71 protein-coding genes, 1 tRNA gene and 1 pseudogene (1 of these 73 only partly in view) are annotated in these 82,032 nt (G+C 63.3%); 30 read left to right on the plus strand and 43 right to left on the minus strand.

Features of this window, described 5'->3' with window-relative positions:
• The 3 genes from kynB to kynA form a co-directional block, all read left to right on the plus strand.
• Positions 1-220: the end of an arylformamidase gene (kynB, locus tag M0D65_RS06815; protein ID WP_266251973.1), read on the plus strand. It extends 428 nt beyond the left edge of the window; the window shows 220 of its 648 coding nt (coding positions 429-648); its start codon lies beyond the left edge, outside the window; its stop codon occupies positions 218-220.
• A 76-nt stretch (positions 221-296) separates the two neighbouring features.
• Entirely contained in the window at positions 297-1,547 is a 1,251-nt protein-coding gene (gene kynU / locus M0D65_RS06820) for a kynureninase (RefSeq protein WP_266251974.1), read from the plus strand.
• A gap of 10 nt (positions 1,548-1,557) precedes the next feature.
• On the plus strand, positions 1,558-2,526 hold the full coding sequence (kynA, locus tag M0D65_RS06825) for a tryptophan 2,3-dioxygenase (protein ID WP_266251975.1): 969 nt from the start codon (positions 1,558-1,560) through the stop codon (positions 2,524-2,526).
• Positions 2,527-2,564: 38 nt separating this feature from the next.
• Here kynA and M0D65_RS06830 read toward each other — a convergent pair whose 3' ends face one another.
• The 7 genes from M0D65_RS06830 to M0D65_RS06860 form a co-directional block, all read right to left on the minus strand.
• On the minus strand, positions 2,565-3,302 hold the full coding sequence (locus tag M0D65_RS06830; protein WP_266251976.1) for an SDR family oxidoreductase: 738 nt from the start codon (positions 3,300-3,302) through the stop codon (positions 2,565-2,567).
• Entirely contained in the window at positions 3,299-4,843 is a 1,545-nt protein-coding gene (locus M0D65_RS06835) for an FGGY-family carbohydrate kinase (protein WP_266251977.1), read from the minus strand. Before M0D65_RS06835 ends, M0D65_RS06830 begins: the two co-directional genes overlap by 4 nt.
• Before the next feature lie 51 nt (positions 4,844-4,894).
• The gene (locus M0D65_RS06840; RefSeq protein WP_266251978.1) at positions 4,895-5,983 is read right to left on the minus strand and encodes an alcohol dehydrogenase catalytic domain-containing protein; all 1,089 of its coding nucleotides are present in this window, start codon (positions 5,981-5,983) and stop codon (positions 4,895-4,897) included.
• A gap of 37 nt (positions 5,984-6,020) precedes the next feature.
• Positions 6,021-7,028, minus strand: coding sequence for an ABC transporter permease (locus M0D65_RS06845; protein WP_266251979.1), 1,008 nt, complete (start codon positions 7,026-7,028; stop codon positions 6,021-6,023).
• Positions 7,015-8,541, minus strand: coding sequence for a sugar ABC transporter ATP-binding protein (locus M0D65_RS06850; protein ID WP_266251980.1), 1,527 nt, complete (start codon positions 8,539-8,541; stop codon positions 7,015-7,017). Before M0D65_RS06850 ends, M0D65_RS06845 begins: the two co-directional genes overlap by 14 nt.
• 52 nt (positions 8,542-8,593) lie before the next feature.
• Entirely contained in the window at positions 8,594-9,550 is a 957-nt protein-coding gene (locus M0D65_RS06855; RefSeq protein WP_266251981.1) for a substrate-binding domain-containing protein, read from the minus strand.
• A gap of 171 nt (positions 9,551-9,721) precedes the next feature.
• The gene (locus tag M0D65_RS06860) at positions 9,722-10,753 is read right to left on the minus strand and encodes an AraC family transcriptional regulator (protein ID WP_266251982.1); all 1,032 of its coding nucleotides are present in this window, start codon (positions 10,751-10,753) and stop codon (positions 9,722-9,724) included.
• A 554-nt stretch (positions 10,754-11,307) separates the two neighbouring features.
• Between M0D65_RS06860 and dalD the strand changes: the two genes are divergently transcribed.
• From dalD to M0D65_RS06875, 3 genes are all read left to right on the plus strand, one after another.
• Positions 11,308-12,723, plus strand: coding sequence for a D-arabinitol 4-dehydrogenase (gene dalD, locus M0D65_RS06865; protein WP_266251983.1), 1,416 nt, complete (start codon positions 11,308-11,310; stop codon positions 12,721-12,723).
• A gap of 129 nt (positions 12,724-12,852) precedes the next feature.
• On the plus strand, positions 12,853-14,334 hold the full coding sequence (gene xylB, locus M0D65_RS06870) for a xylulokinase (protein ID WP_266251984.1): 1,482 nt from the start codon (positions 12,853-12,855) through the stop codon (positions 14,332-14,334).
• 121 nt (positions 14,335-14,455) lie between these two features.
• Positions 14,456-15,403, plus strand: a complete 948-nt coding sequence (locus M0D65_RS06875) for a sugar-binding transcriptional regulator (RefSeq protein WP_091011169.1) — start codon at positions 14,456-14,458, stop codon at positions 15,401-15,403.
• A 114-nt stretch (positions 15,404-15,517) separates the two neighbouring features.
• Here M0D65_RS06875 and M0D65_RS06880 read toward each other — a convergent pair whose 3' ends face one another.
• From M0D65_RS06880 to M0D65_RS06905, 6 genes are all read right to left on the minus strand, one after another.
• The gene (locus tag M0D65_RS06880; RefSeq protein ID WP_091011168.1) at positions 15,518-16,627 is read right to left on the minus strand and encodes an ABC transporter ATP-binding protein; all 1,110 of its coding nucleotides are present in this window, start codon (positions 16,625-16,627) and stop codon (positions 15,518-15,520) included.
• An 84-nt stretch (positions 16,628-16,711) separates the two neighbouring features.
• Entirely contained in the window at positions 16,712-17,413 is a 702-nt protein-coding gene (locus tag M0D65_RS06885; protein WP_266251985.1) for an HAD family phosphatase, read from the minus strand.
• A complete protein-coding gene (locus M0D65_RS06890; RefSeq protein ID WP_091011166.1) occupies positions 17,413-18,291 on the minus strand; it encodes a carbohydrate ABC transporter permease in 879 nt (292 codons plus the stop codon). The genes M0D65_RS06885 and M0D65_RS06890 overlap by 1 nt, the downstream gene beginning before the upstream one ends.
• Entirely contained in the window at positions 18,288-19,199 is a 912-nt protein-coding gene (locus tag M0D65_RS06895; RefSeq protein WP_266251986.1) for a carbohydrate ABC transporter permease, read from the minus strand. Before M0D65_RS06895 ends, M0D65_RS06890 begins: the two co-directional genes overlap by 4 nt.
• Before the next feature lie 188 nt (positions 19,200-19,387).
• A complete protein-coding gene (locus M0D65_RS06900; protein WP_091011164.1) occupies positions 19,388-20,710 on the minus strand; it encodes a sugar ABC transporter substrate-binding protein in 1,323 nt (440 codons plus the stop codon).
• A 62-nt stretch (positions 20,711-20,772) separates the two neighbouring features.
• Entirely contained in the window at positions 20,773-21,555 is a 783-nt protein-coding gene (locus tag M0D65_RS06905; RefSeq protein ID WP_091011163.1) for an L-iditol 2-dehydrogenase, read from the minus strand.
• Positions 21,556-21,843: 288 nt separating this feature from the next.
• On the opposite strand from M0D65_RS06905, the gene M0D65_RS06910 reads away from it, so the two are divergent.
• The 4 genes from M0D65_RS06910 (at position 21,844) to M0D65_RS06925 (ending at position 25,053) form a co-directional block, all read left to right on the plus strand.
• A complete protein-coding gene (locus M0D65_RS06910) occupies positions 21,844-22,329 on the plus strand; it encodes a Fur family transcriptional regulator (RefSeq protein ID WP_266251987.1) in 486 nt (161 codons plus the stop codon).
• A 78-nt stretch (positions 22,330-22,407) separates the two neighbouring features.
• Positions 22,408-23,355: a metal ABC transporter solute-binding protein gene (locus M0D65_RS06915; RefSeq protein ID WP_266251988.1), complete on the plus strand. Its 948-nt coding sequence runs from the start codon at positions 22,408-22,410 to the stop codon at positions 23,353-23,355.
• On the plus strand, positions 23,352-24,272 hold the full coding sequence (locus M0D65_RS06920) for an ABC transporter ATP-binding protein (RefSeq protein WP_091011160.1): 921 nt from the start codon (positions 23,352-23,354) through the stop codon (positions 24,270-24,272). The genes M0D65_RS06915 and M0D65_RS06920 overlap by 4 nt, the downstream gene beginning before the upstream one ends.
• Positions 24,265-25,053 (plus strand): metal ABC transporter permease, encoded by a 789-nt coding sequence (locus M0D65_RS06925; protein ID WP_266251989.1) that lies wholly within the window; start codon positions 24,265-24,267, stop codon positions 25,051-25,053. The genes M0D65_RS06920 and M0D65_RS06925 overlap by 8 nt, the downstream gene beginning before the upstream one ends.
• 23 nt (positions 25,054-25,076) lie before the next feature.
• Here M0D65_RS06925 and fghA read toward each other — a convergent pair whose 3' ends face one another.
• A complete protein-coding gene (fghA, locus tag M0D65_RS06930) occupies positions 25,077-25,928 on the minus strand; it encodes an S-formylglutathione hydrolase (RefSeq protein WP_266251990.1) in 852 nt (283 codons plus the stop codon).
• A 13-nt stretch (positions 25,929-25,941) separates the two neighbouring features.
• A complete protein-coding gene (locus M0D65_RS06935) occupies positions 25,942-27,048 on the minus strand; it encodes an S-(hydroxymethyl)glutathione dehydrogenase/class III alcohol dehydrogenase (RefSeq protein WP_096717978.1) in 1,107 nt (368 codons plus the stop codon).
• 313 nt (positions 27,049-27,361) lie between these two features.
• Here M0D65_RS06935 and M0D65_RS06940 point away from each other — a divergent pair, with 313 nt between their 5' ends.
• Together M0D65_RS06940 and M0D65_RS06945 are read left to right on the plus strand one after the other, a co-directional pair.
• The gene (locus M0D65_RS06940) at positions 27,362-27,961 is read left to right on the plus strand and encodes a thiamine phosphate synthase (protein ID WP_266251991.1); all 600 of its coding nucleotides are present in this window, start codon (positions 27,362-27,364) and stop codon (positions 27,959-27,961) included.
• 320 nt (positions 27,962-28,281) lie between these two features.
• Entirely contained in the window at positions 28,282-29,700 is a 1,419-nt protein-coding gene (locus M0D65_RS06945; protein WP_266251992.1) for a nucleobase:cation symporter-2 family protein, read from the plus strand.
• Between the two features lie 99 nt (positions 29,701-29,799).
• Here M0D65_RS06945 and M0D65_RS06950 read toward each other — a convergent pair whose 3' ends face one another.
• From M0D65_RS06950 to M0D65_RS06960, 3 genes are read right to left on the minus strand one after another with little or no spacing between them, the layout of a single operon-like run.
• Positions 29,800-31,329: an efflux transporter outer membrane subunit gene (locus tag M0D65_RS06950; RefSeq protein WP_266251993.1), complete on the minus strand. Its 1,530-nt coding sequence runs from the start codon at positions 31,327-31,329 to the stop codon at positions 29,800-29,802.
• A 10-nt stretch (positions 31,330-31,339) separates the two neighbouring features.
• Positions 31,340-34,528 carry an efflux RND transporter permease subunit gene (locus M0D65_RS06955; RefSeq protein WP_266251994.1) on the minus strand — a complete coding sequence of 1,063 codons (3,189 nt, stop codon included), beginning with the start codon at positions 34,526-34,528 and terminating at the stop codon, positions 31,340-31,342.
• Positions 34,529-34,546: 18 nt separating this feature from the next.
• The gene (locus tag M0D65_RS06960; protein WP_266251995.1) at positions 34,547-35,803 is read right to left on the minus strand and encodes an efflux RND transporter periplasmic adaptor subunit; all 1,257 of its coding nucleotides are present in this window, start codon (positions 35,801-35,803) and stop codon (positions 34,547-34,549) included.
• Between the two features lie 421 nt (positions 35,804-36,224).
• Between M0D65_RS06960 and M0D65_RS06965 the strand changes: the two genes are divergently transcribed.
• Positions 36,225-36,893, plus strand: coding sequence for a TetR family transcriptional regulator (locus M0D65_RS06965; RefSeq protein WP_266251996.1), 669 nt, complete (start codon positions 36,225-36,227; stop codon positions 36,891-36,893).
• Between the two features lie 28 nt (positions 36,894-36,921).
• On the opposite strand, the gene M0D65_RS06970 is transcribed toward M0D65_RS06965, so the two are convergent.
• A complete protein-coding gene (locus tag M0D65_RS06970; RefSeq protein ID WP_266251997.1) occupies positions 36,922-37,554 on the minus strand; it encodes a cysteine hydrolase family protein in 633 nt (210 codons plus the stop codon).
• A 146-nt stretch (positions 37,555-37,700) separates the two neighbouring features.
• Between M0D65_RS06970 and M0D65_RS06975 the strand changes: the two genes are divergently transcribed.
• Positions 37,701-38,726: a helix-turn-helix domain-containing protein gene (locus M0D65_RS06975; protein ID WP_266251998.1), complete on the plus strand. Its 1,026-nt coding sequence runs from the start codon at positions 37,701-37,703 to the stop codon at positions 38,724-38,726.
• Between the two features lie 50 nt (positions 38,727-38,776).
• On the opposite strand, the gene M0D65_RS06980 is transcribed toward M0D65_RS06975, so the two are convergent.
• From M0D65_RS06980 to M0D65_RS07005, 6 genes are all read right to left on the minus strand, one after another.
• Positions 38,777-39,535, minus strand: coding sequence for a CoxG family protein (locus M0D65_RS06980; RefSeq protein ID WP_266251999.1), 759 nt, complete (start codon positions 39,533-39,535; stop codon positions 38,777-38,779).
• Between the two features lie 32 nt (positions 39,536-39,567).
• Positions 39,568-39,990 carry a DUF427 domain-containing protein gene (locus M0D65_RS06985; protein WP_266252000.1) on the minus strand — a complete coding sequence of 141 codons (423 nt, stop codon included), beginning with the start codon at positions 39,988-39,990 and terminating at the stop codon, positions 39,568-39,570.
• A gap of 167 nt (positions 39,991-40,157) precedes the next feature.
• Positions 40,158-40,655, minus strand: a complete 498-nt coding sequence (locus tag M0D65_RS06990) for a carboxypeptidase-like regulatory domain-containing protein (protein ID WP_266252001.1) — start codon at positions 40,653-40,655, stop codon at positions 40,158-40,160.
• Between the two features lie 344 nt (positions 40,656-40,999).
• A complete protein-coding gene (locus tag M0D65_RS06995) occupies positions 41,000-42,508 on the minus strand; it encodes a DegQ family serine endoprotease (RefSeq protein WP_266252002.1) in 1,509 nt (502 codons plus the stop codon).
• Between the two features lie 181 nt (positions 42,509-42,689).
• Entirely contained in the window at positions 42,690-43,991 is a 1,302-nt protein-coding gene (locus M0D65_RS07000) for an ATP-binding protein (protein ID WP_091011144.1), read from the minus strand.
• Between the two features lie 4 nt (positions 43,992-43,995).
• Positions 43,996-44,658 carry a response regulator gene (locus tag M0D65_RS07005; protein WP_091011143.1) on the minus strand — a complete coding sequence of 221 codons (663 nt, stop codon included), beginning with the start codon at positions 44,656-44,658 and terminating at the stop codon, positions 43,996-43,998.
• 251 nt (positions 44,659-44,909) lie between these two features.
• Here M0D65_RS07005 and dacB point away from each other — a divergent pair, with 251 nt between their 5' ends.
• The 3 genes from dacB (at position 44,910) to M0D65_RS07020 (ending at position 48,225) form a co-directional block, all read left to right on the plus strand.
• Complete coding sequence (gene dacB / locus M0D65_RS07010) at positions 44,910-46,619, plus strand: D-alanyl-D-alanine carboxypeptidase/D-alanyl-D-alanine-endopeptidase (protein ID WP_266252003.1); 1,710 nt, start codon at positions 44,910-44,912, stop codon at positions 46,617-46,619.
• A gap of 197 nt (positions 46,620-46,816) precedes the next feature.
• Positions 46,817-46,981, plus strand: a complete 165-nt coding sequence (locus tag M0D65_RS07015; RefSeq protein ID WP_266252004.1) for a hypothetical protein — start codon at positions 46,817-46,819, stop codon at positions 46,979-46,981.
• 80 nt (positions 46,982-47,061) lie between these two features.
• Positions 47,062-48,225 (plus strand): SGNH/GDSL hydrolase family protein, encoded by a 1,164-nt coding sequence (locus M0D65_RS07020; RefSeq protein ID WP_266252005.1) that lies wholly within the window; start codon positions 47,062-47,064, stop codon positions 48,223-48,225.
• Between the two features lie 110 nt (positions 48,226-48,335).
• Here the strand turns inward: M0D65_RS07020 and M0D65_RS07025 are convergent, their stop codons facing one another.
• The 9 genes from M0D65_RS07025 to M0D65_RS07065 all read right to left on the minus strand — a co-directional run bounded on the left by M0D65_RS07025 (position 48,336) and on the right by M0D65_RS07065 (position 58,085).
• Positions 48,336-49,376: an L-threonylcarbamoyladenylate synthase gene (locus tag M0D65_RS07025; RefSeq protein WP_266252006.1), complete on the minus strand. Its 1,041-nt coding sequence runs from the start codon at positions 49,374-49,376 to the stop codon at positions 48,336-48,338.
• A 19-nt stretch (positions 49,377-49,395) separates the two neighbouring features.
• Entirely contained in the window at positions 49,396-50,625 is a 1,230-nt protein-coding gene (locus M0D65_RS07030) for a 5-(carboxyamino)imidazole ribonucleotide synthase (RefSeq protein WP_266252007.1), read from the minus strand.
• 93 nt (positions 50,626-50,718) lie between these two features.
• Positions 50,719-51,246 (minus strand): 5-(carboxyamino)imidazole ribonucleotide mutase, encoded by a 528-nt coding sequence (gene purE, locus M0D65_RS07035; protein WP_091011138.1) that lies wholly within the window; start codon positions 51,244-51,246, stop codon positions 50,719-50,721.
• 24 nt (positions 51,247-51,270) lie between these two features.
• Entirely contained in the window at positions 51,271-52,161 is an 891-nt protein-coding gene (locus tag M0D65_RS07040) for a phosphoribosylaminoimidazolesuccinocarboxamide synthase (protein WP_096718014.1), read from the minus strand.
• Positions 52,162-52,343: 182 nt separating this feature from the next.
• A complete protein-coding gene (gene fba / locus M0D65_RS07045) occupies positions 52,344-53,408 on the minus strand; it encodes a class II fructose-bisphosphate aldolase (RefSeq protein ID WP_091011136.1) in 1,065 nt (354 codons plus the stop codon).
• A 363-nt stretch (positions 53,409-53,771) separates the two neighbouring features.
• Positions 53,772-55,208 (minus strand): pyruvate kinase, encoded by a 1,437-nt coding sequence (gene pyk, locus M0D65_RS07050; RefSeq protein ID WP_091011135.1) that lies wholly within the window; start codon positions 55,206-55,208, stop codon positions 53,772-53,774.
• A 328-nt stretch (positions 55,209-55,536) separates the two neighbouring features.
• Positions 55,537-56,730: a phosphoglycerate kinase gene (locus M0D65_RS07055; protein ID WP_266252008.1), complete on the minus strand. Its 1,194-nt coding sequence runs from the start codon at positions 56,728-56,730 to the stop codon at positions 55,537-55,539.
• Between the two features lie 279 nt (positions 56,731-57,009).
• On the minus strand, positions 57,010-57,333 hold the full coding sequence (locus tag M0D65_RS07060; RefSeq protein ID WP_266252044.1) for an AzlD domain-containing protein: 324 nt from the start codon (positions 57,331-57,333) through the stop codon (positions 57,010-57,012).
• Positions 57,334-57,338: 5 nt separating this feature from the next.
• Positions 57,339-58,085 (minus strand): AzlC family ABC transporter permease, encoded by a 747-nt coding sequence (locus M0D65_RS07065; RefSeq protein ID WP_091011132.1) that lies wholly within the window; start codon positions 58,083-58,085, stop codon positions 57,339-57,341.
• Positions 58,086-58,417: 332 nt separating this feature from the next.
• Between M0D65_RS07065 and M0D65_RS07070 the strand changes: the two genes are divergently transcribed.
• The 6 genes from M0D65_RS07070 (at position 58,418) to M0D65_RS07095 (ending at position 63,055) form a co-directional block, all read left to right on the plus strand.
• Positions 58,418-59,341, plus strand: a complete 924-nt coding sequence (locus M0D65_RS07070) for a branched-chain amino acid transaminase (protein WP_266252009.1) — start codon at positions 58,418-58,420, stop codon at positions 59,339-59,341.
• Between the two features lie 61 nt (positions 59,342-59,402).
• Positions 59,403-59,597 carry a zinc-finger domain-containing protein gene (locus tag M0D65_RS07075; RefSeq protein ID WP_091011130.1) on the plus strand — a complete coding sequence of 65 codons (195 nt, stop codon included), beginning with the start codon at positions 59,403-59,405 and terminating at the stop codon, positions 59,595-59,597.
• A 181-nt stretch (positions 59,598-59,778) separates the two neighbouring features.
• Positions 59,779-60,804: a lipopolysaccharide heptosyltransferase II gene (gene waaF / locus M0D65_RS07080; protein ID WP_266252010.1), complete on the plus strand. Its 1,026-nt coding sequence runs from the start codon at positions 59,779-59,781 to the stop codon at positions 60,802-60,804.
• Between the two features lie 130 nt (positions 60,805-60,934).
• Complete coding sequence (locus M0D65_RS07085; protein WP_091011128.1) at positions 60,935-61,381, plus strand: nuclear transport factor 2 family protein; 447 nt, start codon at positions 60,935-60,937, stop codon at positions 61,379-61,381.
• 35 nt (positions 61,382-61,416) lie between these two features.
• Positions 61,417-62,466: a hydrolase gene (locus M0D65_RS07090; RefSeq protein WP_266252011.1), complete on the plus strand. Its 1,050-nt coding sequence runs from the start codon at positions 61,417-61,419 to the stop codon at positions 62,464-62,466.
• Entirely contained in the window at positions 62,459-63,055 is a 597-nt protein-coding gene (locus M0D65_RS07095) for a DUF2946 family protein (protein WP_266252012.1), read from the plus strand. Before M0D65_RS07090 ends, M0D65_RS07095 begins: the two co-directional genes overlap by 8 nt.
• 85 nt (positions 63,056-63,140) lie before the next feature.
• Here M0D65_RS07095 and M0D65_RS07100 read toward each other — a convergent pair whose 3' ends face one another.
• Entirely contained in the window at positions 63,141-64,886 is a 1,746-nt protein-coding gene (locus M0D65_RS07100) for a M48 family metalloprotease (protein WP_266252013.1), read from the minus strand.
• 203 nt (positions 64,887-65,089) lie between these two features.
• Between M0D65_RS07100 and moaC (M0D65_RS07105) the strand changes: the two genes are divergently transcribed.
• From moaC (M0D65_RS07105) to moaC (M0D65_RS07115), 3 genes and pseudogenes are all read left to right on the plus strand, one after another.
• Positions 65,090-65,566 carry a cyclic pyranopterin monophosphate synthase MoaC gene (gene moaC / locus M0D65_RS07105; RefSeq protein ID WP_266252014.1) on the plus strand — a complete coding sequence of 159 codons (477 nt, stop codon included), beginning with the start codon at positions 65,090-65,092 and terminating at the stop codon, positions 65,564-65,566.
• 681 nt (positions 65,567-66,247) lie between these two features.
• Entirely contained in the window at positions 66,248-68,131 is a 1,884-nt protein-coding gene (locus M0D65_RS07110; RefSeq protein ID WP_266252015.1) for an ATP-dependent endonuclease, read from the plus strand.
• 177 nt (positions 68,132-68,308) lie between these two features.
• Positions 68,309-68,404, plus strand: a pseudogene (gene moaC / locus M0D65_RS07115) (cyclic pyranopterin monophosphate synthase MoaC); the annotation flags it as partial.
• A gap of 61 nt (positions 68,405-68,465) precedes the next feature.
• On the opposite strand, the gene M0D65_RS07120 reads toward moaC (M0D65_RS07115), so the two are convergent.
• From M0D65_RS07120 to recA, 8 genes are all read right to left on the minus strand, one after another.
• Positions 68,466-70,250, minus strand: a complete 1,785-nt coding sequence (locus M0D65_RS07120; protein ID WP_266252016.1) for a PglL family O-oligosaccharyltransferase — start codon at positions 70,248-70,250, stop codon at positions 68,466-68,468.
• A 119-nt stretch (positions 70,251-70,369) separates the two neighbouring features.
• Complete coding sequence (locus M0D65_RS07125; protein WP_308076591.1) at positions 70,370-70,900, minus strand: pilin; 531 nt, start codon at positions 70,898-70,900, stop codon at positions 70,370-70,372.
• Positions 70,901-71,135: 235 nt separating this feature from the next.
• Positions 71,136-71,864: a TerC family protein gene (locus tag M0D65_RS07130; protein WP_266252017.1), complete on the minus strand. Its 729-nt coding sequence runs from the start codon at positions 71,862-71,864 to the stop codon at positions 71,136-71,138.
• Positions 71,865-72,032: 168 nt separating this feature from the next.
• The gene (gene sucD, locus M0D65_RS07135; protein WP_266252018.1) at positions 72,033-72,914 is read right to left on the minus strand and encodes a succinate--CoA ligase subunit alpha; all 882 of its coding nucleotides are present in this window, start codon (positions 72,912-72,914) and stop codon (positions 72,033-72,035) included.
• Between the two features lie 116 nt (positions 72,915-73,030).
• Positions 73,031-74,200, minus strand: a complete 1,170-nt coding sequence (sucC, locus tag M0D65_RS07140) for an ADP-forming succinate--CoA ligase subunit beta (RefSeq protein ID WP_091011119.1) — start codon at positions 74,198-74,200, stop codon at positions 73,031-73,033.
• Positions 74,197-74,973, minus strand: coding sequence for a DUF2889 domain-containing protein (locus M0D65_RS07145; protein ID WP_266252019.1), 777 nt, complete (start codon positions 74,971-74,973; stop codon positions 74,197-74,199). Before M0D65_RS07145 ends, sucC begins: the two co-directional genes overlap by 4 nt.
• Before the next feature lie 148 nt (positions 74,974-75,121).
• On the minus strand, positions 75,122-75,925 hold the full coding sequence (recX, locus tag M0D65_RS07150; protein ID WP_266252046.1) for a recombination regulator RecX: 804 nt from the start codon (positions 75,923-75,925) through the stop codon (positions 75,122-75,124).
• 7 nt (positions 75,926-75,932) lie between these two features.
• Complete coding sequence (recA, locus tag M0D65_RS07155; RefSeq protein WP_091011117.1) at positions 75,933-77,012, minus strand: recombinase RecA; 1,080 nt, start codon at positions 77,010-77,012, stop codon at positions 75,933-75,935.
• A gap of 256 nt (positions 77,013-77,268) precedes the next feature.
• On the opposite strand from recA, the gene M0D65_RS07160 reads away from it, so the two are divergent.
• The 4 genes from M0D65_RS07160 to M0D65_RS07175 all read left to right on the plus strand — a co-directional run bounded on the left by M0D65_RS07160 (position 77,269) and on the right by M0D65_RS07175 (position 81,669).
• Complete coding sequence (locus M0D65_RS07160; RefSeq protein WP_091011116.1) at positions 77,269-78,045, plus strand: response regulator transcription factor; 777 nt, start codon at positions 77,269-77,271, stop codon at positions 78,043-78,045.
• Positions 78,046-78,059: 14 nt separating this feature from the next.
• Positions 78,060-79,607 (plus strand): sensor histidine kinase N-terminal domain-containing protein, encoded by a 1,548-nt coding sequence (locus tag M0D65_RS07165; protein ID WP_266252020.1) that lies wholly within the window; start codon positions 78,060-78,062, stop codon positions 79,605-79,607.
• A 227-nt stretch (positions 79,608-79,834) separates the two neighbouring features.
• Positions 79,835-81,493, plus strand: coding sequence for an MFS transporter (locus M0D65_RS07170; protein ID WP_091011114.1), 1,659 nt, complete (start codon positions 79,835-79,837; stop codon positions 81,491-81,493).
• Between the two features lie 99 nt (positions 81,494-81,592).
• Positions 81,593-81,669, plus strand: a tRNA-Met gene (locus M0D65_RS07175).
• Positions 81,670-82,032 lie beyond the last annotated feature (363 nt).

An 82,032-nucleotide genomic window follows, 5' to 3' on the forward strand; every position in this document is an offset into this window, starting at 1 on the left:
GCTGATCGGCATCGATACGCCGTCGCTCGATCCGCAGGAATCGAAAACGATGGACGCGCATCACCGGATCCGCGAACACCGGATGGCAATTCTCGAGGGCATCGTGCTCGATGCCGTCGCGCCCGGCGACTACGAACTGATCGCGCTGCCGCTCAAGCTCACGACGCTCGATGCCAGCCCCGTGCGCGCCATACTGCGCGCGCTGCCCGAGCGTACGTGAAGCGTGTGACATCCCGGCATGTGTCGTCCAGGTTCTTTGCCGGCTTATTTCTCCTTTCCCGACTCACTGGAACCTCATGAACAGCCGTGACGAAGCTCTGGCGCTCGACCGCGCCGATCCGCTGGGCGCGTTGCGCGACCAGTTCGCGCTCGCCTCCAACACGATCTATCTGGACGGCAATTCGCTCGGCGTCCCACCGGCCGCGGCCGCCCAGCGCGCGCAAACGGTGATCGCCGCCGAATGGACGCAAGGTCTGATCCGCAGCTGGAATAGCGCCGGCTGGTTCGCGTTGCCGCGCCGCCTCGGCAACAAGCTCGCGCCGCTGATCGGTGCTGCTGAAAACGAAGTCGTCGTTACCGATACGATCTCGATCAACCTGTTCAAGGTGCTTTCCGCGGGTTTGCGGTTGCAGAACGAGCGCGATCCGAAGCGCCGCGTGATCGTCTCCGAGCGCTCGAATTTCCCCACCGATCTTTACATCGCGCAGGGACTGATCGAACAGCTCGATCGTGGCTATGAATTGCGTCTCGTCGACGATCCGGCGGAACTGCCCGATGCGATCGGCGACGACACCGCGCTCGCGATGATCACGCACGTCAACTATCGCACCGGCTATATGCACGACATGGCCGCGCTCACACAGTTGATCCATCGTAAAGGTGCGCTCGCGTTGTGGGACCTCGCGCACTCGGCGGGCGCGGTACCCGTCGATCTGAACGGCGTCGACGCCGATTACGCAGTAGGTTGCACGTACAAGTATCTGAACGGCGGCCCGGGTTCGCCGGCATTCGTGTGGGTGCCGCAGCGGCACCAGAATGCTTTCACGCAGCCGCTCTCCGGCTGGTGGGGACATCGCGCGCCGTTCGAGATGAATCCGCAATATCGCCCCGACGATGGTGTGGGACGCTTTCTGTGCGGTACGCAACCGATGGTGTCGATGGCGCTCGTCGAATGCGGGCTCGATGTGTTTCTGCAGACCGACATGCAGGCGATCCGCAGCAAGTCCCTTGCGCTCACCGATCTGTTCATCGAACTGGTCGAGGCGCGTTGCAGCGAGTTTCCGTTGCAGCTCGTCACGCCGCGCGCGCATGCGCAGCGCGGCTCGCATGCGAGCTTCGAACATCCGCATGGCTACGAAGTGATGCAGGCGCTGATTGCGCGCGGCGTGATCGGCGATTATCGCGAGCCCCGTGTGCTGCGCTTCGGCTTCACGCCGCTCTATACGCGTTACGTCGATGTGTGGGACGCCGTCGAAACACTGCGCGATGTGCTCGCGAGCGAGGCCTGGCGGGCGCCCGAATTCGCCACGCGCGGCGCGGTGACCTGAGGAGCACGCGATGACTGATCCGAAACCGTCCGTGCCGAACGACCGCGAGGCAACTGCAGCGCAAGGCGCAACCAGCGAGTCCGCACAGGGTTGCCCATTCGGCCATGGCGCAAGTGCAGGCGGCGACACGAACGCGCATTCCACCGCCCCTGACGAAGCCACCGGCTGGCACGACGCCCAGCTCGATTTCTCGCAATCGATGAGCTATGGCGACTATCTGTCGCTGGGCTCGATCCTGTCCGCACAGAAGCCGTTGTCGCCCGATCACAACGAGATGCTGTTCATCATCCAGCATCAGACGAGCGAGCTATGGATGAAGCTCGCGCTCTACGAATTGCGCGCCGCGCTCGGCGCCGTGCATCGCGACGAACTGCCACCCGCGTTCAAGATGCTTGCGCGCATCTCGCGCATTCTCGAACAGCTCGTACAGGCATGGAGTGTGATTGCGACGATGACGCCGTCGGAATACACGGCGATGCGGCCTTACCTTGGCGCTTCGTCGGGCTTCCAGTCGTACCAGTACCGGCAGATTGAATTCCTGCTTGGCAACAAGAACGAGCACATGCTCAAACCTCACGCGCATCAGCCAGCAGTGCTCGCCGAAGTGCGCGCGACGCTCGAAGCGCCATCGCTCTACGACGAAGTGGTTTTCCTGCTTGCGCGCAAGGGCTTTGCGATTGCGCCGGCGCGTCTCGCGCGCGACTGGACCCAGCCGACCGTCCACGACGAATCCGTCGAAGCGGCATGGCTCGAGGTGTACCGCAATCCGTCGCAACACTGGGAACTGTACGAGATGGCCGAAGAACTCGTCGATCTCGAAGACGCGTTCCGGCAGTGGCGGTTCCGTCACGTCACCACTGTGGAGCGGATCATCGGCTTCAAGCAGGGAACCGGCGGCACGAGCGGCGCGCCGTATCTGCGCAAGATGCTCGATGTCGTGCTGTTCCCCGAGCTGTGGCATGTGCGGACGGTGCTGTAGTTCGTCCGCACGCGACCGCATCTGCGAACGGGTGACACTTACCGCGCGGTATACCCCCCATCGATCGGCAACGCGATGCCCGAGATCATCGATGCCGCGTCGCTCAGCAGAAACAGGATGGGCTGCACGACTTCCGCTGGTTCCGCGAAGCGGCCCAACGGAATCCCGCGTAACGCCTGTTCGCGCTTCACCGGTTCGCTCCATGCGGCGACAGCCATCGGCGTCAACGTCACCGTCGGGTTCACGCTGTTGACGCGAATGCCGTGCGGGCCGAGTTCGATGCACAGCACGCGTGTGATCGCATCCATCGCCGCCTTCGACGCGCAATAGCTCAGATGATTGTCGAGCGCGACGAGCGACGCCTGGCTCGACACGTTGACGATGCTCCCTTTGCGTTGCGCCGCGATCATTCCGCGCGCGACATGTCGCGCAACGAGCGCCGCCCCGCGCGCGTTGACAGCCATCACACCGTCGAAGCTCGCCGCGGTCGTATCGATCGCGCTCTCGAGCAGCGCGACGCCCGCGCAGTTCACGAGCCCGTCGAACGCCGCGCATGACGCAAATGCCGCGTCGATCGCAGCCGCATCGCCGACATCGAGCACGAGCGGCTCGCAACCTGTTTCGTGCGCGAGGCGAGCCAGTTCGTCCGCATTGCGCGCGGCGGCAACAACACGCGCGCCGCTGGCGCATAGCATCTCGACGGTCGTGCGACCGATGCCGCTCGATGCGCCCGTCACGAGAATCGAACGGCCGGAGAAATCGAATTGTGCGTTCATGTCGGTTGCAACCTGTGCATCAGGGGTTTCAACGCCGGATAGAGATCCGCATAGACGCCGAAGCGCTGCTCGTACAGCTTCTGTCGTTCCGCATCGGGCCGCGCCCGCTCGACAAGCGTAATCCAGCCCCGCTGTGCGGCGTCCCGATCGATCAGCCCCGCACCAAGTGCAGCGAGCAGCGCAGCGCCCATCGCAGCCTCGACGTCCTGTTCGATCGTCAGCACCGGATAGCCGGTAACGTCCGCAATGATCTGCATCCACAGATCCGAGTGCGCAGCACCGCCGACCACGATCAACCGTTCATCGAGCGATTGCGCGCCGCGTTGTCCAGCGACGATGTTGTGCTTCAGCGCGAACGACACACCTTCCAGCACCGCGCGATACAGATGCGCCCGCGTATGAAAAAGACTCAACCCGATAAACGCGCCACTCGCCTTCGCGTCCCACACGGGGCTGCGCTCGCCCATCAGATACGGCAGGAACAACACGCCGTCGGCGCCAGCCGGAATCTGCTGCGCCGCCTGTTCAAGCAGAACGTGTGGATCGCCATTCGGCGTGTCGCGCGCGGCCTCGATTTCGGCGTGGCAAAACTGCTCGCGAAACCACGCCACCGACGCACCGGCAGTAATCGCGCCGCCGAACACATATAGATCCTGCTGCCCGTTGAACACGTGCGGCATGCTGATCAAACCATGCCGAGCATCGACGCTTTGGTTGATGTACCCCCAGCACATGCTGGTGCCGATCATCGCAACATGCTGGCCCGCGCGCGTCGCGCCAGCCGCAAACGTCGCGATTGCTGCATCGACGCCACCCGCGACAATCGGCGTCCCCGCTTCGAGCCCGAGCTGCTCGCCCCACTGCGACAGCAGGCCACCGACAACCTCCGACGATTCGACAAGCCGCTCCGGCATCATCGTCGCGGGAATGCCGAGCATGTCGAGCGCTTCGTCGGACCAGTCGCGCGCGGTAACGTCGTACACGCCGCCGATGTTGCCTGCCGAGCTGTGATCGACCGCGACTTCGCCGGTGAGCAGATAGATCACGTAAGCGTTAGGCGGCAGAAAGTAGCGTGTCTTTGCCCACACGTCCGGTTGGTGTTCGCGCAGCCACAGCATTTTCGTGTAGCCGTAGTAGCTGTCGACGCCGTTACCGGTGATCGCCTGCAGCCGTTCGACGTCGATGTGGCTGCGTACCCATTCCACCTGCTCGGTCGCACGTCGGTCCATCCAGATCAGGCACGGATGCAACGGCCGCATATCGCCATCGACCGGAATGCCCGAGCCGCCATACAGGCTGCTCACACAGACGGCGTTGATCGATGCTGGCGCAATGCCTTCGGCACGCGCTTTCTCGACGCAGCGCGCGATGCACTCCGTCACTGCCTTGAACCACACTGCCGGCTTCTGCTCGGCCCATAACGGCCGCGGCGTGTCCGGCTGATAACTGCTCGCATGCTGCGCGACGATCGTGCCGTGCCGGTCGACGAGCAGCGCTTTCGTGCTTTGCGTGCCGATGTCGACGCCGATGACGTATTCCATAGAGTCTCCGTGTATGCGCCTCGCGCGCTCGCTTATCTGCCAGGCGCCAGCTTAGCGGCCAGGCTTCAGCAGCACCTTGATCGAATCGAGCGAGTTCGCGGTCTTGATCGCTTCATCCCATTCTTCGAGCGAGAAGCCGTGCGTGACGATGCCCTTCGAGGTAACAAGGCCGCGCGCAAGCAGGTCGATGGCGATCGGGTAGCAATAAGGCCCGAGGTGCGCGCCGCGCACGTCGAGTTCCTTGCGGTCGCCAATCACCGACCAGTCCATTGTAGTCTCGCTGCCGAACACCGAAAACTCGACGAAGCGCCCGAGCTTGCGGATCAGATCCATGCCTTGCGTGACGCCGGCAGGCACGCCGGTGGTCTCGATGTAGACGTCGCAGCCGTAACCCTGCGTTAGCGATTGCACGATCGCGAGTGCGTCGTCGGACTTCGGATTGATCGTGATGTCGGCGCCGTATTCGCGCGCAAGTGCAAGTCGTTCTTCGACAAGATCGATTACAACGAGCTTCTTCGGTGTTTTTAGATGTGCGACCTGGGTCATCATCAACCCGAGCGGGCCTGCCCCGGCGATCACCACCACATCGTCGAGCTGGATCTCACCGCGATTGACCGTATGAATTGCGCACGCGAGCGGCTCGATGATCGCGGCGTCTTCGAGCGAGATGCCGTCGGGAATCTTGTGCACGATGGCTGTCGGCGGGATGCGCATGTACTCGGCCATGCCGCCGTCCGCGACTTCGCGCTGGAAGCCGAAGATGTTGTGCACTTCGCACATCCAGTACTGTCCCGAGCGGCAGTAGCGGCATTTGCCGCACGGCACGATCTGCTCGGCGATCACACGGTCGCCGACCTGTACATCGAAATGCTCGGCTGCACCCTCGCCGAGTTCTTCGACGTAGCCGAAGAACTCGTGGCCCGGAATGACCGGGGCTTTCACCCACGGGCTCGGGCCGCCCCAGAACATCTTCGCGCCGGAGTGGCATTTGCAGTCGCTCGCGCAGATGCCGCATGCCGCGATGCTAATGACGAGTTCGTGAGCGCGGGCGCGTGGGCGCGTCACCTGCTCGACGCGATAGTCCTTCGGGGCATGACAGACAATCGCTGTCATCTGTTGCGTCGGGTCTTGAGTGCTCATTGCATGGCCTTACTTCAAGAGAGGGGGAAAGAAACGGTCATTTCCTGCGGTCGCGGCTGATGTAGATCGCGAGCAGGATGATTCCGCCCTTGATCACGTTCTGCACATACGGGTTCACGCCGATCATGTTCAGCCCGTTGTTCAGCACACCGAGCAGCAATGCGCCAACCAGTGTGCCGACGATCGAACCGCGGCCGCCGGAGATCGATGTGCCGCCCATCACGACAGCTGCGATTGCGTCGAGTTCGAAGCCGACACCGGCGTTCGGCTGACCGCTCATCAGGCGGCCGGTCAGCACGATCGCGGCGAATGCCGATGTGAGGCCCGCGATCGAGTACACGAGCAGCTTCACGCGACCGACACGCACCCCCGAAAGCCGGGTTGCCTGTTCGTTGCCGCCGATCGCATAGACATAGCGGCCGAACGGCGTCCGTTCGAGCAGTAGCCATGCAAGTGCATAGATGACGAGCATGATCAGCACCGGCGCCTGGATGCCGAACACCTTGCCGTTGCCGAAGAAACTGATCCAGTCGGGTAACCCGTCGATCGGATAACCGCCCGTATAGATCAGTGCGAGACCGCGTGCGATACCCATCGTCGCGAGCGTGACGATGATCGGCGGCATGCCAGCGAACGCGACGAAGAAACCGTTCGCGACGCCAAAGCCAAGACCGACCGCGATACCGACTGCAAGCGCGGCCACCGCGTTCATGCCGGCCACCATCAACCCCGCGGCGAGCGTGCCTGACAGCGCCATCACCGAGCCGACCGACAGATCGATGCCGCCCGTCAGAATCACACACGTCATGCCGACCGCGATGATCGCGTTGATCGACACCTGACGCAGCACGTTCTCGAGGTTCGCCGTCGACAGAAAACTGTCGCTCGCGAACACCATCACGATGCACACGACGATAAGACCGATGAGTGGATAGAACAGCGTCGAGCGTTTCAACGCGGCCCAGCTCGAACTGATTGACGCGGCGGCGAGCGCCGACGATGTGTCCGTGGTGTCGGGTGAAGAAGAAGGATTAGGCGTGTTCATGAGTTGCTCCACGGGTTCCAGCAGTCGCGTAAGTCATCACGGCGTTCGAATCGATTGCGTCGCCTTCGAGCATCGCTTCGATGCGCCCCTGGCGAAACACGGCGACGCGATCGCACATGCCGACGATCTCCGGCAGTTCCGACGAAATCATGATGATCGAGTAGCCGCGAGCGGTGAGTTCGCGCATCAGCAGGTAGATCTCCGTTTTCGCGCCGACGTCGATGCCGCGCGTCGGTTCGTCGAAGATCAGGATGTTCGTGTGATGGTTGAGCCAGCGTGCGATCACCACCTTCTGCTGATTACCGCCCGAGAGCGTCGCCACCTGCGTATGCATCGTCGGGGCTTTGACGCCGACACGCTTCATGATGTCGGCAGTGGCACGCATCTCGTGGCGCCCGTCGATAAAGAAACGGGCGGTGCGATACTTGCCGAAGTTGTTGATCGAGATATTCTGCTTGATCGAGAAATCGACGATCAGCCCTTCGGTCTTGCGACTCTCGGGCAGCATGCCGACACCCGCGCGCAGCGCATCGGCCGGGTCCGACAGTTTCGCGGCAACGCCGCGAATGCGGACATCCTTCACGTGCGCCCGGTCCGCGCCGATCACGGCGAGCGCGGTCTCGGTGCGGCCCGATCCCACCAGTCCCGCGAAACCGAGAATCTCGCCTTCGCGCAACGCGAAGCGATTCACCGGACCGTCTTTGTGCAACTGCAACGCGTTGACTTCGAGCACCGTAGGCGCGTCGGCGCGCAGCACCGGCTTCGGCGGAAAGCTGCTTTCGATGCGTCGTCCCACCATCATCTCCACCAGATGCCCGACATCGGTGTCGGCAACGTCGGTCGTGCCGACATACTGGCCGTCGCGCAGCACCGTGATGCGATCGCAGACCTCGAAAATCTCTTCGAGGTGATGCGAGATGAAAATCATCGCGACGCCTTGCTGTTTCAGTTCACGCATGATCGCGAACAGATGTTCCGCTTCGGCCGGCGTGAGCGTCGCGGTCGGCTCGTCGAGAATCAGGATGCGTGCGTCGAGCGACAGCGCCTTGGCGATCTCGACGAACTGCTGCTGAGCAACCGATAGTTCGCGGATCGACACCGTCAGGTCGATCGCGACACCGAGTCGCGCGAAGATCGCGGCCGCGGAACGACGCATCGCCGCGCGCTCAAGCAGTCCCAACCGGTTGCGCCGCTCGCGGCCGAGAAGCATGTTCTCCACCGCGTTCAGATACGGAATCAGGCTGAACTCCTGAAATACGATGCCGACGCCGGCTGCGACCGCATCGTGATAATTCGCGAACCGACGCTGCTCGCCGTCGATCACGATGGTGCCTTCGTCCGGCGCGTAGATGCCGCACAGGATCTTCATCAGCGTCGACTTGCCTGCGCCGTTTTCGCCGAGCAGCGCGTGAATCTCGCCGCGTGCGATCTCGAGATGAATATCCTGCAGCGCTTTCACGCCGGGGAAGCCCTTCGTGATGTGTGCGAGCTGAAGAACAGTATTCGTGTCCATCTTCACTCCCCTTCGATGCCGCGCGCGATACTGCTTGCGCGCGGCGTATACCTCACCAGCTGAAACCCTTCGCGTTGTCCTTGTCGATCAGTTTCACGTCGACGGGGATCGCCTTCGGCACATTGGCGCCCCACTTCTTCGCGAGCGCGATACCGATGGCGATGCGCACCTGGTCGCGCGGAAACTGCGCGGACGTTTCGATGAATTTTGAATTTGGCTTCTGGATCGCAGTGATCGCTTCTGGCGCGCCGTCGACGCTCGTGAGCTTGATGTCCTTGCCCGACGATTCGATCGCGGACAGCGCCCCCATCGAGCCACCGTCGTTCACACTGAACACGCCTTTCACGTTCGGATGCGCCTGGATCATGTTCTCGGTGACAGTCAGCGCGGTGGCACGCTCCTGCTTGCCGTTCTGCGTGTCGACGATTTTCACGTTGGGGAATTTCGCGAGCGCCGCCTTGCAACCACGTACGCGTTCGAGAATCGGCACAACCGGAATGCCATCGAGTATCGCCACTTCGCCGCTGCCGCCGATCGCCTTCGCGAGGTACTCGCACGACATCTGCCCCGCATCGAAATTCTTCGAGCCGACGAACGAATCGACAGGTCCGTTCGCGTTTGCATCGACGGCGACGACCACAACGCCTGCCTTCTTCGCCGCCGTTACCGCCGACTGGATGCCGGTCGAATCGGTCGGATTCACGAGCAGGATGTCGATCTTCTTCTGCAACATGTCCTCGACGTCGCTCACCTGTTTGCTCACGTCGTGATGCGCATCGGTGACGACGACCGTCGCGCCGATCGTCGCGGCGGCTTCGTTGAGCGCCTGCTGCATCGTCACGAAGTACGGGTTGTTCAGCTCCTGGAAGGTCATGCCGATTTTCAGCGGTGCGGCCTGCGCTGCGGGCATCGCGGCAAGCGACAGGACGAATGCGGCAAGCGCAAGCGCCGTGCGTACTTGCACTTGCCGCGTGTTCCGCGGGGCGAATGTCGAGGTGGTCTGCGTCATGGTTGTCTCCATTGTTGATGTGGGCACTGAGGTAAACACTGAGCGTGAGCCCGTCCCTCGCGCTGATGGCAGCACGATGAGCTTTGAAACAGTTAGCGATGCGCGTGATGCGCGGGAGGTTCGCGATGCGCTCCAGTCAGCCGCAGGTCGGGCCAACGGGAACGCACCGCGTCAGGTTGGCGGCCAGGCCGACGGCGCAACGAGCGCGCGACCGGGCGGGTGTCCTGCCGGCGCTGTGGCCGGCACGATCGCAGGTGCACCGTCGATGCCAGCACCACGTGCAGCCGCATCTTCCGACGCGACACGGCTGGCATCGTTCAGTTGCTGATAGCGGCGGAACTGCGTCGGCGCCATTCCTTTTGCGGCAAGAAACTGCCGGTTGAAATTCGACAGGTTGTTAAAACCCGCCTTGAAACAGATGTCGGTGACGCTCAGTTCGTAATCCATCAGCAACTGGCACGCGAGATTGATGCGCATGCGGTTCACGTACTGCACGAACGGCAACCCGGTATGACGACGGAAGTAACGCGAGAAAGCGCTGACACTCTGACCGGCAAGCTGCGCGAGATCGCCCTCGCGCAACTCGCCCGACAGATTCTTGCCGATGTACGACAGCGCGTGATTGATGCGCGTCGAGGCGAAGCTCGATGGATCGACCTGATAGGCGGGACTCGCGAGCAGTTCGCGGTCCGATGCGTCGAGCAGACACTCGAGCATCGACATGAACAACACGATACGACGCAGACCGCGAGCTTCGAGCAGTTCCATGAAGAGCGGCTGGATCGCGGCGCTGGTGTGCGGACCAAACGATACGCCACGCTGTGCATCCGCGAGGAGCGTCTCGAGCGAGCGCCACTCCGGAAAACTCTCCACACAGCGCGCGACAAAATCCTGGCCGAACTGCACGACGAGATTGCGTTGCGCGATGGTTTCGCCGGGCGGCACGTCGCTCACCCAGTTGTGCGGCAGGTTCGGCCCCATCAGCACGAGATTGCCGGGCACGAAGCTACCGATATGGTCGCCGACAAATATCTTGCCGGACGTCGCGACGATCAGATGGATTTCGAATTCCGGATGAAAGTGCCAGCGCACCGTGCGGTACGGATAACCGTGCGACCACACCTTGAACGATTCGTCGCGGCGTACGGCCACGAGTTCGAGATCGGGCTGCGTGCTGCCCTCGGAGCGACGGACGCTTTTCATACGACGCACCGCTGCGCACAGCGTGCGCATGCGCGACGCGGGCAGACAGATCCGCACACAGCGGAATGCGGGCCTGGCGTTGCGATCGAATGGCTCATCTCGTCTTCCTCCATGAAGCGACGCTGACAGCGTGTGTCCGGGTGGGTGTTGCACCGGCTCGCTGCGCGTCGTCCGTTTCCAGCCTGTATAGCGAAAGTTAGTCGCCGGACGCGTTCGACACTACTGAAAACAACGCTCCGGACCAATACTTTTTTGCATTCGGGTTAATCCTGGCCTCATCGATGTCAAATTTTGTGCAACGCAGCAGCTTTCTTCACCCCGGTCGGCCAGTCGCAGTGCGATTCGGACAAATCCAGCTGAAAAGCCCGTCACGCCGCACTGCGCCAACGAAACCAGCACGCTCCATCTTGACTTTCAATAGCGCGAATACGATCATTCGTTCATATACGGAGCAAATGCTCAACATTCCGCATCGACTTTCGCATCGACCTCAACGACCCCATTAAAAGCGCACGCGCAGGCTGTGCGCCGAAGACAAGACTCTGGAGACGCACATGAACAGCGTGCAAGGCAGCGGCGCGACCGCAAACGTGATCCTGCATATCGGCGTGGGATCGTTTCACCGCGCCCATCAGGCCTGGTACCTTCATCGTCTGAATGCCACCCGGCAGGATGGCGAGCCGCACTGGTCGCTGGCGGTTGGCAACATCCGCGACGACATGCGCGCGGCACTCGACGCACTGGCAGCCCAGCATGGCGTCTACACGCTCGAAACCGTCACGCCGCATGGCGAGCGCGCCTACGAAACGATCCGCTCGATCGAGCGCGTGCTGCCGTGGTCCGCGAATCTCGATGCACTGGTTGAAGCCGGTTCGGATCCTGCCTGCAAGATCGTGTCGTTTACCGTGACCGAAGGCGGCTATTACCTCGACGAGCATCATCGGCTCGATACCGCGAACCCCGATCTCGCCGCGGATCTCGCCGGCGCACGCACGACGATCTACGGCGCGCTTGCGGCGATTCTCGAAGCGCGCATGCAGCGCAACGCGGGCCCGGTCACGCTGCAGAGCAGCGACAACCTGCGCAGCAACGGCGAGCGTTTTCATGCGGGGATGAGCGAGTTTCTCGAGCGGCGCGGTGCGACTGCGCTGCGGCAATGGTTCGATGCGCACACCACAAGCCCGAACTCGATGGTCGATCGCATCACGCCCCGCCCCACCGACGACGTACGCGAACGCGTCCGTGCCGCGACCGGTTTCGACGACACCTGCCCGGTGATGGGCGAATCGTTTATCCAGTGGGTCATCGAAGATCGCTTCTGTGCGGGCCGTCCCGCATGGGAGCGGGTCGGTGCCGAACTCGTCGAGTCGGTGCTGCCTTACGAGGAAGCCAAGATTCGCATTCTCAACGCGACCCATAGCTGCATCGCGTGGGCCGGTACGCTCGTGGGGCTCAGTTACATTCACGAAGGCACGCTCGACGCGGATATCCGTCAGTTCGCTTACGACTACGTCACGCAGGACGTGATTCCGTGCCTCACGCCAAGCCCGCTCGACCTCGCGCGCTACCGCGACGTGGTGCTCGATCGCTTCAGCAATCCCTACATTCAGGACACCAACCAGCGCGTTGCCGCGGATGGCTTCTCGAAGATCCCCGGCTTCATCGCACCGACGCTTGCCGAATGTTTCGCGCGCGGCGCCGAGCCGGCCGCGACGGCCGTGCTGCCGGCGCTGTTCTTCCGCTTTCTCGATCGCTGGCAGCGCGGCGCGTTGCCTTATGCGTATCAGGACGGAGTAATGGACGAACGCGTTGCACGCGGTTTCTTCGCCGGCGACGACCCGCTGCACGCGTTTTGCGCGGACCGTCTGCTGTGGGGCAGCATGGCTGGAACTGCCGCGCTGGAAGCCGTCGTGCGCGCCGCGCTCAAACGCGTCGACGAATGGATTGCGGTACGCGGCACGCATATCTGACCTGCACACCACCTGTACGATCCGCTCGCCGCACGCATGCGTTGCGGCGCATCCAGGTCTCATGCCGATAGCGCCATGGGGCAGGTGCGGCTAAAGTAGTGCGTCCCCAACGATGATCCTTCCGCGCCCATGTATCTCGGCATCGACCTCGGCACGTCCGAAGTAAAAGTTCTGCTGCTCGCGTCCGACGGCAAGGTGATCGGCACCGCCGGTTCTCCGTTCACAGTCTCACGGCCACATCAGCGCTGGTCCGAACAGAATCCCGCCGACTGGTGGAGCGGCACGCGCACCGCGCTGTCCGCGTTGCACGAGCGCTATCCCGACGAGTTCGCCCAGGTGCGCGGCATCGGCCTGTCCGGCCAGATGCACGGCGCGGTACTGCTCGATGCCGAAGACCGCGTATTGCGCCCGGCCATCCTGTGGAACGACATGCGCAGCGTCGACGAATGCGCGCAGCTCACGGCGCGCGCACCGGACCTGCATCGCATCGCCGGCAATCTCGCGATGCCCGGCTTCACCGCACCGAAGCTGCTATGGGTCGCACGGCACGAACCGGAGATCTTCCGGCGCACGACCTGCGTGCTGCTGCCGAAGGACTATCTGCGGCTGATGCTGACGGGTGGCAAGGTATCCGATCCATCCGATGCCGCGGGCACGATGTGGCTCGATGTCGCGAAGCGCGACTGGTCCGACGAGCTGCTCGCGGCCTGCGACATGCGCCGCTCGCAGATGCCGGCGCTGGCCGAAGGCAGCGCGCCGTCGGGCACGCTGCGCGCCGAGCTCGCGCGCGAACTGGGCCTGCCCGCGGGCGTCGTGGTCGCGGCCGGTGGGGGCGACAACGCGACGAGCGCAGTCGGCATCGGCGCCACCCAGCCCGGCGATGGCTTTGTCTCGCTCGGCACATCAGGTGTGCTGTGCGTGGTCGGCGACCGGTTCCTGCCCAATCCGGCCTCTGCGGTGCACGCGTACTGCCACGCCATTCCGGATCGCTGGCAACAGATGAGCGTCGTGTTGTCGGCAGCGAGTTGCCTGCGCTGGGTCTGCAAGCTCACGTCCACCGACGAACCCACGCTGCTCGGCGAAATCGCTGCGCTCGCACCGGACGCGCTGACCACCGCTCCGCTGTTCCTGCCGTATCTGTCGGGCGAACGTACACCGCATAACGACCCCTACGCGCAAGGCGTGTTCTTCGGCATGACGCACGCAACCGACCGCGCGCTGCTCGGCTACGCGGTTATCGAAGGTGTCACGCTCGCACTGACCGAAGGTCTCGATGCACTGCGCGCAGCGGGCACCGAGGTGAACGCGCTCTCGCTGCTCGGTGGCGGTGCTCGCAGCGATTACTGGGCGCAACTGCTCGCCGATGCACTCGGCACGCATACCCGCAAGCACGGCGGCGGTGAAACCGGTGCCGCGCTCGGGGCGGCACGGCTCGGCTGGCTCGCAGCGGGTGGTAACCCCGCCGAAGTGCTGACCAAGCCACCGGTCGAAAGCGAGTTCACGCCCGACATGCAACGGCATGCGACGCTGCGTGAGCGGCTCGACGGCTTCCGCGCGCTGTACCGGCACGTGCGGCCGCTTTTCGACCCATCGCGCGAACGGCTCGCGTAGCAGTTTCCCGCGGGCCGCATATGCTCCGCGGTGGTCCCGCATTGCGACACGCACAGCCGGCACGAAGCACGCCGGCTGCCATCCCAGGCGCACAGCACGCGCAAGACAGACGGAATCCATCGTGCCCAAGTCCAGCGAAAAACTCGATCTTGCAACCCGCGCGGCGTGGCTCTATTACGTCGCCGGCAACACGCAGAACGAGATTGCCGAAAAGCTCCAGGTGTCACGCCCCGTTGCACAACGACTCGTCGCGTTCGCGGTCGAGAAGAACCTGATCCGTGTACGCGTCGATCACCAGATCGCCGACTGCCTCACGCTCGCCGACCAGTTGTCGAAGCGCTACGGGCTCGCGATGTGCGAGATCGTGCCGATCGACGGCGACACCCATGAGGAAGTCGATCGCAAGCTCGCCGTAGCCGGCGCGCAGGTGATGGAGCGCTACCTCACCGAAGAGCGACCGATGGTCATCGCCTTGAGCAGCGGCCGGACCCTGAAAGCCGCCGTCGATCAGATCACGCAGCTGGAGCGGCCGCAGCACCGGCTCGTATCGATGGTCGGTGCGATCGCTCAGGACGGCTCGTCGAACCGCTATGACGTCGCGTTGCACATCTCGGAGAAGACCGGCGGCAAGCATTTTCTGCTGCCCGCACCGCTGATCGCCGACAACGAAGCCGAACGCGCGCAGTGGTGCAACCACCGGCTCTACCGGATCGTGCAGTCGCTGTCGGCGGAAGCGGATGTGGCGTTCGTCGGCATCGGCGACATCGGACCGAACTGCCCGCTCTATGAAGACGGCTTTCTGACCGTCGACGAAGTGCGCGAACTGATGCGGCTCGGCGCGATCGCCGAAATGCTCGGCCTGCCGATCGACGCCAACGGTGCGCGCATCGAATCGCCGACTGGCCGGCGCGTGACCAGCATCCGCCTCGATTCGCCGCCTAAGCGGCCGACTATCGGCATCGCCGGTGGCACGCGCAAACGGCATGCGGTGATTGCTACGCTGAAGGGTGGCTGGCTGTCGGGTCTCGTCACCGATGAGCTATGTGCGCGCGCGGCGCTTGAGGCATGACAGTGACGATGACGGCGACAGTGCGGTAATGCCGGCGCCGTAAACGAAAAAAAACGCCGCACACAGGGCAACCCTGCGTGCGGCGTTTTTCGTGGAGTGACGCGCCTCGGTCGCTCAGGCCGCAAGCACCTCGACGATCTTCCGTTCGAACGCGATGCCCGCACTGTCGAACAGATGGCAATGCTGAGGCGTGGCGCCCAGCTTCTGCATCTCGCCTCTCGTGTGCCGGTCGAGCGGTGGGATCCGCGCAATGAGACCGTCCGGCGCCACGCCGCATTCCGAGTACAGGTAAGCGGCGTCACCGAGCGATTCGATCGCCATCGTGCGCGCCGACACACCGTATTCCGCTTCGCCGACATGTAGATGCTCGGGCCGGATACCAACCGTCACCTTGTCGCCTTCCTTCGCGTTGCCGGGCACGACGGCGACACGCTGCGTCTCGCCGGTTTCGTAGCGCACCACGACGCCGTCGTGCGACACCGACTGCACCACGCCTTCCATGAAATTCATCTTCGGCGAACCGATAAAGCCCGCGACAAAGCGGTTGGCCGGCGCATGATAAAGCCGCGTCGGACTACCGACCTGCTCGACATTCCCCGCCGACAGCACGACGATCTTGTCGGCCAGCGTCATCGCTTCGACCTGGTCGTGCGTCACGTAGATCATCGTCGTCTTCAATTCGTCGTGCAGACGCGCGAACTCGAGACGCATCTTCACGCGCAGCGCCGCATCGAGATTCGACAACGGCTCGTCGAACAGAAACACCTTCGGCTTGCGCGTAATAGCGCGGCCGATCGCCACGCGCTGACGCTGCCCGCCCGACAGTTGCTTCGGCTTGCGGTCGAGCAGATGGTCGATGTGCAGAATCTTCGCGGCGTTGCGTACGGCCGCATCGATCTCGGGCTTCTTCGTACCCGCTAGCTTCAGGCCGAACGCCATGTTGTCGTACAGCGTCATGTGCGGATAAAGCGCATACGACTGGAACACCATCGCGATGCCGCGCTTCGCGGGCGGCACGTCGTTCATACGCGTTCCGTCGATGTTCAGGTCGCCGCCGCTGATATCTTCGAGGCCGGCGATCATCCGCATCAGCGTCGATTTCCCGCAGCCGCTAGGACCGACGAAGACGACGAACTCGCCGTCCGCGATGTCGAGATTGATGTCGCGCATCACTTCGTTGTCGTCGTAGCGCTTGCTGATACCGCGCAGAGTCAGGCTTGCCATGATGTGTCTCCGTTGTCGACCCGGGTTAGCGCTTGAGCGCCGGCCCGGGTCACATGTAGAACTGTGTTGCCAGTACTATCCATTTCAATGCGAACCGACGGTCACGCGCTGCACCCAGCTTGCCGTAAGCGCCGGCAAGAGCTGCATGTCGTCGAATACGTGCTGCGCGCCCGCAGCACGCAATGCGTCGATCTGCGCCGCACTCGCGTGCCCGCCACCGATAAACCCGAGGACCGTCATGCCCGCCGCGCTTGCCGCCGTCGTGCCGGTAACGCTGTCCTCGACTGCGAGACAGTTCTCCGGTGTCGTGCCGAGGCCGCGTGCCGCCGCGAGATAAACGTCGGGAGCGGGCTTCGGCTGCGCGACCGTGTCGGCGCAAAACACACGCTCGCCGAAGAACCGCGCAAGACCGGTGCGTGCCAGCACGTTCTCGACATACGACCGGTAGCTGTTGCTCGCGCAGGCTTTCGTCAGGTCGATCTGCGACAGCGCTTCTTCGATGCCCGCTACCGTCGGTGCCTGCATCGCCGCTGCTTCCACCGCGCTGCGAATCGCTTCGACGTCGGCGGCGGCGAGCGTCTTGCCGAGTTGCGCCGCCGTGCCTTCGAGTACGCGTTCGATGCGCAAGCCGAGCATCGGCAGCAGCACCGGTTCGACGTCGGCATCGGGCCAGCGCGCTTCGAGCTCGCGCACCAGCATCGCCGCGGCAACCGCTTCGCTGTCGACCAGCACGCCGTCGCAATCGCAAATCAACGCGAGGCTCGACGCTGTCACGACGTGGCTCATTATTTGACCGCCCCGAACGTGAGACCGCGCACCAGTTGCTTCTGCGACAACCAGCCGACGATCAGGATCGGTGCGACCGCCAGCAGCGATGCCGCCGACAGCTTCGCCCAGAACAATCCCTCAGGGCTCGAATACGAAGCGATGAAGACCGTGAGCGGTGCTGCATTCGAACTCGACAGGTTGATGCTCCAGAATGCTTCGTTCCACGACAGGATGACGAGCAGCAGTCCGGTCGATGCAAGACCGGGCAACGCCATCGGCATCAGCAGATAGACGATCTCCTGCCACGTCGCGGCACCGTCGATACGACCCGCTTCGAGAATGTCCTTCGGGATTTCATTGAAGTACGTGAAGGCCATCCAGACGGCGATCGGCAGATTGATCAGCGTGTAGACGATTACGAGCCCCCACACCGTGTCGAGCAGGCCCGCGTTCTTCCACAGCAGATAGATCGGCACCAGCACGCCGACCGACGGCATCATCTTCGTGGACAGCATCCACAGCAGAACCTTCTGCGTGCGCCGGGTCGGAAAGAACGCCATCGCATACGCGGCCGGTACGGCGAGAATCAGGCACAGAAGCGTGACGCCGACCGAGATCAGCACCGAATTCCACGCGAACGAGAAGTAGTTGCTGCGTGCAAACACCTCGCGGAAGCTGTCGAGCGTCGGGGTGAAGAACAGCGACGACGAGTACGCCTGTTGCTCGGTCTTGAACGCCGTGATCGTCATCCAGAAGATCGGGAAGAACAGCAACAACGAGATCAGCCACGCAAGGATGCCAGGGATGCTGCGCCGTACGATCGCGAACGGTGAAGCGGAACGCGGCTTTGACGGCGTCGACGTGGTCGATGCTGGAGTAGCGGCAAGCTGGCTCATTTTTCGTACTCCCCTTTCAGGTTCTTCGACAGCATGCGCACGAGGAAGAACGACACGACGTTTGCCAGCACCACAGCCAGTATCCCGCCCGCGGACGCGAGGCCCACGTCGAACTGCTGCAACCCGAGCGAGTAGATCAGGTACGACAGGTTGGTCGTCGCGGTGCCTGGACCGCCGCCTGTCGTCGTGTAGATCTCGGCGAAGATCGACAGCAGGAAAATTGTTTCCATCATCACGACCACGGCGATCGCGCGCTTCAAGTGCGGCAGCGTGATGAAGAAGAACATCGCGAACGGACCCGCGCCGTCGATGCGCGCCGCTTCCTTCTGTTCCTGGTCAAGCGACTGGATTGCCGTGAACAGGATCAGGAACGCGAACGGCAGCCACTGCCACGCGACGATGATGATCACCGCGGTGAGCGGATACGTGGCGAACCAGTCGATCGGCGTCAGCCCGAGCGCACGCATGCCGTCGGCGACGAGGCCGTACACAGGATGCAGGATCATGTTCTTCCAGATCAGCGCGCTCACCGTCGGCATCACGAAGAACGGCGCGATAGCCAGCAGCCGTGCGATGCCCTGACCGTAGAACTTGCGATCGAACAGCACCGACATCAGGATGCCACCCACTACCGTGATGACGAGCACCGCGACGATCAGTTCGAGCGTGTGCACGATCGACGGAATGAACGAGGGATCGGTGGCGAGGTAATGGTAGTTGTCGAGACCGGCAAAACCTTTCTCGTCGGGGTTCAGCAGGTTATAGCGCGTGAACGAATACCAGATCGTCATCGCGAGCGGAATCGCCATCCACAGCACCAGCGCTGCGACGGACGGCGTGACCAGCCAGCGGGCGGAAGACGCCTTTTGCGACGTGCGTTCAGGTTCGGTTTTGGGGCGGACTTGCATGAGAGGAAGGTGTAGATGACGCATGATCGTGACCACCTTTTGGTAATGCGCGAGCCGGCGGCAGACGTCGGCCCGCTGTGCTGCCTGGCCATGACGCTGACCAGACCCTGGCTGGCTCACGCCAGCCAGGGGACTTACGCTACCGCGAGGTCGTGCGGGGCGGCGTTGCTTCGCGCTTTACTCCTGCGTTACTTCTGATAGCCGGCCTGACGGACCGCGCGGTTCGCGGTCGCATTGCCTGCTTCGAGCGCCTGATCGACTGTCATCTGACCAGCGAGCGCGCCAGCGATGCTCTGGCCAACCACCGTGCCGAACGACTGGAACTCCGGAATACCGACGAACTGCACGCCGGTGTACGGAACCGGTTTTGCAGTCGGATGCTCCGGATCAGCCGTTTCGATTGCCTTCAGCACGAAATCGGAGAACGGTGCAGCCTGCTTGTATTCCGGGCGCGCGTAGGTGGACAGACGCGTACCCGATGGCACCGACGCCCAGCCTTCGTCCTTGCCGACCATCTCGACGTACTGCTTCGACGTTGCCCACGTGATGAACTTCTTCGCTGCGTCCTGTGCCTTCGACGACTTCGGAATCGCGAGCGCCCACGTCCACAGCCAGTGCGAACCGTTCGGCGTGACAGCCGTCGGTGCAGCGGCAAAACCAATCTTGTCCGCAACCTGCGACTGCTGCTTGTTGTACAGCATACCCGCGGCCACCGTCGCGTCGATCCACATCGCGCACTTGCCCGACGACATCAGCGTCAGGTTTTCGTTAAAGCCGTTCGAACTCGCTCCCGGGGGGCCGTTCTTCTTCAGCAGATCGACGTAGAAACCGACCGCCTTCTTCCACTCCGGCGTCGTGAGCTGCGCCTGCCACTTTTCATCGAACCAGCGGCCGCCAAACGTGTTCACCACCGTCGTCACATAGGCCATGTTTTCACCCCAACCGGCCTTGCCGCGCAGGCAGATGCCGTAGGTGCCGTTGGCCTTGTCGGTGAGCTTGTCGGCGAACTGCGCGATCTGGTCATAGGTGGGCTGATCGGGCATCTTCAGGCCCTTCGCCGCGAACAGATCCTTGCGGTAGTAGGTCATCGAGCTTTCGACGTAGAACGGCAGCCCATACAACTGACCGTTCACCGACAGGCCGTCGCGTGCGGTCTTCACAACGTCGTTCAGATCGTAATCGGCGGGCAAGCCGGTGAGCGGCGACAGCCAGCCGCGCTTGCCCCACTGTGGCGTTTCGTATGCACCGATCATCACGACGTCGAACTGGCCGCTGTTGGTGGTGATGTCGGTTGTTGCGCGTTGGCGCAGCACGTTCTCTTCGAGGATCACCCAGTTCAGCTTGATGTCGGGGTTGGCTTTCTCGAAGGCCGGCGAAAGCTTTTTCAGCTCGATCATGTCGGGGTTGTTCAACATCGCGATCGTCACGGTCGCGGCCGATGCGCCCAGTGCCGCGCACGCCAGTGCGCCGGCGGTAATCGCCTTGAGCGCAAATCGGTGAGTTCGTTGCATTGCGTGTCTCCTTTATCGTTTAGTAACTGGCTGCGTTGCTGCGTGGTGTGGTGCGGGGAAATTCAGCTCATCCAGTTGCCGCCGTCGACGTTCAATGTCTGTGCAGTGATGTAATCGGCATCGGCGGAAGCGAGAAACAGCGCGGCGCCGGTGAGGTCGTCGGGTACGCCCATGCGACCGAGCGGTACCGCTTCGCCGACCAGCCGCTTCTTCTCGCCGGGCTGGCGGTTTTCATAGCGCGCAAAGAGCGCATCGACCTGATCCCACATCGGCGTATCGACGACGCCTGGCGCAATGCCGTTGACGTTAATCCGATGCGGCGCGAGTGCCAGCGCCGCCGATTGCGTATAGCTGAGAACCGCGGCCTTGGTTGCACAGTAGTGCGAGACAAGCGCTTCGCCGCGCCGGCCAGCCTGCGACGACATATTGACGATCTTGCCGCCGTGTCCCTGCTCGACCATCTGCCGCGCCACCGCCTGCATCAGGAAGAACATGCCCTTCACATTGACGGCGAACAGCGTGTCGAAGATGTCCCAGGACTCGTCGAGTAACGGCCGCATGTCGAACATCGCCGCATTGTTGAACAGTATGTCGATCTGCCCAAACCGCTTGATCGCACCGGCGACGATGCGCTCGATATCGTCGCGGCGCGTGACGTCCGCGGAAAGTGTCAGCACGCGATCGCCGCAGGAATCCTGCAAGCGCTGTCCGAACGCATCGGCCGGCTTCAGATCAACCAGTACGCAGCGCGCACCTTCGTCGAGATAGCGCTGCGCGACCGCTTCGCCAATACCGCTCGCTGCGCCGGTCAGGATCGCCACCTTGTCTTGCAGTCGTGCCGCCACCGCCTGTCTCCAGTTTCGTCCGCTTACTTCGGCCCACCTTCATCCTTCTGCGAAGAAGTGAGCGAACGCTCGTTGCGCGAACAATTGCTCTAAATGTGGTCGAATGATCGGATACGCGTCGGATCGTGTCAAGACGCGCGGCAAGATTTCGATGGTGCAGCGCGTCAGCGAGTCGCTGCGGAAGAAAAGTGGCGTGGGGTATTGTTGCGCGGCCAGTCACCCTCGATTCACGATACGTTATATCATTCGCGTCTCGCGTCGATTCGACCGATTTCTGGAATGCATGACATGGCCGCCCCTCTCGCAGACCGACTCGCCGCCCAGCTCGCCAAGGCCGATGCCGTGGCAGCTAAGCACGGTCTTGCACTCACTCCGCTGCGACGCCAGGTCTATGCGCTGGTCGCCGCCAGCGAGCGACCGGTTGGCGCATACGATCTGCTCGACGCGCTCGCGCCGCAACGCGGCCGCGTGCCGCCCACTACGGTTTACCGCGCGCTCGACTTTCTCGTCGCGCATGGTTTCGTCCACCGGATCGAATCGAAGAATGCCTTCTTCGCCTGCTGCGAAATCGACCAGCCGCATCAGGGACAGTTTCTGATCTGCGAAGCGTGCGGCGAAACCGTCGAGATTCCCGGCCACGAGCTCGCCGAACAGCTTTCGCACAGCGCACCGGCCAATGGCTTCGAAGTGCATCACCAGGTTGTCGAGCTGAGTGGCCTGTGCTCGGCCTGTCAGGCACAGCGGTCGCCGGGCGATGAACGTGCCGCTTCGTAGCGTTGTCGCACTCCGCGCGCGGCCTCGCTTGTCGCAACCCTTACTCCACCCTTTCGCAACACGAACCAGGAAAGACCAATGAAGAACCTCAATTCGAAATGGAGCCGCGCGCTGGGCCTGTCAAAGTATCTGGCGACCGGCGCCGCTGCGTTTGCGTTTGCCCATGCCGCGTTCGCCCAGGACGCAAAGATCCGCGTCGTAGCCGCGGAGAATTTCTACGGCGACGTCGTGCATCAACTGGGCGGCGATCGTGTCGACGTGAGCAGCATCCTGAGCAATCCGGATCAGGACCCGCACCTGTTCGAAGCGAGCCCGAAAACCGCGCGCGAATTGCAGCAGGCGAGCCTTGTCGTCTATAACGGCGCCGATTACGATCCGTGGATGGCGAAGCTCCTGAACGCATCGAAGAACGCAAAGCGCACGACGATCGTCGCCGCCGATCTGGTCGGCAAGAAGAGCGGCGATAATCCGCACCTGTGGTACGACCCGGCGACGATGCCCGCCGTCGCCCGCGCCGTGAGCGCGGCGCTCGCGTCTGCTGACCCGGCGCACAAAGCGGCGTACGATGCGAACCTCGCGAAGTTTCTCGATTCGCTGAAGCCGATCACCGACAAGGTCGCCGCGTTGCGCGCCCGTTACACCGGGCTGCCGGTCACGGCGACGGAGCCGGTATTCGGCTATATGTCGGACGCGATCGGCCTCGATATGCGCAACCAGCGCTTCCAGCTGGCCGCGATGAACGACACCGAAGCGAGCGCATCGGATATCGCGGCATTCGAGCGCGACCTGCGCGAAAAGCGCGTCCGCGTTCTGATCTATAACAGCCAGGCAACCGAAGCCCTGACCAAACGCATGTTGAAACTGGCCCAGCAATCGCACGTTCCGACCGTTAGCGTCACCGAGACCGAGCCGGCCGGCCACACGTTCCAGCAATGGATGCTGGCGCAGCTCGACGCGCTCGACAAAGCGCTTGCCGCGGGAGACACGGGCTCTGCAGGCGGCGCAGGTAAAGGAAAGACTCAATGATCGACCCAGGCCGCACGCCGTCCGCACCCGTCCTCGCGCTTGAAGGCGTCACGCTCGAACTCGGCGGTCGCACGATTCTGGCCGACACGAGTTTCACTGTGAATCAGGGCGAGTTCATCGGCGTGCTTGGACCGAACGGTGCGGGCAAGACCACCTTGATGCGTGCGGTGCTCGGCCTCGTGCCGGCAGCAAGCGGCGCGATCCGCGTGCTCGGCCGGCCGGTCGAGCGCGGCAATCCGTCGATCGGCTACATGCCGCAGACACGCAGTGCACTCGCGGGCCGCCGCGTGCGCGGCCGCGATTTCGTCGCGATGGCCGCCGATGGTCATCGTTGGGGTCTGCCACACGCCGATGCGAAAACCCGCGCCGATGTCGAGCGCGTGCTGGACCTGGTCGATGGCCGCACGCTGGCTGCGCGGCCGCTCTCCGAACTGTCGGGCGGCGAGCGGCAACGTCTGCTGCTTGCACAGTGCCTGTTAGGCAACCCGCAACTGCTGCTGCTCGACGAACCGCTGATCAGCCTCGACCCGCACCATCAAAAGGGTGTGGTCGAACTGGTGCGGCGCGTACAGCAGGAGCTCGGCATCGCGGTGCTGTTCTCCGCACACGAACTCAATCCGCTGCTGCATGCGCTCGATCGCGTGCTGTACCTAGGCAGCGGTGTAGCGGCGCTCGGTACCGTCGATGAAGTCATCACGAAACCGGTGCTGTCGCGGCTCTACGGTTCGACGATCGACGTGATGCGTGTGAACGGCCGCATCTTCGTGATGTCGGGCGACGTCGAAGTCGAGAAGCACGATCACGCTCACGAAGAAGACGGTCACGATCACGGCGGTGGCGGCGCTGCGCATACGCACGGCGCACACGGTCACGCTCACCCTCACGCGCCACGCGACGGACACACGCACGATGTTTGAATACGATTTCATGATCAACGCATTCGCGGCGTCGGGGATCGTCGCGGTGCTGGCTGGTATTGTTGGCTATTTTCTGGTGATGCGCGGGCAAACGTTCGCCGGTCACGCGCTGTCGCACGTCGGCTTCACCGGCGCGACCGGCGCCGTGCTGATCGGTATTTCACCGATCTGGGGGATGGTTGGCTTTACACTCGCCGCCGGCATCGGCATGGGCGCGCTTGGTGAACGACTCGCGGGCCGCGACGTGGCGATCGGCGTGATCCTGTCGCTGTCGCTCGGTTTCGGTCTGCTGTTCCTGCACTTCTTCACGGCCTACGCCACGCAGGTCACCGCGCTGCTGTTCGGTAACGTGCTCGGCGTCAACGCGTCGACACTCGCGATCCTCGCGGGGCTCGCTATCGTGAGCCTGATCGCACTCGCAGCGATCATGCGGCCGTTGCTGTTCGCCTCGCTGCAACCGGAACTCGCGGAAGCCAAGGGCGTGTCGCTGCGTCTGATGTCGATGCTGTTTCTCGCGATCACCGCGATCGCGGTCGCTGCATGCACGCAGATCGTCGGTGTGTTGCTGGTGTTCACGCTGATGGTTGGGCCAGCCGCTGCCGCGCAGAACCTCACGACGCGGTTGTCCGCCGGTCTCGCGGTCGCCGCGTTGCTTGCGCTCGCGCAGGCGTGGCTCGGCCTGACACTCGCCTACTACACCGACTGGCCGACGAGCTTCTGGATCACCGCGCTCGCCGCGTTGTTCTACGGCGCAAGTTTGCTTGGACGACGCGGAACGTAGCGTAGCAGCCCGCGACGCGACGCTCACGCTCCTGCAAGCAATACGCTCGCGTGATGCGCGAGGTGATCTTCGATAAACGTCGAGATGAAGTAATAGCCATGGTCGTAGCCGTCGTGACGACGTAACGTCAACGGCTGCCCGGCGTCACGGCACGCCGCCTCGAACACGTCGGGATTAAGCTGCTCCGCGAGAAACTGGTCCGCGAGCCCCTGATCGATCAGGATGCCTTGCGCGAAGCGCTGCGACGCATGCGCCACCAGTTCGCTCGCGTCGTACTGTTTCCATGCTTCGCGATCATCGCCGAGATAGCCGTCGAACGCCTTCTCGCCCCACGGGCAACGCGATGGCGCCGCGATCGGTGCAAACGCCGACACCGAGCGATAGATCTCCGGGTTACGCAGCGCCAGCATCAGCGCACCGTGACCGCCCATCGAATGCCCGAAGATCCCGAGCCGCGTTCCATCGACAGGTAAATTCGCCAGCACCGTCTCGCGCAACTCGTCGCGCACGTACGAGTACATCCGGTAATGCTTCGACCACGGCTCGCGTGTCGCATCGACATAGAAGCCCGCACCGACACCGAAATCCCATGCATCGCTTTCCCCCGGCACACCGGCGCCGCGCGGGCTCGTATCGGGAGAAATCAGCGCGATGCCATGCTGCGCGGCAAAGCGCTGCGCGCCGGCCTTGATCGGAAAGGTTTCTTCCGTGCAGGTCAGACCGGCCAGATAGAAGAGCGCCGGCACGCGCCCATGCGCAGCTTGTGGCGGCAGATAGGCCGCGAAACGCATCGGCAGGCCGATGGTCTGCGACTCGTGGCGAAAGAAGCGCTGCACGCCACCGTGGCACGCATGCGAAGCGAGAGTCTCGAGCATGGCGGTGCGCTCCTTAGTACAGCACGACCGAGCGGATCGATTCGCCCTTCTTCATCAGATCGAAACCCTCGTTGATACGCTCGAGCGGTAGACGGTGCGTGATCAGGTCATCGATGTTGATCTTGCCTTCCATATACCAGTCGACGATCTTCGGCACATCGGTACGCCCGCGCGCGCCGCCGAACGCCGAACCTTTCCATTGACGCCCGGTAACAAGCTGGAACGGCCGCGTGCTGATTTCCTCGCCCGCCGCCGCCACGCCGATGATGAACGACTGTCCCCAGCCCTTATGCGTGCATTCGAGCGCCTGGCGCATCACCTTCGTGTTGCCGATACATTCGAACGAGTAGTCGGCGCCGCCGTCGGTGAGCTGCACGATGTGATCGACGACGTTCTCGACTTCGTTCGGGTTGATGAAATGCGTCATGCCGAATTTCTTCGCGAGTTCGATACGCCCCGGGTTCAGATCGACACCGATGATCTTGTCCGCTCCCACCATCTTCGCGCCCTGAATCACATTGAGCCCGATCCCGCCGAGCCCGAACACGACAACGTTCGCGCCCGCTTCGACCTTCGCCGAATACACGACAGCCCCAACACCAGTCGTCACGCCGCAGCCGATGTAGCAGATCTTGTCGAACGGCGCGTCCTCGCGCACCTTCGCAACGGCGATCTCCGGCACGACGATGTAGTTCGAGAACGTCGAGGTCCCCATGTAGTGAAACAGCGGTTTGCCGTCGAGCGAGAAACGCGAGCTCGCATCTGGCATCAGGCCGCGACCTTGCGTCGAGCGGATCGCCTGACACAGGTTCGTTTTGCGCGACAGGCAGAACTTGCACTGGCGACATTCGGGTGTGTAAAGCGGGATCACGTGATCGCCCTTCTTCAGCGTACCGACGCCCGCACCGACGTCGACCACGATGCCAGCGCCTTCATGACCGAGGATTGCCGGGAAGATACCTTCTGGGTCCGCGCCCGAGAGCGTGTAGTAATCGGTGTGACAGATGCCGGTTGCCTTCACCTCGATCAGCACCTCGCCCGCGCGCGGCCCTTCGAGATCGACTTCCTCGATCGTCAACGGTGCGCCGGCCTTCCATGCGATAGCTGCTTTTGTCTTCATCGTGAATGCTCCTGTATCTGTTGATTCGAAATCCGCTTGCGCGCTGCGCCGGCCGGACTGCGGGTCGCGTCATGATCGCAAAAAATTGTGTATGCCGCGTTGGCGCGCCCGTCATCGCGTTAACTGCAAGCGACATCGGCACGCTTGCTGCGATGGCGCATCGACCTCCGACGGCTTTCGACAATAGGGGCACCAAAGATTGGCCACGCTTTCATACCTGAAGCATAGTCGGTTGATCGTAGTCGCCGCAGTAATGTAACCTGCCACTCCGTTGCACCCTCCTCGCCTTGCTAACGCTGATTGCCGAACGTCGATGACCGACCCCGCCCGTTTGCCACCGACTTATCTGGTCACTCCGGAACCACTAGCCGGAGAGTCGTTAGCAGACTTCGTCGCGCATCTGGAGCGCACGCTGGAAGCGGGCATCCGTCTCGTACAACTACGGGCCAAAACGCTCGCAGCGCCACAGTATGCCGAACTGGCCAGGCTGGCGCTGGCGTGTTGCCGATGCCACGATGCGCGCCTGCTGTTGAACGCGCCGGTCGATGTCGTGCTGGCCGTGCAAGCCGACGGCATTCACCTCACCAGTACTCGCCTGATGGCGTGCACCGCCAGACCCCTTCCTTCTCAGTCACTGGTTTCAGCGGCGTGCCACGACGAGCGCCAGGTGCAGCATGCGAACGAGATCGGCGCCGATCTGCTGACCATTTCGCCGGTCTTGCCGACTGCAACCCACACGACCGCCGAGCCACTCGGTTGGCCGCGCTTTCGCGAACTCGTCGCACTGACGACGATCCCCGTCTTCGCGCTGGGCGGAATGAGCACCGATACCTTGGTCGATGCCCGCAACTCGGGTGCGCATGGAATCGCGGCGATTCGTGCGCTGTGGCAAACGGGGAACATCGCCGGGTAAGGCAATTTAAGCCCGATCGAGGGTTAACCCCGCCAGCTTCGCCGCCGTGCCAAAACAGCACTATTCGTCCCTCGGAATACTGCTTATAGACTTTTACGCATATCCCCGCGCATCGCGCCGTGCGGCGCACCGTCGTGCCTCACCGCCGAACGGGGCTCACAGCGCCTGCCGGCCAAATGTGCGCGCCAGTGCGCCCGAAAAACCGGCATGCGCATATCGGCACCGCGAAGTCCGGAATAGGCCCCACTGGTCTTGTTGTGCCTTTTCGTCCCGCATACCTTGGAGTCCATCCTGAAAAATCAGAGGCGGAGACAGACAAGATGCAATCGACCCAGGTTCATCCGTGCGACGAACGACTGCCCGCCGGGCAGTTGTTGACGCTCGGCATCCAGCACGTGCTCGTGATGTACGCGGGCGCGGTGGCGGTTCCACTGATCATCGGTAGCGCGCTGAAGCTGCCCAAAGATCAGGTCGCGTTTCTGATCAGCGCCGATCTGTTTGCGTGCGGTATCGCGACGCTGATCCAGACGCTTGGATTGTGGATCTTCGGCATCCGTCTGCCGGTGATCATGGGCTGCACGTTCGCCGCGGTCGGCCCGATGGTCGCGATCGGCACCAACCCCAGTCTCGGCATACTCGACATCTTCGGTTCGACAATCGCCGCCGGCATCGTCGGTATCGTGCTCGCGCCGGCGATCGGCAAGCTGCTGCGATTCTTTCCGCCGGTCGTGGTCGGCGTCGTGATCTCGGTGATCGGACTCTCGTTGATGGAAGTCGGCATCAACTGGGCCGCGGGCGGCGTCGGCAATCCCGACTACGGCAATCCGGTCTACCTGGGTCTGTCGCTGGTCGTGCTGATGCTGATCCTGCTCATCAACAAGTTCGGCCGTGGCTTCATCGCCAATATCTCGGTGCTGCTCGGCATCGTCGCGGGCTTCGTGATCGCGCTGCTGCTCGGTCGCGTCAACATGGACGGCATAACGAGCGCGCCATGGGTCGGCTTCGTCATGCCGTTCCACTTCGGCATGCCGCACTTCGATCCGCTATCGATCGCGACGATGGTCACCGTGATGTTCGTCACCTTCATCGAATCGACCGGCATGTTTCTCGCGGTCGGCGACATGGTGGATCGTCCCGTAGACCAGAAGACGCTCGTGCGCGGACTGCGAGTGGATGGGCTCGGTACGCTGATCGGCGGCATCTTCAATTCGTTTCCGCATACGTCGTTCTCGCAGAACGTCGGCTTGATCGGCGTGACCGGTGTGAAGAGCCGCTTCGTCTGCGCGATGGGCGGCGTGCTGCTGGTGCTGCTCGGCCTGTTCCCGAAGATGGCTCAGGTGGTCGCGTCGGTGCCCGCATTCGTGCTGGGCGGCGCGGGCATCGTGATGTTCGGGATGGTTGCCGCGAACGGCATCAAGGTGTTGTCGAAAGTCGACTTCGTGAAGAACCACCACAACCTCTTCATCGTCGCGGTCAGTATCGGTCTCGGTCTCGTGCCGGTTGTGTCGCCGCATTTCTTTGCACGGCTGCCGCCCGCGCTGTCGCCGCTGCTGCATAGCGGGATTCTGCTGGCGTCGGTGTCGGCGGTGTTGCTGAATCTGATCTTCAACGGTGTGAAGGGTGAACGGGCCGCGCAACGCGATATCCGCCGCGCAGGCCACGATTTCGATGGGCGCGGTGCAAATAGCCAGCCTCCGGTTACAGGAGATGACATGCTGCGCGCCGCCGATCTTCACTGACGCTTCGTTCCCGACGATGAATGAAAAAAGCCACGACATGTGCCGTGGCTTTTTGCTTCGTACGAACCTGCTCGTACGACGTGTACTGCTTGTATGTGCTTACCCGGCTGACGGCGCCGACGCTGCCGAAGTCGCTGCCGCAGGCGCGCGCTCCGCGCTGTAATCGACCGGCGCATCGGCCGGACGCGGCTGTTCGCCGGCCCGTTCGATCCATCCGCCACCCAGCGCCTTGTACAGATCGACGAGATTCGTCAAACGGTTCACGCGCGCGTTCACGAGCGACTGCTGCGCGGTGTACAGATTGGTCTGCGCGGTCAGCACCGACAGATAGCTGTCCACACCGTTCGTGTAGCGCAGGTTGGACAGATCGAGTGCACGCTGTTCGGCAAACGTATTGCGCTCGAGCGCCTGGATCTGCTGATCGTAGGTGCCGCGCGCAGCCAGGCCGTCGGCGACTTCGCGGAACGCCGTCTGGATCGCCTTCTCGTACTGCGCGATCTGGATGTTCTTCTGCACCGTGGCGAGGTCGAGGTTCGCCTTGTTCACACCGCCCTGGAAGATCGGCAGCGAGATCTGCGGCGCAAACTGCCACGCCGCGCTACCCGCCTTGAAGAGACCACCCAGCGTCGGGCTCAATGTGCCGAAGTTGCCCGTCAGCGAGATCTTCGGGAAGAACGCGGCGCGTGCCGCTCCGATGTTCGCGTTGGCAGCCAGCAGACTCTCTTCGGCCTGCATGATGTCCGGGCGCCGCGTCAGCAGGTCGGACGGCAAGCCGGCAGGAATATCGGTGATCAGCGCCTGATCGTTGAGCGGCAAGCCCGCCGCCAGATCGGCCGGCAGCGGCTCGCCGATCAAGAGCACCAGTGCGTTTTCAGCTTGCGCGCGCAAACGTGCCTGCGCCTGCTGATTTGCCTCGGCCTGCTCGACCACGGTCTGCGCCTGCCGCAGATCGAGTTCGGAACCGGTGCCGGTATCGAACTGCACCTTCGCGATGCGGTACGACTCCTGCGAACTCTTCAACGTGTTCTGCGTAACCTGCAGCAGATCGTCGGCACCGAGCACCTGCAGATACTGATCGGCCACTTGCGCCACCAGCGCGATCTCCGCCGCCTTGCGCGCCTGCGCCGTCGACAGATACTGCGCGAGGGCCTGGTCCTTCAGGCTCTGGATACGCCCGAAGAAGTCGAGCTCCCACGAACCATTCACACCGACCGAGTACTGGTTCTGGATGGTCTGGTTGGCGACGGATAGATCGAGCGGCGTGCGCGACTTGGTCTGCTGTCCGACCGCACTGATTGTCGGGAGCAACGCACCGCGCTGGATCTGATACTGCGCGCGCGCGGCCTGCATGTTCAGCACCGACACGCGCAGATCGCGGTTGTTCTTCAACGCGATGTCGATCAGCCGCTGCAACCGCGCATCGGCGAAGAAATCGCGCCAGCCGATGTCCGTCGCCGCCTGACCGTTCGCGCTCGTCGCGCCGGCCGCCGCGGCCGGCTGCGTCGCGTACACGCCGCCGGTCGGGAAGCTCCCCGACACAGGCACAGCCGGGCGCTGGTAATGCGGCGCCATCGTGCAGCCGGCGGCAAACAGCGCGACCGCCATGACAATTAACGAATGTTTTTGCATCTCTATGTCCTTAGCTGGCCGAGCCGCCGCCACCTTGTGGATCGTGCGGATGGTGCTCGTTGTAATGCTGGAGCGCGACGTCCGGATCTTCCTTCTCGCCGGAGAACTTCGCGCGGATCACGACGAAGAACATCGGGATCATGAAAATCGCGAGGAACGTTGCCGTCAACATCCCGCCGATCACGCCCGTACCGATCGCGTGCTGGCTCGCCGAGCCCGCACCGTTACTGATCGCGAGCGGCAGCACACCGAGAATGAACGCGAGCGACGTCATCAGGATCGGGCGCAACCGTAGACGCGCAGCTTCGAGCGCGGCTTCGACCGGTCCCATGCCTCCGCCCTGCTGCAGCTCGCGCGCAAACTCGACAATCAGAATCGCGTTCTTCGCCGATAGCCCCACGGTTGTCAGCAAGCCGACCTGGAAGAACACATCGTTCTCCAGCCCGCGCAGCGTCACCGCGAGCAGCGCGCCGAGCACGCCGAGCGGCACCACCATGATCACCGCGAACGGGATCGACCAGCTTTCGTACAGTGCCGCGAGACACAGGAACACGACGAGGATCGAGATGCCGTACAGGATCGGCGCCTGCGAACCGGACTGACGTTCCTGGAACGACAGCCCCGTCCATTCGTAGCCGATGCCCGCGGGTAGCTTCTTCGCGATCGCTTCGATCGCTGTCATCGCCTGGCCGGTACTCTTGCCCGGTGCCGCCGCGCCCTGGATTTCGACCGCGGAAATACCGTTGTAGCGTTCGAGCTTCGGCGAACCGTAGGTCCAGTGGCCGGTCGCAAACGCGCTGAACGGCACCATCCCGCCCGAACCATTGCGCACGAACCAGACGCTCAGGTCTTCCGGCTTCATGCGGAACAGCGGCTCGCCCTGCACGTACACCTTCTTGATCCGGTTATCGGTATCGAGGAAGTTGTTCACGTACGACGACGCCCATGCGATCGAGAACGTCTGGTCGATCGATGCTGCCGACACGCCAAGCGCCAGCGCCTTTTCGCGGTCGATATCGACCTTGAACTGCGGCGTGTCGTTCAGGCCGTTCGGCCGCACCTGCGCGAGCGTGGGATCTTGCGCCGCCATGCCGAGCAACTGGTTACGTGCTGCCATCAGTGCATCATGGCCGAGGCCGCCGCGATCCTGCAGCTCGAAGTCGAAGCCCGATGCGGTACCGAGTTCGGGAATCGACGGTGGGTTGACCGGGAAGATCAGCGCATCCTTGTACGGCGCGAAGTGCATGAACATCCGGCCGACCAGTGCCTGAACCTTCTGGTCCGCGTGCTGGCGCTGCGAATAGTCCTTCATCCGCACGAACACGAGACCCGAGTTCTGGCCACGGCCCGCGAAGCTGAAGCCGTTCACCGTGAACACCGACTCGACGATGTTCTTCTCGTCCTTCAACAGATAGTCGGAGACGGTTGCGAGCGTGCGCGCGGTGGTTTCCTGGGTCGAGCCGGCTGGCGTCTGCACGAGTACGAACATCGTGCCCTGGTCTTCATCGGGCAGGAACGATTTCGGCAAGCGAGCAAACAGCAACCCGACCGCGACGATCACCACCAGATAAATGATGAGCCAGCGGCCCGAGCGCTTGATGACGTGGTGCACGCCGCTGTGATACTTGTCGCGGCTGCGGTCGAACCACTTGTTGAACCAGCCGAAGAAGCCCTTCTTCTCTTCGTGATGACCCTGCGGAATCGGCTTCAGGATCGTCGCGCACAGCGCCGGCGTCAGAATCAACGCGACCAGCACGGACAGCACCATTGCAGCCACGATCGTCAGCGAGAACTGCCGGTAGATCGCCCCGACCGAGCCGCCCGAGAACGCCACCGGCACGAACACCGCCGACAGCACGAGCGCCACGCCAACCAGCGCGCCGGTGATCTGGTCCATCGCCTTACGCGTCGCCTGGACTGGCGATAGCCCTTCTTCGGCCATCACCCGCTCGACGTTCTCCACCACCACGATCGCATCGTCCACCAGCAAGCCGATGGCGAGCACGAGACCGAACATCGACAGCACGTTGATCGAGAAGCCGACCAGTCCCATGATCGCGAACGTACCGAGCAGCACCACCGGCACCGCGATCGTCGGAATCAACGTCGCGCGCAGGTTCTGCAGGAACAGGTACATCACGAGGAACACGAGGACGATACCTTCCAGCAGCGTCTTGACCACTTCCTCGATCGACAGGCGCACGAACGGCGTCGTGTCATACGGATACTTCACGACCAGACCGTGCGGGAAGTACTTCGACAGCTCGTCGATCTTCGCGCGCACGGCCTTCGCCGTGGCGAGCGCGTTCGCGCCGGTCGCGAGCTGAATGCCGAAGCCCGCCGTCGGCGCACCGTTGTACTTCGTGTCGACGTTGTAGTTTTCGCCGCCCAGTTCGATGCGTGCCACGTCCTTCATGCGCACACGCGAGCCGTCCTGGTTCACCTTCAGCAGCACGTTGCCGAACTGCTCGGGCGTTTGCAGTAGCGTCGCTTCCGTGATGGTGGCCTGCAGTGCCTGCCCCGGTATCGAAGGCGTGCCGCCGAGCTGGCCGCCGGCCACCTGGACGTTCTGCGCCTGCAGTGCGTTGATCACATCGACCGGCGTCAGCGCGTAGTTGTTGAGCTTCGCCGCATCGAGCCAGACCCGCATCGCGTACTGCGTGCCGAACAGCGTCACCGTGCCGACCCCGTCGATCCGGCTAACCGGATCTTCGACGTTCGACGCGACGTAGTTCGCCAGATCGTACTTGCTCATGCTGCCGTCTTCGGAGACGAACGCCATCACGAGCAGGAAGCTCGCGCTCGACTTCGTCACCTTCGTGCCGAGCTGCTGCACGACTTGAGGCAACAGCGGTGTGGCGAGCTGCAGCTTGTTCTGCACCTGCACCTGGGCGATGTCGGGGTTGGTCCCCGCGGCGAACGTCAGCGTGATGGTTGCCGTGCCCGAATCGTCACTGGTCGACGACAGATACAGCAAGTGATCGAGACCGCTCATCTGCTGCTCGATCACCTGCGTGACGGTGTTTTCCACCGTCTTCGCCGATGCGCCGGGGTACGTTGCGCTGATCTGCACGGACGGCGGAGCGATGGTCGGGTATTGCGCGATCGGCAACGTGAAAATCGACGCGATCCCCGCCAGCATCAGGATGATGGCGATCACCCACGCAAAAATCGGGCGATCGATAAAAAACTTTGCCATGAAACAGGCTCCCTGTTATTACGCGCCCGATGCGGCTGAGGCGGCTTGCGCCGGTTGCGCACCCGATGCGCCCTGCGCGGATTGCACGCCGCTCGCTGCTGCTGCGCCTGAGGCTGCTGCGCCGGAAGCCAGTGCGGCCGGCAGTTGCGCAGGGACGGGCTTGACCGGCTGGCCTGGACGAACCTTGTCGGTGCCTTGCACGATTACGCGGTCGCCAGGATTCAGACCGCCTTCGACGATCCAGTTGGTACCCTGTGCCGCCGACGTCACGAGCGGACGCAATTCGACCTTGTTATCGGCACCGACGACGAGCGCCGTGGCCTGACCCTTCTGGTCGTGCGTCACGCCGACCTGCGGCACGATGAACGCTTTCTCGTTGACGCCTTCCTCGATGCGCGCCCGCACGAACATGCCCGGCAGCAACACGCGGCCCGGGTTCGGGAAGATTGCGCGGATCGTCACGGAGCCGGTGGTCTGATCGACCGTCACGTCGGAGAACTGCAGCTTGCCGGGCTCTGAATACGCGCGGCCGTCTTCGAGAATCAGCGTGACCTTGGCGGCGTCCGGGCCGTTCGTCTTCAGACGCCCTTCCTGGACATCGCGGCGCAGCTTCAGGCCGTCGAGGCTCGATTGCGTCAGATCGACGTAGACCGGATCGAGCTGCTGCACCGTCGACATCAACGTCGCGGCACTCGCCTGCACGTAGGCACCCGGCGTGACCTGCGAAATCCCGACCTGACCGGTGATCGGCGAGACGACGTCGGTGTAGCCGAGGTTGATCTGCGCGGTGTCGACAGCGGCCTTGCCGGACTGCACGTTCGCCGCAGCCACGCCTTCGGAAGCGACCGCGTTGTCGTAGTCCTGCTTGCTGACCGCATTCGCCGCCACCAGCACCTTGAAGCGGTTCGCCTGCGCCGTGGTCGACTTGAGCGTCGCCTCGGCGTTGGCGAGCGTCGCCTTCGCGCTGTTCAGCGCCGCGATGTACGGCGCCGGATCGATCTTGTAGAGACGCTGACCGGCCTTGACCTGCGAGCCTTCGGTGAACTCGCGGCGCAGCACGATGCCGTCCACCCGCGCGCGCACCTGGGCGACGAGGAACGCGTTCGTGCGGCCCGGCAGCTCGGTCGTGACCGGCACGGCGCTCGGCTGGACAGTGACGATGCCGACTTCCGGCGTCTGTTGCGGCGGTGCCGATTGTTTTTGCCCGCATGCTGCCAGCAGTACGGCAGCCGTCGCGGCAGTAATTAAGCGGAATGGAACCCGTTCGACGCGCATGGAGCGACCTCTGTCAATGACTGGGAATGAAAAAGTGCGCGCATCCCTACCCCGGGGATGACGGCGCACACACGCGTCTCACGACGCCTGACCGGAAACCCGGGTGCCCAACCTGTGGATGCACCCGTAGCGACCTGCGCCCGACCGGGGATGCCGCGCACCGCGAAACCCGGCTGGCGGGCGCGCGAAAGCACTTTTTAAGACAACAGTGACGGATATTAACCGGTCGTCACTGCTTGGGCTATCCGATCGATGGGGTGCTATTATAGATACATTCACGAATGCATGTAAGAAACAGTTAACTTCCCGATATGCGCCATAACGCACGATCGTTCGCAGATAAACGAGAAAACGAACAGATTGTGACGACGCGCGTTTAAAAGCGCCGGGGAGATCCCGCACCCACCGCAGGTCACACGAAATGGTCCGAAGAACCAAGGAAGAAGCTCAGGAAACGCGCAACGGCATTCTGGATGCCGCGGAACAAATCTTCTTCGAGAAGGGCGTCTCACGTACGTCGCTTGCGGATATCGCACAAGCCGCGGGCGTGACGCGCGGCGCGATTTACTGGCATTTTGCTAACAAAGGGGATTTGTTTACAGCGATGTTCGACCGGGTGCTGCTGCCGCTCGACGAGATCCAGGCTGCGTCGCTCGATCCGCAGGAAGCCGATCCGCTGGGCCGGCTGGTCGAGATCTGCACGATGTGTCTACGCGACTGCGCCAACGACCCGCGCCAGCGCCGGGCGTTCGACATCCTGTTCCTGAAGTGCGAGTTCGTCGAGGAAATGGGCCCGGTGATGACCCGTTACCAGAACAATATGCGCGATGCGCTCGTCAACATTGCAGGGGGCTTACGAAACGCGATTTCGAAAGGCCAGTTGCCCGCCGATCTCGACGTCGAACGTGCCGCTGCGTTGCTGCATGCGTTTATCGGCGGTTCGCTGCGCGACATGCTGTTTTTGCCCGAAGCGATGGACTACGGCCGCTATGCCGAGCAGATGGTCGACGCGATATTCGACACGCTGCGTTTGAGTCCTTCGATGCGGATCGCGGCGACGGCGGATGCGCCGCAAGCTGTCATGCGGTGAGCTCCGCCGCCTTCCATCTGATCGGTCCTCAGACTGTGGCCGGCTTCGCGCGGGCCTTCTGGTTCGACGCGTAGATCGAGCCGCGCTCGAGCGGCTCGCCATCGCGCACCGCCGCGATCCATGCGTCGGTACTGCCCACCGCCGCGAAGCTCGATTGCAGCACGACGCTGAATACGCGATGGATCTCTTCAGCACTCGCAAAACCCGCGCTGTTCTCATACGGAACGCTGCCGGTCGCGTCGTCCAGAAATTCGACCGTGAGGCCGACGTGCATCGCGTGATTGATCGTCGACGCATCGCAGTTGTGCGTCATGTAGCCGGTCACCGTCAGCGTATCGATGCCGCGTGCCGCGAGCCAGCTGGCGAGATCGGTGTCGGTCCACGCGCTTGCAGCGGACTTCGTGACCAGATGATCTCGTTTGCGCGAAGCGACCACCTCGTGCAGTTCGGCGCCATGACTGCCGCGCGCAAAGATAGGCGAGGTCGCCGGTCCAAGATGCTGCACGACCACGACCGGCACGCCGGCCGCGTGCGCAGCGTCGATCGCCCGGCCGATGTTGGCGAGCGACGTGTGCACGTCGGGGTATTCGATCGGCAGGTCGCCGGTGACGTATTCGTTCTGTACGTCGATCACGATCAATGCGCGTCTGGGTGAAGTCATCGCTGCCACTCCTGTCCTGGTTGGTTTCGCCGCGAGCCGGCGATGACTGCATTGTTCGCTTTCGATCGGCACTCCAACAGTGACCCGATTGACAACTTTCGCTAGAATCGGGCCATTCCTCTCGACGCGCAGCTGCGCTCACCGCGATGCCCGCTCCCCATCGTTCACCGACACATCCGACTGCGGCACCGGTCGCCGGTGAGATCCCGCCCGGTCGCGGCAAACCGGTCGTCGCCGTCGTCGCGTTCGACCGGATCAGTCCGTTCCACCTGTCGGTGCCGTGCGTGGTATTCGGCGAGGACCGCAGCGACGGCGGCGTGCCGGCATTCGAATTCCGCGTCTGCGCGACCGAACCCGGACCGCTCTCCACGACAGCAGGATTCTCGATCTCGGCGACCCACGGTCTCGATGCACTCGCCGACGCCGGCACGATCGTCGTTCCGAGCTGGCGCGATCCGCATGAAACCCCACCCGCGGAATTACTCGATGCGCTACGCGCCGCCTCGGCACGTGGCGCACAACTGGTTGGCCTGTGCCTCGGCGCGTTCGTGCTGGCGGCCGCGGGCCTGCTCGACGGGCGGCGTGCCACCACGCACTGGGCATGGGCCGACGACTTCGCACGCCGCTACCCGAAGGTGCGGCTCGACCCCGACGTGCTCTATATCGACGACGACAATCTGCTGACTTCAGCGGGGACCGCGGCCGGACTCGATTGCTGCCTGCACGTGCTGCGCAAGACCTACGGCACGCAGGTCGCCAACTATGTGGCGCGGCGGCTGATCGTGCCGCCGCACCGCCAGGGCGGGCAGGCGCAATACATCCAGCAGCCGGTGCCGCCGAACGTGCGCGGCGACCGCCTGTCCGAACTGCTCGACTGGGTGAGGGGCAACCTGCAACTGGCGCATACGCTCGACACGCTTGCGGAGCGCGTACTCATGAGCCGCCGTACGTTCACGCGGCGTTTCCGGCAGGTCACGGGTACGACGGTGGGTGCGTGGCTGCTTGCACAGCGGCTCGAGCGTGCGCAACAGTTGCTGGAAGGAAGCGACGAACCGGTGGAGGCCATTGCGACGATTGCGGGGTTCGGCTCGACGGCCTCGTTGCGCCAGCATTTCGCCGACGCGTTCCGTACCTCGCCGAGCGCGTGGCGCAGGGAGTTTCGCGGGGCATGAAGTACAGCGGCGGCTACGCGTTCAGTCGAACCCCAGCCGCCACTCTCCATTCAATCGACACTCAGCCAGTGCGCCCCATACAACAGCAGCGCAACGAAGAAAATCATCGCTGCCCACGCCCAGTTCGGCACGCCATGCGGATCCGGCTCGCGATGCGAGACGCCATGCGACGCACGCGCACCTAACAGCGGCGCCACGCGGCCGCCGGGCGCCGCGCCCCGATCGGTTGCAGCACGCGCTCGACGGATCGCACCGCTAAAGCCGATCGGCCGCAGGAACACATGCTGGCGACGATGCGGCACGCCACGCGCCCGGTTCGGCCCCTGGCCGTGCTTGGCCTGAACCACCGCGCAGAACTCGGTGAAGAAGTCGTCGGCAAGTTCGTGCAGCGCATTTTCGATCTGCCGCGCCGGCAATTCGGTGAGCGGCCCGGTCAGCGTCGCCCACACCGAATAGTCGATGCGTGTGCCGGGGTCCTTCGCTGGGTCGGCTGCGGAATCGCCGGCACGCAGCGTTACGCCGATCTGACCGCGCAGCGCACCGATGCCGTCGGCGCGCGCCTTGAAGTTGAGCGTACGACGCGAGACATCGGCGGTCGTCCCGTCGTCGCTCGCGACATGAGCACGCACCTGGTAGCGCGCGCGCAGCGGCCCGAGCGGCACGGTCAGGGTCAGCGCGTATTCGCCATGTCCAAGGCGGTTGAACGACTCGCAGTTATCGAGGCTGGCACGCAGCAGCGCAATGTCCTGCAGCGCGTCGCGAACGTCGGACAGCGCCAGCGGAATCCTCAACGCGTCGTTCAGTTCCATGACCGGCTCCCCGATGAACGCACGACAACGGCTCAGGACGTCTGATCGATACGATCGACGCGCGATGCGTAAAACGCGAGATATCCTTTGATCCGCTCGACCGCTTCGAACGGCGTCTCGTAACTCCAGACGGCGTTCTCGACCCGGCCGCTTTCGGTGCGCAGATGGAAGTACGACGCGTCGCCTTTATGCGGGCAGTGCGATGTGTGATTGGAGCGCTCGAGCCGCGCCATGTTGACGTCGTTGCGCGGAAAGTAGAACACCTCCGGCAAACCGGTCTCTGCAACCGTCAGGGCTGCGTGGGTATCGGCGACCGTCACGCCCAGATGGATCACGCGTACGCGGCGGCGGTTCGGCACGATGTCGATGCGGTGCCCGGCAGTGGCGCCGCCCCCGCACGGACCGGCGGCGGCCGTCCCGCTGGCGCGGTTATCGGGCGTCGGGACGTCGCTCATGGTGTTGCTCCCGTGCGATTGGAACCCTGGTCGATGACTGCGGCGAACGCTGCGCCACAGCCTGCAGAAACAAAAAAAGCCACGGGCATGCCCGTGGCTTCATTATCGGCGAAAGTTCAGCCGATTGCGCGACCTTCGCGGCAGGGCAAACCCGGCTGCCCCGCCGGCTACTGGATGTTCCAGTAGAACGCCTCTCTCGTCGTACCGCTCGCCGGTATCGTGACCGCCTTGCTCTGGTCGTGACCCTTGTACGACGCCCGTACGGTGTAACGACCGGGATGCAGCCGGACCAGCATGTACGGGCCGCGCGAAGTCGTGCCCAGGACCTTGCCGCCTTCGGTATCCATGATCTGCACGCGGACGTCGGCGAGATAGTCGGAGCCCGGGCCGGTAAAGCGCAGCGCCAGCGGCCAGTGGCTCTCGGCGCGCTTTAACGCCTGCGATTCGTCGGAACCCACGCCGCCCGATGTGAACGCCACATCGCCCTGGTGCTGCACCTGCGGCAGGCCGCCGCCGTTCGTGTTGCCTGCGCTGGAGTCGTCGGTGGTCGTGCCGCCGGCAATTCCGTTGTTCTGCGCGTAGACACTGCCCGCCATGCCAAGAGTCAGTGCCGCCGCGACCGCGGTTGCGACGATCCTGCTGCGCTGGGTGCGTTGCTGGTTCATGGTGTGACTCCTTCTCGGTTCGTTGGGGTCCGCGTTTGCGTCCGTTTGGGTCCGTTCGGAAACATCCGTCGACAGATCGAATGCAACTGGCGTGCCTGTCAGGGCGATCAGGCGGCAGGGCCCCGATGCTGGGCCGTGAACCGCGCCATATCTGCGCTGCCTGCGAGATTCGGGACTGCTACCGGGCCCGGCAGCCGGATGGCGGTCAAGCTGCCGGTAAAAACCGCTGCATCGGAGGAATACTTACCCATCGGTCCGGTCGACCGCAGTCGGCGTTCTAGCGCATGCCCGGGTGCCGTACGGCATTGCAACGTGCCGGTCGGGTTGACCGGCACTCGTCCTCATCAGCCGAGGTCCACCGGGACGAAAATCTGCGCATCGTCACGCTGGATCAGCAGCGCAATGCTGTTGCCGGCCGACGAGATCATCTGCTTCAACTGATCGACGCTCGTCACCGGGCGGCCGTTCACGGCCAGAATCACGTCGCCGGCCTGGATGCCGGCGTTCGCCGCCGGGCCGCCCGCCTGTTGCACGAGCAGACCGTGTGTCAGCGACGTGCCGCTCTTTTCCTGCGGCGTCAGCGGACGCACCGCAACGCCGAGGCGCCCCTGCATCTGCGCCGACGAATCGCTGCCATCCGCCGATGCCGTCTTCACATCCGACAGCGAACCAATCGTCACCTTGACGTCCTTCGCAGCCTTGTCGCGCCACACCTGGACCGTTGCCGTGCTACCCGGCTTCAAACCCGCCACCTGCGAAGGCAGATCCGCCGAATCGGTCACCGGCGTGCCGTTCACCGCGAGAATCACGTCGCCGGGCTGCAGGCCGGCCTTCGCAGCCGGACCGGAAGCATCGACGGAACTGACCAGCGCGCCCTGCGGCGTCTTCATGCCGAACGAATTCGCCAGCGTCTGGTTCATCGACTGCACCGCTACGCCAAGACGGCCACGGCTCACGTGACCGGTCTTCACGAGTTCGTTCTCGACCTTCATCGCCTCGTTGATCGGAATCGCGAACGACAGCCCCTGGAAGCCGCCAGTCTGCGAGTAGATCATCGAGTTGATGCCGATCACTTCGCCTTCCAGATTGAACAGCGGACCGCCCGAGTTGCCGGGGTTCACCGGCACGTCGGTCTGGATAAACGGCGTGTAGTTTTCGTTCGGCAGCGAGCGCGATTTCGCGCTGATGATGCCCGAGGTCACCGTGTTGTCGAAGCCGTACGGCGAACCGATCGCGACCACCCACTGGCCGACCTTGCTTTGACGCGGATCGCCGATCTTCACGATGGGCAGATTGCTCGCATCGATCTTCAACACAGCAACGTCGGACTGCTTGTCGGCGCCGACCACTTTCGCGCGGAATTCGCGCTTGTCGGTGAGCTTCACGGTAACGACGTTCGCGCCCTCGACGACGTGCGCATTGGTCAGGATATAACCGTCGCTGCTGACGATGAAACCGGAGCCAAGGCTCGCGCTCGGTTGATCCGACTGATCGCTACTGCCACCGCCGTCGCCACCCTGCATGCCCGGGATATTGCCGAAGAAACGACGGTAGAACTGGTAGAACGGATCGCTGGGATCGATTGGCAGTTGCTGCGCGCCGCCGCGTTGCGCGACCTGCTTGACCACGTGCTTCGCGCTGATGTTGACGACGGCCGGACCGTAGGTCTCGACGAGGCCGGAGAAATCGGGAATACCGGTCTTCGCAGCGGCCTCGGCCGGCATCAGTGCGGCCTGGGCCGGCGTGATGACTTCCGGCGCCGGCACATTGCGGTGTCCAGCGACGTAACCGGCGGAGAGCGCCACGGCGATAGCTGCGGCGACTGCGCTACGGGACAGGGTTTTCGCGTTCATCGTGTGGTCCTCACAAAATAATGCCTTTCAATGAGGCGAAGACTACGTGGTATCGCTTAAAGGAATCTTAAACAAGTTGCGAACCGGCGAGCGGCCGCTTTCGCTTGTCTGACGGGGGTTTGCGGGCGGCAGACGGGTCTGTGCCAGCACATCGGCAGGTGCCCCATATCGTAAAAAAGCGTTAAAAACGCACGCTCACCAGCAACCCGCCCGATGCCGATTCGCCGAGTTCAACCTGGGCGCGCTGTTGCAACGCGATGCGCTTCACGATTGCGAGTCCGAGCCCGCTGCCCGCCACATCGGTACGCTCGCGCATCGCGCCGGACCCGACGCGATAGAAGCGGTCGAACACCCGCTCGCGCTCTTCGGGCGGAATCCCCGGTCCGCTGTCGGCGATCCGCACAACCGGATGCCCCGCTTCGACCGCGAGGCTCACATCGACGCGGCCGCCGGCCGGCGTGTACTTGGTTGCGTTATCAAGCAGGTTGTTGAGCATCACACGCAGCGTCTGCCCATCGCCGATCACGGTTGCGGGTTCGCTGCCTTCGATACCGAGATCGACGTTGCGCTGCTGCGCGAGCGGCGCATAAGCGGCGACGCATTCGTCGAGCAGCGCGTGCAGATCGATTGCCTTGGCGCTCACCGGACCATCGGGCTCCGCGCGCGCCAAAGCGAGCAACTGCTCGGCCAACCGCGTCGCGCGCGTGACACCCGCCTGCAGATCGGCGAGCGCTTCTCCGCGCGTGGCGTCATCGCGTGCGCGCGCAACCAGTTGCGACTGGATCTGCACGGCGGCAAGCGGCGTGCGCAGTTCGTGCGCGGCGTCGGCGACGAAGGCCTTTTGCGTATCGAGTGCGGTCGCGAGTCGCGCAAGCAGTGCATTCAGGGCGCGCACGAGCGGCTGGACTTCGAGCGGCAGGCGCGCATCGGGTAGCGGTTCGAGCGCTTCAGGGTGACGCGTGTCGAGTGCGCCCGCCACGCGCCGCAACGGCGCGAGGCCGCGCCCAACCACACCCCATACCGCGACGCCGAGCAGCGGCAGCAGCACGATCAGTGGCCACAGTGTGCGCAGCGCGACGTTCGCAGCGAGCCGGTTGCGCACCGATACCGGCTGCGCGAGCTGCACGACGTTATCGCCGACGATCGCGCCATACACGCGCCACGCACCGCGATCGGTGTGCTCGGTCGAGAAACCGATTTCGGCGCGCGGCGCGAGCGGCGCGCGCGGATGCGAGTAGTACATCAGCACGCCGTTGCGATTCCAGATCTGCAGCACGATGCCTTCGTCGCCGGTATCGCGCGACGTGAGAATCTGCGAGAACGGCTCGGCGGGCAGCGCCGCGGCGATCTCCTGCAACTGGTAGTCGAACAGTTCGTTCGCTTCGGCGAGCGCCTGACGGTAGATGAGCCAGCCCGCGATACCGAGACCCAGCAATACGATGGCAAGCAGCCAGAACAACAATTGACGACGAATCGAACGCATCAGCTCAGCCTTCCCTCGCGATCATGTAACCAAGGCCGCGCACGTTACGGATCAGGTCCGCGCCGAGCTTCTTGCGCAATGCGTGGATGTACACCTCGACGGTATTGCTGCCGATCTCCTCGCCCCAGCCGTACATCTTTTCTTCGAGCTGGCTCTTCGACAGCACCGCGCCCGGTCGTGCCAGCAGCGCTTCGAGCAACGCGAACTCGCGCGCGGACAAGGCAACCGGCGCACCGTCGAGCGTCACCCGATGCCCCGCCGGATCGAGCGTGAGCGCGCCATGACGGATCGTCGAATCGCTGCGCCCCGACTGCCGGCGAATCAGCGCGCGCATGCGCGCACCGAGTTCGTCGAGATCGAACGGCTTCACGAGGTAGTCGTCGGCCCCGGCGTCGAGGCCCTTCACGCGGTCGGCCACCGCGTCGCGCGCGGTGACGATCAAGACCGGCAACGCGTGGCCGCGGGCGCGCAACGTGCGCAGTACGTCGAGGCCGTCGCGCTTGGGCAATCCGAGGTCGAGTAGTACGAGATCGTAAGCTTCGCCGGTGGCCGCGCTCAGCGCAGCCTCGCCGTCCTGCACCCAGTCGACCGCAAAGCCTTCGCCGCGCAGCGCCTTGCGCACGCCCTCGGCAATCATCCGGTCGTCTTCGACAAGCAGTATGCGCATGACAGCGTATCCGTATGGTTCGTGATGACCGCATTCTAGCGCCAGGGGTTCGCCGCGCGGCGCGATGTTAGTCGTCGCATCCGTTTGAACCCCGTCGTATGCGCCACGTATGCGTGGGTTAATGCATTTTTCAACGCAGCATCGCGGCATATCTCTACAATGTGCGCTTTCGCTTCATACGGGAACGGTCGACACCCGGCGCTCGCCGCGCATCGCGTCTTCCGCTGCCCGCCTTGCACGCCCAGGTTTCCATGACGCACGTTCTCGCTTCACTCGCCCAGCGCCCCACCTATTCCCGCTTTCGCTTCGCTTGCGCCGCCGTGCTGTATCGCGCACCTCACGTTGCCCACGCAAACCGTTCGTCTCTTCCGAATACCTTTTCGTTTGCGCGATCTGCGGGTACCGGTTCGGGCCTCGGTCGCATCGCCGCGCTGACACTCGCGTGCGTGTCGCTGCTCGGCGCCGCACCCGCACAGGCGCGAATCAAGGCGCGGCATCCGGCGGTCAGTGTCAGCACGGTGCTGCCGTCCACAGTGATGGCGGGTCTGCAGCGCGCTCATGTGCCGCTGTCGGCCATCAGCGTCGTCGTCGAAAAAGTCGGCGACTCGACACCGATCGTCGCGATGAATGCCGGCATGCCGATGCTGCCTGCCTCGACGATGAAGCTCGTCACGACCTACTCGGGCCTGTCGCTGCTCGGTCCGGACTATCGCTGGCGCACGAGCGCCTATACCGACGGCGCGCTCGATGCGAACGGCATCCTGCACGGCAACCTGTATATCCAGGGTACCGGCGATCCGAAGCTCGTGCCGGAAGAACTGATCGATCTCGTGCAGAAGATCCGCAAGGCGGGCATTAGCGGCATCGACGGTGCGCTCGTGCTCGACAAGCGTTACTTCGATGCGTCGACGCGCGATCTGCCGCCGTTCGACGACGACGTCACGGCGCCGTATAACGTCGGCCCCGATCCGTTGCTGTACGCGTTCAAATCGCTGTCGTTCACGTTGACGCCGGCGCCCGACGGCAGCGTCGCGATCGACGTGCTGCCCGCCCTCGCGCAACTGCAGATCGACAACCAGTTGCGCGCGACACGCGGGCCGTGCCGTGGAGAATCGTCGGCGCTCGCACCGAGCGTGACGCCGGATGCGAACGGCACCGTGATCGCCGCGTTCACCGGCGACTACCCGTTGCGCTGCAGCGCCCGCACGATCAACGTCGCGGTACTCGATCACACGGCGTTTTTCGGCGGCGGCTTTCTCGCGCTGTGGCAACAAACTGGCGGCACGTTCACCGGCACGACACGCGAAGGCCCCGTCCCCGCCACGGCACACCTCATCGCCACACACGATGGTCCGCCGCTCGGAGACATCGTTCGCGACATCAACAAGTTCAGCAACAACACGATGGCGCGCAATCTGTTCCTGACGATCGGCGCGATGTCCGGCAAGCCGCCCGCGACGCCCGAAAAAGCGGCGAGCGCGATCGACGCATTCCTCTCCCGCAGCGCGATCCCCACCGAAGACCTCGCGCTCGACAACGGCTCGGGTCTGTCGCGCGACGAACACGTCACCGCGCTAACGCTCGCCGACCTGCTGCAGGCGGCCAATGCAAGCCCGGTCGCCCAGGTGTTCGTCGATTCGCTGCCGGTAGTGGGTGTCGACGGCACGATGCGGCACCGCCTGACCACGCAGCCTGTGGTCGGCAATGCGCACATCAAGACCGGTACGCTGCGCGACGTGCGCGCCATTGCGGGCTATGTCGCGTCCGAAGACGGCGTCAGCTATGTCGTGGTGAGTCTCATCAACAGTCCGCACGCCGAAAGCGCCCAGGCCGCCCACGATGCGCTGCTCGAATGGGTCTACACGGGCATGGCGCCGCCGCCCGCCCCCGAACCCGTCGCCACCTCGCGCAAGGGCAGTGGCAAGCCCAGGAAAAACCCGCATCGGCACAGCGAGCATTGAGGATTCCTTCTAGCGAAGCCCCGCGCCGCAACGCGGCGGAGCGTGTACGCTGTCGGGCAGTGTTCGACGGGGCGGTATGAAACGCCCGCTACCCATGCGCTGCCGCGCCACAATTCAGCTGCGCGGCACCAGTCGAACGAAAACGACAACGTCTGCCCATTCGCTGCGGCAGCTCGAGACCACGGAGGGGGACGCCCATGCGATTCGACGCCGAATTGCCTTTGCTCGCGATGGCGCACCAGGGCGCGGACAAGATCGCCTGGTTCTTCCTCATTCCGCTTTACACCACCATCTACGCACGCTTTCGCATCTGCGTTAGAGGTGCGTTTCAAACGCCGCGCAATCCACAAAATATTCTGTAAGCTGTCGTCACGCCGTCAGAGCGGCGGACGCTGCCTGCATCACATGGCAATGGCCACACAAACGAGGAGATGAAGTGAACATGAAATACAGGGAACCACACTACCGGAGCCTGACGCGCGTCGCCCAGATCGGCATCGCAGGCGCGGCGTTCGCCCTGATCGCCGCCTGCGGGGGCAGCGACGATAACAGCAACTCGAGCGGCAGCACCCCGGCCGGCGGCGTGAAGCTGCAGGTCGTATCGTTCGGCGACAGCCTGTCGGACGTCGGCACGTATTCGCCGGTTGTCACCGCGAATTTCGGCGGCGGCCGCTTCACCACGAACCCCGGTGAAATCTGGACACAAAAGGTCGCCGAATACTACGGCGGCACGTTGACACCGGCCTATCTCGGTGGCTTTGGGCAACCGTTGCAGGCATCGACGGGTCTCGGCTACGGCCAGGGCGGCTCGCGCGTGACGGACCCGAACGGCATCGGCCACGCGCCGGCCTCGCAGCCGTCGTACGCGCAGGCAACGACCGTACCGATCGTCACGCAGTTGCAGAACTACCTGTCCGCGCACACCAACTTCAACGCGAACCAGCTCGTGCTCGTGAACGGCGGTGCCAACGACATCTTCTATCAGGCCGGCGTCGTTCAGGCGACGATTGCCGCAGCGGTCGCAGCCGGCGCCGATCCGGCTACCGCGCAGACCCAGGCGGTCAATGCAGCCGTGCAGGCCATCGGGCTCGCCGCGACGCAGCTCGTGCAGAACGTGATTGCACCGATCCTCGCGAATGGCGCGACGAAGGTCGTCGTGTCGAACATCCCGGATATCGCGCAGACGCCGCAAGGTCTGTCAGGTGGCGCGTCGGGTCAGCAGCTGTTTGCCGGTCTCGTGACGGCGTTCAACCAGACGCTGATCGGGACGCTGAACGCAGCGGGTCTCGCGAGCAAGGTGATCTACGTGCAGGCCGATCAGTGGCAGGACGGCGTCATGGCGAACTACCAGTCGAACGGCTTCACCGTATCGAATACGGGTACGGCCTGTAACCTGACCGCGATGGCTGCGGCCGCGGCGCAGCACGGTATGCCGAATCCGTCGGCGTTTGCATCGTCGCTGTTCTGCTCGCCGGATACGTATACGGTTGCCGGTGCGGATCAGACTTATATGTTCGCCGATACGGTGCATCCGACTACCCATCTGCATGCGCTGTTCGCGCAACAGGTTGAAAAGCAGATTGCTGCGGCGGGTATTGGCAAGTGATGTAGTGCAGCCGCGTAGCGTCAGGTTGCGCGGCTGAATTGAAAAAGCCCGGTTGGTTTAGCCGGGCTTTTTCTTGCGCGTCAGGTTAGCCGTGTTGCTGTGAAGCAGCGCTACGGCAACGCTTCAAACGCCGCCGCCGCCCGCCCCAACCGGTCATTCACCGCGATCCATTCAATCGTATCCGGCAGCTTCTCGATCAGGATGCGCGTCACATTCGCGCGATCGAGCGCGCGCAACAAACCGTATAGCTCGCGTGCGTAGACGTGCGGATCTTCGGGTGCGGCGATGAAGTGCACGCCCGTAGCACTGGCCCACGCTCCCGCGCGCGATGCGCGCGCCACCAGGGCGATCCGCTCGTTGGTATCGCGTGCGAGGAGCAGCGGCTCGAGCGCCTCGAACGGCAGCAGCGCGAGCGGAGTGCGCGGCGCGTAGTGCGCCTTCAGCGTGCCCGATGCGCGCGGTGCAGTGGCGTCCGACCCATCCGGCAGACGCGGCGCCTCGCCGAGCACGTCGGCGATATCCTGCGGCGTCACGCGTCCCGGTCGCAACAGCGCCGGAAAACCACGCGAAAGATCGACGATCGTCGACTCGATACCGACATCCGACGGCCCGCCATCGAGCACATGAATCGCGCTGCCGAATTCTTCGCACACATGCTGCGCGGTCGTCGGGCTCACATGACCGAAGCGGTTCGCGGAAGGCGCGGCCACTCCGCCGTAACCGCCCCTGAGCGCCGCGAACGCAGCAAGCAACGCCTGCGCAACCGGATGCGACGGGCAGCGCAAGCCGACCGAATCCTGACCGCCGCTGACCGCCGGCGGAATGTGCGCCGCGCGCTTGAGAATCAGCGTGAGCGGCCCCGGCCAGAACGCATCGATCAGCTTCTGCGCATCCGGCGGTAAGTCCTTGACCCAATACGCCGGGTCGCCCTGCGGCGGCAGATGCACGATCACCGGATGATTCGCCGGCCGCCCCTTCGCCGCGTAGATGCGCGCCACCGCCTCCGCGCTCTCGGCATCGCCACCGAGCCCGTACACGGTCTCGGTGGGAAACGCGACGAGTTCGCCCTCATCGAGCAAGGCCGCCGCGCGCTCGATATCGGCCGCGTTCACAGCGGCTGCGGGGAAACCTGCGGGTGTCTGATCGGGCATGGCAGCGATAAACCCTGCGTCAGCCGACGGCGATATGCAGCAGCCGCGCGCAATCGCGTGCAGCCGTGCGGGCTTCGTCGAGCGTCGACGCGGTGAAATTCACGTGGCCCATCTTGCGGCCCGGACGCGCTTCCTCCTTGCCGTACAGATGCAAACGCGCAGCGGGCATCGCTGCCACTTCATGCCACGGCGGCGTAACGGGCGCACCGAGCGGCGCGTTGCCCTGCGCACCTTTCACGTGATTCGCGTCGTCGGGAAACCAGATGTCGCCGAGGATGTTCAGCATCACCGCCGGCGAGTGCTGGCGCGTGTCGCCGAGCGGCATACCGGTCATCGCGCGCACCTGCTGCTCGAACTGGCTGGTCGCGCAGGCATCGACGGTGTAGTGGCCGGAATTGTGCGGGCGCGGCGCCATTTCGTTGGCGACCAGCGAGCCGTCTTCGAGAATAAAAAACTCGACGCACAGCACGCCGACATAACCAAGCTTCGCGGCAATCTGCAGCGCCGCCTGCTGCGCCTGGGCGACGAGCGTCGCGCTCGCGTCGGGCGCCGGTACGATCGTATGCGAGAGCACGCCATCGCGATGCGTGTTCTGCGCCAACGGATACACTGCGGTCGTGCCGGTCGCGCCACGCGCGATCAACGCCGACACTTCGAACTTAAGCGGCAACCGCTTTTCGAGCACGCAGGCCACGCCACCCAGCGATGCGTGTGCCTCGCGCACTTCCTCGGCATTGCGCACGCGCACCTGGCCCTTGCCGTCGTAGCCGAGCCGCGCAGTCTTCAGGATGCCAGGCAGCACCGCTTCGAGCGCTGCATCGTTGAGCGCAGCCAGCGCATCCGACGATTCGATCACCACGTGCGGCGCCACCGTCACGCCCGACGAAGCGATAAAGCGCTTCTCCGCGATGCGGTCCTGCGCGACCGCGACGCAGCGGCCAGCCGGACTCACGAAAGTCGTCCGAGCAAGAAAGTCGAGGCTCGCGGCCGGCACATTCTCGAATTCCGTCGATACCGCCGCGCACAACCGCGCGAGTTCGGTCAACGCCGCTTCGTCGTCGTAGGCGGCACGCAGATGTCGATCCGCGACGGCGCCCGCCGGGCTCGCCTCATCGGGATCGAGCACGGCGACGCGATAGCCCATCGCCTGGGCGGCAAAACAGAACATGCGGCCGAGCTGGCCGCCACCGACCATGCCAAGCCATGCGCCGGGCAGAATCGGTGAAACCGGGGTGTTGTCTGGGTTCATCTCAGTGGTCGGCTCAATGGTGAACCCCGGCTGCCGATGCGCGCACGCGCCGTCAACCGGGGTCACAGGTTCGGGCTGAAAACCCGTTTGCGCTTACAGCGCGGGCAGCACCATCGCGTGGGCGGCCTGGTTCTGACGCACGCGGAACGCAGCGAGCTTGTCCGCGTAATCGGTCGACGTGCCGCTCAGGATCGACACCGCGAACAGCGCCGCATTAGCCGCGCCGGCTTCGCCGATGGCGAACGTCGCGACCGGCACGCCCTTCGGCATCTGCACGATCGAATGCAACGAATCGACACCCTTCAGATACTTGCTGGCGACCGGCACGCCAAGCACCGGCACCGTGGTCTTCGCGGCGAGCATACCCGGCAGATGCGCCGCGCCGCCCGCACCGGCGATGATCGCGCGCAATCCGCGCTCGCGCGCACGCTCCGCGTACGCGAACATCTCGTCGGGCATGCGGTGCGCGGAGACGACCTGCGCTTCATAGGGCACGCCGAATTCCTGCAGGATCGCCACGGCATGCTTCATGGTGTCCCAGTCGGAACTGGAACCCATCAGCACGCCGACAAGCGGCGCATCGTGCGTATGGGCAGTCGGGACGGTCTGGACTTCACTCATCGTACTGGCTTCCGTGTGCGCGGGTTACGCGAGCTTCTGGCCGGTCAGCCGTTCGAGCGCTTCCTGATACTTCTCGCTCGTCTTCGTGACCACGTCGTCGGGCAGCTTCGGCGCCGGCGGCTCTTTTTTCCACGGCTGGGTTTCGAGCCAGTCGCGGACAAACTGCTTGTCGAACGACGGCGGGTTGGTGCCCACCTGGTACTGGTCGGCGGGCCAGAAACGCGAGGAATCGGCGGTCAGCGCTTCGTCCATCAGGTACAGCTTGCCGTGATTGTCGAGACCGAATTCGAACTTCGTATCCGCGATGATGATGCCGCGGGTTGCCGCGTAATCGGCGGCGGCCTGGTACAGCTTGATCGAGATGTCGCGGATCGTCGCCGACAGTTCAGTGCCGATGCGGCGCTCCATCTCGTCGTAGGTGATGTTCTCGTCGTGGTGGCCCATCTCGGCCTTCGCGGCCGGCGTGAAGATCGGCTCGGGCAGCTTCTGCGCGTTCTGCAGGCCGGGCGGCAACTGCACGCCGCACACCGAACCCGTCGCCTGATAGTCCTTCCAGCCGCTGCCAGCCAGATAACCGCGCACCACCGCTTCCACAAGAATCGGCTCGAGACGCTTGACGACCACCGCGCGCCCCTTCACCTGCTCCGCTTCGTCGGCTGCGACCACCGATTCCGGCGCGACGCCGGTCAGGTGATTCGGCACGATGTCCTTCAGGCGCTCGAACCAGAAATCGGCCATCTGGTTCAACACACGGCCTTTGCCCGGAATCGGCTCGCCCATGATCACGTCGAACGCCGACAGGCGGTCGGTGGTGACGATCAGCAGGCGGTCGTTGCCTACCGCGTAGTTATCGCGGACCTTGCCGCGGCCGAGCAGCGGCAGCGAGCGGAGCGTGGATTCGTAGAGGGTGGACATCGTCGTGATTCGCTAAAAGTGGGGTCCGGGACGGGACAAATCGGTAAAAAACCGCAAAAACCTATGGAAAATCAAAAGCTAAACGCCGTTCCCCATGATCATGCGGGAACGGCGATGCGCAGGCAACCGCCAGACGACCCAGCCGTTCGCTTAACCGCGGCCGGGTCGGCAAAGGCAGTATTTTAACGGACGACCTGTGAGAGCTCGCCGGCCTTGTACTTTTCGGCGATCCGGTCGAGCGACAGCGGCTTGATCTTGCCCGCCTGCCCTTCGCAGCCAAACGCCAGATAACGGTCGACACATACCTTCTTCGCCGCGTCGCGCGCGGGCTTCAGATAGTCGCGCGGATCGAACTTCCCTGCGTTCTGCGCCATGTAACGACGGATCGCACCGGTGATCGCCAGACGCAGGTCGGTATCGATGTTGATCTTGCGCACGCCGTACTTGATGCCTTCCTGAATCTCTTCGACCGGCACGCCGTAGGTTTCCTTCATGTCGCCGCCGAATTCGCGGATTTCCGCGAGCAGTTCCTGCGGCACCGACGACGAGCCGTGCATCACAAGATGCGTGTTCGGAATGCGCGCGTGAATTTCCTTGATGCGCGAGATCGACAGGATGTCGCCGGTGGGCTTCTTCGAGAACTTGTACGCGCCGTGCGACGTACCGATCGCGATGGCGAGCGCGTCGCACTGCGTTTGTTTGACGAAGTCGGCGGCCTGTTCGACGTCGGTGAGCAGCTGCTCGCGCGTCATCGTGCCTTCTGCGCCGTGGCCGTCTTCCTTGTCGCCCTTCATCGTTTCCAGAGAACCGAGCACGCCGAGTTCTGCTTCGACTGTCACGCCGATCGAGTGCGCCGCTTCGACCACCTTGCGCGACACGTCGACGTTGTAGTCGTACGAAGCCACCGTCTTGCCATCCGCTTCGAGCGAGCCGTCCATCATCACGCTCGTGAAGCCGCTGCGGATCGCCGCCATGCACACCGCCGGCGACTGCCCGTGATCCTGATGCATCACGACCGGAATGTGCGGGTAGGACTCGACGGCTGCTTCGATCAGGTGCCGCAGGAACGGCTCTCCCGCATATTTGCGCGCACCCGCCGAGGCCTGCATGATCACCGGCGCGTTCACCTGGTCGGCGGCGGCCATGATGGCCTGCACCTGCTCCAGGTTGTTCACATTGAATGCCGGCAGGCCGTAGCCGTGTTCGGCGGCGTGGTCCAGCAATTGACGCATTGACACGAGAGGCATTGCGATACTCCTTTGATTTAAAACGAATCCTGTGTCGTCGGCATCTCATTGCGCGAGGTTATCGCGATGCCTGTTGCGCGCTGGGGCGTAGAGGGGCTCGCGTGTGTTGCGTCTTGCGCGAAACCGCTTGCGCACGCCTCTCGTCAGCGCGCTTCAGGTGGTGCCGATCGTCGGCGTAACGCGGCTTATGTCGTGCCGCTTGTAACGCCGTTTATGTCACGTCATTCATGCTGCACCGTTCATACAGTGCCGCTCAAGCAGCGCTGCTCGTGCAGCGCCGCTTGCGTTACGTGGTCATGCAATACCGCATACGTACGCCGGTCATGCAGCGTCGCTTACGCGGCGCTCATCACGCGGTACCGTTCAATACGGCTCGCCGACACGCACGATCTTCAGCGTGTTAGTCCCGCCGGCCTGCCCCATCGGCTCGCCGACCGTCAGCACGACCATGTCGCCGCGAGCGGCATAGCCCTTGCTGACCACCACTTCGAGCGCCTGCTGAAGCGCGATATCGCGATCGCTGCTGCTGTCCAGATGCAGCGGCCGCACGTTGCGATAGATCTGCATCGCGCGCTCGCTGCCGATACGCGAGGTCAGCGCAAAGATCGGCACCTGGGTCCAGTGACGCGACATCCACAGCGCGGTCGAACCCGATTCGGTCAGCGCGACGATCGCCTTCGTGCCGAGGTGGTACGCGGTGAACAGCGCGCCCATCGCGATCGACTGGTCGATCCGCGTGAAAGTGCGGTCGAGGAAATCCTTGTCGAGCTCGACGTGTTCGGACTTCTCAGCTTCGAGGCAGATCGCGGCCATCGTTTCGATGGTTTGCACCGGGTACTTGCCCGCCGCCGATTCCGCCGACAACATCACCGCATCGGTCCCGTCGAGCACCGCGTTCGCCACGTCCGACACTTCGGCGCGCGTCGGCACCGGCGCGTAGATCATCGACTCCATCATCTGCGTCGCGGTGATCACGAACTTGTTCGATTCGCGCGCCATGCGGATCATGCGCTTCTGCAACGCGGGGACGGCAGCATTGCCCACTTCGACGGCGAGATCGCCACGCGCGACCATGATGCCGTCCGACGCATCGAGAATGCCCTGCAGCGCCGGAATCGCTTCGGCCCGCTCGATCTTCGCGATCATCTTCGGCTTGATGCCGTACGGTGCGCCGGCAATGTTGGCGAGCTGGCGCGCCATTTCCATGTCGGTAGCGTTCTTCGGGAACGACACTGCGACGAAGTCCGCGCCGAGCGACATCGCCGTGCGAATGTCTTCCATGTCCTTCGCGGTCAGCGCCGGCGCGGTCAGACCGCCGCCCTGACGATTGATACCCTTGTTGTTCGACAGCTCGCCGCCGATCTTCACTGTTGTGTGGATCTCGTTGCCGATCACCCGTGTGACGTTCAGCACGATCAGGCCGTCGTTCAGCAGCAGGATGTCGCCGGTTTTCAGGTCGCGCGGCAGATCCTTGTAGTCGAGGCCGACGCGTTCGTCGTTGCCGAGTTCGCAATCGCTGTCGAGGATGAACGCATTGCCCGGCACGAGCGTGATCTTGCCGTTCTCGAACTTGCCGACGCGGATTTTCGGGCCTTGCAGGTCCGCCATGATGCCGACTTCGCGACCGGCGAGGCGGGCCGCTTCGCGGACGAATTCGGCGCGCTGGCGGTGATCGTCGGCGGTGCCGTGAGAGAAGTTGAGCCGCACCACGTCGAGGCCGGCGTCGATCATTTGTTGCAGGATCTCGGGCGTGCTGGAAGCCGGGCCGATGGTGGCGACAATCTTGGTGGCGCGATGCATGAGTCTCCTCGTTTGAATGGATTCGCTGGTATGAGCGCTGGGAGTCGGATGCGGGGGCTGCGCGCCGACGGATGCTGCCGGGGCGCCGGTGGGGACCGGCGCAGCGGATGAAGACGAAACTTCGTGGATGGCCTGCGCGGCTAGCGCCGCGGTCGCCGCCTGGGCGTCCGAAGCCGCCGGTGCCGTGACCTGCGGCGCGGCGCCGGCCGGTGCGGTACGGCGTGATGGGCCGCCGCTCGCGGAGCGCGCCGTGCGCTCCGTTGCAGAAGCCCCGCGTGCCGCCGCGGACCGGGCCTTCGCCGGTTTTGCTGGAGCGCGTGCGCTCACGTCAAGCCCGCGATTCGAGCACTTCGACCGCCGGCAGCTTCTTGCCCTCGAGGAATTCGAGGAACGCGCCGCCGCCGGTGGAGATATAGCTGATCTTGTCGTGGATGCCGTACTTCGCGATTGCAGCGAGCGTATCGCCGCCGCCCGCGATCGAAAACGCCGATGAGTTCGCGATCGCCTCGGCCAGTGTCTTCGTACCGTGACTAAACTGGTCGAACTCGAACACGCCGACCGGACCGTTCCAGACGATCGTGCCGGCCGTCCCAAGTTGCGCAGCCAGCGTCTTCGCCGTATCCGGACCGATGTCGAGGATCAGGTCGTCGTCCTGCACGTCGGCAACGGCCTTGATCTCGGCCTTCGCAGTCGCGGAGAATTCTTTCGCAGTGACGACGTCGGTCGGAATCGGCACCGATGCACCGCGCGCCTTCGCCTGCTCGATGATCGCCTTCGCGTCTTCGACGAGATCGGCTTCCGCCAGCGACTTACCGATCTTCAGACCGGCCGCCAGCATGAACGTGTTCGCAATCCCACCACCGACAATCAACTGATCGACCTTCTCCGCCAGCGATTTCAGAATGGTCAGCTTGGTCGACACCTTCGAGCCGGCGACGATCGCCACCAGCGGCCGCTTCGGCGCACCGAGCGCCTTGCCGAGCGCGTCGAGTTCGGCGGCGAGCAGCGGGCCGGCGCACGCAACCGGCGCGTACTTCGCGATGCCGTGCGTCGTCGCTTCCGCGCGGTGCGCGGTGCCGAACGCGTCATTCACGTAGATGTCGCAGAGCTTGGCCATTTTCTGCGCGAGTTCGTCGGAGTTCTTCTTTTCGCCTTTGTTCACGCGACAGTTTTCGAGCAGCACGACCTGACCCGGCGCGACCTGCACGCCGTTCTCGACCCAGTTCGCGATAAGCGGCACGTCGCGGCCCAGCAGCTCAGCGAGACGCTTTGCGACCGGCGCGAGCGAATCTTCGGGCTTGAACTCGCCTTCCGTCGGGCGGCCCAGGTGCGACGTGACCATCACGGCGGCGCCCGCATCGAGCGCGTCCTGAATGGCCGGCACCGAGGCGCGGATGCGGGTGTCTTCGGTGATGTTGCCCTGGTCGTCCTGCGGCACGTTCAGGTCGGCACGGATAAACACGCGTTTGCCGGACAGCTTGCCGGCGGCGATCAGATCGGTGAGACGCAATACCTGGTTCATGGGCGTGTGTATGCGGGTTGGGTGGAAGGCGGTTGTGGACGATGCTTGCGGCCTGCGCATCCGACCGTGCGATGGGTACGCACGTCGGGCAGGTTCGCGTCCGTTTGAAACGAACCCGCGGCGGCCTGTTGGCCGGCGCGTCGCGCAGCAATCCGGAGGACCGCCATTTTAACCGATACCCATGGCGTTCTAACCCGTGTCGGCGCGAATGTCCTGTATCTGGGTTGCGCACTATCGATGCCGCAGCGCAGCATGCGCCGTGTGCCCTTAGTCGGGCACCTAGACGACAAACCGCAGAATCGTGAACACGACCATTCCGACCACAATCGTGCTGACCATACTACGCCGCCACAAATACCAGCCGAGTCCGGCGACGCTTGCGTAGAACTCATGGTTGGAGAGCCCAAACGACAGCCCGTCGGGCGTGACCAGAACATCCGGTAGTACGACGGCGACAAGCGCCGCGGCGGGCGCGTAGCGCAGCATCCGCTGCACGCGTTCCGGCAGTACCGTCCGCTCGCCGCCGATCAGAAACAGTGCACGCGTGACCGCGGTCACGAGCGTCATGCCGAGAATGGCGAGCCAGATCTGCGTGGTGGACATTGGGGTCACTGGGAATCTCCGGTACGCCGGCGGATGCGGCGCAGGTCGGCGCGCTCGACAAGCAGGTCGGTGATGCTGCCGGCGGCGATCGCGGTCAGCACGGCGATCGGCAGGGCAAGCCGGTACGGCAGTTCGAAGGCGAGCAGCGCGACCACGCCGGCGATACTGACCGCCACCAGCGTCGAGCGCGTCGCAATGGCCGAAACCATGATCGGAATCAGTGCGAGCGTGCCGGCAAGCGCCAGGCCCCAGTTATCCGGAATAAGGCTGGCGAGCAGGATGCCCGCAATCGACGACACCTGCCACGACAGCCAGCTCGCGAGCGACATCCCCCAGAAATACGCTTCCTTGCCGGGCACGCGGCCGGGCGCGAAGCGCTGCTTCTGGAACAGCAGATAGATCACATCGCCGTTGAAATAGCCGATCAGAAGGCGCCGCCACAACGGCAAGTACGAGAAATGCGGCGCGAGACCGGCGCTGAAGATCACGAAACGCGTATTCACCATCGCGGCGGTGAGCAGGATCGTCCAGACCGGCAGATGGGCGGCAAAAAGCGGCAGCACCGCGAGTTGCGACGACCCCGCGTAGACCAGCACCGACATGCCGAGTGCCTGCGGTGTGGTCAGCACGGATTTGCTCATCGCAATACCGGTGACCAGCCCCCACGAGAGGATCGCCATCAACGTCGGGGAATAGTCGCTCAGGCCCTGGCGAAAGGCGTGGCGGTCTTGAGCGGACAGGCGAGCGAGCATCGGAGCAACGTCCCGGCGAGGATGCACGGGAGCGACAGGAAGTGGCCGCCAGTTCGTCGAACACCCGCTGGCGCATCCGGATTTGTATGATATGCGGGCTGGATTATAGCGTTTGAAAGCTGTCTGAATGCCCGTTACGCATGCAAAAGACGCTAAAATGGCGCTCTTCGCCGCCTGCCGGATCTTCGCGACGGCCTCTCGCACCGCGTTCCCGGCTCGTCCGCCGGATCGACGCACCGCTTCTCGAGATCCGGACGCATGCGCGGCAACGCCGGGGTAGCCCGCACCGGGGTAGCCCGGTCACACAGTAACCGCACCGCCTGGAGAATCGTATGTCAATGGCCGACCGCGACGGCAAGATCTGGATGGATGGCAAGCTCATCGACTGGCGCGATGCCAAAATCCACGTGCTCACCCACACGCTGCATTACGGCATGGGCGTCTTCGAAGGCGTACGCGCCTATCAGGCGGCCGACGGCAGCACCGCGATTTTCCGTCTCCAGGAACACACCAAGCGGCTGCTCAACTCGGCGAAGATCTTCCAGATGGACGTCCCGTTCGACCACGAAACGCTCGCCGCCGCGCAGCGCGAAGTCGTGCGCGAGAACAAGCTCGAGAAGGGCTACATCCGTCCGCTCATCTGGATCGGCTCCGAAAAACTCGGCGTGTCGGCCAAGGGCAACACGATCCACGTCGCAATCGCCGCGTGGCCGTGGGGCGCCTACCTCGGTGAAGACGGCCTGAACAAGGGCATCCGCGTGAAGACCTCGTCGTTCACGCGCCATCACGTGAATGTGTCGATGGTCCGGGCGAAAGCGTCGGGCTGGTATGTGAACTCGATCCTCGCCAACCAGGAAGCCGTCACCGACGGTTACGACGAAGCGCTGCTGCTCGACGTCGACGGCTATGTGTCGGAAGGCTCCGGCGAAAACTTCTTCCTCGTGAACAACGGCAAGCTCTACACGCCCGACCTGGCGTCGTGCCTCGACGGCATCACGCGCGACACGATCATCACGCTCGCGCGCGACGCCGGCATCCAGGTGATCGAAAAACGCATCACGCGCGACGAGGTCTACACCTGCGACGAAGCGTTCTTCACCGGCACTGCCGCCGAAGTCACGCCGATCCGCGAGCTCGATAACCGCACGATCGGCAACGGCGCACGTGGCCCGATCACCGAAAAGCTGCAAGCCGCGTTCTTCGAGATCGTCGCGGGCAAGAACCCGAAGTACGCACACTGGCTGGCAAAGATCTGAACCTTGCGCGCGCGGCCTCGACATCCATGCACGCCGCGCCGCCTAAAAAGAGAAAGTCCTCATGAGCGAAATCAAGGAAATGCCGCTGGTCGAACTGTCGGCAAAAGACCTGCCCGCCTATTGCCCGAACCCGTCGATGCCGCGCTGGAGCACCCATCCGCGCGTCTTTATCGACGTGACCCACGGCGAAGCGCGCTGCCCGTACTGCGGGACGCGCTACACGTTGCGTGCCGGCGAAGTGGTCAAGGGCCACTGAGCATCGCGCGCACCCGTCAGGCCGCGACCGCAGCCGCGGCGCAGGCGTTGCTGCGCATCCGTCAGATGCGTGGACTCACAACGCAGCGCCCGCCGTCGCCGCGGCCTTCTCTCTTGCCACACTCTGGACGCCGCGTGCCGTTGCGCGCGGCGCTTCCTTTTTATACCGGACACTCCCACTGATGCGCCGCGCGCTGGTTATCGCACCGAACTGGATCGGTGACGCATTGATGGCGCAGCCGCTGCTGGCGCGGCTCGTGAAATTGCATCCGCGTATCGCGATCGACGCGGTCGCGCCGTCGTGGGTCGCGCCTGTGCTCGAACGCATGCCCGAGATCCGCGATGTCTACGCAACCGATCTCGCGCACGGCAAGCTGCAGTTGTGGCGCCGCTGGCAACTCGCGAGCGATCTGCGCGACGTCGGTTACGACGCTGCCTACGTGCTGCCGAATTCGCTGAAATCGGCGCTGATTCCGTGGCTGGCCGGCATTCCGCTACGCATCGGCTATAGCGGCGAGAATCGCCTCGGCCTGCTGAACGTGCGTCACGCGAATCCACGCAAAGACGAACGCCCGCCGATGGTCGATCAGTACGCGGCGCTCGCCTACGCACCGGGCGCGAAAGTCGCGGGCGATCTGCCGGCGCCGCGCCTCGAGACCGATCTGAACGAAGCGGCGCGTGTGTCGGCGCGCTTCAACCTCGATACGCGCGTGCCGCTGCTCGTGTTCTGTCCCGGCGCAGAATACGGTCCCGCGAAACGCTGGCCGCCCGAACATTTCGCGGCGCTCGCTCAGATGGTCGGCCAGTCGTTTCCGTACACGCAGATCGTCGCGCTCGGTTCGCCGAAAGACGCGCCGCTTGCGCAGGCCATCGCCGATCGCGCGTCGAATGTGCGCAACCTGTGCGGACAAACCGCGCTCGGCGAAGCCTGTGCGCTGATATCGCGCGCGAACGCCGTGGTCAGCAACGACTCGGGGCTGATGCACGTGGCAGCCGCGCTGCGCCGGCCGCTGGTCGCGGTGTACGGTTCAACCGACCCGCGCCACACGCCGCCCCTGTCGGACCTCGCGAAGGTACAATGGCTGCATCTCGAATGCAGTCCCTGTTTCCAGCGCGAGTGTCCGCTCGGGCATCTGAACTGTCTGCGGCAACTGGGCGCCGAACAGGTTTTCGGCGATCTGCGCGGCATGCTCGTCGCGCAACGCTGAACCGACCGCTGCCGCGTCCGCCCGCGGCATCATGTCCTTGCCTTACCGCACGGGCATCCTCGCGGAAGTCCGCAGACTGCTCCGACTACTGGAACGCAACCGCGCGCCGCGCACAAGAGACCGACCCGCCATGCCACGTTTTGCCCACATCTTCGAAGCCGCTGCGGATACCCTCAACGCCTATTACCAGGCGGTCGCGGAGGTCAATATCGACAGCTTGATGGGCTTGTGGATCGATGAGGAGTTCGTGAGCTGCATCTGCGCGGACGGCTCGCATCTGCATGGTCTCGACAGCATTCGCGCGGGGTTGTCGCTGCAACTCGAAGCAGCGCCGGTGTCGATCGAACCGCTCGATATCCGCGTGTACGACAGCCTCGGCACGGTCGTCTACGCGATCGCGGAAGCGCATCGCCCCGCCGACCAGACCGCCACCCCGGCGATGGTCTTCACCACCTACGTGATGGTTCACGAACGCGGCGAGTGGCGCATCGCGCACATTCACGCGAGCACCATGCCGAACGAAACAGCCAGCCAGTTCGCCACGAAGATGCGTCACGGCCAGGGCTCGCTGCACTGAGTCGATCGACACGAGGTAACGGTTCGGATGTGGCGATGAGCACGACGCACGACAACTCTCCTTCCTCCAGCCCGCGCGAAATATCGGCGGAGAACGCGCTGACGGATACGCAGTATCGCGCGCCGTTCTGGCTGCCGAACCGCCACGTGCAAACTATCGTGCCCGCGCTGTTCGGGCGGCCTCCCTCCGTTACTTACCGGCGCGAACGCTGGGACACTCCCGACGGCGATTTCATCGAACTGGACTGGGCCGATGCCCCGGCCGGTGCCGATGAGGATGCACCGCTCTTCGTGTTGTTCCACGGTCTTGAAGGCAGCTCCAGTTCTCATTACGCCCGTGCGCTGCTGCATGCCGCGCAGGCACGCGGCTGGCATGGCGTCGTGCCGCACTTCCGCAGCTGCAGCGGGCCGTTGAATCTGCTGCCGCGCTTCTATCATCTGGCGGACAGCAACGAAGTCGACTGGGTGCTGCGCCGGCTGCGCGCTACGCATCGCGGGCCGATCTTTGCCGCGGGTGTATCGCTGGGCGGCAACGTGCTGCTGCACTGGCTCGGCGAACGCAGGGAAGACGCGTCGTTCATCACGGCCGCCGCCGCTGTTTCCGCGCCGCTCGATGTGCATGCTGGCGGACGCGCGCTAATGAAGGGCTTCAATCTGATCTACACGCGCAACTTCCTGACGACGCTGAAGCAAAAGGCGCTGCAGAAGCTCGAGCAGTACCCTGGTCTGTTCGAGCGCGAACCGATGCTCGCGAGCCGCAACATGTACGAGTACGACAACATCGTTACTGCGCCGCTGCACGGCTTTCGCAACACGGAAGACTACTGGACCCGTGCCACCACGCGCCCGCTGTTGCCCGGCATCGCCGTGCCGACGCTTGTGCTCAACGCGCGCAATGACCCGTTCCTGCCGGCTGCGGTGCTGCCTGCGCAGCACGAAGTCTCGGCGGCCGTCGAACTCGACCAGCCGCATCACGGCGGCCACGTCGGCTTCATGACCGGACCGTTCCCTGGTCGCATCGACTGGCTGTCGCAGCGTGTGTTCGGTTATCTCGCACCGTTTGCTCCGGTTAATCGCCATGGATGAAATCGTTCGCGAAGCGCTCGTCAAATGGCCGAACGTGCCGCATTGCACGGGCTGGCTGCTGCTCGACCGACGCGGCAACTGGCGCATGCGCGACGAAGCGGCGCAGGCGCGCGGTGCGGCCGGCGAACCGATCCGTCATGTCGCGCTGCTCGGCTTTATCAATCGCAATTACGAATGCGACGCGCTCGGGCAATGGTTCTTCCAGAACGGGCCGCAGCGCGTGTATGTCGAGCTGGGTTATACGCCGTGGGTCGTGCGGCTTGCCGTCAGTGCGGAGGGGCCGCTCGTGCTCACCGATCAGGCAGGTAATGCATTCGAACCTGCCGCCGCGTGGCTCGACGATGAAGGCAGTGTGCTGTTCACCGACGCATCGTCGCCTGCGCGCATCGCCGTGCTGCACGATCACGATCTCGATCTGTTCTCGGCGCATGCAACGCTGAGCGAAGACGGCAGCGGCGGTGTTTTTGCGTGGCGTGCCGATGCGATGTTGTCGTTGCAATCGGTGCAACGTGGGGAGGTTGCGGGGCGCTTTGGTTTTGTTGCTAGTCCGGCGGCTCTCGCGGCGCAAGGGGCTCGGAGCGGCGCCTAGCCATTGCGCCTTATCCGCTGGCTTTATCGCTAGTCCCGCTGCTCTCGCGGCGAAAGAGATTCAAGGCGACGTCTCGCGCTCTGGTTCATCCGCTGTCCTTCTCATCCTGGCGCTCTTCCTTATAGCGCGTCTCGAAGTCGTGCAGACGCGCATCGATCGTCGCCAGATCGTAGTAGCCCACCGTCTTGTCGTCGCGCGCTTCCTTCAGTTGCCGGATCGCCGATGGCCACGCCCCTTCCAGCGCGAATTTCTCCGCCAGCGCGCGATGTTGCAGCAACGCATCGCCGGTACCCGCGCTCGCTTGCGCGAGGTAGCGCCACCATGCGGGCTGCTGCGGATCGGCACGCGTCTCCTGTAACGCGAGCGTCTGCGCATCCGCGAAACGGCGCGCGGTGAGCAGCGTCTGCAGGCGCATGTCGATGGCGGCGTGTGATTGCGGCCAGCGACGTTGTGCGCTTTCCGCGAGCCGCATCGCTTCGTCGTTGCGGCCTGCGCGACGTGCGATATCGACCGCGAGGATGTCGAGGCTCGGCGTACTGCGTACGGTGCTGCCTTCGCTCGCCTCGGTATCGCCGAAGTGCTTGCGCGCGGTATCGAGCGACGACGCCGCGTCGTCGTAACGCTCGAGCAGCATCTGCGCATACGCCACGCCGTACCAGTTCGCCGCGACGTTCAGCGCGGTCCGCTCGTCGAGCTCGGAGCGTAGTCGCGACATCTCGTCGGCGTAGTCGCTACGCGAGCGCTGCTGCAGCACCCGCACGCGCGCGCGAACAAAACCGTACTCGGGCGACTGACGCGGCTGACGGTACGGCGCGCGCCGCGCACGATCTTCCATGTCGGCGATGCGCTCGCCGGTGAGCGGATGGGTGCGCGCATACGGCGGCACACCCGCATCGCCCATCGACGCGCGATCGAGCCGCTCGAAGAACGCCGGCATACCGTACGGATCGTAGCCGGCGCCGGCAAGCAACTGGAAGCCGACGCGATCGGCTTCGTGTTCCGCGGAACGCGAGAAACGCAATTGACTGTCCACCGCGTACGCCTGTCCGCCGAACGCAATCGCACTGCCCAGATCGCCGCTGCGCGCGACGATGCCTGCGAGCACGCCGAACAACATCGCCGCCAGCGCGGCGTAGGCGTTGCGCTCACCGGTCGCGATCATGCGTGCGATATGCCGCTGTAACACGTGACCCATCTCGTGTCCGAGCACGGACGCGAGTTCGGATTCGGTCTGCGTCGTCACGATGAGCCCCGTGTTCACGCCGATAAAGCCGCCGGGCAACGAGAACGCGTTGATCTGCGGGTCGCGCATCGCGAACAGATCGAAGTCGGGACGATAGCCGCCGATGTACTGCGCGCTCGCTGCGGCCGCGAGTCGGGTTGCTACCGAATTCAGATAATCGCGCACGAGCCAGTCGTCGAGATAGGCAGGGTCGCGCCGCACTTCGCGCATCACGCGCTCGCCGAGTCTGCGTTCGGCCTGCGGTGTGAGCTTGCCGCCCGAGCCGTCGCCGAGGTCGGGCAGTTGCTGGCTGACGAGCGGCGCGCGCCAGCCGACGTTGGGGCCGGGCTTGCCGGAGAAGCGGCTTTCGGCACCGCCGTAGGTGCCGAAGACGCCATCGGCGATCGACGGTGGGACGATCGAGACTACGTATGAGTTGAGGGGGCCGATTTCGAGTGGGGGTCCGCTGTCGGATGTGCTGGCGGTCGTGCTAACGCCCGGGCTGCGACTATCGCCGGACGGTGTGATCGGTTGCGCCGCCGTATAAACGCCGGGTGGCATCAGTAGCGTGACGCACAGCAAGGCAGCGACAAACCGTTTCGGGCGCATTGCAGGTTCGGAATGGCGGAGTCGAAGACGAGGCTGCACGCGACGTGCGAGCCGGGCTTACAGTTATTGTAGCGAGCGTACTCGTCGCGTCATGTCGATTTGTGGGTGCCCGGCTACACTCGCGATACTTGCCCTCCCTACTATCGTCGCGTCGCACCCCAGCCTGTCGCTGTATGATAGGCGCCCTCTGAAGGAGCCCGACCATGCCCGAACTCACTCATTTCGACGCAGCCGGACAGGCGCATATGGTGGACGTCGGCGGCAAGCAGGAAACGAAACGCATCGCCGTCGCGCGCGGCTCGATCCGCATGCTGCCCGCCACGTTCGCGCTGATCCGCGACGGTCACGCAAAGAAAGGCGACGTGATCGGCGTCGCGCGAATCGCGGCGATCCAGGGTGCGAAGCGCACCGCGGATCTGATACCGCTGTGTCATCCGCTCGCGCTGACGCGCGTTGCCGTCGACTTCGCGCTCGACGAAGCGCTGCCGGGCGTGCATTGCACCGTGCAGGTGGAAACGTTCGGTCGTACCGGTGTCGAGATGGAAGCGCTGACCGCCGTGCAGGTGGGACTGCTGACGGTCTACGACATGTGCAAGGCGGTCGATCGCGGGATGACGATCACCGATGTGAAGGTGCAGGAAAAGCGTGGGGGGAAATCGGGGGATTGGAGTGTGGAGTGATTCAAACGATTGATCGGGAAGAAATTATCTTGTCTGAGATGATTTTTGAATCGCGCTAGTGCATTACTTGATCGCTAGCTGGACTGCACTGCGGGATCACGTTTTGGCTCGCTCTGCCTCAATCTTGTCCCGACGGAGTCAAAGCAATGGCGCCAATCCGCACGCATGATCGTGCCTGTATCTCTCCCACCGAGTCAGACGAGGCCGTGTGCACGCTCCGGTAGAAAGGATGTGCAACGGCCAGCACTAAAGGTGGAAGTAGAAACAGAGCAGGCGCTAACCTAACCCCGTTCAGTAGCTGAATCGCAACGCATAGCGACATCCTAGGGTCGCTTGTTAAACGGGATATCGAGTCCCATCGCCAAGCTCAGAAACGGCGATTGGGTTACTTCTCTCTCGATGACAACCGTTCAGTCGACGTCAGAGTGCAACCGACGAACTGTGTAAGCCAACGAGGCATTAACCCGCGTCCAGCGGAGAGATCCGATGCTCTCGCGTCGTATTCCGGCTACGCACACGAAGGCGTATGTGGGAGCTGGCGAGTGCTCTAGGGCCTCACGGAAATTCAGATCAAAGGACTGCGTACACCCCTTCTACTTGCCAACCCAAAGCACTGGAGGTCGGTCATAATGCAGACCAATTGCCACCACTTGTTCCCAGACTCACGGGCCGAGAGAGACCATGAAAATAACGCAATTCAGGATCAAAAATTTCCGGTCGATCGTTGATACCAATTGGTGCCCATTCTCACGAGATGGAGTAACCGTCTTCGTAGGTCAGAATGAAAGCGGTAAAACCTCGGTTCTAGATGCCCTCGGGACTACATTCTCCCGCGAGAACATCACGTCGGACGATGTAAGAGCTGGGGATCCATTGCCGGAGATATCACTACGCGTAGTTTGCACTTTCGCAGAAATAGAGCCTCACTTAGAGGGGCCGTCTGCACCTCAACTTAAAACGGTCCACGATTTCTGGGAAAAAACTAATGGAGAGGTAACAGTAATCTTCTCTTGGCACAACCAACGAGACACAAAAAAACCGTTCTATTGCACGATGTCTCTGTTGAATTGTGAAGAGCTTGAAATAACATTGAGCGAGCTTGCGCCCAAGACGACGATAACCGAACTACCCATAGTCGAACCACAATTACCGCCGCCAGCGTCAGCATCAGAGCTCACACCCGCGTCGGCGCCTCAACCTTTGCCCAGTTTAGAGGCACAGAGCAACCCGATCGAACCCTTCAGCATGGAGTCCGTTTGCAATGCGGTATATGACGCGGCTCCGCATTTCATCTTGTTCTCGGAGCAGTCAGGAATTTTGCCGAACGAGATAGAGCTAGATGAAAGGCATAACCCTACTGGAAATGGTGCTGGCGCAGCCCAGAATTACCTCTGGGCGGCAGGCATCGATTTACCGCAAATGCTCGCCAGTGATCGCCGGAGTCGAGAAAGCTCCATGATTCGAGCTAACGCCCGACTTACAACAGCGTTCAACTCCTTCTGGAGCCAAACAATAGGTAAAGCTACAAAGCTTTCTCTTGAATGCGAGATTAATTTTCACGAAAACCTCCCTAACGAATCCTCCGTTGCGGGTAAACCATATCTCGTCTTCTGGATCAGTGATGGTCACACACGGCTTTATCCAAGTCAGCGTAGCCAGGGTGTAAGGTGGTTCGCCTCATTTTTTTTGCAACTTAAAGCAGCCAAGCGATTGTACGACAGTGCCTTCTTTCTGCTAGACGAGCCTGGCGCCAATCTGCATTCAAAGGCACAAGCCGATGTTCTTCGGTTGGTAAATGATCTCAGGCATGAGATTCCTATCGTTTATTCGACGCACAGTCCGCATTTGATCGAGTACGAGCACCTTCATCGAATTCTCGCTGTACAACGCACTGGTAACGAAGAAGACAGTCCGACAACGATCCTCGATGCGCACAGACTCGGCGCGGCATCGACCGATACGCTTTCGCCGATATTAACGGCCATGGGGACAGACTTGGCGAGTCAACAAACGATACAACGACGACACAACGTATTGCTTGAAGAGGTTAGCGGATATTACTACATGCGTGCGTTTTGGAGGCTCACAGATCAAAAGCAGACTGCACATTTCCTAGCATCGACTGGAGTAAACAAATTACCGGCATTAGTTAACCTATTCCTTGGTTGGGGCTTGGAATTCATTACTGTTGTTGATGATGACAACCAAGGTCGAGGTGTGTTCAAGGGACTTCTCGAGGATTTGTATGGAGGCGACCAAGCCGCCGCGAACAAGGCAGTATTCAAATTGAAGGGATTCGACGGCATCGAAGATGTGTTTTCGAGTAATGACTTTAGGCGCTTTGTCCTAGGAGACGAGACTGCGGACATTTCGAATAAGAACACCGAGTATCTCAAGCGTGCCGGACGCTCGAAGCCGATTATGGCTCTGGAGTTCAAGTTGGCCGTCGAAAAAGGACAAATCCAATTTTCCCAATTGGAGGAGAGCACACAAAATGCCATCAAAGACGTCGTCAACGGCGTGGTATCGCGCCTAGCAGAGCCGATTGCAAAAGCTGCTGTCTAGAGGGCACCGGGGGACAATTGCCGCTTCGAGCAATCAATAGGCAAGGTCGCGCGACCAAGCATCACCATATTTTCTTGGCGGCGATATTCCGACCCAAGCGCTACCAACCTAATCCGGTAAAAGCAGCGCGAATACGATGGCCAATTCTTTAGAATCAATTCCCTTCGTATCTCGACGGACATGTGCAAGGCGGTCGATCGCGGGATGACGATCACCGATGTGAAGGTGCAGGAGAAGCGCGGAGGAAAATCGGGGGACTGGAGCGCGGACTGAGCGGAGCCCACGGCGCGCGTGCCGATCTGCCAGCACGCGCCTTACTTCATTTCAATCGTAGTCAATCATCGCTGTCGTCATCATCGTCATTGACGTCTTTCGGCGGCGTGCCGTACTTCTTCACCAGCGCGTCCTTGAAACTCCCAAGCGTCTTCTGCTGATCGCACAGGTCGTACAGGTAGCCCAGTTGCGACGGCCAGTCGTGCAACTCCCCGGCAAATATCTTCAGACGCTCGACGGTATCGAATGCGCCATTGGTGTCGCCGCTCAGCGCCTGTAGCACCGCGTAGCGACGCAATACCGTTTCGCCGGGCAGCAACGCAATCGCCTGCTTGTGCATGTCGAGCTTGTACCGTAGGTCCATCCCGTTGACCGGCAGCAGCGTCGCATACCCATACTCGCCCCACGCGCGGAACAGCCACGACGGATTCGCACGATACTGCTCGGCCGGCTTCGAACCGTAGTACAGCACTTCGGCGCGCGTGTAGTCGCGATACACCGGATACAGCGCCGCAATCCCGCCCAGCACGATCACGTAGAACACACCAAACGACGCGCGCCCCGGCACGAGCCGCAGCGGTCTCGTTTCGAGCAGACCGAAGATAAACATCGCCGGCAGCAGGAAGAACATGTACTGCTGCGGATACTCGACGAGCGCGTGCATCACCAGCACGCCGATCAACGCGATACCGAATACGCGCGCCGCCGTATGCGGCGCACGCAGCACCCGCACGAGCCACGCGATCAGTCCGAGCAGCACGATCGCGAGTCCGATCAGGCCGGTTTTCGCGAGCAGGTCGATGAAGATGTCGTGCGAGTTGTTGGCGATCTCGACGGCACCCAGTTGCTTCACGAGGTCGTACTGATAGCGCGGAAACTCGCCCCAACCGACACCGAGCAACGGATGCGTGTGGAACATCGTCCAGCCGTACTTCCACAGCGCGAGACGCGGCGCGATCTGGCTGGCGTCCTTGAAGCGGTCCGCGGCGGACTGCGCGAGTTCAAGGTGGTAATGCACATTGGCCCAGCGGACCGCTTCATTCACCGCGATAAACAGCACGGCGAGCGCGATCGGAATCAACCACGCGCGACCGCCGCGCTCGCGGCCCATGTTGCGGCGAGACTCCGCAAGCGCCATCCAGAAACCGGCGACGACGATCACCCCTATTTGCAACCACGGTCCACGCGACACGGTGAACGCGAGGCCCGCGGCGAACACCGTCGACAGCAGCGCCCAGATCACGACCGGCATCCTGCGCGTCTGCACGAGGAACAACGCACCGGCCATCGCAAACGAGATGTACGTGGCCAGATGGTTCGCCTGCGCCATGTTGCCGAACGGCCGCCGGTCGACGAGGATGCTGTACTCGACGACGAACGGCGACACTTTCCCTTCGAGGTGGAACAACTGGATCACCTGGCAGAACACCGCGAACAGCCCACCGACGATCAGCGCACCCGCCGCCGCCTCCAGCGCGGCTTCGGACATCTGCGCGCGCGCGAGGCCGTAACCCGCGTGCACCGCCATGAACGCCGCGAGCAGAAAGCCGGCGCCGAGCCAGTTCATCGAAGGTTGCGCGACCGGCAATACCACCGACTGCGCGGCCAGCAGCAACCCGAACGCGAGCGGCACGAGCGCGACCACCGGCGACGCGAACTTCACGCGCGGTCGCGCGGTGACGACAAGTATCGCCACCGCCGCACCAGTCAGCAGGTACAGCACCAACGCGACGAACTCGGCGTAGAAGGTCGGAATCGGGTACGTATGGCCGACCCATGCGTAAGGCAGGATCAACGCAACGGCCAGCAGAGTGAGAGAAAGAGAGCGCGCGAATGGGGTGGGCATGAGTAACCGGGGGCGTCAGCAACCGGCGCACTATATACAAAAAAATCCTCGTGCTGTGCGCCGGACGGCTGAAATCGACCCAAATTACCCGTATTTAACCGATTGAACGCGCGGCCCGGTCATGCGCGGCACTCGGGTGGGGCGAGATTCGACGTCAAGGTCGGGGCATCGGCGGGCGCGGGGCCTGAGCCCGGCGCCGACAAAGACGACGTGGTCTTGCCTCCGGCGAAGCACTCCCAGGTCATCGCGCCGGCTTGCACTGTGCCTCGCGTGAGGGCGACGCGGCCGGTCGGGGTATCGGCGTTGTCCGGCACCGACGGCACGAGCACCAGCGTATTCGAACCGGCAGGCGCTATGCGGGCGGTGTAGGTCATCGTGATCTGACCGCTGGCGTCGTCCACCTGTAGCGACTGGACATTGCGCGTGGCGGGTGGCGACGTGTAACCCGCACCGAATGCATTGCCGCTAGCGGCGTTCTCGGCGACCGCGAGGCGCGCCGAGGTCGCGAGCGCGAGGCCCTCGCCGACCCGGCTGCGCGCCAGATAGTCCTGATACGCGGGAATCGCATAAGCCGCGATCACGCCGACGATCGCGAGCACGATCATCAGTTCGATCAACGTGAAGCCGATCGGACGCGCGAATCTCGCGATCGTTGGGGCGACGCACCCTGGTGGTAGATGCGGGACGAGTCGTGCGAAGCGTGATTGACCACGCTCGGTGGCGCCGGTTTGCAAAGAGCGCGACGGAAGAAACAACGAGGGGACGGGAACGATCATCGGCGGGCTCCTGAAACGAAAACGCCTGCTCCGCGAATCGGAACAGGCGCTTCGATCGTAGCCAGCCGCCGGCCGCTTACCTAGCTGGCCGAACGGTCAGCGTTCGCCGTCAGGAATGCGTGCCGGGCGGCGTCTGCCCGGCCGCGCGCCGCGCGTTACGCCGGCGCAGCAGATAACCGACGATCACGACGAACAACGCCCCCGCGATCTCCATCCCGTAGATGGCTGCCGGTGCATCGAGCGCAGGCCAGCGGTCGCCGGCCGGATCGTTGATGATCAGGCCGCCCGCAATCCAGCCAAGCAGCGCCGCACCGAGCGTCACGACAATCGGGAAACGATCGAGCAGCTTCAGCACGATCTGGCTACCCCAGACGATCAGCGGAATGCTCACCACCAGACCGAAGATCACGAGCGCGATGCGGTGTTCCGGGTCCGCCTGCTCCGCCGCGCCGGCAATCGCGATCACGTTGTCGAGGCTCATCACCGCGTCGGCGACGATGATCGTCTTGATCGCGGCGACCAGTTTGTCGGCGGGTTTGACGCCGGCATGCGCGTCTTCGGCCGGCGCCATCAGACGCACGCCGATCCACAGCAGCAGCACACCGCCCGCGAATTTCAGCAGCGGCACGTCGAGCAGCACGACCGCGAATGCGATCAGCGCGACCCGCAGCACGATTGCCCCGACGGTGCCCCACAGGATGCCGCGAGCACGTTGCTGCGCCGGCAGATTGCGGCAGGCTAGCGCGATGACGACAGCATTGTCGCCACCGAGCAGGATGTCGATCACGATGATCTGGATGACTGCGCCCCAATGGAGCGTCGCGAAGAATTCGAGCATGGACGAAGAGTAGAAGGAAGCGCCGGACGAAGCCAACAAAAAAGCGAGGGAGCAATTGCTCGCTCCCTCGCTTTAGGACTTCGCTCTCACGAAAGGGTTTCGTAAGAGTATCAAAAATGCGCCGGCATGTGCGCCAATGATGCGAACAACGCGCCGGCCTATTTCGATTTAGAGCATCGCCTTCAGCAGACGCGCCATTTCCGATGGGTTCTTCGTGACCTTGATCCCGCAGGCGTCCATGATTTCCAGCTTCGCTTCGGCCGTATCGGCACCGCCCGAGATCAGCGCGCCGGCGTGGCCCATGCGCTTGCCCGGAGGCGCCGTGACACCGGCGATGAAGCCGACCACCGGCTTCTTCATGTTGTCCTTGATCCAGGTCGCAGCATTCGCTTCGTCCGGACCGCCGATCTCGCCGATCATGATGACCGCGTCCGTTTCCGGATCGTCGTTGAACATCTTCATCACGTCGATGTGCTTCAGACCGTTGATCGGATCGCCGCCGATCCCCACTGCCGACGACTGGCCAAGGCCAATCGCGGTCAGTTGGCCGACTGCTTCATACGTCAGCGTGCCCGAACGCGACACGACGCCGATGCGGCCCTTGCGGTGAATGTGACCCGGCATGATGCCGATTTTCAGTTCGTCCGGCGTGATCGTGCCCGGGCAGTTCGGTCCGAGCAGCAGCGTCTTGCGGTTTTCCGCACGCATACGGGCCTTGAGCTCGATCATGTCGCGCACAGGAATGCCTTCCGTGATGCAGATAGCGAGATCGAGGTCGGCCTCGACGGCTTCCCAGATCGCGGCGGCCGCGCCTGCGGGCGGGACGTAGATGACCGAGACGGTTGCGCCCGTTTCGGCCTTCGCTTCCTTGACGCTTGCGTAGATCGGAATGCCTTCGAAGTCTTCGCCGGCTTTCTTCGGGTTCACGCCCGCGACGTAGGCTTCGCGGCCGTTTGCGTATTCACGGCACGCACGCGTATGGAACTGACCGGTCTTGCCGGTAATGCCCTGCGTGATGACCTTGGTGTCTTTGTTGATCAGAATCGACATGTATTGACCTCTGTTCGTTTGTCCCGGCGCCAGCTGGCGTCGCGCGCGGCACGGCGAAACTGCTCGCCGGCGCCGCGTTCGCGCCGCCCTTCGTCACCGGTGATGGGCGCGCCCGGTTAAGCCTTGCCCGAAGCGGCTGCGACGACCTTCTGCGCAGCTTCTTCCATGCTGTCCGCGGCGATGATCGGCAGACCGGAGTCGGCGAGCATCTTCTTGCCGAGGTCCTCGTTCGTGCCCTTCATGCGGACCACGAGCGGCACCTTCAGCGACACGGCCTTCGACGCCGCAATCACGCCTTCCGCGATCACGTCGCAGCGCATGATGCCGCCGAAGATGTTGACCAGAATCGCCGTCAGATTCGGGTTCTTCAGCATGATCTTGAACGCTTCGGTGACCTTCTCGGTCGTCGCACCACCGCCGACGTCGAGGAAGTTCGCCGGTTCGCCGCCGAACAGCTTGATGGTGTCCATCGTCGCCATCGCGAGGCCTGCGCCGTTCACGAGACAGCCGATGTTGCCGTCGAGCGAGATGTACGCGAGGTCGAACTTCGACGCTTCGACTTCAGCCGGATCTTCTTCGTCCAGATCGCGGTACGCAACGATTTCCGGATGACGGAACAGTGCGTTCGAATCGAAGTTGAACTTCGCGTCGAGTGCGATCACCTTGCCGTCGCCGGTCAGGATGAGTGGGTTGATTTCGGCGAGCGATGCGTCGGTGTCCCAGAACGCCTTGTACAGGCCTTGCAGGATCGCGCGAGCTTGCGGCAGCGACGCGGCGGGCACGCCGATCTTCGTGGCGAGTTCGTCGGCTTCGGCGTCTTTCAGACCGGTTGCCGGATCGACAGCGATCTTGTGGATCAGCTCGGGCGTCTTTTCTGCGACTTCTTCGACGTCCATGCCGCCTTCGCTCGATGCCATCACGACGATCTTCTGCGACACGCGATCGATCACGAGGCCGACATACAGTTCCTTCTTGATGTCAGCGCCTTCTTCGATCAGCAGACGGTTCACCTTCTGGCCTTCCGGACCAGTCTGGTGCGTGACGAGCTGCATGCCGAGGATCTGGTTCGAGTACTCGCGAACCTGTTCCAGCGACTTCGCCACCTTCACGCCGCCACCCTTGCCACGGCCACCCGCGTGGATCTGAGCCTTCACGACCCATACCGGGCCGCCCAGCTCTTCAGCGGCCTTGACCGCATCATCCACCGAGAACACCGGTGTGCCGCGCGGTACCGCGACACCGAATTTCCGCAGGATTTCCTTACCCTGGTACTCGTGAATCTTCATGCGTGATTCCCTTCAGTCTGAGAGTTGGATTGAACTTGATTGCTGTTTTTATCGCTGGTGTCAGTCGTATCGTTTGCATTGGCTGCATTGGCTGCGGCGTTTGCGCACGGCTCGCCGGCTGCTGCGGCCCGAGCGGAGCGTGGCGCGTGGCCGTGCCAGCGCGGATAAAACTGTCGAACCGCCTCGCCATCGAATCGCAGCGCGTGGCAGCGACCGAGCTGGAAAGGCGGTTTGTCGATTGAACGGGTGGGTTGTGTGGTGCTGCTTGCGTTGTCTGTGCCGTTGCTTGCGTGACCTTCGCTGCCTTGCTCGTGCTTGCCGTCGGGGCCGCCGTTTTTCGTGTTCCAGACGTCACCCGCGAATGCCTGAATGGCCGCGGTAGGCAGGACTGCGCAGAGCTCGGTGAGATGCGTGCAGCCCGCGGTACCGGCCAGCAGGCGGGTAGCGTCGCGACGAAAGTTGTTGAGCAGATTGAGCCCGATGAGGGCGCGATAGGCGGAATTGGCGGTTTCGCACTGACCGGGATAGGGCACCCAGTCGGACGACGTTTCGGCGTCGACGACGGTGAGCTTGCTATCGATCGTGATGCGAAGCCAGAGTTCATGGATCGGCAGGCCATTGGGCCGGACACCCGACGCAAGCGCCACATCGCGTGGCTTCTGGTCGGTCAGGCACGCCTCGATGTCCCACAAGCCATCGGCACGCTCATAGGCTTCCGCATGGATTGCGCGACGGTGGCGCAACTGACGGGAGACGGGCGGGGAAAGCGGCATGCGGGACGGAAGGCCGGATTGGAAAACCGCCTGATTTTAGCATATCGAGTATTTGAGACATCTTGGAGTCAGCCGTGGGAGGCTGGCGGGCTGGACTTTCGCGCGATGTCTGCGGCGATGCAGCATCGTAGACGGCAACGCGAAGCAGCTAGTCGCCACTCCACTCGTCGTCGATGCCCTTCAGAATCTTTCCGATGATGGACTGAGAGAATCCGCGCGCCATCAGGAACCGCGCTTGCCTTGCGCGCTCGGCGACTGTGGCGGGAAGTGCACCATACTTTTTGCGCCAGACAGCCTGCGCCCGCGCCATTTCGGTTTCGCGCAACTGTGCGCCGGTTTCTTCGATCAGCGTCTGGCTCACCGCGTGGCGCTTCAACTCACTTACGATCCGGCTCGCTCCAACACGCGACGCCCTCCGATTGATCAGGCTTTCCGCAAAGCGCGAGTCGGAGAGCCAGCCATCGCGCTCGAGTTCGTCGAGCAATGCTTCGAGTGGATCGGCTTCGTCGGCGAACGGCATCAGCTTGCGCGAGAGTTCGGCGCGGCTGTATTCGCGGCGGGACAGGTAGCCGAGCGCTCGACCTTTTAGTGAGCGACCCGGACGCGTAGTGCGTGCGGTGGGGTCGGTGTCGGTGGATTTTGTGGCGGAACCTGACTCGTCACGAGCGCGACGCGAGCGGCTATAGACCGTTTCTGACGAAGAAGTATCGGCACCTGGGGCGCTCGCCCCATCTGGGCGATGCGAATCTCGAGCGGGCCGGGACCAGCCGGAAGATCGGCGGGTGCTTCTATCGGAGTTCAGACCCGCAGCGCGGTCGTGATCGTCGAAAGACTCGAATGGATCAGCCGATGAATCAGACGCAGCCGCGGGACCGGATGATCCACGCGACCCGTCATCACGCTGGCCGCCGGCGCGCCTTGTATCGGACACCGGCCGGCCCTTGCGTATCACGCGACGATTACTCCTCTTCGTCGGCGACTTCAGCAGCGGCGCCAACAGGTGCAGCGGACGCCATCGCGTTCACACCGAGCGATTCACGAATACGGTTTTCGATTTCACGCGCGATGTCCGGATTTTCACGCAGGAATTCGCGAGCGTTGTCTTTGCCCTGGCCGATACGATCACCGTTATAGCTGTACCAGGCACCCGCCTTGTCGACGATCTTGGCCTGCACGCCCAGGTCGATGACTTCGCCCTGACGCGAAATACCCTCGCCATACAGAATGTCGAAAATCGCTTCGCGGAACGGCGGCGCCACCTTGTTCTTGACCACCTTCACGCGCGTCTCGTTGCCGATCACTTCATCGTTCTTCTTGATCGAACCGATACGGCGGATATCCAGACGCACCGACGCATAGAACTTCAGCGCGTTACCGCCCGTCGTGGTTTCCGGATTGCCAAACATCACACCGATCTTCATCCGGATCTGGTTGATGAAGATGACGAGGCAGTTGGTCCGCTTGATCGTGCCGGTCAGCTTGCGCAGTGCCTGCGACATCAACCGTGCCTGCAAGCCCGGCAGCGAATCGCCCATCTCGCCTTCGATTTCGGCCTTCGGCACCAGTGCCGCCACCGAGTCGATCACGATCATGTCGATCGAGCCCGAGCGCACCAGCGCGTCGGCGATTTCGAGCGCCTGTTCGCCGGTATCCGGCTGCGACACCAGCAGGTCGGACACGTTGACGCCAAGCTTGCCCGCGTACTGGATGTCGAGCGCGTGTTCCGCGTCGATAAACGCCGCCGTGCCGCCGATCTTCTGCATTTCGGCAATGACCTGCAGCGTCAATGTGGTTTTACCCGACGATTCCGGCCCGTAGATTTCGACCACCCGGCCGCGCGGCAAACCGCCGACGCCCAGTGCGATGTCGAGCCCCAGCGAACCCGTGGAGACCACCTGGATGTCCTCGACCGCTTCCCCAGCGCCGAGCCGCATGACCGACCCCTTGCCGAACTGCTTTTCGATCTGCGCGAGCGCGGCGGCAAGCGCCTTGCTCTTCTCAGCAGTCAGTCCAGCCGGGCCTTTCTTGCTTTCTTCCATGAATCGTCCTTTGCTATGATGATCGGCGTCTGAGGTGGTGGAGCAACCTGTTTTACCAGGTTGCACACCGAACGCAGATACTGTATAAAAAAACAGTAGTTTTGGCAAGCCCGGAATTGAAGTTGCGCGCACGCCACGTCACGCTATGTCACGGCGCACGCGTCCAACCGGACCGCCAACACTACCCACAAGATTTCCGGAGACCGCTGCGCGCCAGGTGCATCCCCGGCGCCGGCAATGCCAGGCTGGACGCACCATGCGAATTCTGATTGCCGAAGACAACAGCATACTCGCGGACGGTGTCGTTCGATCACTCCGCCAATCGGCCTATGCCGTCGACCACGTGAAGAACGGCGTCGAAGCCGATACCGCCCTGTCGATGCAAACCTTCGACCTGCTTATCCTGGATTTAGGATTACCGCGCATGTCCGGGCTTGAAGTGCTGCGCCGCCTGCGCGCGCGCAATTCGAACCTGCCAGTGCTGATACTGACGGCCGCCGACAGCGTCGACGAACGGGTGAAGGGCCTCGATCTCGGCGCCGACGACTACATGGCCAAACCGTTTGCACTCAACGAGCTCGAAGCACGCGTGCGCGCGCTGACGCGGCGCGGCGCGGGGGGCGGTCCGACGGTAGTGCGGCATGGTGCGCTGTCGTTCGATCAGGTGGGTCGGATTGCCTGTATCAACGAGCAGGTGGTCGAGTTGTCGGCACGCGAACTCGGCCTGCTCGAAGTGCTGCTGCAGCGAGTCGGCCGGCTCGTCTCGAAGGAACAACTGGTCGATCACCTGTGCGAATGGGGCGAGGAAGTCAGCAACAACGCCATCGAGGTCTACGTTCACCGGCTGCGCAAAAAACTGGAGCCGGGCGGCGTACGCATCGCCACGGTGCGCGGCCTCGGCTACTGCCTTGAGAAAGCCGCGCCGGTTGCCGCCGCCGCAGGCGAGCCGCAGGCGTTTGCCAACACCCCAAACACCGCCGAGCCCGCACCACCGGCATCGCCCGGAATGCCGGCCAACCAGCACTATAGATAGACGGCAACGTATTCATGCCCGCCCGCGCAGACCGCGCCACTGCGCCCATCGCCCCTTCGGCGGATCTCGACGAAGCGCGCGACGCCAGCTACGCCAACCCGTTCGCCCCACCCGACGAAACCGAAGCCGCCGCGGCGGCGCGCCCGCGCTCGCTGTTCGGCGAGATTCTCGACTGGATGCTGGCGCCGCTTCTGCTGCTGTGGCCGATGAGCATCGCGGTCACGTATCTGGTCGCCAAATCGATTGCCAACGGCCCGTTCGATCGCGCGCTCGAAACCGACGCTTACGTGCTGGCGCGCCAGATCCATCCGGTGAACGGCGTCGCCGAGCTGTCGCTGCCCGATTCGACGCGCGAATTCCTGCGCGCGGACAACATCGATAACGTGTTCTTCCAGGTGCTCGGTACGCGCGGCGAACTGGTCGCCGGCGACCGCGACATGCCGTTGCCGCACGAAGAAGACCGGCCGCAGCCCGGCCTCGTCGAATTCCGCGACGAAGTGCTGCGCGGCAGCGACATCCGCGTCGCCTACACGACCGTCGAGTTTCCGCAGACACCCGGTGCCCAGCCCGTGCTCGTCCAGGTCGCCGAGACGCTCGACAAGCGCAGCCAGCTCGCGAACGACATCATCAAAGGCGTGATCCTGCCGCAGTTCGTGATCCTGCCGCTGGCGATCGTGCTCGTGTGGTTCGGGTTGTCGCGCGGACTGGCGCCGCTGCATGCGCTGCAGTCGCATATCCGCTCCCGCCGCCCCGACGATCTCTCGCCACTCGAAGCGCGGCGCGCGCCGCCGGAGATCGAGCCGCTCGTCACGTCGTTCAACGATCTGCTGACGCGCCTCGAACAGAACATGGAGCTGCAAAAGCGCTTCATCGCGGACGCCGCGCATCAGATGAAGACACCGCTCGCCGGACTGCGGACCCAGGCCGAACTGGCGCTGCGCCAGAACGCGCCCGCCGAAGTCCATCGCTCGCTCGAACAGATCGCGACGAGTTCCGAGCATGCCGCGCGGCTCGTCACGCAACTGCTCGCGCTGGCCCGCGCGGAAAACCGTATGTCCGGACAGATCTTCACGCCGGTCGAAATCACCGAAGTGGCCCGGCATGCCGTACGCGACTGGGTGCAGCCGGCGCTCGCGAAGCAGATGGATCTCGGCTACGAAGGCCCCGACGAACCGGTCGCAGTAGACGGCAATCCGGTCATGCTGCGCGAGATGCTGTCGAACCTGATCGACAACGCCATTCGCTATACGCCGGCCGGCGGACGCATCACCGTGCGGGTGCGTGCCGAACCGGCGGCGCAGCGTGTGCATCTGGAAGTCGAAGACACCGGCATCGGCATTCCGGCCGCCGAGCGTGAGCGCGTGGTCGAGCGGTTCTACCGGATTCTCGGCCGCGAGGGAGACGGCAGCGGGCTCGGTCTTGCGATCGTGCGGGAGATCGCCGCGATGCACGGCGGCACGCTCGCCATCGAGGATCATGTCTACCAGCACGCGCCCCAGCTTGCGGGCACGCTCGTGCGTGTCAGCCTGACTATGCTGAAACGGGCACCGGACTTACCCTAGGGCGTCCGCCGGGAAGTAGCTACCCCACTAACAGAAACACCACAATAAGAGCAAATTTGCCGAACAAGCCGCATCTATCGCGGGAAATAGAACCATTTTGACGACCGGGCAACCGTCCCGATTTTTGAGACGTCACGTCAGTAGGCAGTAAGTTTCCGCTCCAATAATCGGTGCACGTGCGGCCTGACCGGGGTGAACGCGCACGCATATCAACATGGAGACAGTACATGGCTAGCGTCAGCGGACAAATTTCGCATGCGCCAATGACACGCGAGGAGAAGAAGGTCATCTTCGCATCGTCGCTAGGCACCGTTTTCGAGTGGTACGACTTCTATCTGGCCGGGTCGCTGGCTGCCTTTATCAGCAAGAGCTTCTTTTCCGGCGTCAATCCGACCGCCGCCTTCATCTTCACGCTACTCGGCTTCGCCGCGGGCTTCGCGGTGCGACCGTTCGGCGCGATCGTGTTCGGCCGGCTCGGCGACATGGTGGGACGCAAGTACACCTTCCTCGTGACGATCGTGATCATGGGCCTGTCGACCTTCGTGGTCGGCTTCCTGCCTGGTTACGCGACGATCGGCATTGCATCGCCGGTGATCTTCATCGCGATGCGGCTGCTGCAAGGTCTTGCGCTCGGCGGCGAATACGGCGGCGCGGCGACCTACGTCGCCGAACATGCACCGGCGAACCGGCGCGGCTTCTATACGTCGTGGATCCAGACGACCGCTACGCTCGGGCTGTTCCTGTCGCTGCTGGTGATCGTCGGTATCCGGACTTCGATCGGTGAAGATGCGTTCGGCGCATGGGGCTGGCGCGTGCCGTTCCTCGCCTCGATCATCCTGCTGGGCGTGTCGGTGTGGATCCGGATGCAGCTGAACGAGTCCCCGGCGTTCGCACGCATCAAGGCTGAAGGCAAGACGTCGAAGGCACCGCTGAGCGAAGCGTTCGGCCAATGGAAGAACCTGAAGATCGTGATTCTGGCGCTGGTCGGGCTGACCGCCGGCCAGGCGGTGGTCTGGTACACCGGCCAGTTCTACGCACTGTTTTTCCTGACGCAGACGCTCAAGGTGGACGGCACCAGCGCCAATATCCTGATCGCGCTGGGCCTGCTGATCGGCACACCGTTCTTCGTGTTCTTCGGTTCGCTGTCGGACCGTATCGGTCGCAAGCCGATCATTCTGGCCGGCTGCCTGATCGCGGCGCTGACCTACTTCCCGTTGTTCAAGGCGCTCACGCACTATGCGAACCCGGCGCTGGAAGCCGCGACTCAACAGTCGCCGATCGTCGTGATCGCAGATCCGACCGAGTGTTCGTTCCAGTTCAACCCGGTGGGCACGGCGAAGTTCACGAGTTCGTGCGACATCGCCAAGGGCGCGCTCTCGAAGGCCGGTCTGAACTACGACAACGTGGCCGCGCCGGCGGGAACGCTGGCGCAGATCAAAGTAGGCGATACGGTCGTCAACACCTATGACGGCAAGGCCGCCGACGCGAAGGATCAGGCCAAGGCATTCGACAAGACGCTCGGCAGCACGCTGAAGACCGCAGGCTATCCAGCGAAGGCCGATCCAGCGCAGTTGAACTGGCCGATGACCGTGGTGATCCTGACGATCCTCGTGATCTTCGTGACGATGGTGTACGGACCAATCGCGGCGATGCTCGTGGAGATGTTCCCGACGCGCATCCGCTATACGTCGATGTCGCTGCCGTATCACATCGGCAATGGATGGTTCGGCGGCTTCCTGCCAGCGACCGCGTTCGCGATCGTCGCGGCGAAGGGCAATATTTACTCGGGGTTGTGGTATCCGATCGTGATCGCGCTGGCGACCTTCGTGATCGGTCTGATTTTCGTGAAGGAGACCAAGGACTCCAATATCTACGCCAGCGATTGAGACTAAGGCGTCGGGCTACGGCCCGGAGCGGAGTTCTGCAATGTGACGGCCGGGGGTTGACAGCCCCCGGCGTCGTCTTCATAATCTCGCCTCTCATATGGCGAATTAGCTCAGCCGGTTAGAGCGACGGAATCATAATCCGCAGGTCCGGGGTTCGAATCCCTGATTCGCCACCAGTTTCGACGCGAAGGCCCGCATTCTCTGGATGCGGGCCTTTTGCTTTGCGCGCGTGGTTAAGCCATCTTGTGGGCCATCCCGCCCTATGCCCCCAGTTGCCTCATCTTTGCAAAAACCGCTTCGGCGTTTAACCTTCGGCTCACTCGCGGCTCCACAAGGAGGAAAAAGCGCTCGACGATACGGCGCGCACGATCACAGTCAAGAGCAGACCCTCGTGGACTTCGCAAAGCAAATCTGCTCGTGGTCGATCGACGGCTACGCGATCAAGGACACCGTAGCCCACAAAAATGCGCTCATAGAGGAAGGCTGTTGATTTCCACCGAGTCTTAACCCACCGATTTCATCTAAATCTGACCCACCCC

Origin of the sequence: Paraburkholderia sp. CHISQ3 (assembly GCF_030464945.1) — a bacterium.
Lineage (GTDB): Bacteria > Pseudomonadota > Gammaproteobacteria > Burkholderiales > Burkholderiaceae > Paraburkholderia > Paraburkholderia megapolitana.

Excerpts from the sequence above, each read along its gene's own strand:
- kynU (WP_266251974.1), top strand. The coding sequence starts at position 297 with ATGAACAGCCGTGACGAAGCTCTGGCGCTCGACCGCGCCGATCCGCTG.
- kynA (WP_266251975.1), top strand. The coding sequence starts at position 1,558 with ATGACTGATCCGAAACCGTCCGTGCCGAACGACCGCGAGGCAACTGCA.
- M0D65_RS06830 (WP_266251976.1), bottom strand. The coding sequence starts at position 3,302 with ATGAACGCACAATTCGATTTCTCCGGCCGTTCGATTCTCGTGACGGGC.
- M0D65_RS06835 (WP_266251977.1), bottom strand. The coding sequence starts at position 4,843 with ATGGAATACGTCATCGGCGTCGACATCGGCACGCAAAGCACGAAAGCG.
- M0D65_RS06840 (WP_266251978.1), bottom strand. The coding sequence starts at position 5,983 with ATGAGCACTCAAGACCCGACGCAACAGATGACAGCGATTGTCTGTCAT.
- M0D65_RS06845 (WP_266251979.1), bottom strand. The coding sequence starts at position 7,028 with ATGAACACGCCTAATCCTTCTTCTTCACCCGACACCACGGACACATCG.
- M0D65_RS06850 (WP_266251980.1), bottom strand. The coding sequence starts at position 8,541 with ATGGACACGAATACTGTTCTTCAGCTCGCACACATCACGAAGGGCTTC.
- M0D65_RS06855 (WP_266251981.1), bottom strand. The coding sequence starts at position 9,550 with ATGACGCAGACCACCTCGACATTCGCCCCGCGGAACACGCGGCAAGTG.
- M0D65_RS06860 (WP_266251982.1), bottom strand. The coding sequence starts at position 10,753 with ATGAAAAGCGTCCGTCGCTCCGAGGGCAGCACGCAGCCCGATCTCGAA.
- dalD (WP_266251983.1), top strand. The coding sequence starts at position 11,308 with ATGAACAGCGTGCAAGGCAGCGGCGCGACCGCAAACGTGATCCTGCAT.
- xylB (WP_266251984.1), top strand. The coding sequence starts at position 12,853 with ATGTATCTCGGCATCGACCTCGGCACGTCCGAAGTAAAAGTTCTGCTG.
- M0D65_RS06880 (WP_091011168.1), bottom strand. The coding sequence starts at position 16,627 with ATGGCAAGCCTGACTCTGCGCGGTATCAGCAAGCGCTACGACGACAAC.
- M0D65_RS06885 (WP_266251985.1), bottom strand. The coding sequence starts at position 17,413 with ATGAGCCACGTCGTGACAGCGTCGAGCCTCGCGTTGATTTGCGATTGC.
- M0D65_RS06890 (WP_091011166.1), bottom strand. The coding sequence starts at position 18,291 with ATGAGCCAGCTTGCCGCTACTCCAGCATCGACCACGTCGACGCCGTCA.
- M0D65_RS06895 (WP_266251986.1), bottom strand. The coding sequence starts at position 19,199 with ATGCAAGTCCGCCCCAAAACCGAACCTGAACGCACGTCGCAAAAGGCG.
- M0D65_RS06900 (WP_091011164.1), bottom strand. The coding sequence starts at position 20,710 with ATGCAACGAACTCACCGATTTGCGCTCAAGGCGATTACCGCCGGCGCA.
- M0D65_RS06910 (WP_266251987.1), top strand. The coding sequence starts at position 21,844 with ATGGCCGCCCCTCTCGCAGACCGACTCGCCGCCCAGCTCGCCAAGGCC.
- M0D65_RS06915 (WP_266251988.1), top strand. The coding sequence starts at position 22,408 with ATGAAGAACCTCAATTCGAAATGGAGCCGCGCGCTGGGCCTGTCAAAG.
- M0D65_RS06920 (WP_091011160.1), top strand. The coding sequence starts at position 23,352 with ATGATCGACCCAGGCCGCACGCCGTCCGCACCCGTCCTCGCGCTTGAA.
- M0D65_RS06925 (WP_266251989.1), top strand. The coding sequence starts at position 24,265 with ATGTTTGAATACGATTTCATGATCAACGCATTCGCGGCGTCGGGGATC.
- fghA (WP_266251990.1), bottom strand. The coding sequence starts at position 25,928 with ATGCTCGAGACTCTCGCTTCGCATGCGTGCCACGGTGGCGTGCAGCGC.
- M0D65_RS06935 (WP_096717978.1), bottom strand. The coding sequence starts at position 27,048 with ATGAAGACAAAAGCAGCTATCGCATGGAAGGCCGGCGCACCGTTGACG.
- M0D65_RS06940 (WP_266251991.1), top strand. The coding sequence starts at position 27,362 with ATGACCGACCCCGCCCGTTTGCCACCGACTTATCTGGTCACTCCGGAA.
- M0D65_RS06945 (WP_266251992.1), top strand. The coding sequence starts at position 28,282 with ATGCAATCGACCCAGGTTCATCCGTGCGACGAACGACTGCCCGCCGGG.
- M0D65_RS06950 (WP_266251993.1), bottom strand. The coding sequence starts at position 31,329 with ATGCAAAAACATTCGTTAATTGTCATGGCGGTCGCGCTGTTTGCCGCC.
- M0D65_RS06955 (WP_266251994.1), bottom strand. The coding sequence starts at position 34,528 with ATGGCAAAGTTTTTTATCGATCGCCCGATTTTTGCGTGGGTGATCGCC.
- M0D65_RS06960 (WP_266251995.1), bottom strand. The coding sequence starts at position 35,803 with ATGCGCGTCGAACGGGTTCCATTCCGCTTAATTACTGCCGCGACGGCT.
- M0D65_RS06965 (WP_266251996.1), top strand. The coding sequence starts at position 36,225 with ATGGTCCGAAGAACCAAGGAAGAAGCTCAGGAAACGCGCAACGGCATT.
- M0D65_RS06970 (WP_266251997.1), bottom strand. The coding sequence starts at position 37,554 with ATGACTTCACCCAGACGCGCATTGATCGTGATCGACGTACAGAACGAA.
- M0D65_RS06975 (WP_266251998.1), top strand. The coding sequence starts at position 37,701 with ATGCCCGCTCCCCATCGTTCACCGACACATCCGACTGCGGCACCGGTC.
- M0D65_RS06980 (WP_266251999.1), bottom strand. The coding sequence starts at position 39,535 with ATGGAACTGAACGACGCGTTGAGGATTCCGCTGGCGCTGTCCGACGTT.
- M0D65_RS06985 (WP_266252000.1), bottom strand. The coding sequence starts at position 39,990 with ATGAGCGACGTCCCGACGCCCGATAACCGCGCCAGCGGGACGGCCGCC.
- M0D65_RS06990 (WP_266252001.1), bottom strand. The coding sequence starts at position 40,655 with ATGAACCAGCAACGCACCCAGCGCAGCAGGATCGTCGCAACCGCGGTC.
- M0D65_RS06995 (WP_266252002.1), bottom strand. The coding sequence starts at position 42,508 with ATGAACGCGAAAACCCTGTCCCGTAGCGCAGTCGCCGCAGCTATCGCC.
- M0D65_RS07000 (WP_091011144.1), bottom strand. The coding sequence starts at position 43,991 with ATGCGTTCGATTCGTCGTCAATTGTTGTTCTGGCTGCTTGCCATCGTA.
- M0D65_RS07005 (WP_091011143.1), bottom strand. The coding sequence starts at position 44,658 with ATGCGCATACTGCTTGTCGAAGACGACCGGATGATTGCCGAGGGCGTG.
- dacB (WP_266252003.1), top strand. The coding sequence starts at position 44,910 with ATGACGCACGTTCTCGCTTCACTCGCCCAGCGCCCCACCTATTCCCGC.
- M0D65_RS07015 (WP_266252004.1), top strand. The coding sequence starts at position 46,817 with ATGCGATTCGACGCCGAATTGCCTTTGCTCGCGATGGCGCACCAGGGC.
- M0D65_RS07020 (WP_266252005.1), top strand. The coding sequence starts at position 47,062 with ATGAAATACAGGGAACCACACTACCGGAGCCTGACGCGCGTCGCCCAG.
- M0D65_RS07025 (WP_266252006.1), bottom strand. The coding sequence starts at position 49,376 with ATGCCCGATCAGACACCCGCAGGTTTCCCCGCAGCCGCTGTGAACGCG.
- M0D65_RS07030 (WP_266252007.1), bottom strand. The coding sequence starts at position 50,625 with ATGAACCCAGACAACACCCCGGTTTCACCGATTCTGCCCGGCGCATGG.
- purE (WP_091011138.1), bottom strand. The coding sequence starts at position 51,246 with ATGAGTGAAGTCCAGACCGTCCCGACTGCCCATACGCACGATGCGCCG.
- M0D65_RS07040 (WP_096718014.1), bottom strand. The coding sequence starts at position 52,161 with ATGTCCACCCTCTACGAATCCACGCTCCGCTCGCTGCCGCTGCTCGGC.
- fba (WP_091011136.1), bottom strand. The coding sequence starts at position 53,408 with ATGCCTCTCGTGTCAATGCGTCAATTGCTGGACCACGCCGCCGAACAC.
- pyk (WP_091011135.1), bottom strand. The coding sequence starts at position 55,208 with ATGCATCGCGCCACCAAGATTGTCGCCACCATCGGCCCGGCTTCCAGC.
- M0D65_RS07055 (WP_266252008.1), bottom strand. The coding sequence starts at position 56,730 with ATGAACCAGGTATTGCGTCTCACCGATCTGATCGCCGCCGGCAAGCTG.
- M0D65_RS07060 (WP_266252044.1), bottom strand. The coding sequence starts at position 57,333 with ATGTCCACCACGCAGATCTGGCTCGCCATTCTCGGCATGACGCTCGTG.
- M0D65_RS07065 (WP_091011132.1), bottom strand. The coding sequence starts at position 58,085 with ATGCTCGCTCGCCTGTCCGCTCAAGACCGCCACGCCTTTCGCCAGGGC.
- M0D65_RS07070 (WP_266252009.1), top strand. The coding sequence starts at position 58,418 with ATGTCAATGGCCGACCGCGACGGCAAGATCTGGATGGATGGCAAGCTC.
- M0D65_RS07075 (WP_091011130.1), top strand. The coding sequence starts at position 59,403 with ATGAGCGAAATCAAGGAAATGCCGCTGGTCGAACTGTCGGCAAAAGAC.
- waaF (WP_266252010.1), top strand. The coding sequence starts at position 59,779 with ATGCGCCGCGCGCTGGTTATCGCACCGAACTGGATCGGTGACGCATTG.
- M0D65_RS07085 (WP_091011128.1), top strand. The coding sequence starts at position 60,935 with ATGCCACGTTTTGCCCACATCTTCGAAGCCGCTGCGGATACCCTCAAC.
- M0D65_RS07090 (WP_266252011.1), top strand. The coding sequence starts at position 61,417 with ATGAGCACGACGCACGACAACTCTCCTTCCTCCAGCCCGCGCGAAATA.
- M0D65_RS07095 (WP_266252012.1), top strand. The coding sequence starts at position 62,459 with ATGGATGAAATCGTTCGCGAAGCGCTCGTCAAATGGCCGAACGTGCCG.
- M0D65_RS07100 (WP_266252013.1), bottom strand. The coding sequence starts at position 64,886 with ATGCGCCCGAAACGGTTTGTCGCTGCCTTGCTGTGCGTCACGCTACTG.
- moaC (WP_266252014.1), top strand. The coding sequence starts at position 65,090 with ATGCCCGAACTCACTCATTTCGACGCAGCCGGACAGGCGCATATGGTG.
- M0D65_RS07110 (WP_266252015.1), top strand. The coding sequence starts at position 66,248 with ATGAAAATAACGCAATTCAGGATCAAAAATTTCCGGTCGATCGTTGAT.
- M0D65_RS07120 (WP_266252016.1), bottom strand. The coding sequence starts at position 70,250 with ATGCCCACCCCATTCGCGCGCTCTCTTTCTCTCACTCTGCTGGCCGTT.
- M0D65_RS07130 (WP_266252017.1), bottom strand. The coding sequence starts at position 71,864 with ATGCTCGAATTCTTCGCGACGCTCCATTGGGGCGCAGTCATCCAGATC.
- sucD (WP_266252018.1), bottom strand. The coding sequence starts at position 72,914 with ATGTCGATTCTGATCAACAAAGACACCAAGGTCATCACGCAGGGCATT.
- sucC (WP_091011119.1), bottom strand. The coding sequence starts at position 74,200 with ATGAAGATTCACGAGTACCAGGGTAAGGAAATCCTGCGGAAATTCGGT.
- M0D65_RS07145 (WP_266252019.1), bottom strand. The coding sequence starts at position 74,973 with ATGCCGCTTTCCCCGCCCGTCTCCCGTCAGTTGCGCCACCGTCGCGCA.
- recA (WP_091011117.1), bottom strand. The coding sequence starts at position 77,012 with ATGGAAGAAAGCAAGAAAGGCCCGGCTGGACTGACTGCTGAGAAGAGC.
- M0D65_RS07160 (WP_091011116.1), top strand. The coding sequence starts at position 77,269 with ATGCGAATTCTGATTGCCGAAGACAACAGCATACTCGCGGACGGTGTC.
- M0D65_RS07165 (WP_266252020.1), top strand. The coding sequence starts at position 78,060 with ATGCCCGCCCGCGCAGACCGCGCCACTGCGCCCATCGCCCCTTCGGCG.
- M0D65_RS07170 (WP_091011114.1), top strand. The coding sequence starts at position 79,835 with ATGGCTAGCGTCAGCGGACAAATTTCGCATGCGCCAATGACACGCGAG.